The following is a 113,113-nucleotide window of genomic DNA, read 5'->3' as shown; positions in this document are numbered from 1 at the left end:
GTAAGTGGTGTCGGGGCGTCCTTGCGAGTCATGTATGCCTCCACGGCACGCACGCCCAAAGAGCGCGCGCTTGTGTTCCAGGTGGATTTTGGGGTGTTCAACGCGATGGCCGGGCTCGGGGTGCTCGTCGGAGGTTTTGTCACTACCCTGCCCTTTGGCGATGCGATTGACCGGTACTCACTGTTGTATCTCAGCGACGCGGTTACGTTTGTGCTTACCGGAGTCGCCGTCTTCGTGCTCATCCGGGGCCATGAACCGCATCGTGTGAAGAACACCAGCAACGCGGACAGGCCATCGTACCGTTCGGTTTTGCTGGACGCGAGGCTGACTGCCCTATACCTGACACTGGTGATCCTGTTGATCGTATCCGTCGGCCAGATTCGGTCAGGTCTCCCCGCGTTCCTTACTGCACACGCAGGGCTCAGCCCGTTGGGGTTCTCGGTGGCGTTCGCGCTCAACATCGCTGCGGCTGTCGTCGTCCAGTTCCTCGTGGTGCCCCACTTGAGAGTTGTTCGGCGCTCCCGCCTGTTGACAGCCGGTGCTGTCGCTTCGCTCATGGCATGGACCGTCGTGGCCGCGACGCCGTTTGTAGGGACAGGGCCAGCACTGGCGATGGCTGTCCTCGCCACGGTGCTGCTCGCGATCGGTGAAACGCTTGCCGTTCCAATCACCAACACCCTGGTGAACGAACTGGTCTTGAGTGATGCGCGAGGACGCGCGAACGCGTTGCTTTCGATCTGCGTCTCGACCAGCTCGGTTATCGCTCCCATAATCGCCGGCGCACTTCTAACGGCATGGGACGGCCTCGGGATGATCGCGGTCATGATTGGTGCGAGTATGCTGGCAGCTATCTTGACCCTAAAGACAGCGCGAATGATCCCCATCGCAGTGGATCGCAGCGGGTCCGTCGATGAAGTCGTGAAGACGTGACCGAACCTGCAGCCCTCATCACCGCAGCGGAAGTCGAGACACCGCTCGGATCTGACCTCGAGGAGGTCTGGGGCGCGCTCGTCAGCAGGAGAACCATAATCGATGCGCTGGATGACACGGCACCCTCCCTTGAGATGGGGACGTGTCCGCAGGTCGACTCCGCCCTCCCGCCGGAAACCCGCCTCGAACGGCTGGCATGCCGTGTCCTCGCGAGGGTCTTACCGTCCGACTTCAACCCTGGCGCCGATCTCCTGATCCTAGGAACGAGTTTAGGAGGAGAGGATGACCGCGGTCGCGTGAACCTGAGCGCGTGGGGCCGGCGGGTCGGCGAGGCAGCTGGAGGTATTGAGCCGTTCGCCCTGCTCTCTACAGCCTGCTCAACAGGCAACGACGCTTTACTCCTCGGAACTTCCTTAGTCCGGAGCGGCGCTGCCGATCGTGTAGTCGTGATCGCCGCGGACGTGGCAACACGAGCGAAGTGGAACGGCCATCGAGCTCTCGGGACGCTCTCCTCGTGCGGCCCCAGACCGTTCAGAAAGGACCGTGACGGTATGGTGCTGAGTGAGGGCGCGGCAGCTGTGGTGCTGCAGTCACCCGCCAGGCGACCACAACGTGACATGGCGACACTCGGTCACGTACTTGGTGGTGCATCAATGAATGTCGGGGGCGGGCTGACCGGAATCGCTCCAGACGGAGCCACTGTTGCGCGCGTTGTGAGGGCTGCCCTCACCGACGCGGGGGTCACTCCAGAAGACATCAGTCACGTCAACGCCCATGCCACGTCGACCATCGCGAACGACTTAGCTGAGGCTCGAGGCCTCTCGAGCGTGTTCTCGGGTGCAGCGCAGCGCCCGCTCGTGTCGGCGACGAAGGCGAATCTCGGCCATGCGCTCGGCGCGACTGCCCTCATCGAAGCTGTCCTCACCCTCACAGCCCTGCGCCATCGATACGCGCCGCCGCTCCCCTTAGCCGCAGAGATGGACGAACTGCGGCTTCCCGTGTCGGCAGCAGGGAACACGGCGTTATGGTCGGGTGCCGGAATCAACCTGTCACTCGGATTTGGAGGGTTCCACGCGTGTACCGTCTTCAAGTCGACCGGTGACCTATGACATACATAGTCTTGGAATCGGTGAGGCGGACGACGCCCGATGGACGCCGCGTGCCCGGTCTCGGACGATACGGGTCGGCGGCGACGAATGCGGTCCTCGCCGCCGTGAACGAACTGGATCCACGGCATCGAGCGCCTGGTAATGTCGGTCTCATCATCATCGGAGAGAACCCCCTGCGGGAGGAACAGCAGCAACTCCACTCACAGGGGGCTGCAGTCAGCCCACGTCGATTTGCCGAGACTAGTCCGAGCACGATGGCAGGCGCCGTCGCCGACGTCTTCCAAACCATAGGCCCCGCGGTCGTCCTTCTGATGCGGTGGCCCGCGGCGGAACCCGCCGCTGCGTTCTACACCAATCTCTGGTTGTCGACGGGCAAAGTCCAGCGCGTTATAATCTGCGTGCACTCCTGGACCGACGACGTTGAACACCGCGTCGATGTCACAGTGCTCGGGAACTACGAGTGAGCGCGCCAAGAGACGCATCCGTCTCAGTCGCGGAGATGCTTGGCGAACGCACTGACCTTTTGCTCCGATCGGCTCGGTCCAACGCCCCGACGTTCGCGGACTGTTGCGAAGAGTTAGCCGCACTCGGAGTGGCAAAGGGCTCAGGAATTTTCATATCTGCACCGAACCCCGTGCTCGCCGTCAGACTCTTCCTCAGCTCCGTGGCCCTCGGTCTCATCCCTTGCCTCGTCTCGCCAATCACCACAGCCGACAGGCTGTCCGTCATCAACAAGCATCTTCACCTGATGGGCACTGTCCGGATTGCACCCCCTTCCGAACACCGCCCGGGGGGACCTAGTATCCGGCTGGAACGCTTTGAGCGACCAGCACGTCGCTTCGTTCCTGGCAGCACACTGATGCTCACATCGGGGACTTCGGGAGTGTCGACAGGAGTCCTTCATTCCCTTGAGCAACTGGAACGCAACGCGCGACGACACACATCATCTTTGGGTCTCACAACGAGCGATCAGATCCTCGCCGTGCTGCCGGTGTATTATTCGTTCGGGCTAGTCGCGCAGATTATCGCGCCGCTGGCGCTCGGTGTACCGGTAACCCTAAGTCATGAGATTTTCTCGCCAGCCGCTTTTGTCGGGGACCTCCGGGCCTGCGGAGCAAACGTCTCAGCGGTGACTCCGAGGATGGCTGCGGCCCTTGTAAATACGGACCGGCGGTCCCTCGAGAGGCTACGCGTCCTGTCAGTTGGGGGGCAGAGCTGCCCTCCGGATGTGACCCGATCACTCCTGCGCAGACAGCGCATCCCGCAAGTTTTCCTCACCTACGGATTGACGGAGGCAGGTCCTCGCGTGGCAACGCTCTCGGCGCATGCGGAGTCGGAACAGCGTTGGGCGTCGATCGGCATCCCGTTGGACAACACGACTCTCGGCGTTGATGCGATTCAAGGCGAATCCGTCCTCACTGTCACTTCGGACACCGTGGCGACCAGTTACCTTGGTCGCTTCGACCCTACGTCTATCGATGCAAAGGGACACCGCAGGTTGCTCACAGGCGATGTAGTCCGGCAGGATGAGGATGGATACTTTTCGGTCATCGGGCGGCGGTCCGACATAGTCGTCATCGGAGGCGAAAAGATCTTACTTTCGGACGTGCGATCAATTGCGGAGTCCGTCCTTGGTGTGGCACGCGCCACCGTCACCGCGCGGACCTCGGACGGTGAGCCAATCGGTCTCCGTATGCACCTCTGGCTTAGAGACGACACGATTGATCCGGTGGACGTACGGCGAGCAATTGGCAGACGCTTGCGAGCGGTCGAGCGGCCGTCCGAAGTCACGACCGAGGTCTTGGGCGATAATCTATGGGTCAAGTGATCATCGCAGTCCACCATGCAGGTGGCTCAGCCCGAGCGTTCCTCCCGCTCCAACGCGCGCTCGGTACGGACGTACGCGTAGGTGCTTTGGATCTTCCCGGGCGCGGACGGCGAGGCCGTCAACCGCACTTCGGCACTATAGAGCGCGCCGCGCTTTACGTGGCGGAATCCGTCGATGACGCAGAAGCAACAGTGCTTCTCGGTGTCAGTATGGGTGCGCTCATTGCCTATCGCGCGGTACAGATCCTCGAAGCAGACGGCAGGCGACCGGAACGGCTGATCGTTGCGTCCGCAAACTCGCCGCAGTGCATTGCCGAGCGGGCGAACGACGAGCTGGCGTCATTCGCAGCGCTTCCCACCGTAGGGAATCCCCATGGAGCTGCCGACCGAGCCCTTCTTCTTGCAGACCTCGCCTCCGTGGTGGCGCATCAACCGGTCGCAACGAAGGTCAGCATTCCGATCGACGTGTGGCGGGGTCGGCACGACTCCACGATCCGAACTCGTTCGACCGCTGACTGGATCGGACTTGCTCCGGAGGGTCTGCAGGGCAGCGTGCACACATTCGACGGCAAGCACCTCTTCCTGGCAGACTGTGTTCAAGCCGCCGCGGCAGCCGAAATTTTGCGGAGAATGCACGATGTACGCCCGTTCTGAGATCGCGCCACAGGTCAGAATTGCTGGTCGCGTGCAAGTGATCTGGGCGAGAGTTCATCCGGACACCTCGGATTGGCAGTGGCTGCTCGATGACGTCGAACGAACGCGTGCCGATCGCTTCCACCGTGAAGAGGACCGGGGCCGTTTCGTTGTGGCCGCCGGCTTGGCGCACCTCGTCGTCGGGGCGATCCTCGGGGAGGCACCCAACCAACCCGTGCTCGATCGACGGTGTGAGCGGTGCGGAGAACCGCATGGAAGGCCACGGCCACTTCGGGGGATTCGCGGATGCTCGATTTCCCACTCCGGAAGCGTCGCTGGGTTTGCCTGGAGTGACAGCGGTGACGTGGGGCTCGACATCGAGGAGCGTCGGGAGGTCTCGCCTGAATCCCTCACCGCAGCGCAGACCATATTTGAGTCAGAGGCGTTGGCTCAGGAATACGATTGTGGCGGGTCACCTTTACCCTGGTGGGTGCGCAAGGAGGCCGTCGTGAAACTAACCGGCGAAGGACTTCAAGGGATGCCCAACTACACGGTCAGCACCGGCCCAAACAAGCCCGGACGAACGTTTCCCGTGCGCGGGCCCGAAGCATTCGACGCTATCACAACTGTCGATATTTTTGTGGATTCAGCACACACGGGCGCGGTGGCCTTTCATGGACGCCCTGATTTGAGGGTTATTGCATCTGAACGGCAACCTCATGACACGAAATACTGGGAGGAACTGATCAATGACTGACCGTCAGACTGATCTCGCGATTATTGGGATGGCTGGGCGTTACGCCACGGCCAGCGACCTCAGTAACCTAGAATCTGCTTTGGAATCGGGCCGTGACCTCATTACTCGGGGGTCTCCACTTTGGACGAATACAGGAGCCGATTCCAGGACCGTCGCCGCGTGGGGGACCATGCGCGATCGTCAGTACGACCTTGCTGGGATCGAAACTCCGATTCCGCCAAATCTTGACTTCCGACACGGAATACTTTTCGAAGTCCTCCGGTCGGCTGTAAGAGACGCAGGACTCAGGCTCGAGGACATCGGGCACACGACGTCCGTCTACGCGGGCTACGCCCGAACCAGAGACATCCCGAGGTCGAACTTCGCGGACGTCTACGCTTACGACCCAACCTTCGCGGCGAGCTTCTTCTCCTACTTACATGATCTGCGGGGGGAGAGCATTATGATCGACGCGACCTGCGCGACTGGCCTCGTCGGGGTCGACCTCGCCGCTGCCTCATTGACGCTCCGGAAGAGTTCGTACGCACTCGTGGGCGCCATCTCGATCATCGACGGTACGGATGGCGAGTACGAGGCATCATCGAAAACGATCTACTCACCAACAGGATTCTGCCGACCATTTGACGTACGAGCCGACGGGACCGTGCCTGGGGACGGAGCCGGAGCGATCCTTCTACGGCGGCTTGAGGATGCCGTTCGCGACGGCGATCCGATCTACTCGGTCATCAAAGGGGTTTCCGTGAACAACGACGGCCGGCGCAAACCGGGATACGTCATTCCGTCGATCGACGGAAAGGTGGACGTCGTTCAGCGTGGGCTCTTGAACGCCCGTGTCGACGGCAGCGATCTTGGGTTGATTGAGGCCCACGGCGTCGGTATTCCGGTAAACGACCGGATCGAAGCGACGGCTCTGATCGAGGCGCTTGGCGCAGCGGGGGGGCCGTTGGCGTTCGGATCAATCAAGGCTACGACCGGTCACACCGACACCGCTGCAGGCCTGGCGGCAGTCATAAAGGTCTCGCTCAGCTTGTCGCGCGGGCGTCTCTACGCTACGCCGAACACCGAAGAAATGATCCAGACTCTTGCCGATGGCGGCACACGCTTCGAGCTCCTGCCGACGACGCGGCCATGGGACGATCGTCCCAGGCGCGCCGGTGTGATGTCTGCTGGCATTGGTGGTGTCAACGCGTTCGCCGTGCTCGAGTCGGCACCGGTCGGGTGAGTCGTGACCGTCTGTTCCCGGGCCAGCCTGGGGGGAGGGCCTGCCGAACGTGCTCACCGCAGCGTCGGCGTACGCACCCTTCGTACCGGCAACCACTCCGGAGGGCGCATGTCGACTCCCATTCGCCATAGCAAAGTCTCTTCTTCGACACGAAGACGGAAGTCCAATGCGGCGAGGTTCGGCGCGTTGACCTCGCCCTGCGGGAGCTGTACGACGACTCCGTCGTCGAATGGTTCGGACGGTCGGAATTCAACCTCGAGTCCACAATGCTCAAGCCTCCCACGCAGCTGATTGACAGCAGTCCCGTCCGCGCGGAGCACCACTACTCTCGATCCCGCAACGGGCAAAATCTGCCCCGTATCCAATCGAAGGACACGGACCGCGTCAGCCACCGAGTCCGCCACAGCGCTAAATCGGAACGGAAGCCTGTCGTCTGTCGCGAACAATGTTCCCATCAAGTCACCCAGCTCACCCGCCCACGATCGGTCAAGATGCTCCGCAAGGCGATTCCGCGCAGTCTGCAACGCCTCAGCAGAAGATGCGGACAGGGCGATCGGGACGAGGACGTCGTGGCGCGCGAAGACCACGTCCCCAGCAGTCCACGCATCGTGTCGCTGATCGTCGCGCCGTGAGTCAACGAGAGCCACCTGCGTTCGCACAGTCGGGTGTCTTAGCAGCTCGGGAACGCTAAGCTCCTTGGCGGTTTCGCGTTCGACGGCCGCAGCGAGCGTCGAAAGCTGCAGTGAGTCACCTCCGGCGTCGAAAAAGTTGACGTCGTCCCCTAATGGCACTCGTCCGGTGACTGCCTCCCAGGCTGTCCGGACTGCTTCCCTAGTCGTGCGCGGCACAGGAGGCGCAGGCACTCGCGCTTGCGCCGTAGCGACGGGGATGGCCGGTTCCGTTCTTAGGAGCCCCCGCAGGGCGCGTTCGTCGATCTTGCCATTCGGCTTATGTGGGAGGACGTCGACCAGCACCACGCGGTCTGGAACGGCATGTGCGGGCAGCACCTGGGCCAAGGCCGACCTCGCTTCGGTTTCCGCGATCGATTCGCGCGGTACCACGAAGGCGACGATACGCCGGGACGGTTCATCGATGGCAAGTACATGTGCCTGCACGGACCACGGCTGATCAAGGACGGCAGCACGGACGGCACCCAACTCCAGTCGTCGGCCGCGGATCTTTACCTGGTGGTCGACACGGCCGTCGAAGTGGAGGAGGCCGTCGAGAGCAAGGCGACCTCTGTCACCGGTTCGATACACCGGACCGAGAACGCCGGCGACCTCCACGGTGCCGCGTTGATCGCCGCCCAGGTACCCCCCGAACAGACCGTCGCCCGCGAGGCCAATCTCACCAGCCATCCCGAAGCCGACCCGGACGTCACCGTACGGGGAGAGGACGTGGACATCGGTGCCAGGTACAGGACGACCGATAGGAACTGGCTCGTCATCCACGGCGGTCCCGTCCAACCGGTAGAACGTCGATGTGAACGAGTTCTCTGTCGGACCGTAGCCGTTGTGGATAACGCGCCGGCCGGTCCACGCCTCGGCACGGGCGAAGCTTCGCGCTGAGGCGGTGTCACCGCCGCAATAGATGACACGCAGACCGGACAGCGCCGACGGACGTTCTTCTGCAACAGCGTGGAGTAGGGGAGTCGTCATCAGCATCACCGACACGCTGTGCTGTCGAATCGCGCGACCGAGTAGTGCCGGGCTGAGGATGGTGTCGCGAGGAAGGATGACGAGCTTTGCTCCGGCGCATAGGGCGCCCCACACCTCGTATGAAGCTCCGTCGAAATTCAGCGGAGCAAGTTGCGTGAACACGTCATCCTTGGAAACTGGAAGGAAGTCGTTGTTGCAGACAAGACGGCTGAGACCGCGGTGTGACAGCCGTACGCCCTTCGGCGCTCCGGTGGAACCCGACGTGTATAGAACATTAAAAAGATTGTCCGGTTCAGGCAGGACGATCTGCTCGAACGGTTTTTCGCGGTCGGCCGCATTCAGGAGGTGGGAGGTGGTCCTTGCGCTGTAGTGTTTACCGAGTTCGGGGTCATTTGAAACGACCAGCGCGGGGTCTGCGTCCCGCAAAATTGTTATTCGCATTGCGGCTGGATCGTCGAATGCGAGAGGGACGTACGCCGCTCCGACGAATAAAATCCCGAGCCAAATCTCGAACGTCTCGGCAGAAGCCGGGAGATCGAGCGCGATGAGGTCACCTGGGGAAACGCCCTCACTGACTAGGACCGATGCGATCCGGCGTGCGCGCATCACGAGGTCGTCATACCGGATGACGGTGTCTCCATCGACGATGGCTATTGCGGAGGCGTGACGCTCGGAGTTCGCGATGATCGACATGGCAATGCTCGTGACCTCGGGGACGACTGCCCCGCGCTGTGTCGCCCCGTCTATCCCGGCGAGAACGTCCGCTGGGGTCGAACGGTCGTCAGCAATTGCCTGCACGAGCACTTCCCGCACGGCGTCCCGGACCGCTCGAACCGTTCGCTCGTCGAATACCGCGGAGTCGTAGTCGACGGTGATCGACGAATCGTTCTCGTCGAACACCGCGGAAATCGGGAACTTCCCGCTGGGGCGCGACCAGGGGATGACCTCGAGCCGCCCCATTGGCGTATCGAACGCATCTCGCGTCGGCGAAACGTGCAGGAACGCTCCCGCGGACCCACCCTCGGGATGGAAAGCGGATCGGAGCGCGATCGGGTCGACAGCAGAACGATCTATTGTGTCCAGCACCGAATCCCGAAGATCGCGCGCAAGATCGGCGAACGGGGTGGAGAGCCCGTCGCGAGAAGCGATGGGGAGGGCCCTGGAGTATAGACCGACCGGCTCGCGGCCGGTCCGCGAGGAGACAATAAGTCGGGAGTGTCCTCGGATCTCGCCTGAGAAGAGGTGGAGCGTTCGCACCCAGGTGGAGAAGGCGATCAACGCGGGTGTCGACTTGTTGCCCCGTGCAAGCATGCGGAGCCCCTCCGCCATCACGGTATCGATCTCGAGCCGCACCGATTGCTGTCCGGCCCCGACTAGTCCTCCGCCAGGAGGTGGAACGGTCAGGACTCGAGCGGCGCCCTCGAGCGTTTCGACGAGGGCACTCACGTGAGCCGGATCCTCTTCGCTCACGCCTCCAGTGGGCAGGCCTTGCGTCACAGGTCGACCGTGGAGGTGGTCCACCACGATGTTCGTAATGATTTCCACGGAGGCGGCGTCGCACCCGATGTGGTGCAGGATGAACGTGAGCACCACTCCACCGGGGTAGTGGACGAGGTGCGCCCGGATGAGGGGCCCGACAGTGATGTCTAGCGGCAACGAATTAAGTTCGATCGCTCGTCGCCGCGCGTCGTCCAGGTCCTGCGCACGCTCCTCGAAGACCATTACATCCGAAAGCGACGTACCCGCCCACGAGACGACGCCGCGTATGTTCACTATTCGGCGGCGTAGCGAGGGTTGTTCGGTCAGTATTCTGGCAGTAATCGCTCTGACATCGACGGGAATTCCGTTGGTTCGCAGGTTCAGCAAAACCGGGACGTTGTACGTCGAATCGTGCGGTTTCGACGCGACGGCCAGCCAAATATCGAGTTCTGCACCAGACAGAGCCATCGGTGCGCCACCCTCATCGCTCATGCGGAGAGCGCCCTGACGTTCCGCGCTACGAGCATTGCTAGGTTCCGCACAGTGCCGAAATTTGTCGAATCGAAATCTGACTCGGTGATCGCAATTCCGAATTTCTTCTCGCATGCAGATCGGAGCTCGACGAAACCCAAAGAATCGAGACCGAGATCATCCCGGAGAGAATCATCGACTCCGAACTCTTCTTCGACATACAGGTCGTCGCGGAGCATAACGATGATCGCCGCCTCGACCTCGGTCCCGTTCGGCGTAAGATTGGTCATTGGGTCCTCCCTTTTTTTCTATCTGCTCTATTTGCGCTTCGACACGACTCATCAGACCCTCGGTCGCATCAATTGACACGTCGTTTCGAGTTGCGAGTTCGACGGCGGTTCGACACGAGGCAATGATCTCGCGTCGGCCTGCGCTGGTGGCGTCACGCTGCGCAGAGCTTATGCTCCTGCCTGGCAGCGATCGGATTCGACGCCTCACGAGCCGACCGTCCACCGGCGTTCCGGCTGCTTGGCTCAACGTGACGAGTTCGTCGGCGCAGCGGAACAGCGCCCGCTCGAGGGCGGGTTGCTCGCGGACGCGGCTCATCGGTCCGGCAGCTACGCACGTGGCGAGAGCCATCGGGATCAACATCGCCATCTTCTGCCAGACGAGAACGTTCTCAGGGACGTCTCGGAGTGTGAGCGTGAGCCCGTTGACCGACGCGCGAGCTGTCGCGTGGATCGCCGATGCTCCTCGAGCATCGAGGGCATTGACCGAGAGCTCGATGTCCGCGAAGAGGGAGTCTTGTCGCACGATCCCCGCCGCTTCCCGCTCGACCTCCGCATACACAAGGCCTCGTACGATCGTCGCGCCTCCCGGCGCGTCAAGAGGGATGACAAGACCGTTCGACAGGGCAATCCAGGTGGCCGCCGCCGTGCCCTTCACCCGTTGTAGCGCCGCTGGGATCTGTTGTGCACGCGTACACAACCAAACGACGTCTACTGAACCATCGAATTGCGCCAAAGTCGGTACGGAGAACGGGCCGACCGCTACGCGAGGGGATCGGACGCACACCGCGTCAGGGAACGTCGCCTTCGTGGAATCAGACGTGACCAGCAGGACTTCGATCCCGGCTGCAGCAAGGTGGCTTGCCATGAGCAACCCGACTGCCCCCGCGCCGACTACTAGATGCTTCCCACGGGCGCCAGCGGGTGTATCAAGTGCTCCACCAGACATGTCGCCGCTTCTCCCGATCGATGAACGTTTCTCTGTATCCAGCCACGTGACTCGACGTGCAACCTAACACGAGCCAAGGAGCGGTAATATGGCTCTTCGCAGTTGAGGGTGTAGCCGTACGAGTGTGGGGTCGGCGCGTCGTGGCCGGGAGTGGGGTCGAGGTCTTCCGATGATGGAGGTTCCTACGCCAGCCATCAGAAAGACCTCGACGTGTCTCACGCTACCTTCGACGACCCTGATCTCACGACCTTCTGCCGCCTGGACGAGCTCGGCCTTCGTGTTGTCGGGCAGCATCTTGCGCCCGATCGGGCGGTGCTGGAATGTCGGGTTGTTGACCCTGATCCGTGGTGCGTGAAGTGTGGTGCGGAGGGCGTGCCTCGGGACACGGTGACGCGGCGTCTCGCGCACGAACCGTTCGGTTGGCGACCCACGACCCTGTTGGTCCGGGTGCGCCGCTACGCATGCACGGGCTGCGGCCGGATCTGGCGACAAGACATCACGAAGGCCGCGCAGCCGCGGGCGAAGCTCTCCCGCCGCGGCGTGCGGTGGGCGCTGGAAGGCCTCGTCGTTGGGCACCTCACCGTCGCCCGTGTCGCGGCCGGCCTCGGGGTGTCGTGGCATACCGCGAACGCGGCTGTTCTCGCCGAGGGGAAACGGGTCCTGATCGATGACCCGACCCGGTTCGAGGGCGTGACCACGATCGGTGTCGACGAGCACGTCTGGCGCCACACGCGCCGCGGAGACAAGTACGTCACGGTGATCATCGATCTCACTCCGATCCGCGCGAAAACTGGGCCTGCCAGGCTGTTGGACATGGTCGAGGGGCGCTCGAAGGCCGTGTTCAAGCAGTGGCTCGCCGACCGACCCGACACCTGGCGGGCGAGGGTCGAGGTCGTCGCGATGGACGGGTTCACCGGGTTCAAGACCGCGACCGCGGAAGAACTGCCCGACGCGGTTCCGGTGATGGACCCGTTCCACGTCATCCGCCTCGCCGGCGACGCCCTGGACCGCTGCCGGCAACGCGTCCAACAACAGTCGACGGGGCACCGCGGCCGTTCCAGAGACCCGCTCTACTCGGCACGCCGGACCCTGCACACCGGCGCCGACCTCCTCACGGACAAGCAACACGCCCGCCTCAAGACGGTGTTCGCGGTCGACGAGCACGTCGAGGTCGAGGCGACCTGGGGCATCTATCAACGCATGATCGCCGCCTACCGCGACCCGGATCGGACCGCCGGGAAGACGGCGATGCAAGCGCTGATCGACTCGATCAGCGGCAAGGTCCCACGAGCCCTGAAAGAGCTGGTCACCCTCGGCCGCACGATGAACGCCCGCGCCGCCGACATCCTCGCTTACTTCGACCGCCCCGGCACATCGAACGGCCCCACCGAAGCGATCAACGGCCGCCTCGAACACCTCCGAGGGTCCGCCCTCGGCTTCCGCAACCTCACCAACTACATCGCCCGCAGCCTGCTCGAAACTGGCGGCTTCAGACCCCGACTACACCCTCAATTACGATGAGCCGGTAATATGCGTTCCCGACGCACCGGAGGAGTAGTATTGAATCAGGGAGCCAGCATCGGCGAAGATTCGCGCGCACGGAACCGGTTCTCATACTGGCTCCACGAGAAGTTGTCAAGTGGCGCGCCACTCCTCGATCGGGAATTCGACGTCATCGTCGGCCACGTTCAGCACGTGGGCAAGCACCACCTCGAAGCAAGCACGCTCGACGGCCTCGCAGCTCTCCGCGAACGTAGGCCACGCACTCGGATGAGCGAGATATTCCTCGACAGCATCCTCGACAAGCACGACGGCCGGTACGACTACCCGAGCTATGCGAGTCACGGTCTTCTGCATCTGCTGCTCGAACGGCACGCTCATCCCGTGCAGGTCGTCCGGCTGCTCGTGCAAGATATCATCGCCCATGAAACGGCTGAACCACCGCGCTGGATCATCGCACCACCCGATGCCAACCTCGTCGCACGGCGGTGCCGCATCGCTGCCCGTACCCTGAAGGAGCTAGAACGCGTGTCGAAGACCGGCGAGCACGTTCAGATCGACGACACGAGTGCGGCTCTCATCGCCTCCTCGGTCTTTCCTGTCGATCAGTGGCATGACGAGTACATGTTCATTCGCATCCTGCAGTCGTACGAGTGCGTGTTCGCCGTGCTGCTGACCGAAGGTTCCCGGGCTCTCGACGCTCTACAGCGCGCCGATCCTCACGAGGCCGCTCGTTCCATTCGCGCCGCTGCAGCGACGATCGACTCGGCAGGGCGTCTGTTCACGCTGATGGCCACGATGCGGCGTGAGGCCTTCTCAAGCTTCCGCGTGTACACCGAGGGTGCCAGTGCAATCCAGTCGCGGCGCTACAAGCAGTTCGAGTTGCTGTGCGGGAGGCCGGAACCGACTCGACTCGCCTCAGAAGCATTCGCGAGTGTCCCCGATGTCCAAGTCCAAGCAACAGGCGATCCCGCGACCTTGACTTCGGCGTTCCTTAACATGCCGGATCCGGCATCCGGTCAACGCCGCCAAGTCGTAGATGCAATGCTCGAACTGGAACAGGCTCATAATCGGTGGAAGCAGACCCACTACAGTCTGGGCGTCCGCTTCGTCGGCCCGAGTCGCGGGTCGGGCGGTACGTCGGGTGTCGAGTACCTCGATCACGTGCGGGCCAACCGGCTATTCTGGAAACTAGAACTGGAGGACTGAGCGAATGGTACGCCGAGACCGCGACGGTGCTCCAGGGGCAGCGAAATCGATCCTCAATCCTTCTGAACCAGATCCTCAACTGCGCTATGAGTACGACAGGGACAGCAACTACGAGCGGGACACCCGCGTGACGATAGCGCTGTCGGCGCTGGTTCCGGGCGATGAGCTCCATCACCCGGACCACCGTTTCTTTCAACTCATCCATCTGATCACAGAGTATTCGTGGGTTGGAGTGCACGATTGCTTCGTCACCGCCGCGCACGAGCTTTCTGCTGGGAACACGCTACGAGCAAGCCGTGCCGTCGATCGCGGAATTGGGATCAGTCGCATGCCGGTGGATGCGGTGCGCCTTTTCCAATCGTCTCTTCCGGCAATGAGTTTCCTAGCGATGCGCGCCGCATTCCCACCGAACACCACCGGCCTCGATTCGCCGGGTATGCGCAATCTACGACGGAGCGCAAAGAGCGTCTGGAATTGCGTGGAAAGCGCTCTCAATGATCGAAGCGTCGAAACGATACTCGGTGACACGTTCGGCGAAAGCGATTCTGAGGACATCGAACTCGCTCATTTCCTATCCAAGCTCTATGAGCTCGATGCGCTACTTCTAAGCTGGAAGGAGACGCATCTACATATGGTGATGATGATTATTGGGGGCATGGAAACACCCTTCGGGCAGGCATCCAGCACAGTTAGCATGCGCGGAGCAGATCTCTCCGACTTGAAGCGGTTGGGCAGCCGCCCATTCTTCCCGCAATTGTGGCAGGCGAGCAACACTTTGTTTCGACAGCACGTCGGACACTCAGGGGCCTCCTGATGGGGATGAATCGCGTGAGCCGCTTGCGCCGACCGGAGCGATATGCGTAGAGCATTCACTCCACGGCGAGATTGAGCTGGCATTCAGATGACGAACTGGCCGCCAAAGTGCAGTTCGTGAGGATGTGAACAGATCACATCGCGGGCGACACGTATCCGATAATCTACGTTATGTCAGAGAGAGGCTGGCATTTTCGCATCAGGTGCGAATTGGCCGGTCCCCTCGACCTCCCTGTCACAGAGCGGCTCGCGCGGTTGGTGGGGCGATCGACCGCCAGGATCCGATGTCGCTTCCGCGGCGACAGCACCGAGCGAGAGTGGCTCGCGACCTGGCATTTCGCGACACGGTTAGCATAGATTCGCATTTACTGCGAACATTTCGCGCATAATGCGAAGCGTCTCGGAGGTCGTTGCGGGGTCCGTTCCCGCGCATCTGCAGGGTGCCGTCGCGGTCTTGAACGCGGAGGAGACGGTCTGGGAGGCGATGCTCGGCGGCTGGCGGGCGCAGCAGTTCGCCCGGAATCTCGCGCCGTCGACGGTCGATCGCCGGCGGGACCTGGTGACGCGGTTCCGCGTCTACGCGGACGCCTATCCGTGGTCGTGGACGGTCGGCGCGGTGGACGAGTTCTTCCTCGAGTTGCGCGCGGTCGGCGGCGCCGCGCAGTCCACGATTCTGAGCTATCAGGGCGCTCTGCGGATGTTCCTCGAGTACGTCTGCGACCCGCGTTACGGTTGGGTCGAGCAGTGCTGGCAGCGCTTCGGCGACCATCCCGCACAGGTCTTCCACGAGTGGAACACGGCCGGTCACGCGCAGAATGGGATCGCGCAGCCAGGAACCCTCACCACGCGCCTGCAGGATGCGGGCATCAACCTCCGCGCTGCCCGCAACGCGACCCTCCGAGCACTCGTCCTCGAGATCCCCGCGGCGATCGTCGCCGACTCGCTCGGATACAGCTACCAGATCGCTGACAAGCACCGCCGAAACTCAGGCGCCACGTTCAGCAACTACATCAGCCATCGCAGCTGAACAAGAAGAGCCCGTTCGCCGCCTACCGGGGCGCGGCCGCCGAGTGTGTCGGCCATTTCAGCGGAAAAAGTGAAATCGACGATATCAAGACGGAGTCACCTGGTCCGCGAAGCCCGAAGAATGTCGGTGCCCGTAGCTAGTCTCAATGGAGGCCTAGTGTCGCGTCCGACGACCGGCGGCCAGAGAGGCGATCGCATGGTTCAGTCTGAGGGTCTTCCGGCCCGTGGTGTGGTGTTCTGGCCGGTCGGCAACGGCGACAGTACGACGGTCGTCGTTGATGACCTCGTTGTGCTGCAGGTCGATCTGCATGACATGGCGAAAGCCGATGATGAGGCCACGCCGGAGGTCGCGGTGGTCGACCGTCTGATCGAGGCGTTGCCGGTGGTGGACGGTGTGCCGTACTTGGCTACCTTCGCGCTGACGCATGCTGACGAGGACCATTGTCTGGGCTTCGCGGACCTGGTTGATCAGGCCAGAATTGGCGAGCTGTGGTCCACGCCCCGGTTGTGGCGCGAGTACAACGACCCGGACGCGCCGGACCTGTGCAGCGACGCGGTCGCTTTCCGGGAGGAGTCCGAGCGACGCATCGCGGCAACGATGGCGGCGGTGAATGCCGGAGGGGTCCCGACCAGTGGTGATCGCATCCGGATCATCGGGTACGACGACGAGCACGGTTCCCACGCCTATGACGAGTTGCCGGATGAGTACCTCGCGTGGCCGGGACAGTCGTTGACTGTGTTGGACGGGCACGAGCGGGTGGGCGTGTTCGAGGCGTTCATCCACGCGCCGTTCCGTTCATCCACGCGCCGTTCAAGGACGACGCCGCATCGGCGCGGAACGAGACGTCGCTGTCGATGCAGGTCACCCTGACCGACGAGACCGGCGTCGATGGCAAAGTGCTGCTGTTCGGGGATCTGGCCCATGACACGATCAGGAAGATCTTCGACTACAGCGAGTACGACGACCGCGAGCAGTACCATGTGGCCGTGAACCCGTCGTCGACGGCGAAGTCAGGGCGGCGCCTCCCGCGAATCCTCGTCATCGCCGGCTGTGACCACGTGATCGCGTCGTTCATGTCCACGAGTCTCGCATTCACCCGGGCGGGCCTCCTTCGAGACGGCCGTTAGGATCGGGGCAGTTGAGCGGTGGGGGTTCCGATGGGAAGAGGCATTTCAGTCGTCTTGGACGGCTACCAGTGGCCCACCCGAGCGGCTGCGGAAAAGCATTTCAAGGCGATACTCCACGATCCCCGTTACCGCCTGAACGACCCCATCACCGACCCGGAGCACGATGCGCAACTGCGCGCGCTGGTCGAGATCCATCCCGAGGCGGACGTGAAGATCGGTGTGGGGATCGACTACTTCTTCATCGGCTTGACCAGCGAGGGTGACCGCTTCAACGTTCGCCCCGACGCGACCGGGATCTGGATCCGTCGAGTCAACGGCAGCAAGGCCGATTGGAGTTACCTGACGGCGATCCGCGAGCACGGAGCGAAGCAGAGCGTGAAAGACGCGATGCGGCTCGCCCTGGAAGATCGGCGCATGAAATACCGCGAGCGACGCTTCGCCGACGGGACCGCGACCAGCGACCTCTCCGGAACTCCCTTCACCTCGCGCGATCAGGCGGCCGTCATCTACATCGACCCGACCTGGGAGCAGCTCTCCTTCCGGTTCGCGGAATCGGAAGGCGGGTGGGACGCGATCGAGGTCCACTCCGGTCGTGGGGCGGTACGTGTCGGTGCCGAGTTCGCGGATCCTCACGTCGAAGACCGCTGGCTCGATTTCCATGCACAGCATGCTCGGCTGGCCTTGGCAACACGAAGCGAGCTCGCTCGGCGGGCTCGGACGGATGAAACCGCCTGGACGCCCTGACACGAGCCGTGACCGGTGCGAGCCGTCCGTTCCTGGTCATGCGCGTCGCGCGGCAGGGACGGAACGGGTAGCGTCGTCGAAAAGAGGGCTCGATCTCACGTCTACTGAGATCGAGCCCTCTTCTGCGTGGTGTTACTTCTTGTTCTCGGTGATGCTGGTACGCGGGTGACGCGCGGCGGCAGCCGGGGTGATGTAGTGCCCCGTGATAGCGCTGCGGTTCTGGGTCGCGCTGGTGCGGTTCGCTCCGGACTCGGTGACGCTGGTGCGCGGGTGGCGCGCAGCGGCGGCGTTCGAGACGTAGCGTCCGGAGATGCTGAACCTGTTCGACATGGTGGTTCCTCCTTCCTGGTCACGATCGCCTGTGGTCGGAGCCGCGTGGTGGCGGTCCGCGTCGTCCGGGGACCGGACGAGGCTTAGGCGGGGCGCGGGGGGCTCGTCGATGTCGGCGAGGCGACGGATGATCTTCACGCTCACGCGCAGATCGTCCGCGACGGCCGCGATGGGCGTGCCGTCGTCATCGAGGAGGGCGAGAGCGTTCTTCATCAGTTCCGGCCTCTCCCCCGGGAAGTCCCGAATCGGCTGAGCGGCTGGCTTGATGGTGTTGAGACTGATCCAGGCACGCCGGTAGGTGGATTCGGAGATGAACTCCAGCTCCTTACAGCGGTAGAGGAGGGAGTGGATCGAGACTCCCCACCGCTTGCTGACATCCTCGAGGCGGGCGAGGTTCACTCGGCGGGGTAGCTCGTTCTGGATCGTGTCGCGTGGGGTGAGGAACTCTGCCGCGAACGCGTCCGCGTCGCGCTCCATCTGGCTGTCGCTGCCATGTCGGCCGTGGTGGAGCACGATGTGACCGAGTTCATGGGCGGCCGAGAAGCGGTGTCGGAGGACGTCATCCGCCTTATCGGGGGTGAGCACGACGATAGGTCGAGGGAGCGAGCTGATGGAGAACGCGTCGATCTTGCGTTTCGGATCGAGCTCGTCCTCCTTCATCGAAAAGAGAACAGCGAGGATCCCGTGCTGCTCGAGCTGGTAGACGAGGTGCGGGATCGGTTCCGTGCCCAAGCGCCAGTGGGAGCGCATGAGGCGGGCTGCGCTCACCGGATCGGGCGCATCGTCTGATTCCGTGTGCGCCCAGTGCGGGAGATCGACGTCGGGGAACTCGACGAACTGCTCGAGGTAGCGGCTGAGTTCCCAGACGAGTTCGGCGTAGGCGGTGGCCTGCTGCTGCTGGCCCACGGTGGTGGAACGCAGGCGCCGGAACGACGCTTCGGCGACCTCGACCCTCACCGCCGGGCGCCCGAGGGTGAAGAACGAGATGGGGACATCAAGAGCGGCGGCGAGGGCCGTGATCGTTTCCGCGCGCGGGACGATCTCGCCGCGCTCGTACTGGCCGACCGCCGCGGCAGAGACTCCGACGAGGCGGTGGACGTCGGTCTTGGTCATGGCGCGGAAGCGGCGTGCCTGTTCTAGACGCGAGGGGTCGAAGGCGCGGGCGACGTCCGTCGCGGTGAGGGTGGAGGGTGCTGTGGGCATTACTGGTCCTGCTTGTCGGGCTGCTTCGAGGTGCGCAGCTTCACGGTGGTACGGGGTCGCGGGGCATCCGCGAAGCTCTCTGCCGGCTGCGGTTTGGTTGCGGCGGGCTCGCTGGTCTGAGGCACCTTGCGGTAGGTCAGGGTCTCGGGTTCGAGGAACCGCAGGTAGTTGCCGTCGAGGCGTGCCGGTGCCCACATGATCTGGCCCACTCCTCGCGGAGAGCTGCTGTAGAAGGCGACGAACAGCTCCGTACGGTCCTCGTCCTCCTCGATGTGGTGGAGGGCGTCCTTGATGCCAGCGGCGTCGTCACTGTCGTCCGTCGGGTCGTCGAAGAGCGTCAGGTCGGTCAGCTCGGGTCGGCGAGAACTGTGCTCGGTGAGCGCGTTTCGTCGCGTCCGCGAGAGGGAAGGGAGGTAGAGCTGGTTGGTGTTCCGTCTCATCTTGTCGCCCACGCGGATCGGGAAGATGAGGCCTTTGCCGATGAACATGAGCTTCCGCGACGAGCGCGGGATCGGCTCCTCGCGGAAGCTGGCCTCCCCCAGGAGGCCGACCCTGATGTCCTTCGGGACGGCCCTCGACATCCCGACGCCGTAGACATACAGCTCGTCGTCGGGATCGGCGTACTCCCTGTTCGCGCGTCCCGTCCGCGCCTGCGCCTCGTGGATGCCCTGAGGAATCGCCGCCTGCAGAGTCACGAGCTCGGATGCCGAAAAAGCAGAGTGCCAGCGCCGCGGCAGCCCAGACGGAAGGGGAGCGATCGACATGAGGACCTCCTAGATCCCCTTCACCGTAACGTGTCAGACTTTCAAACGCAACAGATTTTCGTCACTCTGACCGACTCCGATTGTCACCGATCACCGAAATAGCGGGAGTTTGAGACAGAACTGGTATCATACAGATCGCGCCCGTCAGGAACCATGCCCCGAAGGGCGGGAAGGGGCGGAAGAGTCGCGGTCCAGGTTCGTGATGCCGCGGTAGCCGGCAAGCCGAGCGATGCAACTGACCCCTAGAACTGACGGACGATCGAGCTTCGGCTCGGCACCTCCCCAGGTCAGGCGCGTCGCAGAATTCCGCCGTCGATCGCGATCTCCGCGCCGAGCACGCTGGCGGCCAGCGGGGAGGAGAGGTAGGCGATCACATCCGCGATCTCGCTCGGCTCGATTAGGGCCCCGGTCAGCATCCCCATCTGCTCGGGCACCTTCGCGAGCACGGCCTCAAGCGGTACCCCCGCGGCCTCCGCGAAACGATCCCACATCTCTGTGCGGGTCGGCCCCGGCATCACGGTCGCGATGCGGATGCCGCGGGCCGCGAGTTCTGGAGCGACACCACTGCCGAACGCGGTCAGTGCGGCTTTCGCCACGTTGTAGGCCAGGGGTGGACCGTCGACGCGATGCGCTCCGATCGACGAAACGTTGACGATCGTGCCGCGGGCCTGCGCAAGCGGAGTCAAGGCGGCTCTGGTCATCCGCACTGCCGCGAGCAGGTTGGCGACCAGGGCGTCATCCGAGTCGTCGTCGGACAGCTGCTCGAAGGGTGCCAGTGTGAGCCGTGACCCGCCGCCGGCGTTGTTCACGAGGATGTCGATCCGACCGAACGTCTCCAGGGTCGCCTCGATGACGGTGCTCGCAGCACCGTCATCCGTCACGTCCGCGGTGAGCATCCGCACTGCATACCCGGTGTGAGGGCTCAGCGCGGCGCTTCGGGAGACCCCGACCACGCGCGCGCCCTCCCGGACGAACCGGCCGACGACGGCCGCGCCGATTCCGCGACTTGCACCCGTGACGAGTGCGACCTTGCCTGCCAGTTCCAGATCCATGAGTGTCTCCCTGCGTTCCCGAATGTTGACGTCGTCAGCTTAAGCGGAAGGTGAACGATGTCAACACTCCTGCTAGCGTCGGTGACGTGAGTCCGAGAAACCCCGAGCCGACCAGGTCCGCTGTGCTCGCCGCTGCCGACGAACTACTCGAATCCGGAGGCCCGGAGGCCGTCACTCTCCGGGCAGTCGGAGAGAGGGCCGGGGTGTCGCGCTCGGCTCCGTATCGGCACTTCTCGAGCAAGGCGGATCTCCTGACCGCCCTGGCCCTCGGCACGCTCGCAGAACTGGGGTCGCGCATCCGCACCGGAGGTGGCGAAGACGCCGCCGGATCGAGGCTGCGGGGCGGCTGCCTGGGATACCTCGACTGGGCTCTCGAGCATCCGCAGCACTACCTCCTGGTGTTCGGCGCGGCGCCGATGATCGACCCGCCTACCGCGATCGAGGCCGCTGCAGACGACGGCTTGCGAGCGCTGCAGGAACTCATCGGACTGACCGGCGATACCGGGAAACAGGACGACGCCTCGCCGCGCGAGCGGGCGACGGCCCTCTGGGCACTCCTGCACGGGCTGGTTCACTTGCAGATCGGAGGTCACCTCCACGAACCGCGAACACTCGACGGCGACACTCGCCTCACCGAGCTCGTTGATCTCGCCCTGTGGTCGTGGGGGGTCCGAGTGACAGCACAGGCGGTGGCCCCCGAGGCGACAGGCCCGAACGGCCGCCGCGGGGTTCGCGGAATCAGGTGAAGTCCCGAAGGGCCTCGAGGAATTCGGGCGCGTGGTCTCCGAGTGGCGCGAAGAAGGCCCGATCCGCGGCCTCCACGACGGGGATGGCTCGGTTGACGGCCTCCGCGCCCGACGAGGTGAGCGTCACCAGCTGTGCTCTCGCGTCGCCGGGGTGAGGCGTGCGGGCGACGAGCCGGGCCTTCTCGAGTGCCCTGATGACCTGTGAGGTCATCATGGGGTCTGTTCGGGCGTGCTGAGCGAGCCGGCTCTGCGTCAGTGGGGCGTCCTCGCCCGCGGAGGCGAGATGGGCGAGCAGGACGAACTGCACGTGAGTGAGTCCGAAGCTCTTCAGCGCGGCTCGCTGCCGGGCTTGCCAGCGCATCGTCGTTCGCCAGAGCGCGAGGCCGGGACTGTCCTCGGGATCGGGATAGTCGGTGACGAGGCTCACAGGGTATCCCCGTGATTCCGTTCGAGGAGCGAGACCAGCCGGTCGAGGCCGGATTGAGCCGCAGAGCGGAACTGCTTACTGAGGAGGGCCGCGAAGACTCGCGACGTCAGGCCCTCGATCGTGATCCGGACCAACAGGTCAGTGCCCGACCCGGATCGCCCAGCGAGATGCCGGAAGGTGAGCCGGGCGCCGGGCAGCGCCGTGGTGTCCGTGAACTCGCTACTCGGGTCATAGCCGGTGACGGTGAACTTCAGGCGCGGGCCCGAGGTGGGGTTCAGGACTCCGCGCGCACCCGAGACGACCGGACCCTTCAGCCGGGCGGAGGAGATGTCCTCATCCCACTCCGACCAGGTCGCCGGTTCCGCCCATCGGGCAACGAAGCGCTCGGGAGCGACCGTGGAGGTCGCCGTCCCTCTTCCGAGTTCGATCATATGCTTAGTATGCACGCATATGATCGTTGGCTCGCTACCAGCAGATCCGACCGTCCGGGATCGTCAAGCCAGTGGAAGCCCGCTGGTCACGAACAGGCAGGTCCGTCGCTCGAGTTGTGGTCTGCTCGCATCCGGAGTCGGTGCCACCGTGCGCCTGATGATGTCGCGGTAGTTCCTGCGCCGAGATGAAGCACGTCAGGTCGCGCGTCGGCGCGGGACGTCGCAAGCGTCGGCGGTCGTGCTGGACTGACACTTCTGGTCGGCGCGAGTCGACTGCGCCACCGCCGCAGGGGGAAACGATGGCTCACGACGCTCCGGCCCCGATGCACCCGCGAGAGCCGGCGCTCACCGCCGACCGGTGGGGTGCGCTCTGCGGCGTGATCGCTCTCCTGCTGTCCGCGGCGGTCGGAGGGTTCGCGACGCAGCTGTTCGGATTCGCCACCGACGCCTGCTTCGGCGAGTGCGACGACACGCTGATCGCGACCGGCCTGCTCCTCGGCCCGCTCGGGATCGTCGTGACCGTGATCGCCACGATCCTCCTGCTGGTCTGGCGGCTGCGACCCGGTCGGCGCGTCGCCTGGATCCCCTGGACCGGCGTCGGCGCCGTCCTGCTCGTCGTGCTCATCAGCTACGGCCTGGTCAGCGCCGGCACCACTCCGAGGGGCTGACAGCGTGACGACCGGTCTCTCCGGCTGCCGCGACTGCACCTCACTCGTCGTGCCCGCACCGCCCGACAACGTCGAACGCGGCGGGCCTATCGACGCATTCGAGACCCTCGACGCTCTCCTGTCCGCGGTGGAGAGCGGCGCGATGACCGCGCTCCGCGGCGACTGCCCGATCACAGACATGAAGGCGCTCATCCTCGCCGAGACGAAGTACACCGTCGTGCAGTTCCTCCACTGCTCCCACTGCGAGAGCACCGTCTTCTTCGGCCTGTGCGTGCGCGGATGGCCCATCTACCGCATCGTCCCCGCCGCCGACGTCGACACCTGGCCATGGGAGCCCTCAGCCACGGCACCGTCGAACGCACTCCCGACACGATCGCCGCGAGGCCGCAGCAGCATCCGGGGCTCGCTGCTGACACGACGGGCAGACGGGATCATCGGCCTCATCGGAGCGGCTCTGATGCTCCTCGCCGCGCCGGCGCTGAGCGTGCTCGCCGTCGGATTCGGGTTCGTGACGGCACCCTGCCGGTGGCTGACCTGCGACGTCGGGCTGATCGCCGTCGTCCACACGATCGCGGTGCTCGCGCCCCCGGTGATCGCCGTGGCCGGCGGGATCGCGATGATCCTCCGCTACCGGCACGGACGCCGCATCGCGTGGCTGCCCTTCGTGCTGATCCCCCTGCAAGCGGGTGTTTGGACACTGTGCTTCTGGATCCTCCGAACAGCCGTGTCGGAGGCCACCAGCCGCGGCTGAAATCCCTCGCCCTTGCAGACCGGGCAGCGGCCGCCGGGCCTCGCGGCAACGGAAGCCCGCGACATGCATCAGAAGCTCTCTGAACGCGCCGGCAGCTGTCACCGTCACCCGCCGGTCACGAATACGCAGGTACATCGCTAATACTGTGGCTGCGGTGCCGACGAGCCGGTGGCCACGATCGTCCGCCGGAGCCCTGCCTAGGCAGAGAGACGCAACGAGGGCTCGGCGACAGGCTGGTGCCGCAGCGCAGCAATCAGTTCATCGAGGGCCTCATGCGCTTCTCGATGCGCCCGTGGGTCAACCGCCACCAGGGCGGCTTCCCTTGCAGCACGGAGCGCGACGTCGATCAGCTCGGGCAGATCCCACGACGAGCGCGCAGGCTACGGTCCGGCCGTCCATCCGACGCTTCACTCTTGCCTACGCCGACCGACCGTCAAGAGCGCTGCGCTTCCCTCCGGGATGCCCCTCCGGGGCACTCCTGACGGCCGCCCGCCTCCGGCATCGCGCCGCTTATCGGATGGATGGCCTCGGTACCGATCAGCACGGCCAGATACCTCGGTACCCTGGGCGCCGTGAACGCCTGGGACTTTTGGATCGAGACGACGACACCCAACTTCTTTGGCGGTCCGGATACAGTCAGCCGCGCTCTAGATGAGACACTGCTGACGGAACTCACCCAAGGTCCCGTCACGGGTCACGCCGACCTCGAAACAGCAGTCGCACTCGCGCGCTTCACGCACGAAGAGTTCGAAGACCATGCCACTAAGGGCGCTGACATCAGCCAGGACCAATCGGCCCTCGTCATGCGCGCCCTGCTGGCACTGCTGACGCGACTCGGCATCGACCGAACGAGATTCAGCCCGCCGTTCATCGACTTCGACACGTTCTCCAAGCACTGGCGCTCGGTCGGGGCGACCGGGAGCGGCAGCTGGCAGGTGCGCCGCGATCTTCTCGACGGGATCTTCAATCCGTTGCATGGCCTCCTGCGCGAACGCGAAGCCAGATCGATCACCTCGACGCTCGCGACGGCGATCTCGCCTCATCGAGTCACGGGATGGCCTCGCGTTGACGAGGAAGTTGCGGAGATGCGCAAGCACTTCGAGATCGCATCCTCGCAGCAGGACTACTCCAACATCGGAAACGACTGCGTCTCGCTGTTGGAGGCGCTGTCCGAAACGGTCTACGACCACGCGCGCCACCAGCGCGGGGACGATCCAGAGCCGCCGGTGCAGATGACGAAGGAGCGATTGACTCGGTACATCGAGGTCGAGTTGGTCGGATCCGACAACGCAGGACTTCGAAAGCTCGCCCGAGCTGCGATCGAGTTCGCGCAGGCTGTCAAGCACCGGCGTTCGACAGTCACCCGGCAGGAATCAGGAATCGCCGCTGACGCAGTGATCCTGCTGGCCAATCTGCTCCGTCGCCTACAGCTGTAGGTCAGCTCGATGTCGGCTCCGATGCGGTCTGGAAGAGCGGCCCAAAGGTGAGTGCCGGGGCTTCGCCGAGTCGCTTTGCGAGAGGCGCAAGCGCCGGCTCGAGAGGGTTCCCGGCAAGGACGTGGTTCCAGGCAACCAGCGCCCGCACGAGAAGAGCCGATGCGATTCGCATCCACATGTCCGCCTGCTCGTAGTTAGCCTTCTCGAGCCAGCCGACACCAGACGAGCTGGTGGGGTCCTCCTTGGTGTAGAGGTCGACGATTCGGACGCCGGCATGGCTGACGCCAGAGGCCATCCGGAACAGGAGGTACAGATCCTCCGACCCAGTGACCGACCTCGCCCGCTGGAAGAAATCCTTCTCATCCTTGAAGGTGTCGTACTGGTCGAGCAGCTCCTTCGCTCGTTGGAGTTCCGCCCCCACCAGGTCCTCGCGTAGACCAGGCTTCGCGACTCGTATGTTGCCCAAGAGCTTCCTCCTGGTGTCAGCTCCCTCGCGGAGAAATCCCTTCCATCCGTCGGGTGTCTTCAGCAGCCATGCCCCGGTCATCGCATCTTCCATCAGAGTCCGGATGACGGGGACAGCGGCGAGGGGCTGACCCGCTTCGTACAACGTCGCGATCGCTCGACCACAGTCCACCCCGTGAGCAACGAGCGCGCGCAAGGCGACCACGACATGAACATCGAACTCGGTCGAGTACGCCGTGATGGGATCAGCGTTGCGCTCCTCCCAGATCGCGCAGAGACGCCGCAGCGCGTCGGTAGAACTGGTGGATTCGAGCCACTGTCTGCGCCTGGCGTCGTTTCGCCGGCGCTGGTTTCGACCGCTGCTCACGTCAGTTGTCCCGCGGCATCGTCAGCGTCACATCAGCGACCCGAGAATCTGCCGCCGCAGCGCGCTGCACCGCCCGATACACGGTCGACCGGCCCACGGAGTACTGCTCCGCCAGCTCCGCGATCGAGTAGTTGCCCGACCTGTACTCCGCGACGAGGTGAGCTTCGATCTTCGGGCTCAGCTTGGGCTTCTTCCCCCGGAGCCGGCCGATCGGATCCGTCGGGTCGTGCACCGAACCGCCGATGCTCAGGCGCGCTCCCTTGCGCGTCAGCTCGTCGGCGATGTCGCGAGCATCACTGATCGACCGCGCCAGGCGGTCGAGCTTCGTGACGAGGAAGGTCGATCCGTCGTGGCAGGCAGCGAGAGCCGCGTCCAGCGCAGGACGCGCACGGTTGGAGCCGGTGAGGCCGGAGTTCACGTAGATCTGATCAGCTGGAACGCCGGCAGCAGCCAGCGCGTCGCGCTGCGCCTGCGCGTCCTGCTTGTCGGTCGAGACGCGTGCGTAGCCAACGAGGTCAGTCATGATCCTAGTGTCCAAGTGAACACCCCCTTAACGGACAAGGCACCGGGCGGGTCTTACGGGACGAAATCGGAGGCGCCACGTCGCAGAGGCGCGGAGATCTCCGCGGTGTCCGGTCAACCATCGCTGCTCGGCGCGGGCGCCTTGACGAACGTCACGAGCACCGCAGTGATGCGTCCACCACCGCTCGAAACGTCGATGTCTCGCTACATCCCTGCGCTCTCCCGGGCCGCGTGGGCCTGCTGGTGACGGTAGAGCGTCGCGCGACTCCACCCGACGAGTCGAGCGGCGTCCTCGGCGGTGCGGCCGCGCGCTCGCGCGTCGGCGGCGATCGCGAGCTTGTCCGCGACCACGACAGGATCCGACAGAGGCCGACCGAACCGGGTCCCGTTCGCACGAGCGGCCGCGATGCCGGCGTTGACGCGCTCGACGATGAGCTCCCGCTCGTACTCCGCGAGCGTGGCGAGCATGTTCAGCATCAACCGGCCCGTCGACGTCGACGGGTCGATGCCGTCGGAGATCGACCTGACCTGCACCCCCCGCTCGCGCAGCAGGTTCACGGTGTTGAGGACGTCGATCAGTGACCGGCCGAGCCGGTCTACTCGCCAGACGACGACGGTGTCCCCATCCTGGGCGTACTCGAGGAGCTTCTTCATCCCGCGCCGCTCGATGGCGGTCTTGCTGCCGGACGTCACGTCAGCGAACACGTCGCGCTTCTGCACCCCGGCGGCCGAGAGCGCGTCGACCTGCAACTGCGCGTCCTGACTCGACGTACTCACACGCGTATACCCGAGAAGCCTTACGAGCACGTTCTGACTCGGAAATCCCTTCGGGCACTCTCCTGAGACGATGTTCGGCGGGACGAGTTGTTGAGACAGCAAGGTTGCTGCCGTGTCGGACGAGGCCGACCTCGAATCGACCATCGACGGGGTGTCTCAGAAAGCTAATGTTTTCCAAGACACCTACTGTCGCTTCGACGAGGTCGCCCGTACGAGCATGATGGTAGTTCAAGGATCAGGAGGCACCGATGGTGTGGAAACGACGTCAGCACGAAGAGACACACGCAGTGCTCCCGCCGGATGTGTGGGTCGTGCAGCACGACGAATCGCCGAACAACACGATCCTTGGCGTCTTCGCATCGGAAGCTGACGCGGCCACCTTCGCTGAGGAGGTTCAGCACCGCTTCCCTAAAGGGGTCATCTACGCGAAGTTCACGCTCGGATACCGATACGACAGTGGGCCTGGTTACGTCACATTCGGACCCGACGACACGGGAGAATGAGCGGCGCGGGGGCTGGAGCGGCCCCGCGCCGCTTGGGTGCTAATGAGTACCGCACGCGAGGTTCGCTTCCTCGTACGCCGATGCAGTCCCCGTCGTGCCCGTAGGGAACGTGCCGGTGCTCCTGACGATCATCCGGAAAGTCGTCTGACGAAGGTCATCGCACTTGCGAATCGGGGATGTCTGTTCGAGACGCCCCTGGCCCACATTCACCGAGGTGAAAGGGCCCGCCACTTTTTGCAGCCCCCACCACACCGTCTTGTACAGATCAGTGGTCTGAGAGATCTGCGCCATGATCACCGTGCACTGCGTGGCAGGATGCCCACCAACGGCACCGTATGGGAACTCTCCCCCTGAAGCACGCTTGTAGACGTTGCCGGTGTTGATGCTGCAAGCCTGCCCGTTTGCAGCTGCGATCGTGTATCGGCTCGTGCCACGCTCGCAGTGCTCGCCGGTGAATCTGTGAACGTGACCGATGAATCGGTGCTGACTTCGGCGGCTTCTTCCCACGTGAGGTCATCCGGTCCGGGGGCCGCAACGGCCGCGTCGTACATGGGTGCAACTTCGGGTGCGCCGTCCGCGAGAGGCGACGAAGCAACAGCATCACTGGTCGGAGTCGCCACTATGGCAGGCGTCACGGTCAGCAACGAGGCAGTGATGAGAGCGCACGTGGCGGCGGACGTTGCAACGATACGAGCAGAGCGATTGGTCATGGTTCTCTTCTTCCCATCACGCCGCGGCCACCCCTCGTAGTCGACACATGCGCACGGCCTGTCTACTTCCATCCTCGGCGCCGTCGCATTCTCCCGAAGGCTGACCCGAGAACAACTGTCTGTCCCGGCGCCCGCGCCGAGCCCGCGACCTCACCGCCGGCCCGAAACTCTCCATGCAGTGGACTTCGAGCAGAAGCGCAGCCGACTACGAAAACCGACACGCGGGGTCATTCCCCACGCTCGTCTGCACAACTCTTTGCTTCGCGCCGGCACTCGTGCAGACGACCGTGAACGTCTAGCCGCTCAGGTCGCCTGCACCACCGACGCGACCGCGGCGAGCCTATCCCGTAAGGGCATCCTCTTACGGGACGGTGCCCCCAGGCAGCACGGATGCGATCGCGCGCCTCGGCGCCGGCGTAGTTCGAGCCAACGATCGCGCGCGATTCGAAGGCACCGCCAACGTACTGTAGGGTCCGAGCGATTCTGCCCACCTCACTTTTTAGGTGCGTCAGCTAGCGTCGCTTCCCGAGACCAGGGGCTCCGCCCTGCACGAAGGACTGGCGCGGACGGCGCGCGGACGGCGATGGTTGATCGAGAGGGTCGCTCCAGCGACGTTGATCCGCTTCTTGTCGCGACCGACGCGCAGCCTCCCAGATGTCCACCGATTGTGAGGCGGCAGCCTGTCGGCTGGGAGACGTCGCCTGGGCTACCTCGCGCGCGTGGCGCCACTCCGAGAAGGTGGCATATCCGCTTCGCTCGAAGAGCTGGTGTTCGGCGAGCTGTCGATCCTTCGTCGCAGGCTCGGTAGGCCACCGCGAGTGCGCGTCTCGTGCCGGCACGAGACGGCGAGCGGTCACTGCGTCCGCGTCCTCGAGGGAGCTGCTTGGGCCCTTGACGTGAATGCCGATTTCACGGAGATGGTCGACGAGCCGGCGGGCGGGCAACCCCAGCTCGACTGCGAGTTCATGGACGCGGATCTTCATGTCCCTCGTTTCGAGGACGCCACCGCTTCGAAGTCGGGTGGACAACAACATACAGCGAACCGCACACATGGAGGCTTATGCAAAATTGGTTTTTTGCCGAGTGAAAAAGATGAGTCCGCGGACGGCGTTGAAGGCATCTCGGAAGGTGCGCAGTGGCCGCCGGTAGTCGGTGTGGAATATCCGCCAGGTCTTGATGCTAGCAATTGTTCTCTCGATCACGTAGCGGTGGGTGTTCACGAAGCGATTGTGGTGTTTGGCGTAATTTGGCAGATGTTCTTCGCTTGGCCTCTTCTTTATTGGTGTGACCATTCCGGTGCCTTGATAGCCTTTGTCGGCCAGCGTGTTCGAGAGGTTAACGGTGTCGGCCAACCCGGTTTCTCGAAACGCGTGGGCATCGTGATGCTTGCCCGCGATCGGATCCGAAATGTGGATCAACCGACCGGAGAGATCGGCGAGGACCTGGCAGTTGTGCCCCGTGGTCATGTGTTTCCCGGAGTACAGCTCTGGCGCGTCCGACCAGGACCAGCACGGCAGGAGCGTGCCGTCGATGACGGCCGTTGTCCCGCGGAGCGCGGCCTCGACGTCCGGTTACTCGTCGTCTATCACGACATTGAGCATCGCCTCAACCGACGCGATCGTTCGCGACACGGTCGACTGACTGACACCGACCACATCAGCGATCAACTGCTCGGTCACATTCTGGCGATAATAGAGAAGAGTGACCCGCAATGCTCCCTCGAGGGAAAGTCTGCGCGGACGTCCTCGCCGCCGACGCCACATGAACTCGTTCTCGATCCGTTCGGCGAGGATCGCGTAGTGCTCGGCCGTCATTCCCGTAGTAGACTGTGTGCGCACCGGCTGGTTCCTTTGCGAAGAGTTTCTGTTAGAGGCTGCTCTTCAATCAAAGCGGATTAGCCGGTGTTATTCGTGACCGACACGCGCAAATCCATCTCGATCAATCGTATTTTGCATAAGCCTCATGTTCGAGCGCCGACGCGACGACTTTGGTATGTACTTTCGATACGCGCTCCCCGGAATGGGAAAGGCTCCGCACCCGTGGGTGCGGAGCCTCGTGGGGCTAGAGCCCCAACCACCATCTCCCGACCGTCAACGCGGCGTGGACGGCTGCCGTGGCAGCCACGCCTTACCGTGAAGCGTGTCCGCGAAGAGGCGCCGCAGTGAGCGCACGAAGTGCTCATTGTGTCCTCCGAAGAGCCTGGTCGAGTTCACAAAGGACGGTGGCGCCTGGTCGGAGGGTGCCACCCACACTCCACAGCCGGGGCCGTAGATGACTGCGACACGCCCGAGGGTGCGCCGCGGCCTTGTGAATAGCTCCCTGCCGCGTAGTATTTCCGTAGATGTATACGGGTACACATTCCCAAGCGTTCACCGACTGGCGAACAGACTCAAGCTCAGGCCGTTGGCGCGGTCCTGGGCTTTTCGTCTGTCCGGGGACCGTCGAGCCCGACATGCTCTCGACGTCCTGGGGTCCATCATCCCAGATTTGCCCCCCTTTCGTGGCACTGAATAGCGATCTGAAAGCACGAAATATCGGCAATCGACGAAAAAGGTGTTGTCAGGCGTGGGTGTTGCGCGGATAACGCCCGGGAATCGACGCGGTCAACTTCCCTAAGAAGCTCGCGCCCCAGAATGGTCTCGGTCATAGCAGTCAACATCGGACGAGATCGGACCGGCTCTTGGACGATTCTTCTCTCAAGGCTTCGACCTCGCCCCCGGCGCTCGTCGGAGGGTCTTCTGGCGGTTGCCTGACTCAGAGAGCGCGTCGCCTCGAGAAGACTTCGGCGCTCCCGAGGCGGGCGAGATCCTGATGTGTTACAGCTGGCAGCCGGGTGGCTCCCGGGACACTCGGCGGTACGAGGACCACCTTCGATTCGACCTGAGCGAGTACCCCAAGCTAGCACCGCAACCCTCGGCCGGGTCGAAGTCGACCGGGACAGGCACCGACGTCGCAGCGAAGAATGTTGCACATGCCTTACACGCTATCGCAGAACACGTTGCGGAGCTTCAGCGATAGCGACCGCCGCTCTATGATCAGTTCATGGCTGATGACACCGAGGGCTGGACGTCGTTCGACGACGAGCAAGTGAAGATGGAATCGATGGGGCTTCATCACCCCCTCACGACAGCTTTCGCGTTCGTCAACGCTCTCGCGGAACCGGAACCCGATGTTAGGTGGTTGTCGACTCTTGTGACCCCAGAGAGCAGACCTCACTGGGGTGACTTCTCGGACGCCAAGACTTTCTACGACGGCATTCACGAGCCCGGCTTCGGTTCGTTGGTGAATCGCCTGCCGGGAGCACCCGACGTTGGGTTCTTCAAGATCATCCCCAGCGTTCGGGACGGCTTCACGGTCACGGAAGAGACACCGATGGCGGCTGCTGCTCTGCTCACCCTGATCTGGCGGCCCGAAGCAGGCTCCGCGGAGGATCCTGGGATGTGGCTTGTGCATCAGCTCGGCCCTGCTGCTGAGCCGCACGAGCTCGTACACGCGAGGACGTCGGCGGGTACCGCTCCTGACTTCTAACGCACGAGAGAGCATCGAGTTGTCCAGCGCAAGGCAACTCGTCACTGCGCGTCGGGCGGCCTTGGAAAAAGCCCGTGTGCTATCGGGACGCCTGGCGGAGGAGACCTCGCGAGCCGACAAGGCAGAAGGGGCACTGCAAGCAGTGACCGCGGAGCGCAACCGACTCCTCGCGGACATTGCGACGATCCGGGCACAGTAGCCGGTCCCCTATCGCCAAGGGCCGCCCATCAGGCCCCTGGGGAGATGGCCCTGGCCTCCACGGCGGACGCCCACACCCAGAGGCGCCGTGTGGATCCGTCTTCGTTCCATTCGACCATGACCGCTCGGCGGGTCCAGGCGAGCGCGAGGCCAGCGACTCGTACCGACGTCGCGGGGTATCGGATCCACGCCCAGACGGGCCGCGGAACACTCGCCCAGGTCGGCCGCTGTCGAGTCTTGTCGAGTTCCTCCTCGGTCAAGCCGAGGGGGGAGCCGCGGTGCGCGCACTCCTCGATTCGACGGTCGATCTGCGCCCCGACGTGGCGCTCGTAGCGGCGATTCTCGTACCCACGAGGAGAGTAGAACATACGTTCGAGTGCTGAAAAGGTCCGGCGGTCTCCTCGCCTCACCCACCCATCATCAGCGCGACGCGGCCGACGCGAGCAGACCTCGACACCGCCGCACTCCCCCGCCGTTTCGGGTCATCCGGCAGCAGCCCCTAATGGCGCAGAATCACGCGGAGCGTGATTCTGTGGCGATCCCGTGAAGCTCTCAGGAGCGGAAAGACGTGCTGCGGTCCTCATCTTTCGGGGAAGGTGCTCCGTCGCCGCTGCAGGAGGGCACCTCGCGCCCCGGAGCGGGGAACACCCGGGCAGCTTGAGGGGCGCGCCCGTCGCCGAGGACAGCGGCGCACGCCTCCTCCCCAGGTGCGAGATCGCCACGCTCTCAACAGATCGACCAACCAGCTGTCAGGCGGCGACGTCGTGGTTCCTACCGTGTAGCCATGAGTGCTGGTCCTGTCATCCGGCCTGCTGAGCGTGGCGGCGGCGGTAGATGTAGACGATTATGGCTGCGGCTTGCAAGCCAAGGAATCGGGCCGAGTCCTCGAAAGACCAGGGGCCGGACAACGGCGGTCAGCCTGCTGCTCCTGCAGACAGGGGTGCCCATGCGCTGCAAGCAGACCATGTCCTCGGCATGTGCGGCCTGCCCGACCAGAGCTTCACCAGGCCGCCCCTGCCGAACACATCGAGGATCGGGATGCCGCGGGGGCCGTAGTGCCGATGGTGCCTGGAGTTACGCGCGTTCGGCGTCGTGCCGTTCTCGTTGGTCGCTGGTCCAGTTCGGGTCGTGGAAGTCGGATCGGTTGCCGACGACGCCGGCGGAGAGCTTATCGAGGGCGGAAATCTGCTCGTCGGTGAGGGTGAGACGTGTCGCGCCGCTGTTTTCGTCGAGGCGGGTGGTGCGTCGGGTTCCGGGGGTGGGGACGACGGGGAGGCCGAGGCGGGCGGCGGCGGCGTAGAGCCAGGCGAGAGCGATCTGCGCGGGTGTTGCGCCTTGTGTGCGTGCGATCGCGGTCAGGGTGTCGACGATGGCCTGGTTGGTGGTGAAGGCGGAGCCGCTGAACCGGGTGAGGCCTGAGCGCCAGTCGTTCGCGAATACGGCGGGGGCTGTGAGTGTTCCGGTGAGGAAGCCGCGGCCAAGCGGTGAGTACGGGACGAATCCAATGCCGAGGCGGGCGGCGGCGGGGATGACGGCGCGTTCGACGTCGCGACTCCAGACGGACCCTTCGCTCTGGATCGCGGCGATCGGGTGGACACGGTGCGCGGCTTCGAGTTCTTCGGCGGTGGCTTCGGAGAGGCCGAGGTGGCGGACCTTTCCCGCGGTGACGAGTTCCGCCATCGCTCCGACGACGTCCTCGATCGGGATCGTCACGTCGCGGCGGTGCAGGTAGTAGAGGTCGATGGTGTCGATGCCGAGCCTGGTGAGGCTGGCGTTGATGGCTTGGCGGACGTACGCAGGGTCGTTGCGGGCGCGCAGGCTGCGGTCGTCGGTGCGGCCGATAATTCCGAATTTCGTCGCGATCGTCATCTCGTCCCGTCGGGTCGCGGCGACCTCTCCGATGGTGCGTTCGCTCTCCCCAGCGCCGTACATGTCGGAGGTATCGATGAAGGTCACGCCGCTATCGAGAGCGTGGTGAAGGACCGCGAGATTCTCCGCAGAGGTACTTGAGCCGTACACGCCGGTGAGGGCCATGGCGCCGAATCCGAGGACGCTGACGCTGAGATCGTCGCCGAGCGTCGTAAGTGGAAGTGACATGGCGGGATCTCCTTGAGGTCGAGGGACGGTTGTCGTGATCGGATCCGGCATCATTCGGCCCGAGAAGCCCTGGATCCGCAAGCGGAGCACTCAGGCGGCGATGCGGCCCGCGAGCAAATGGGCCTCTGCTCGTTCGAGGAACTCTTGGAACTGAGCGAATTCGGTGTCCGTGTACTCGGCGCGGAGATCGCTCTCGACCGCACGCACCTTCTCGTCAGACTCGACGGCGAGCGCGTGACCTTCCGGGGTGAGCTCATTGACGAGGACACGCGCGTGAAGGTCGGACACGTCCCGGGTGACCAGGTTCTTCCTCTCGAGGTTCCCGAGAATCGTAGCGATCGTCTGAGTCGAGACGAGCGCAGTGCGGGAGAGCTGCGCTGCGGACTGCCCGGGCACGTAGTGCAACACCATCAGGGTGACGTACTGCGGGAGAGTGAGGGAGAAGGAGCGCAGCGCGCGCGTCTTCGCTTGTTCGAGGAGTTGTTCGACGCGCTTGATACCGTTGCCGACCCTGGTCGACATCTCGGCTTGCAGCTGCTCGTGACCCGATAGCGGCATCAGTAAAGTCCTGTCTCTCCGGTGAACACTGATGCCTACGAGGTTACGCCGTTACGTTCTGTCTCTCCTGTGTCATTGCACTGTGGCTCGATCTGGTGCGATGACGTAGACGACGCGGTCGGCGACGTCGTCGGGCGGTCCGTCCATCGGCAGTGCGTAGCGGTCGGCGAGTTCCGCGAAGAACACTCCCTTGCTGTCATCGGCGATGTCGACGACGACGCCTCGCACCTCGAGATATCGGTAGGGCTGGGCGGGGTCGCTGATGCAGAGCGTGACGTGGGGGTCGCGGAGGATGTTGCGGTGCTTGTAGCGGGTGGTGGTTCCGGTGAGCCGCAGGTGCGTACCGTCCCAGGTGAACCACATCGGGTTGGTCTGTGGCCAGCCGTCGCTGCGGAGGGTCGTGAAGTGGCTGAAGACGGGCTTGGTGAGCAGGTCGAGGTGGCTGGACGGGATGACAGTGGTCATGCGTGCTCCTGTGCGAGGTCGAGGACCGAGGTGTGGGTGAGTTCTGCGAGGCGATCGGGGGTGAGCGTGCGTCCGGCGAACGCGATGTACCCGTCGGGGCGAACGAGAAGGATCCGTCCGCGTCGGATGGCGCCCGGGGTGGGTGGCCCGGTGCACAGTCGGGAGGCGCGGCGGTCGAGAGTGCGCAGGTGGAATCCGACGCGTCGCGCGCTATCGATGACGTCGTCCAAGTTGGGGTCATAGCGGTTGCCGTCGAAAAGCAGCGTGTACGTGTCGTCGGGAAGTGCGCGTCGCAACGAGGTGAGCCGCTCGTTGCTGACGTCGAAGATGTCGAGCGCGTCGATGAGTGTTCCCGCCGTGCTGCGGCTGCGCTGGTCTCTGTGACGCAGGCTGTCGTAGCGGTAACGCAGGCCCGCGAGGGTGGGCAGGTAGACCCTCGAGAAGTACGGGGTCCGTGCTACCGCGCGCAGCAGCAGGTCACGGAGGATGATCTGGTGCGGGCGGGTCAGCAGCCACAGTCGGGTCTGCTGGTCGGCGGCGTGGACGATCTGCTCGGCGATCGGGTGGCGTTCGAGCTCGTAGGTGCCGAGTAGGCGCTCGTGAGCGTGGTGATGGTGGACGCGCGCGATCTTCCAGGCAAGGTTGTGCGCGTCGGCGATGCCGGTGTTCAGTCCTTGGCCACCGGCGGGGCTATGGATGTGGGCAGCGTCCCCGATCAGGAAGGCACGCCCGTGCCGGATCCGGGCGGCTTGACGGGCGTGGACGGTGAACGCGCTGATCCAGCGGGCACTCGTGAGCCGAAGGGTGCCGGGGCCACGGTCGTCGATGATGCGTTGCACACCGGCGAGGTCGAGACGGTCCGGGTCGGTGTCGCGTGGCGCGGAGGTGAAAAAACGGACGCCGCCCTCGGGGAGCGCGGAGATGACCAGTATTCCGCGAGTGGAGCAGAAGTAGTGAGTTAGGGCGGGATCGAGATTTCCGTCGATAGTGGCATCGACGACGACGAACGTCGACGGATACGTGGCGCCGGCGAAGGGGATCTCCAGCGCCTTCCGTACCGCGCTTGAGGCCCCGTCCGCTCCGATCAAGTAGCCGGCCGAGATGGTCTCCGTCGTACCGTCGTGACGGAGGGCCCGCGCCGACGCGTGGTGGTCGTCGACGTCGATGCTGACGAGCTCGGTGCCGCGTTCGACGTGGATCCCGTGCTCGTTCAGCTCCGCCTCGAGGAAACGCTCTATGGCGGGTTGAGGAAGCACGGTGGCCCTGGCCTCGTTGGTGTAGGGGATCGTGACGAGCCGGCGGCCGTCGGAGTAGTAGCGCATGCCCTCCTGGTACTGACCCGCCAGCTCGAGCTGGCGCAGCGGATTGATCCGCTGGAACAACTCGAAGGTGCGCGGCCACACCCCAAGCGCCTTGCTGTGCCGGGACGCCTCCGGGAGACGGTCGATGATCCGGACTGGGACTGCGCGCCGGGTCAGCTCAACGGCCGCCATCAGGCCGGCGGGGCCGGCACCAACGATCAGCACCGGCACCTCATTCTGTAGCGGCATGGAGGTGCCGCTCACGCGACGGTGCTTTCACTACTGGCGGTGTCGTCCGCGACGGCGGTAGTGCCGGCCGAGCGGGGGCGGCGCATGATGATCAGCGTCGCTGCCGCCGTGGCGACGGCCAGGACGGTCATACCCCACAGCATCAGGTGGAACGCGTCGGTGAACGCGGACGCGAGGGCGGAGAAGATGTCCTCGTTCCCATCGGCGATCCCGGCGATGTTGCCGCTGAGCGCCTGGTTCGCCGCCTCGACGGCGTCGGATCCTGGGAGTGCCGTGCGCAGGGTGCTGTAGACGAGGGCGACGAGAACGGTGCCGACAACAGCGATGCCGACCGTCTCCCCGGCGAGCCGCGCGGTGTTGAACATGCCCGAGGCGGTGCCGGCCCGCTCAGGAGGGACGGAGGCGACGGCGGCGCCGTCGAGGATCCCCGCGGATAGTCCCATGCCGGCACCAATGAGTACGAGCGGGGGCACGAGGGCGAAGACGGGAGTGCCCGGGGTGATGACGGTGAGCAGCGCCGCCCCGGCACCGACCAACAGCAGAGAGATTGCCAGCAGCCAGCGGGCGCTGGCGCCGCGGGCGAGGAGCCGCCCGGCGAGCAGCGGCACCACGATGACCGGCACCGTCAGGATCGCCATCGTCCCCCCGACCGCCGCGGAGCTGAGGGCTGAGGTCGCGGTGAGATAGATCGGGAGGTAGATCAGCAGCGCCACGAACGAGAATGCTAGAGCGACCGGAATCAGGCACAGGGTGAAGAACCGCGGATTGCGTAGCAGGGCAAAATCGAACATCGGGTGTGCGCTGTGACGTTCGACCCAGACGAACAGCCCTCCGAGGAGGACGACCACGGCGCCGAGCGCGAGGACGAATGGGTGGGTCCAGCCCAGCTGCGGGCCCTGCATGATGCCGAGCACGAACGCGAACAGCGCCGGCGTGAACGTGACCGTGCCCGCCCAGTCGATGCGTGCCGCCGATGTGATGCGGGTTCCCGCCGGGACAGCGAGGGCGAGGAGGAAGACGACGATCGACACGATCAGGTGCGACCCGAAGACGGCCCGCCAGCCGAACGCTCCGACGAGTAGCCCGGAGAGAGAGGGCCCGATCGCCAGGCCCGCGCCGGCGGCGGAACCGAAGACCGCGAAGGCTGTCGCGAGGGCCTTCCCCGTGAAGGCGTTGGCGAGGAGGGCGCTGCCGGCGGTCAGCATGGCTGCCGCACCGATGCCAGACGCTCCCCGAGCCAGATCCAACAGCACGATGTCTTGAGTGAGGATGCTCGCGAGGGAGCAGAGCGCGAAGACCGCCGTGCCGGCGAGGAACACGCGCTTGCGCCCGAGGATGTCCGACAGGGAGCCGGCGACGAGCATAAACGCGGCGAAAGTCAGGTTGTAGGCGTTGACGACCCACTGCAGCTCGACAAGACCGGGCTGCAATTCGGAGTTGATCTGCGGGATCGCGACGGAGGTCCCGGTGAGGGACGCGGGGAGGATGAGAACGGCCAAGCAGGCCGTGATCAGGGTCAGCGTCTGCCGGGTCGGCGGCGCAATGGTGCTGGAGGTCACGGAGTCATCCTTCGGTCGTGCGGGTGGTGGAGCTGAGTGGTGCGGGAGTGCGCAACGGACACGAGATAGCGGTTCTCGATCGTGAAGGTGCGCAATATCCTGGCGTCGGTATGGTTTCGGCCGGTCTTGAGGAGAGCCTCGCGTTGCGTCCACCGGCGGTAGAGCCCGGTCAGCGTGTCCTCCGACGCCACCGCCGTACCGGGGAGGAGCCGGAGGGGGCGGCGAGGGAGGAGGGCTTCAATGTCGATGCCGACTGTTCCGTGCGGCGTGAGTGCGATCGCGACTCGGTCGGCGGAGTGCGAGAGGCTGAAGTCGACCGGAACGTGAGCGAAGCGGGGACGGCCGTGCGCAGCCCCGCAGCCGTCGCAGGTCCTGGTGATCGTGTCGGCGGCGGCCCGTTCGCCGTGCTCGCGCGCGACGAGCTCCCGCAGGCGTGCGACGGCGGTCACGGATTGCCTCGCCCGACGTTCGGCCATCCGGGCCGTGTGCTGAAGGTCCTCGGGGCGTAGCAGCGACCGTACCTCTGTGGCGTGTCGCACGACAGGGAACGTGTCGATGATCACGCCCTCGGCGCTCGTGCGGGTCATGGTGCCGCCAGGAGGTCGAGGACGCCACGGCCGGCTTTGTCCCCTGTCGCGCCGGTCGCGACGAGGTTTGAGGTGCCCCATTCTTTCTGGACCACCGCGGAATTGGTAGGATTACCGCGATGACCGAAAGGAAGGCCCGGGATGTCCAGTTCCCGTGGGAAGTATTCTCCGGAGTTCCGCGCGGAGGCAGTGCGCGAGGTGATTGATAGGTCGCGATCCGTCGCGGACGTCGCTCGAGAGCTCGGACTGGTTCCGCAGACCCTCACTAATTGGGTGGCTGCGCATCGCCGAAGCAGTGCCGGCGGCGAAGAAGAACTGACCGTTCAGGACAGGGCGCGAATAAAGGAACTCGAACGGCGGGTCCGCGAACTCGAAGAGGAAAACCTGTTTTTGGGAAAAGCATCCGCGTTCTTCGCGAAGAAGTTCCGCTAGCCGCCAAGCTCGAACTCATTCGCCGCGAAGAACGCGACCCCAGCCGCACGCTATCAATCCGCGGACTGTGCCAGGCGGTCGGCGTCAATCGATCTAGCTATTACGAATGGCGCGATCGCAAGACCTCCGCAACCGCTGAATGGCGTATAGGTATCACCGAACTCATCCGAACAGCCTTTCAGGCATCCGATGGCACCTACGGCTACCGCCGCATCACCGCGCAGCTGGCGCGGTGGGGCCGTCCAGTCGCCCACGAGACCGTCCGCCGGCTCATGCGCGCAGCAGGACTGGAACCCTGCCAGCCCAAGCCCTGGCGGCCGGTGACCACGACCCCAGGCGATCCGACTGACATCCCCGACCTCGTCAAGCGGGACTTCACCGCAAACCGACCCGGCTGCAAATGGGTCGGTGATATCACCTATATCCGCACCTGGGAAGGATGGGTCTACCTCGCGACCGTCCTCGACTGCTATTCAAAGAAGGTCGTCGGGTACGCCCTCGCCGACCACATGCGTACCGAACTCGTCAGCGAAGCTCTCGAAATGGCGGCAAGGAACCAGCCGAACCGGGCCGCGAAAACGATCTTCCACAGCGACCGCGGCTCCGTTTACACCTCCGCCGACTTCGGGAAACTCGCGAAGAAGCTCGACATCAGACAATCGATGGGCCGGACGGGAGTCTGCTGGGACAACGCGTGGGCCGAATCATTCAACGGAACACTGAAGAACGAGCGCTGCAATCGCACTCAATGAGGCTTATGCAAAATACGATTGATCGAGATGGATTTGCGCGTGTCGGTCACGAATAACACCGGCTAATCCGCTTTGATTGAAGAGCAGCCTCTAACAGAAACTCTTCGCAAAGGAACCAGCCGGTGCGCACACAGTCTACTACGGGAATGACGGCCGAGCACTACGCGATCCTCGCCGAACGGATCGAGAACGAGTTCATGTGGCGTCGGCGGCGAGGACGTCCGCGCAGACTTTCCCTCGAGGGAGCATTGCGGGTCACTCTTCTCTATTATCGCCAGAATGTGACCGAGCAGTTGATCGCTGATGTGGTCGGTGTCAGTCAGTCGACCGTGTCGCGAACGATCGCGTCGGTTGAGGCGATGCTCAATGTCGTGATAGACGACGAGCAACCGGACGTCGAGGCCGCGCTCCGCGGGACAACGGCCGTCATCGACGGCACGCTCCTGCCGTGCTGGTCCTGGTCGGACGCGCCAGAGCTGTACTCCGGGAAACACATGACCACGGGGCACAACTGCCAGGTCCTCGCCGATCTCTCCGGTCGGTTGATCCACATTTCGGATCCGATCGCGGGCAAGCATCACGATGCCCACGCGTTTCGAGAAACCGGGTTGGCCGACACCGTTAACCTCTCGAACACGCTGGCCGACAAAGGCTATCAAGGCACCGGAATGGTCACACCAATAAAGAAGAGGCCAAGCGAAGAACATCTGCCAAATTACGCCAAACACCACAATCGCTTCGTGAACACCCACCGCTACGTGATCGAGAGAACAATTGCTAGCATCAAGACCTGGCGGATATTCCACACCGACTACCGGCGGCCACTGCGCACCTTCCGAGATGCCTTCAACGCCGTCCGCGGACTCATCTTTTTCACTCGGCAAAAAACCAATTTTGCATAAGCCTCAATATCCGACAAGAGAGAAAGCGATCCGCGACGTGACACGGTACATCGAACTGCGTTACAATCAACAACGACTTCACTCGGGGCTTGACTATCGGACCCCGAACGAAGCCGAGCAGGCATGGCTCACCGAGAACCTCGCCGCGTAGACAACTATTCAACTGGTCCAGGAAACGTTGGGCAGCTCAGTCCTCGAGCATCGCGTGGGGCGGTTCGGCGTCGTCGGGGAATGCGTCGTGGAGGTTACGTTGGATGAGCAGAACCGTGTCCGCGCCGATGAGGTCGACGAGGCGGCAGGGTCCGAGCGGGAACCCGTACTTGTCCCGGAACACCGCATCGACCTGGCGTGCATCACCGAGTGACGTGGCAAGACCCAGCGCACGGTTCAGGTGCGGGATCAGGAGCCGGTTGACGATGAAACCCGGCGTGTCCCCGCTCCGGATCGCCGTCTTCCCCAGCTGCTCCACGAGCGCCAGCGCAGCATCGGTAATGGTCGGTTCGACATCGGCGGGGACGATGACCTCTATGAGAGGGCTGATGGGAGCGGGGTTGAAGAAGTGCAGCCCGATCAGGCGCCCCTGCAGCTCGAGGAGCTAGCAGCCGTCGCCGGCGGCGGTGTCGGTGAGGAACACCTCGCTGATCGCGTTCTTGTGCACCAGAGCGCGATCAATCGTCGACGAGTACTTCAGAGAAGGCGGCAGTTGCGAAATGAGAAACTCCTGGGAATGGGACGAGAGACACAGTACGAAGTAATGACAGTACTGTGATACCACATAGAGTAATGCCATGCAGTTGATGGGCGTGTACCGAGGCGCGAAACCAGCCCTCGAACGGCACACGCCCCCGTCACGAAAGGTGAGCCCATGAAGGCCCTGACCATCACACACTTCGGCGGACCGACGAGCCTTGAGATCCTCGACCTGCCCGCACCGGAGGCCGCGGCCGGTCAAGTCGTGATCGCGGTCGACGCGGCCGGCCTGGGCTATGTCGATTCGCTCTTCAGTCGCGGAGTGGTTCCGCTGACACTGCCATGGGCGTCCGGGATCGAGGTCGCCGGGCGCGTCATAACAATCGGCGAAGGAGTCACCGGCTTCCAGACTGGGGACCAGGTCGTCGCGTTAACGATCGTCGGCGGCGGTGGGCTGGCCGAGGAAGTCGCCGTTGATGCTCGACTCGTCGCCCCGCTGCCCAACGGCCTCGACCTCATCACGGCCGCATCCATACCCGCGAACACGACCGCCGCGCTCCTCGCCCTCCGCAGTGCCGGTGATGTGGCGGGCAGACGTGTCCTGGTCACATCGGCCGCGGGCGGCCTCGGCTCCCAGCTCGGTGCCCTCGCTCGCACTCTCGGGGCCACCGAGGTCGACGGGGTCGTCGGGTCCGAGTCGAAGCGCAGTGCGGCTGAAGCTCTCGGATACGACCACGTGTGGACGACGGCACAGCTCGGTGAGCTGCGCGAAGCGGGCCTCTACGACGTGATCGCCGATCCGGTCGGCGGGCCGGTCCGCGCCGACTCCCTCGAGCTGCTCGCCACCGGAGGCGTCCTCCTCGCCGTCGGGAACGCCGCGAACGGACCAGAGGTCCACGCTGGAATCGCCGCCCTGTGGATGCAGTCCAAGACCGTGAGCGGTCTCAACCTCGGAGCACTCGCAGCCACGCACCCGCACAAAGTCGGCCAGGCCCTCGCGGACGCCCTGGCCCTTCTCGCTGCCGGGCGCCTCAAGCCCCCGACGATTCACCAGGTCACCCTCGACTCAGCGGCAACCGCCATCGCGGCGATCGAGAGCGGCTCCACGGTCGGAAAGTACGTTCTCGTCCATCCTCAGACGCGGTGACCCACCACTAAGGTCACCGCCCCGATCAAGTAGCCCCGACCTCCGGTCAGAGGAGGTAGGGCCACCGTCAGGGGACCTTCGAACGCGGACGAGGGATCCAGTACTCCCGCTGGTCCTCCAGCTGCGCCCGCTCGGTGAGCAGCCGCTTCCGGTGGGCGCCGGTCGCGGGGGCGGTCGTCTCGATGTAGCCGCCGCCGACATTGTGGGAACTGCCCTCGATCTTCCGCGCGCATCCGCGAACGTCAGTATCGAGGCGGTCGATGCGGCAGGCGACCATCCGCGGCGCGTAGCGGGATTCGGTGGTCCCAACAGCGACATCGGCGCGAGCTCGGACGCGGGTGGCCTCACGGTCGGCCTCGACGCTGCGGCCCGTCGCGTTGCGGTGGCGCGTCTCGGAGTGGTAGCTCGCGCGACGTCGACCAGGACGATGACGTAGGCGTCGGACGCCATGTAGCCGACCCAGAGAGGTGAAGAAAACCCGCAGAGCGGGCCGCCGGGGCGGCCTCCAGTCGGGGGCGCATCGTGCCGCTGCGCGAGAGCACCCCCCCCCGAACGAGCCCGCCAGTGCAGAGGACGCGCGAAGGCGTGTGCCGAGGAGGTCGGCGGCCTGAGGCCGGGAATCGAGTAACGCGATGCGGCGTGAGGTTGGGACGATCATCTCGGCCACCTCGATCTCGATCGTCACGCACGCTGCGTCCTCGCTCCACGTAGCCGGCAGGAGGCGCGCGACCCCGGAGACGCTCACAGGATCGCCAACCCTGACGTTCGCCAGCGTCATCGCTGCCACGCGCGAACAGGAGAGGGCCGGTCACGAGGCGTAGCCGGCCCTCCGCGCGGGGGAGCAGGTGGGAAGGTGGTCGGTTCAGTCGACCGGAGAGACGCGGATGAGGGTGCCGTCGGGATCCGCGACCACGGATGTGCGCCCGAAGACGTCGTCGTGCGGCTCCTCGACGACGTGAACGCCCTTCCTGTCCAGGCGACGAAGGTTTCGTCCACGGCGGCGGCAGTACCGGGCACCATCAGACCGAGTTCGCTCGTGCGTGGAGTGCTCGGGACCGCGTGCTCGTTGCGACCGGTCCACAGTGCGAGCAGGACACCGGGGGCGATGGCGAAAGCGACGTAGCGCGGGGTGGTCATGGTGGGCGCGATCTCGAACAGGTCGCTATAGGAAGCGGGTCGCTGCCTCTGCATCGCTGACGTAGAGCAGGAACAGATTTGGTGCGGGCATGGAGAACTCCTCCGGTCGGTGGTCATCAGTACGAGACCAGCCGACCCGCTAATCACGACAGGGCCTGTCATTCGACGCTCTCGCCGATGAGGCGTCCAATGTCGGAGCGGAGCGGCCTCTGCTCGAGCGGCGTGGACCGTGAGCGCTGCATGTGCTCACGGTCTGCCGCGAGCTGGCTGCGCTCGGCAGCGATGCGGTCGATCGCGTGGGCATAGCTCGAGCTGGCGGGGTTGGTGAAGGCGTAGCCAGCCATGACGGGAGCGTCGTCGACGAGCTGGTCGAACAGCGGCAACATCTCGGGCTGGAGGAGGCCGACCGCGCGGACATGGGCGAGATCATCGTGCAGGTCGTCGAGCCAAGCGCGAGCGATCGAGGGCATGGGAGGGTGCAGCCGGCCAATCTCCAGCGCGGTCACGGCGCCATCGAGGACGTGGCCGTCGCCGCGGCGGTGTCCGTCATAAAGGGCCTGGCCAGCGCGGTTGTAGATGGTGATCCGGTCGACGGCGTCGGAGACCTCGGCCGCGGCGATGGTGCGTGGGGTGCCGGCGTATCCCCGCTCGTGCGCGTCCAGAGGAGTCCACCGGGCCTCTCCCCCGCGCCGAGCGTCAGCGACGGCCCGATGCAGGGTGGAATTGCGACTGACCGGCGCGGGGACAGCGAGGGCGACGACGTGCGTGAAGTAGCCGGCGCGGTGGAAGGCGTCGGCTTCGGCGAGGGTGATTTCGGGGCGCCGGAAGGTGCCCTCGACGAGGACGCTGTACCGGTGCTCGCGGGCGTAGTCGATGGCCATCCGCACCCATCTGCCGACGGCGGCATCGGTCGCCGGGGCCATGTTCGCAGGGTCAGTCGCGAGCAGCTGCTCGTACGCGGGATGGAACTGCCGGAACTCGTCGCCGACGAGAGGGATCGGTCGGGTCTGGGTGTGTCGGGCGAGGACTTCCTCGGAGGCGCGGGTCTTGCCCGCGCCAGGCTGGCCGCCGATGAGGATGATGACCGACCGATCAGACAGCGCAGCGTCGTTGAAGACGAGGGGCGCGATTTTGCTGCTGAAGATGCGCTCGAGGTCAGTCGGCGAGAGCTCGTAGTGGCTCTCGTCGATCACCGGGCGCGCAGCTCCTGCAGCTCGCTGTTGAAGCGGTCTGTTGCCGCGGAGATCTCCGCCGAGTCGCGGGTGGGAACCGCGCGGGCGGTATTACGGATCTCGATCATCCTCTGCATGCCGACGAGGTAGGCCGGATCGCTGGTGTCGTCCGGGAGACGGGCGGCGAAGAATCCGCTGAGCCTGGTGGCAGCCTCCCGCATGATGTCGTACTCGACGACGGTGTCGACGTCGACGGCTGGTGCTGTCACTGCGTGCATCGTCTGTGCCTCATTCCTCGTGGGTCGATTCTAACGGCCCGGGTTCGACGACGGTGAGGGCCGCATCCACATCCGCCCCCTCGTTGCTCATCAGCCATCGGGCCAGCCGATTCGAGGTCGGTAGTGAACCTCCCCGCTCAGCCCGGGTCGGACACGTCTCGACGCGGTGAAGCACCGGAAATCGATGGCAAGTAGCGCGGCAGCGCTGCGCGGCAGCACCTTGTGGGAGCCCACGCGCGCGCGTCGTAACTCACCTCGAGAAACGTGTCCGGAGCGGTCAGCATTGGCGCTCCTGCTGCGGACGTTTCCCCGGTGCTGGGGCAGTGTCGTACTCGGAACGGTCGAGTCCTTGGTCGCGCAGCGCGGCCGGCAGTTCCGTCGTCGTAGAGCCTCCAGGATCGCTGCGACCGGCGCCTCACTCGCCAGCGCCGTGTGCACCGACGTACCGAGCGCCGGGTCCGCGGCGACCAGCACGCTCGTCAGTACCCGCGCCGGCGCCCACGTCTCTTGACACACCGCCACCGCCTCCCTCATTCGGTCCTGCGTCCCGGGCGTCTGTCGGGCCGATTCGCGCAGCCACCACCTGTACCAAAAATCGGACCTCGCGCGTCCACCAACGTCGCCGCCTCTCGTCAAGGGAAACCACGTGATTCGCCCCGTCATCGAACGACCACCCGCCACACACGATCGCCGGGACGTTCCTCCACCCTGCAACGACCGGAAAGGCGGCATCCCGAGTCACGACTCCGCACCCCGGATCGAGGGGATACCTGACGACCGACGTACCTGCTTCCTCAGCGCCACCCCTCGTGTTTTCAGCGTCCGCCCGGCGCGTCGATCGGTCGCCTGCGGCCCGTGCCGAGTCAGCGCACGGGCCGCGAGCGCCGGATCAAGGCCGAGTCGCGACCCGCGGCTCAGGGCTGGGTGAACGCCACCTTCTGCACGCTCGTGCGCCCGTCGAGCGTGGTCGTCGTGATGCGCATGCTGTACGACCCGGCCGGCGCGACGGTGCCGTTGGTCAGACGTCCATCCCAGGCGAGCACCTGCCGGCCCGCGAGGTAGCGGATCGACGTGGTCAACTGCTTCGCCACGGAGCCCGACGCCGTGAGCACCGCGACGCTGGTCGTCGCGCCGTCGCCGGTCATCCAGTCGAGCGTCGTCGTGCCGCTGGGACGCGCCACTGCAGGCGCCGAGACAACGAACGTCGGCGTGCGGCCGAGCGTCACGGTCGCGTGCCCGTCGGCCACCGTCAGCGCCGTGCTGCCGCTGCTCGTGCGGATCGATGCCGCTGTGCCCGAGACCTGCACCGAAGCCGTCGACGGGCCGGCCGTGGAGAGCGCCTGCACCGTCTCGGTCGGCGTCTGCAGCACGGTGCCGTGCAGGTTCACTCCGTAGTCGGCCGTCACGTCGTCGATCGAGACCGTGCCGGAGGTGATGCCCGACATCGACCGGTAGACGAAGGCGTCCACGAGCTTCACCGGGTAGTCCCACACGCCGTCGCCGTCTCCGCCCGAATGGGTGTAGTTGGTGTTCAGCCCGTCCGAGAACAGGGTCATCTTCTGCCACGCCGGGCCACCGACATTGCCGACGAGGCCCTGGAAGGTCTCTCCGGTCGCGTCCTGGAGCTTCAGGTACACGGGGCTGGTGCTCGCGTCGCCGCGCACCCAAACCGAGACCGCCGTCGGCGAGCCGGGGAGGGCGCGCGAGGTGTGCAGCTGCGCGCCCTTCGAGCTACCGGAGAAGTCGTAGGTCAGCGTCAGTGCCCCCGAGCCCGAGTAGCCGGTCGAGGTGGCGGCGAGCGAGGCGCTCCCGCCGCCGATCGGCGCCACGGCCCATCCGCTCGTGGAGGAGAGGTCGTCGACCTTCACCGGCGAGGCGGAGGCGGTCGCGCTCGCCCGACCGACAGCGGTGCCGGTCGCGAGGACCGCGCCTACATCCTTGAGCGCGGCGTAGGAGGGTTTCTGCCGCCCGGAACGCTCGGTCACCGCGAAGGTGTCCAGCGGCGCCTGCGGGTCGGGGCCGCCGACGAGGTTGTACCACGCGATCGCCTTGATGCCGCGGGCCGCGGCGTCGAGGTAGGAGCGGGAGAGGTACGACGCCTGGTCGGCCTCGCTGGTCGCGCCGACGCAAGTGGTGCAGGTCGCCCAGCTGACCTCGGTGATCCACAGGCTCCGGCCCGGCGCGCTGCGGGTGAGGAAGTTCTGCGCCGCGTCGAGGTAGGTCGGGATTGCTCCGGTCTCGGGCGCCCCGTCGACCGTGTAGGTGTGCACGGCGAGCCCGTCGAACGAGTCGCCGGCTCCGGCTGCGAGCACGCCCGCCATGAACGGGTCGCTGAACTGGTCGAGCCCGCCGACCAGCACGGTTGCGGTCGGATCGACGGCCTTGATCGCCGCGGAGGCGGCCTTCAGCAGCTCGCCGTACTGGCCGGCCGTGGCTCCGCCGCGCCAGTAGTAGTCGGTGTTGGGCTCGTTCCACACCTCCCAGACGTGCACACGGTCCCTGTACCGGGCCACCGTCGCCGCCGCATAGGAGGCGAAGTCGGCGGTGCTGCTCGGCGGGTAGTACTGGGCGTCCTCGGCGGACGTGCCGGCCGGGGCGGAGGAGGCCCAGGGCGCGGAGTAGACGAGCTTGCCGATCATGTCGACGTTGCGCGCCTGGCTGATCGCGACGGCCTGGTCGAACTTCGCCCAGTCGTAGTAGCCCTTCCGCGGCTCGATGCGTTTCCACTCGAACTCCTCACGGGCCCAGCGCACCTGGGCACCCTCGAGGAGGGCGGCCTGCCGGTCCGCCTCGGCGGGCGAATCCTGCTCGGTGAGGAAGCTGTTGATGCCGCTGATCGAGGTGGGTGCCGCCTCGGTGACGCGGGCGCTCACTCCGGTGAGGTACGGGCGGGTCGCCGTGGCGGCTCCCGAGAGCGCGCCGTTCGCTGTCGTGTCCCAGGTGAGGCGCCCGGCGATGCTGCCGGACATCGCGGCTCCGCTGTCGTCGGTCCCGTCGTAGGTCACGCTGATCTCGCCCGCGGCGGAGGCGGTTCCGCCGTAGGTGCGAAGGCGTCCGGCGGAGTCGCGCAGCACGAGGGCGTAGTCGCCCGGGCTGCCGGCGCTGAAGCGGACGGCCGTCGTCGCCGCGGTCGAGCGCGAGAAGCGCGCGGCGCTCGCGGTCGGCAGTGTCCAGTCCTTGTCGAGCACGCGCAGATTGTCGAGGACGACCGAGCCAGTGGCCGGGGCCGAAGGGCCGTTGCGGACCACGGTGATCCGCACCAGCGAGACCGGGTAGTCGAGCACACTGTCGTCATTGCCGAGGTGGGTGTTCGCGGCCGGAGACCGGAGGTCGATCGTTGCGGTCGTCCACCGGCTGAGGCTCATCGCGTCGACGCGGTAGAAGAACATCTCGCCGGTGGCGTCGCGCAGCTTCAGGAACACGGTGTTCCAGCTGCTGTCGCCGAGCAGATCGACCTTGAGCGCGGTCGCGGGTTGCGTCAGCAGCGGTACCGGAGTGGTCGCGGGCTCGATCTCGGCGTCGGCCTGGGAAAGGTCGTAGGCGATCCGCAGCGCCCCCGAGCCCTCGGTGCGGCTGGTCGAGGTGGAGAGGGTGGCGCCACCAGCGGCCCCCACCCACTCGGTCCCGGCGGAGTCGAACGACTGCGCGAGGCTCACGTCGGCGTCGACCTCGGCGAGGGTCAGCAGCAGCGGGATCCCGCTGCGGGTCGCGTTCGAGGCGAGCGTGCCGTCGTTCGCGCCGTCCTGCGAGAAGACGCCGCTGACGTCGCCCCGCATCCGCGCCCCGGAGCCGTCGGAGCCGTCCCAGGGCACGGTGACCGAGCCGGCCGCCGCGGCGCGCCCGGTGATCGTCTTCAGGCGTCCCTCCGTATCGCGCAGCTCCAGCCGGTAGTCGCCCGGGCCGGCGGCCGTGAACGAGAACGAGGTGGTCGCCGAGGCGGCCGGCGTGAAGAATGAGCTCGCCGCGGTCGGCAGGGACCAGCCGGAGGCGAGGGTGCGCAGGTTGTCGAGCACGACGGTCCCGGTCGCGGGCTGACTGCCGTTGCGCACGATGATGACGCCCGAGAGCTTCACCGGGAAGTCGAGCACCTGGTCGCCGTCGCCGCCCTCGATCAGGGCGGCCGGAGCGGTGAGGTCGACGTCGAGCGTCGCCCACGCCGTCGATCGCATCGCGTCGAGCCGGTACGTGAAGGTCTCACCAGAGGCGTCGCGGAGCCGCGTATAGACGGTGTTATAGGTACCGTCGCCCCTGAGGTCGATCCGGAGCGACGTGGCCGGTTTCACGATCACGGTCGCGGGGGTGCTCTGCACCGTCTCGACCAGCCCCGAGGACACGTCGTAGTCGATCCGCTGGGCGAAGGAGCCCTGCGTCTTCTGCGCGCTGGTGCGCGAGATCGCCGCCGAGCCCATCGCCACTCCCCAGGTCGACGCCGCGCCCTCGAAGCCCTCGACCACGCTGGTCGTCGACGGTTGAGCCGCGGCGACGGTGAGCAGGGTCGGAGTCGCGGAGCGGGTCCGCGAGGCAGAGAACGCTCCGTCGGGGCTGGAGTCTTGCAGGAAGGTGCTGCGGATCGGGCCGTCCATCTCCTGGCCGTCGTCGGCCTTCCCGTCCCACTGCACGGCGGTCTCGCCGGGCTCGGCGAGGGTGCCGGTGAGCGAGCGGCTGCGGCCGGTGCCGTCGCGCAGGACGATCATCCAGTCGCCGGCGGTGGCGGCCGAGAAGGCGAGGCTCGCGAGGGCGCTCTCCGACGGCACGAGGAACTCGGTGTCCGCGACGGGCATGGTCCACCGGCTGCTCACCGCGCGCAGGTTGTCGAGCACGAAGGAGCCCGTGGCCGACTGCTCGCCGTTGCGCACGACGTAGAAGCCGGTCAGCGTCAGCGGCATGTCGAGCACGGAGTCGGCGTTGCCGCCCTCGGCGAGCACCGCATCCTGGGTCAGGTCGATCGGCACCGTGGTCCAGGTGCTCTGCCGCATCGCGTCCATTCGGTAGGTGAACGCCTCGCCGCTCGCGTCGGTGACTCGGAGGTAGACCGTGTTGTAGCTGCCGTCGCCCTTGAGGTCGACCTTCAGCGCGGTGACCGGGCCGGTCGCGACGTCGAGCGGTGCGGTGCGGGTGATGCCGGCCATGCCGTCGGTGAGGTCGTAGTCGACGGCCAACGCGTCAGTGCCCTGCGTGCTGGCCGCCCCGCCCTTCGCAGCGGCCGCGGAGGCACGGCGCAGCGTCGCGGATCCGGTAGCCACCCCCCAACCATCGTCGCCGCCGTCGAAGGCCTCGACCACCGAGGTCGCAGCGGGGTCGTCCGCGGCGGCGAGGGTCACCAGGAGCGGGACACCGGTCGTGGTCGCGGCGCCGAGGGAGCCGTCCGCGGAGTCGTCCTGGCGGAGGACCGCGCGCACGTCGCCGCTCATTGCGGCGCCGGAGCCATCGAGGCCGTCCCAGTCGAGGGCGACGGGCCCGGCGGCGTCGACCGTGCCGGTGAGGGTGCGCGAGAGCCCGGCAGCGTCCGCGAGCCGCAGCTCCCAGTCGCCCGCCGCGCCGGCGTCGAACGAGAGCGCTGCGCTCTGCCCGGCGGCGACGTAGGTGGACGCGGCGACGGGGAGGGTCCAGCCGGTGGTGTCCGCGCGCAGATTGTCGAGGGCGAAGGAGCCGATGGGCGGCTGCGCGCCGTTGCGCACCACGAGGACGCCGGCGACGGTGAGCGGCGCGTCCATCACGGCGTTGCCGTCGCCGCCGTCACGGGCCACCGGCTCCGCGGTGAGGTCTACGGTGAGCGTCTGCCACTGGGTCGAGCGCATCGCGTCCACGCGGTGCACGAAGGTCTCACCGCTCGCGTCGCGGATCCGCAGATAGACGGTGTTGTAGGAGCCGTCGCCCCGGAGATCGACCGTCAGGGCCGAGGCGGGTGCGGGGACAACGGGCGCCTGCAGCGGGTCGTAGCCGAGCTCGGCGAGTCCGCCCGTCACGTCGTACGAGACCTCGACGGAGGAGTCACCCTCCGTGCTGTCGCCGGAGGCAGCCGTGGAGGCCGTGCCCGTGGCCGCCGCGAGCGCCGGCGCACCGCTCTCGAAGCCGGTGACAAGAGCGGTGGTGGGAGTCGCGGCCAGCGCGACGCTCGGCGCCGTGAGCAGGGTTCCGACGAGAGCGGCGGTGACGAGGAAGACGGTTCGGGCACGGGACATGGGGGCACTCCGCTGGGCGTCGGGTCGAGGATCGAGCGCTCACCTGGGGGAGGGCGAGCCAGTCGCATCGACGACCTGCGCGTCACGCTAGGTCCGACCGGGTGCGGGCACCGGATGCGGAGGAAATCTCGACCTGTGGGCACTCGAAGAGGGGTGGCGGGCACGAGTGGATCCCGTCGGGCGATATCACGAGGGTCGATCCGCACGCCAGCTCTCGCGCAGAAAGGAGGCGGGGTGGCGAGGGGAACGCTACCGCGTGGGGCACTCCAGCGCACTCTCCGGTTCGTGCATGTGCTCTCAGGTCCAGTCGAGAGCGGAGCGCTCGGCCCAGTAGCGGGCCGGATCCACGGCGAGCGCCGGGAGCGCCGCGAGCGCGAGCGGACGCGCGCGCAGGTTCGCCAGCAGCTGCTCCGCCGTCGCCGCTCCGCTCAGGACGACCTCGGCCCAGGGCTGCGCGAGGGCGGCGCCCAGGGCGAGCGCGTCGGGCGGAGTCTCCCCGTCGGCGTCGATCGGATGCACGACGAGGCGCCCGTTCGCGAGCGCCTCCTTCACCACCACCAGCCAGCCGTCGTCGTGCGCGGCGGCGAGCGCGTCGCCGGCCGACTGCTCGAGCGGATTCCAGGTGCTCTGCACCGCGCTGAACGGCGACTCCGGAATCGCCCGAGCGAGCTCGATCACGCGCCCTTGCGCGGGTCCGCTGGTCGAGAGGCCGACCCGCACTCCGGAGCCGGCGAGGCCGCGCAGGCGGTCGAGCAGCGGCCGGTCAGTAAGAGCCGGGCTCTCGGGGGTGATCGAGTGGACGAGGTAGGAGTCGGGTGCGGAGCCGAGCGCGTCGACCGTGAGCGGCCACTGCCGGTCGAGCATCGCGACCGAGTGCTCCTTGCGCTCGTGGACCGACGCGTCCATCGCCCACCCGCCGACGTACTCGTAGCCCCACTTCGACTCGATCCTCAGCGCGGCCCGCCGCTCGGGGTGCCGCGCGAGCCAGTCGCCGAGGAACTCCTCCGCTCGCCCGTAGGAGCGCGCAGCGTCGATGAAGCGGACGCCCGTGTCCCACGCCGCGTCGAGCAGCCGATGCGTGCGCTCGCGGAGCACCTCGACGCTCCGCTCCGACGCGGGCCCGAGGTCGCCGTCGCGGCCCGCCGTGATGTAGGCCGGTCGGCCGACGGCGGCCAACCCGATCCCGATCCGCCGCGCGGTCGCCGCTCGCCCGGCCTCGTCCTGCCCGGCGTCATCCTGCCCGCTCATTGCGCCCGTCCCGTCCTGTCGACCCGCCACGCCCCACGGTACGGCCCCGGCAACCGCTAGCGTCGAGCGGTGACATCCGACCTCGACCGCAGCATCCTCCGGCTCGCCGTCCCCGCGCTGGGTTCGTTGGTCGCCGAGCCGCTGTTCCTCCTCACCGACTCCGCTCTGGTGGGGCACCTGGGCGCGGTTCCGCTGGCGGGGCTCGCGCTGGGCGGCGCGGTGCTGCAGACCGTCGTCGGCCTGATGGTGTTCCTCGCCTACAGCACGACTCCGCGGGTCGGGCGGGCGCTCGGCGAGGGCGACGAGCGCAGGGCCGTGGCGGCCGGGATCGACGGCGGGTGGCTGGCCCTGCTGCTCGGCGCGGGTATCGCCGTGGTCGGCGCGCTGAGCGCTCCGGTCGTCGTCGCGCTCTTCGGGGCGGAGCCGGCAGTTGCCGAGGCGGGCGTGCGGTACCTGTCGGTGAGCATGGCCGGGATCCCCGCCATGCTCGGCGTCTTCGCGCTCACCGGGCTGCTGCGCGGCTTCCAGGACACCCGCACCCCGCTCGTGATTGCGGCCGGCGGATTCGCGCTCAACGCCGCCCTGAACGCCGTGCTGATCTACCCGGCCGGCCTGGGGATAACCGGCTCCGCGCTGGGGACGGTGATCGCGCAGTGGGCCATGCTCGCCGCCTACGCGCGAGTGGCACTGCGACTGGCCCGGCGGGTCGGCGCGCCGCTGCGGCCGCACCTCGCGGGACTGCTCTCCTCCGCGGGATCGGGGGGCTGGATGCTGCTGCGCACCGCGAGCCTGCGCGCGGCGATCCTGCTCGCGGTCGCCACCGCCACCTCGCTCGGGGCGGAGGAGCTCGGCGCCTTCCAAGTGGCGATGACGCTGTTCTCGACGGTCGCCTTCGCCCTGGACGCCGTGGCGATCGCCGCACAGGCGCTCCTTGGCCGCCTCCTCGGCGAGGGCGATGCCAAGCGGGCGCGCGCTGTCACGAAACGCTGCGTGACCTGGGGAATCGGCACCGGAGTGGTCCTCGGCGCGATAGTCACCGGCCTGAGTGGTGTCCTGCCGTACGTCTTCTCAAGCGACCAGGAGGTGCTGCGGCTGCTCCCCGCGGCGATCGCGGTCGTGGGCCTGACGGCTCCGCTGGGCGGCTACGTCTTCGTGCTCGACGGTGTGCTGATCGGCGCCGGAGACGGCCGCTACCTCGCACTCAGCGGCCTGGCGAACCTCGCCGTCTTCGTCCCGCTGGCCCTGCTCGCGCCGGCCGCGCCCGGCGAGTGGCGCCTCCTCGCGCTCTGGCTCGCCTTCTCCGTCGGCTACCTGGGCGCCCGCGCGCTCACCCTCGGACTCCGGGTCCGCAGCGACGTCTGGCTTCGCTGAGCGCTCCGCGAGCCTCTGAACACACCCGTGGAGACGGGAGACGCCTGCGAGTAAGTCCGTGGACAACTCCGCTCAGCGCGGCGGGGCGCTGGTATTCCCGCGGTGGAAGACGGCATGGAAGCAGACCGCCTCCGCCTCCTCGTCCGCCAGGAGCGCGACCGCCGCCCGGCCCGCCGCGCGGCCCTTCTCGACCGCGGGCTGCGCCATCGTCGTCAGGTCGTACTCGGCGGCGAGCCCGGGCACCTGCACGCCGTCGAAGCCGACCACGGAGAGGTCCGCGGGCACGCGCAGCCCGCGCTCCTCCGCCGCCAGGATCACGCCCGCCGCGAGCAGGTCGCTCTGCGCGATGACCGCGGTCGGCACCTCCTCGCCCTCGAGCAGCGTCCGGCCGGCGGCCACCCCCTCGTCGACCGAACTCGCGGCGGCCGCGACGACGAGCGCCTCCGGGAACACGTCCTGGACGCCGAGGAGCCGGTCGACCGGAGTGATGCTGGGGCTCGCGCGCCAGTCCGCCGGGATCGCACCGCGACGCCGATCCTTGGCGAAGGGGAGTGAGACCACGGCGACGCGCCCGTGGCCGAGCTCGCGCAGGTGCTCGGCGAGAGTGCGGCTGGCCTCGCGATTGTCGAGCGAGATCACGGCGCCGCTCAGCCCCGAGAGGCCCTCGACCACGATCACGGGCACCCCTCGACGGCGCAGCACTGCGACGGAGTCGTCGACCGACGGGCTGCACGCGACCAGGATCATCGCGTCCACGGGCGCGGTCGCCAGCAATCCTGCTCCGTTCTCTGTCTCGGTGAGCAGCAGGATGCCCGCGTCGACCCCGCCCAGCACGTCGGCGATCCCGTCGAGCATCGCGATCTTGATCGGGTCGCGGAACGCGTGCAGCATCCGCTCGTCGACGACGACCCCGACGATCCCGGAGCGGCCGCGGCGGAGCGAGCGCGCCCGCGGGTCCGGGCCGGCGTAGTCGAGCTCGGCGGCGGCGCGCAGCACCCGCTCCTTCGTCGCCTCCGAGACGGGGCCGGAGCCACTGAAGACCAGCGAGGCAGTGGAGGGGGACACTCCGGCCCGGCTCGCGACGCGGGCGAGCGTCGGCCGGGGGCTCTTGCGGGGTTCCACGTTCCTCCTCGTGGGGGCGGCGTGCTCGTCGTCGGTTGACCGTCCCCGGGGTTCCGGATAGCTTAGACCGGCCCGCTTCGAATCGATTCGACCGTGCCTCTCGATCCGGTGTCCGGATCCCGCCCGCATCAGGAGAACCGCCATGACATCGACGTCCGCGCTCACCCGCCCTCAGCTCGTCGCCTGGCGCAACGCGGTCTTCACGATCTTCGTCCTCAGCGGGATCTCGATCGCCACCTGGGTCTCGCGCACCCCCGCGATCCGCGACGAACTCCAGCTCTCGACCGCCGGAGTCGGCCTGCTGATCCTCTCGATGTCGATCGGCGCGATCGTCGGCCTCGCGCTCTCGACCCCCGTAATGGGCGCGATCGGCGCGCGGCGCGGCATGGCGCTCGGCCTCACCGTCTCGGCGGCCGGCCTGGCGGCGCTCGGCGTCTCGGCCGACGTGATCGGCGTCCTCCCCGCGGCCTTCGCCGGCATGGCGATGCTCGGCTTCGGCAACGGAGCGGTCGACGTGATGATGAACGTCGAGGGAGCCGCGAACGAGGCTGCCTTCGGCAAGACCCTCCTGCCCCTGTTCCACGCCTTCTTCAGCCTCGGGACCGTCGCCGGCGCGCTGATCGGCGCGGGCGCCTCCGCTCTGGCCGTCCCCGTGGCCGCCCACCTCGGCGCGATCGCCGTGCTGATCGTCGTCACGGCGGTCATCGCGATCCGCTTCGTCCCCGTCCGCGAGGAGCTGGACACCGCCGGCGCGGCGACCACAGTGAAGCCGCCCGTGCGCGAGCGCGTCGCCGCCTCCCTCGGCGTCTGGCGGGACGGGCGCCTCGTCCTGATCGGCCTGATCATGCTGGGCATGGCCTTCGCGGAGGGCTCCGCGAACGACTGGCTGACCCTCGCGATGGTCGACGGCCACGGCACCGACAAGACCACCGCCGCCGTCGTGTTCGGTGTCTTCGTCGCCGCGATGACCGTCGGACGCGTGATCGGCGGCCCGGTGCTCGACCGCTTCGGCCGCGTCCCGGTGCTGCGCGCCTCCGCCGGACTCGCGATCGCGGGCATCCTGCTGTTCATCCTCGCCCCGGTCGACGCGCTCGTGATCGTGGGCGCGGTGGCCTGGGGCCTGGGCTGCTCGCTCGGCTTCCCGGTGGGCATGTCGGCCGCGGCGGAGGGACCGCACTCGGCCGCCCGCGTCAGCGCGGTCGCGATGCTCGGGTACGTCGCGTTCCTGGTCGGACCGCCGGCGATCGGCTTCCTCGGCGAGCACTACGGGCTGCTGAACGCCCTCTTCCTGGTGCTGGCCCTGGTCGTCGTGGCGGGGCTCGCCTCCCCCGCCGCCCGCAGCCGCCGCTGACGCCGCTGACGCCGGGGCAGCCGGCCTGCCCCCTCCCTCTTCCCGCGCCTCCCCCTCCACCTCCCCCTCCACCTCCCTCCCGCTCCCCTCCCGCTCCCCTCCCGCTCCTCCCGCTCCTCCCTGTCCCACGTGCGATGTGCAGGGGATCCGCACCAGAGATCGCTCTCCTCCGCATAATCCGCTTCCCGCGGTCGAGATCCCCTGCACATCACACCGTTCCCCTGCACATCGCACTCTCCCCCGCGGGTACCCTCCCCTGCTGATCACGCCCTCCCCTGCGCATCGGACCGGGACCTGCGAATCGGACCAGGGCTTCTCCCTGGCGCCGGCCCTGATCGTGCTGGTGGGGCCTACTCCGCACACCCGCAGTCGCTCCTCTCACCGCCTCCCCACCTGGCCTTCACGTGCGATATGCAGGGGATCCGCACCAGAGATCGTTTGCCTCCGCATAATTCGCTTCCCGCGGTCGAGATCCCCTGCGAATCGCACGGGGGCCTGCACATCGCACGGGGGCCTGCGAATCGGACGGGGCGCGGCGAGGGGCGCGCGCCTAGGCTTCGCAGCACGGCGGCGAAGGGAGAGCGGATGCGGTACCGAGCGCGCGACGGCGCCCTGCTCCACGTGGACGAGCACGGAGCGGGCCAGGGCCGGCCATTCGTGGTGATCCCCGGGGAGCACGACCGCCACCCCTCCTACCTCGGCTCGTTCGCCTCGATCGCCTGCACGCGCCGAGTCCTCGTGCTGCACCCGCGCGGAGTGGGCGACTCCGGGGCGCTTCCCGCCGCTCCCGACGCCACCACGGCCGCCGACGTCGAGGACCTGCGCCGCCACCTCGGCGTCGACGACCTTGATCTGGCCGCCCACGACTCGGGCTGCCGGGCCGCTCTGCTCGCCGCTGCCGAGGCACCGGAACGGGTCGCCCACCTCCTCCTGATCGCCCCCGGCACCGCCTGGCTCGGGATCGACGACCGCGCGCCGGATCTCCGCAGCGAAGCGGCCGCCCCTGCGCCTTCCGACGCGGCAGCAGCAATCGGCGACTCCTTGCGGCGCGTCGACTGCCCAGCGGTGATCCTCGGCGGTGAGGACGACCCGGTGACGGAGGTCGCCGCTCTGGCAGCCCTCACCGCGCTCCTGCCGCGGGCGAGCCTCGCCGTCATCGAATCGAGCGGTCACTATCCGTGGGACCAGACGCCGGCCGAGTTCGCCGTCGCCCTGCGCGCCTCGCTCTCCGCGCCGCCCCCGGCGCCTCCGCTCGGTCGCCGCAGACCGCCTGCCGCGACGCCGTAGGCACGGCCCCGCCCGGGCCCCGATTCCACCGCACCTCCCTCGAGGCCGGACCAGCCCCAGGCCGGAGCACCCCGGAAGCCGTGCCGTCTATCCTCGACGGGTGCGTCTTGTCATCGCGCGCTGCTCCGTCGATTACACCGGCCGTCTCAGCGCCCATCTCCCGCTCGCCACCCGCCTCCTCCTGGTCAAGGCCGACGGGAGCGTCCTCATCCACTCGGACGGCGGATCCTACAAGCCGCTGAACTGGATGAGCCCGCCCTGCACGTTGATCACGGGCGAGCCCGACGACGACGCCCGCGCCTCGGGAGTGATTCAGCAGTGGACTGTCGCGCATCGGAAAACCGGCGACGCCCTCGTTGTCTCGATCCACGAGGTGCTCCATGATTCGGCACACGAACTCGGCATCGATCCGGGACTCGTGAAGGACGGAGTAGAGGCGCATCTCCAGCGCCTTCTCGCCGAGCAGATCGGGCTCCTCGGAGAGGGGCACACTCTCGTGCGGCGCGAGTACATGACCGCGATCGGCCCGGTGGACATCCTCGCCCGCGACTCCGCAGGAGCCGCTGTTGCCGTCGAGATCAAGCGGCGGGGCGAGATCGACGGAGTGGAGCAGCTCACCCGCTATCTCGAGCTGATGAATCGCGATCCGCACCTCTTCCCAGTGACGGGAGTCTTCGCCGCACAGGAGATCAAGCCGCAGGCGCGCACGCTCGCCGAGGACCGCGGAATCCGCTGCATGGTGCTCGACTACGAGGCGATGCGCGGCACAGACGATTCGCATACGCGCCTGTTCTGAGGGGCCCGTCCGACAGCACGACGAAGGCCCCCGGAATGATCCCATTCCGGGGGCCTTCGTCTCGCCGGACCGTCGGCCCGGAGACGTTCTACTTGTGGGCGGCCTGGTAAGCGGCCTGCACCTCGGACGGGATGCGTCCGCGGTCGGACACGGGGTGACCGTTGGCGTTGGCCCACTCGCGAATGGCCTTGAGCTGCTTGGGGTCGCTCTTGGAAGCGGAAGCGACGCTCGTGGCGGCGGCGGGACGCGAGCCGACTCGGCGGGCGTTCGAGACGAACTTCTCGAGGGCCGAGTTGAGCTGAGTGATGTTGTTGGCGCCGAGATCGATCTCGTAGTTGGCGCCCTCGATGCTGAAGCGGACGGTACCTCCGTCACCGGAATCGATAGGGGTTCCGTCGATATCGTCGACAAGCGTGATCTTCTGGGCCACTTTTCCTCCTGGAGTTCGCGGGACCGGACTGTCTCGACCCGGACCGGAAGATACGTTACCCCCTTTCACAAGGGAGTGCGGGAACCCGAGCGCCAGTCGTCGCATTCTCGCGCCAGGTCGAGGGAAATGTACAGGATAAGTACGGTCAATCGCGCCCGAATCCGCGAGTTCGCCGCCAGCCGTCGAATAAAGGACACAGTGTCCGGCCGGGCGGGGTCCGATTCCGGACAGCGATCACGACGATTCCGGGAGCCGATCCCGACGATTCCGGGGCCCGATCCCGATGATTCCGGGGCCGGCTCCCGGCGATTCCGATCCCGCCCGAGTCTTCGTTAGCGTGGAGTCATGGCACGACGAGGCGGACCCCCTGCACGTTCTGCGCAACCGGGCCCGTACCGCAATGCGGCGGCGCGCGAGGCGCTGGAGGCGCTGGTCGCCGCTCCGACCGCCGAGGCCGTTGACCGACTGCTCGACGCCTGCCTGGACGGCTCGCTCGTGGTCGACGTGACCGGCTCACCGCCGGGCGGAGTCCCCCACGTCCGCACGGTCGCGACCACCACGGGGGAGCAGGTGCTGCCGCTGTTCACTTCCACCGACGAGGTGCGTACCGCGATCCCCCGGCAGCAGCATCCGCGGGTGCAGATGGTGGTACTCCCCGGGCACGAGGCCTTCGCGCTGATCCGCACCGCCGACTTCGTCGCGGTGCAGCTCGACCCCGGTTCGATCGCTCAGGTCGTCGCCCGATCGTTCGTCGAACGGGCTCTCGACGCCGAACGGCCGTAGAGTATGGCCCCCGGCGGGCAGCGCCGTCGTCACCCCGTCCTCCGAGGTCAGGAGCCCGCCATGTTCGACACGACCCTCGCCGCTACCGGCCTCCACACGCGGGCCGGCACCTGGTCCTGCATCCTGTTCGACCTCGACGGCACGATCACCGACTCCGCCCCCGGGATCACCGCCACCCTCGTCGAGACCTTCGTCGAACTCGGCCGTCCGGTGCCCGCCCCGGCCGAGCTGCTGGCCTACGTCGGCCCGCCGCTGCTCGACGCCTTCCGCGAGCTGGGCGGGATGAGCGTCGAGGAGGCGCAGGCCGCGCTGGCGGTGTATCGGCGCCACTACAACGCGGGCGGCCTGTTCGACTCCTCCGTCTACCCCGGACTGCCCGACGTACTGGCGCGCATCGCCGAGGCCGGTGTTCCACTCTCGCTCGCGACCTCCAAGCCGGAGTCGGCGGCCACCCGCATCCTCGAGCACTACGGGCTGGCGCAGTACTTCACGGTGATCTGCGGCGCCTCCGAGGACGAGGTGCGCAGCGCCAAGGCCGACGTCGTCGAGGAGGCTCTGCGCCGGCTCCGCGAGCTGGGTGTCGACCTCTCGGTGCCGGTCATGGTCGGCGATCGCGAGCACGACGTGCAGGGCGCCGCTGCTCACGGCGTGCCTACGATCATGGTCGAGTGGGGGTACGGATCGCCGCTCGAAGCGGTCGGTACGATCGCGCTGGTCTCCGGCGCCGAGGAGCTCGCGGACCTCCTACTCCCGTGACCTGCGTACGATGAGAGCATGACTGGTTTGGGCGTCGTCCTCTCGTTCGTGCTGTTCCTCGGCGGGATCCTCGTCCTCGGCAACTCGTTCCTGCTGCCCGATATCGCCGGGTTCCTCTTCTTCGGCGGCATCCTGATGATTTCGGCCTCACTCGGCCTGGCGTTCCACGTCCTCCCGAAGTCGTAGCAGTCGCAGTCGTCGCGAAGGTCCTCCTCGCGCCGACGTCGTCGTCGGGTCCGCCTCGGACTCGGCCGGGCAGCCCTGCCCCCGCTCCTCCCTCCGGCCTCAGCCCAGCGTGTTCGCGTCGAGGTTGATCACCGCGTTGATGTAGACGGCTTCGCCCGCCCCGGAGATCGTCGGGTTCATCCGGAGGAGCTGCTGCACCGGGATCGCGAAGCGCTGGGCGATGTCGAAGAAGGTGTCGCCCTGCACGACCGTGTAGCTGACGATGTCGCCCGCGGCGCCGAGTGTCGGTGCACCGTTCGCTCCGGTGATCGCGCCGTTGTCGACGGCGAAGGCCTTCTCGGGGATATCCGGCGTCGCGTTCGGCGTGAACGTGACCGTCACCTCGGGGACCGGGGCGTAGACGGTGGCGGTCGACTGCGGGAGCGCGGCAGTGACCGTGGGATCCGGCGACGGATCCGGCGACGCTGTGGCGAATACGGTGACCGTGACGGTGGGTGCGGGCGCCGGCGCCGTGCAGCCCGCGAGCGCAAGGATCGCGACGAGAGCCGCCGCTCCACTGACCGACCTGCGCATGTCTCCACCCTCCGTGCGCCCGCGGCGCCCGCTCCACCCTAGGAGACGCGTGAGCCGAAGCACCGCGGCATGATGGCGCGGATCGACGTCAGGAGGGCGGCTCGGTGAGCAGGCGCAGCCCGCCTCCGCTGTTCGCGGCATCCATCAGCAGCTCGACCCAGGTGGGGTTGATCGTCGGCTGGCGACTCCCCGCGAAGTGGAACTGCAGGGCGATGTTGGGGTTCATCCAGAAGGAGTGGCGACCGCGCGCGCCCTCGGGCATGGAGTCGAGCGTGAGGCTGAAGCGCTCGTCGCGGCGGAACTTGGCGTAGATCACAATCTGGAGGTGGGCAAGGGTCCGGTCCTCGATCTCGATGACGGCGGGAGGAGTGCCGTAGAGGAATTGACCCATGTCGCCAGACTAGAGGCACTACGTCGATTACTAGTCAATCTAGCTATTTTGCTGAGGAGGGTTACGGAGCCTCGATCGCGTCCGTAGGGTGACCCTTGTGCTCCGCGGGCACCCCGTGCTCACCGTCGATCTCATCGACGGCCGCACTCATCCGGCGCAGGAAGTTGACGACGATCTCGGCCTCGGGCGCATCCAGGTCCTCAGCGATCTCGAGCATCCGACGGTGCATCTCCTGCAGCGTCGCGCGGACCTCCTGGTCGCTGTCGACAGTGGCCTCCACGACGATCCCCCGGCGGTCGGTCGGGTGGGGCTTGCGCACGAGGTGGCCGCTGCGGACGAGGCGGTCGATCAGGACCGTCGTCGAGGCGGAGGAGATGGAGAGGTGCGACGCCAGATCTTTGCCGGTGACGATCTCGCCCGTGCGCTGCTGGCGGAGCAGGTACTGGATCGCCATCAGATCCGTCTCGCCCATCGCCATCCGCTCGCGGGTGCGACGGCGCATCGAGACCTCGGACACGCGATAGGTGCGCAGGGCACTCAGCACCTCGACCGCGCGTCGCGTGGATGACTCGTCGGGGTACCAGTACCCGGCGCCGTTGCGCAGGCCCCTGTCGCTCATCCGGACATCCTGTCGCTCATCTGGACAGACTAGACCGGCTTGTCATCAGAGCGTCTAGCCAAGCCACCGCACCTACGCTGGAGCGGTGACCGCCACCCTCGTCGCTAAGGGCCTCTCCGGAGGCTATGCGCACCGCACCCTGTTCGACGGACTCGACCTCACGGTCGCCCCCGGAGACGTGGTCGGCGTGGTGGGAGCGAACGGCGCCGGGAAGTCAACGTTGCTGCGCATCCTCGCCGGAGAGACCGCTCCGCTCGAGGGGTCCGTCGTGCTCTCGCCGGGTGACGCCTTCGTCGGCTGGCTGCCGCAGGAGCACGAACGCCGCGAAGGCGAGACCGTTGCCGGGTACATCGCCCGCCGCACCGGCTGCGCCGAGGCCTCGGTCGAGCTCGACGCCGCCGCCTCAGCCCTCGCGGACCCCGACCCCGACGGCTCGATCGCCGACCGCTACGCCCTCGCCCTCGACCGCTGGCTCGCGAGCGGCGCGGCCGACCTCGACGAGCGCACCCCGGTGGTCCTCGCCGAGCTGGGGCTGACGCTGGGAGCCGCGGCCTCCTCCTCCGCGATGACCTCTCTCTCGGGCGGGCAGGCGGCACGGGTAGGCCTCGCAGCCCTGCTGCTCTCGCGCTTCGACATCGTGCTGCTCGACGAGCCGACCAATGACCTCGACCTCGACGGCCTGGAGCGCCTCGAGGCCTTCGTCCGCGGGCTCCGCGGCGGTGCCGTGCTGGTCAGCCACGACCGCGAGTTCCTCGCCCGCAGCGTCACCCGCGTGCTCGAACTCGACCTCGCACAGGGCACGAACCGGGTGTACGGAGGCGGCTACGACGCGTTCCTGGAGGAGCGCGAGACCGCGCGCCGCCAGCGCCGCGAGAAGTACGAGGACTTCGCCGACCAGAAGGCCGACCTGGTCTCGCGCGCCCGCACCCAGCGGGAGTGGTCGAGCCAGGGCGTGCGGAACGCGATGAAGAAAGCCCCGGACAACGACAAGATCCGGCGCAAGGCCTCGGCCGAGTCGAGCGAGAAGCAGGCGCAGAAGGTGCGCCAGATGGAGAGCCGGATCGCGCGGCTGGAGGAGGTCGAGGAGCCGCGCAAGGAGTGGCAGCTCGCCTTCACGATCGGCAGCGCGCCGCGTTCGAGTTCGGTGGTCTCGACGCTCAGCGGCGCGGTCGCCCGGCGCGGCACGTTCACGCTCGGGCCGGTGTCGCTCCAGGTCGACGCGGGCGATCGGATCGGGATCACCGGACCTAACGGCGCGGGCAAGTCGACGCTGCTCTCGCTGCTGCTGGGCCGCGCCGAGCCGGAGGAGGGCATGGCGTCGGTTGGCGCGAGCGTCGCGATCGGCGAGATCGACCAGGCCCGCGGGATGCTCCCCGCCGAGCTGCCACTCGCCGACGCGTTCGAGGCGCTGGTGCCCGAGTGGCCGACCGCCGAGGTCCGCACGCTGCTGGCGAAGTTCGCTCTGAAGGCCGACCACGTCGGGCGGCGCGTCGGCGAGCTCTCGCCGGGCGAGCGCACCCGCGCGGCACTCGCGCTCCTTCAGGCCCGCGGCACGAACCTCCTGGTGCTCGACGAGCCGACCAACCACCTCGACCTCGCCGCCATCGAGCAGCTGGAGGAGGCGCTCGAGGCCTACGAGGGCACCCTCCTGCTGGTCACCCACGACCGGCGGATGCTCGAGACGGTCCAGCTGACGCGCCACTGGCACGTCGAGGCGGGAGTCGTCGCCGAGGCCTGAGCCGCTGGGCCGCGCTCGGACGCCACCGGACTCCACGAAGCCGCTCTCGTCTGTGATTCGGCGCACCTCGAGGCGACTGCCGGCCACCGGTGGGAGCGCCCACCCGCGCCTGCCCCTTCGACTCCACCCCGATGATCCACGAGCCGTTGACCAGCGACTCCGCCGGGTCGTGTTCACAACGCAGGAAGGATTCATCCGAGCAGCCCTGTTCGTGCGGCTTCCGGCCCGCTAGACGGCATCCTTCCTGCGTTGTGAACAGATCCGTCGGGCACGTCCCGGAGAACCGCAGATGCCCCCCCCCCCCCCCCGATGGGGTCCAGGAATGCCCGCGGCCAGCGCGAGCCCGAACTCCCCGCGACGGCGCTCACCGCCGCGCATCGTCCTCGCGGCGACGGCGCACCGCAACCCCCGCGCGGAGCCTCCCGGAGCGGCGGAGACTGGCCGTGTCCGCCGATCGGCGGGCGTTCAGCGACGGAGGGAACGGTTGCATGGTGGATCTCGGAGGACTCGCGGACAAGGCGAAGAACGCCGCGAACAGCGACAAGGGCGAGGAGCTGACGGACACGGGCCTCGATAAGGCGGGTGATGCCGCCGACTCGGCGACCGGAGGCAAGTTCGCCGGTCAGATCGATAAGGCCCAGGACGCCGGCGACCAGCAGGTCGGCAACGACTGATCCCCCGGGCGGCCCTCCCGTGCTGTCGCGGAGGGCCGCCCGACGTCAGACCAGTTCGCGCAGGAGCGCCCGCACCACGGCCGCGGATCGGTCGGCCGCGTCGTCGACATGGGCCTGGAACTCGCCGGGTGCACAGAGGTCCGACACACCGCGGACCGAAACGAATGGTAGGCCGTGCACGTGCGCGGTCTGCGCGAGTGCCACCGATTCCATGTCGGTGGCGAGCGCGCCGGGGAAGTCGCTCCGCACTCGGTCGACGTGGGAGCTCGCGACGAAGGTGTCGCTCGAGACGATCAGGCCGCGCCGCACCGCCCGGCCGTCGGGCAGCGCCAGGTCGGCGGCGAGCGCCGGAGCGTGCCCGGAATACCGGGCGGGCATCCCCGGCACCTGGCCGAGGGAGTAGCCGAACGCGCGCGCGTCGGCATCGGTGTGCACGTACTCGGTGCCGATCACGACCTCGCCCACGCGGACGTCGACGCCCAGCCCGCCGGCTGTCCCCGCGCTCACGACGAGCGGCCGGTCACCGGTCTGCGCGAGGATCGCCGCGGTGAGCCCGCCGGCGGCGTTGACCAGGCCGATCCCGGTGCGCACGAGCACCACCGCGCGGCACTCCAGCTCGAGTTCCCAGTACAGAGCGTTGCCGACGGCCCGGGGCTCGGAGGCGCTGCTCGCCGCCGCGAGGAACGGCTCCGCCTCCTCATCCATCGCGACCAGGACGATCGCCGCACTCACGCGGTGACCGTCTCCCACTCCGAGCGGTGCGCGAGGAACGTCCGCGCCGCCTCCTGCGCCCCCTCGAGCGAGTGGTGGGCACCCCAGCCGCACTGGGTCTCGTTGGCCGCCGGCACCTCGTCGGCCTCGGTGATGTCCGTCAAGGTCGCCTCCACCAGGCCGAGGACGTCGGCGAACTCGGGCTCGCCCGAGAGGATCAGGTAGAAGCCGGTCTGGCAGCCCATCGGCGAGAAGTCGATCACGCGGTCGGAGTGGTTGCGGGACTTCTCGGCGAACAGGTGCTCGAGCGAGTGCACGGTCGGCATCTCGAGGTGGGCGCGATTGGGCTGGGTGAAGCGCACGTCGTACTTGACGAGGTGGTCGCCTCCCGGCAGCGTCTTCGCGTCGGCGAGGCGCACGTACGGTGCGGCGACGGTGCGGTGGTCGAGGTTGAACGATTCGACGTTCATGCGCGGCTGGTCCACGGTGGTCTCCTTCGCTGGGGTCCCTCCATTGTCCTCCGGGCAGCGGAGCGGAGGCGGCACGGAGGCTCCCGAACGGCCGGGTGGAAAGGTCGGCCGTCGCGCCCGCCGTCGCGCCCTGGTTCCACTCGGGTCAGTCTCCCGGCACGAACCGGTAGCCCATCCCGGCCTCGGTGAGCAGGTAGCGCGGATGCGCGGGGTCGGGCTCGAGCTTCTTGCGCAGCTGAGCGAGGTAGAGGCGCAGGTAACCGGTGTCCGTGACGTGCGCCGGGCCCCAGATCTCGGCCAGCAGCGAGCGACGGGTGACCAGCTTGCCCGCGTTGCGAATCAGGATCTCGAGCACCTGCCACTCCGTCGGCGTGAGCCGCACGGATGCGCCGTCGCGCGTCGCGCTCTTGGCCACCAGGTCCACAGTCACCTCGCCGATCACGACCAGCGGCTCGCCGTCGGCCGGCTGCACCCGCCGCGACAGGGCCCGGATGCGCGCGAGCACCTCGTCCATCGAGAACGGCTTGGTGACGTAGTCGTCGGCGCCCGCGTCGAGCGCACCCACCTTGTCCGCCGCGCCCGTGCGCCCCGAGACGACCAGGATCGGCGCGCTCGTCCAGCCGCGCAGCCCGTGGATGACCTCGACCCCGTCAAGCCGCGGCATGCCGAGGTCGATCATGTAGAGGTCCGGATGCTCGTCCACCGCGCGGTTGATCGCCTCCGTGCCGTCACCGGCCGTCACCACGTCGTAGCCGCGAGCCGTGAGCGTGATGCGCAGGGCGCGCAGGATCTGCGGGTCGTCGTCGGCGATCAGGATCTTCATGCGGCTCCTCCGGAGTCCTCGTGCGGTGCTGCGGCCTCGCCGGTCTCGGGAGGCGGCGCCAGCGGCAGCGTCACCACCATCGTCAGCCCGCCCCCCGGAGTGTCCTCCGTCTCGAGCGTGCCGCCCATCCCCTCCGTGAACCCCTTCGACAGAGCGAGGCCCAGGCCCAGCCCGGTGAGGTTGTCGTCGTCGCCGAGTCGCTGGAACGGTACGAAGATTTCGGCGCGGCGCTCCTCGGGCACCCCGGGGCCGTGGTCGACGATCCGCAGCTGCGCGCTCCCGCCGAAGGCACTGGCTGCCACCCGCACCCGCGTGCTGGGCGGCGCGTAGCGGACGGCGTTCGCGAGCAGATTGACCACTACCCGCTGCAGCAGGACGGCGTCGGCGAGCAGCGCCGGTCCCTCCGGGTCGAGGTCGAGGTCGACCTCGCCGGGGCCGAGCCCGAGCTCGTCGAGCGCCGGGAGCACTACGTCGGCGGCGTCGAGCGGAGCGAGCGCCACGGCGAGCGCCCCCGCCTCCAGCCGCGTCACGTCGAGCAGGTCGGTGACCAGGGCGGCGAGCACGGTGAGACTCTCGTCGGCCGTCGTGAGCAGCTCCTCGCGGTCGCGCTCACTCCAGACCACCTCGGGCGAGCGCAGCCCGCTGACCGCCGCGGTGGCCGCCGCAAGCGGCCGGCGCAGGTCGTGGCTGACCGCCGAGAGGAGGGCGCTGCGCACCCGGTCGGTCTCGGCGAGCGGAGCGAGGGAGCTGGCCGTCTCGCTGAGCGCCGCGTTCTCGAGGACCGAGTCCAGCTGCGCCGCGACCACCTGGAGCAGCCGCCGCTCGCTCCCCTCCAGCTCCCGGCCGTGCAGCTCGAGCACCGCGCCCTCGCCGACCGCGATCCGCGCGGGGTCGCCGTCCAACTGCGGCTCGCCGTCCGCGGCGACGACCTCGCCGTCGCGCACCAGCCGCACCCCAATCAGCCCGAACGCCTCGCGGGATCGTTCGAGGATCGCCTGCAGCGCACCCTGACCGCGGATGACCCCGCCCGCGATCGTCGCGAGCAGCTCCGACTCCGCTCCGGAGCGCTTCGCCGCCCGCGCCCGCCGCGCCGCGCGGTCGACCACGGCACTGACCAGCGCCGCGTTCAGCACGTAGAGCACGAGCGCCAGCGCGTGCAGCGGCTCGTCCACGGTGATCGTGTAGAGCGGATCCACGAAGAAGAAGTCGAGGGTGAGCCCCGAGAGCACGGCCGCGAAGAGCGCCGGCCAGAGCCCGCCGACCAGCGCGACCACCACCACCAGCAGCTGGTACGAGAGCACGTCACTCGTGATCGATTCGTCGCTGCGCAGGCTCGAGAGCAGCCAGGTCACCAACGGCCCGCCCACCAGGGCGAGAGCCAGGCCCAGGATGCGGCGCCGCACCGTCAGCGCCCCGTCGAGCCTGGGCAGCACCGCGGTGCGCCCGGCGGCGGAGTGGCTGACGATGTGCACGTCGATGTTGCCGGATTCGCGGATCACCGTGGACGCGGTCCCGGGGGTGAGCGCCGAGGCCAGTCGGCTGCGCCTACTGACGCCGATCACCAGCTGTGTCGCGTTGACCGAGCGGGCGAAGTCGACCAGCGTGCGGGGCACGTCCTCGCCGACCACCTGGTGGTAGCTGCCGCCGAGCTTCTCGACCAGCGCGCGCTGCGCCTCCAGCACATGCGGCCGCGGGGTGCGCAGGCCGTCGGGGGTCACCACGTGCACGGCGAGCAGGTCGCCTCCGGAGGCGCGGGCCGCGATCCGTGCGCCGCGCCGCAGCAGGGTCTCGCCCTCCGGCCCGCCGGTCAGGGTCACGACAACGCGCTCCCGCGCCTCCCAGGTGCTGTCGATGCCGTGCTCGACGCGGTAGTCGCGGAGGGCGTTGTCGACCTCGTCGGCGAGCCAGAGCAGCGCGAGCTCGCGCAGGGCGGTGAGGTTGCCGAGCCGGAAGTAGTTGGAGAGCGCGGCGTCGATGCGCTCGGGCGGGTAGACCCGGCCGTCGGCGAGACGGTCGCGCAGTGCCTGGGGCGCCAGGTCGACAACCTCGATCTGGTCGGCGGCTCGGAGGACCGCGTCCGGGATGGTCTCGCGCTGCGGCGCTCCGGTGATCGCGTGCACGACGTCATTGAGCGACTCGATGTGCTGGATGTTGACGGTGGAGAAGACGGTGATGCCGGCGTCGAGGAGCGCGCGGACATCCTCCCAGCGCTTCTCGTGCGGGGAGCCGGGCGCGTTGGTGTGCGCGAGCTCGTCGACCAGCGCCACCTCGGGGCGGCGGGCGAGCACCGCGTCGAGGTCCATCTCGTCGAGCAGCACGCCGCGGTGATCGACGGGCCGCCTCGGCACGACCTCGAGCCCCTCGACCATCGCGGCGGTGGCGGAGCGGCCGTGCGTCTCGACGATGGCCACCACGACGTCGCGCCCCTCGGCGGACAGCCGGCGACCCTCCTCGAGCATCGTGTAGGTCTTGCCCACTCCGGGCGCGGCTCCGAGCAGCACGCGCAGGCGGCCCTTCGTCATCGTCCCGGCCTCCCCTCGTGCTCGCAGCTCCGGGACACCTCGGGCTCGCCGGATCGGCGTCGGCTCGCTCGATCGGGCGTTCCCGACGAGCCGAACGCGATTCTACGAGCCGGAGGTGCCACCGGAGGCGTCACAGCCGCGCGAGGGCGGCGTTGAGTTCGAGCACGTCCACGGTCGGCTCGCCGAGGTAGCCGAGCTCGCGGCCCGCGGTGTGCTCCTCGACCAGCGCGCGCACGGCGTCCTCGTCGAGTCCGCGGGCGGCGGCGACCCGCGGTACCTGGAGCAGCGCGGAGTCGGGGCTGATCGCCGGATCCAGGCCCGAGGCGGAGGCGGTGAGCGCGTCGGCCGGCACCGCGGCCGGGTCGACGCCCTCGAACGCGGCGATCGCGGCCCGTCGCTCCTGGACAGAGGCGACGAGGTCGGCGTTCTCCGGCCCGAGGTTGCTACCGGTCGACGCGCCCGCGTCGTAACCCGCGGCGGACGGGCGCGACTGGAACCACTCCGGCAGCGCTGCTCCGTCGGCGTCGGTGAACGACTGGCCGATCAGCGACGAGCCGATCACGGCCCCGTCCTGGCGCAGCAACGAGCCGTTCGCCTGGGCGGGCAGGGCGAGCTGCCCGATCCCGAGCACCGCGAGCGGGTACGCCGCTCCCAGCAGCACGGTGAGCACGATCATCGCGCGCAGCGCGACCCCGTAGTAACGGAACATAGTCTCTTCTCTCTTTCAACTGGTCGAATCGTGCGCCCCTCCCCCTCCCCCCTCCCCCCTCCCCCCTCCCCCTCCCCCTCCCGCGAGATGCCACTTATGACCGCGACACGCCGTGCGAGCGCGTCGTAAGTGGCATCTCGCGGAGGCACGGGAGGGGGTTAGAAGCCGGGGAGGGTGGCGACCAGGAGGTCGACGAGCTTGATCCCGAGGAAGGGGGCGATTACCCCGCCGAGGCCGTAGACCAGGAGGTTGCGGCTGAGGATGCGCGACGCGGCGACCGGGCGGTACGCCACTCCCCGCAGCGCGAGCGGGATGAGCACGACGATCACCAGCGCGTTGAACACGATCGCCGAGAGGATCGCCGAGGCCGGCGAGTGCAGCTGCATCACGTTCAGCACGGCGAGCCCCGGGAAGACCCCTGCGAACATCGCCGGAATGATCGCGAAGTACTTCGCCACGTCGTTCGCGATCGAGAACGTGGTGAGCGCCCCGCGGGTGATCAGCAGCTGCTTCCCGATCCGCACAATGTCGATGAGCTTGGTCGGGTCGGAGTCGAGGTCGACCATGTTCCCGGCCTCCTTCGCCGCCGAGGTGCCCGTGTTCATCGCCACGCCCACGTCGGCCTGGGCGAGCGCCGGAGCGTCGTTGGTGCCATCTCCGGTCATCGCGACCAGCGCGCCGCCCTCCTGCTCGCGCCGGATCAGGGCGAGCTTGTCCTCGGGCGTCGCCTCGGCGAGATAGTCGTCCACTCCCGCCTCTGCCGCGATGGCACGGGCCGTCAGCGGGTTGTCCCCCGTGATCATCACGGTACGGATGCCCATCGCGCGCAGCTCCGAGAAGCGCTCCGCGAGCCCGTCCTTCACCACGTCCTTCAGATGCACCACGCCCAGCAGGCGAGCGCCGCCGCCGTCCTTCACCGCGACCACGAGGGGCGTGCCGCCGCTCTGGGAGACGCCGTCGACCAGCACCGTGAGGCGCGCCGCGACCGCGGACGGCAACGGCCCCTCCTCCTCCACCCAGGCACGCACGGCCGAGCCGGCGCCCTTGCGGATGGAGGAGCCGTCGGCGAAGTCGAGCCCGCTCATCCGGGTCTGCGCGGTGAACGGCACCACGACGACCTGGGCTCCCTCGACCCCCTGGGCGGGCCCCACGGCGGGACGCCCCGACTCGCCCGCGAGGTCGACGATCGACTTCCCCTCGGGCGTCGGATCGCTGAGCGAGGAGGCGGCGGCTGCGTCGATGAGCGCGGCCTGCGCCACACCGTCCATCGGCAGGAACGCCACCGCCCGCCGGTTGCCGTACGTGATCGTCCCCGTCTTATCGAGCAGGAGCGTCGTGACGTCGCCCGCCGCCTCCACAGCCCGCCCGGACATGGCGAGCACATTGCGCTGCACCAGCCGGTCCATCCCGGCGATGCCGATCGCCGAGAGCAGGGCCCCGATGGTGGTCGGGATGAGGCAGACCAGCAGCGCCACCAGCACCGGCACGCTCACCGACGCGCCGACGAACGAAGCGATCGGATTCAGGGTCAGCACCACGACGACGAACACGATCGACAGGCTCGCGAGGAGGATGTCGAGGGCGATCTCATTCGGCGTCTTCTGCCGCGACGCGCCCTCGACCAGGCCGATCATCCGGTCGACGAAGGTCTCGCCGGGCCGCGAGGTGATCCGCACGACGATCCGGTCCGAGAGCACTCGCGTGCCGCCCGTGACCGCGCTACGGTCGCCTCCGCTCTCGCGGACCACGGGAGCGGACTCACCGGTGATCGCGGACTCGTCGATGGAGGCGATGCCCCAGACGATGTCGCCGTCACCCGGCACCAACTCGCCCGCCTCCACCACCACCACGTCGCCCAGCTGCAGCTCCGCCGAGGAGACCTCGACCAGGCGCGCCGAGAGGGCAGACGGATCCGCGGAGTCGTCGTCGGCCACGCGCCGCGCCGGAGTGCTGGTGCGGGTTGCGCGCAGGCTCTCGGCCTGGGCCTTGCCGCGTCCCTCCGCGACCGCCTCCGCGAGATTCGCGAACACCACGGTCAGCCAGAGCCAGATCGCGATGCCGGCCGTGAACGTGACGGGCACCGTCGATCCGCCCGAGCGCTCCGGCCCGCCGAGGAACGGCTCGGCGATCGCCAGCAGCGTGGTCAGCGCGGCGCCGACCTCGACGAGGAACATCACGGGGTTGCGCCACATCAGGCGCGGATCGAGCTTGCGGAGCGCCCCGGGGAGGGCGGCGGCGAGCTGGCGCGGTCCGAGGGCCGCCCGGGTGGGCCGCGCGGGGTCGTCGGGGGCCTGGGTGAGTGCAGTGGTCATCGGAGTCGCAGTCCTTCCGCCAGGGGACCCAGCGCGAGTACGGGGAAGTAGGTGAGCGCGGTCACGACGACCGTCACTCCCACGAGGAGGCCGACGAATTGCGGCCGGTGGGTGGGCAGGGTCCCGGCGCTGGAGGGCACCGGCGACTGCGCCGCGAGCGAGCCGGCCAGCGCGAGCACCAGCAGAATCGGGAGGAATCGGCCGAGCAGCATCGCGACGCCGAGCGCCGTGTTCAGCCACGGCGTGTTCGCCGTCAGCCCCGCGAAGGCGGAGCCGTTGTTGTTGGCCGCCGAGGTGAAGGCGTAGAGCACCTCCGAGAGCCCGTGCAGTCCGGGGTTCAGGATCGACGTGCTCTCCACGTCCGCGCGCACGCCCGGGATCGCGAAGCTCAGCGCCGTGCCCGCGAGCACGAGCGTCGGCGTCACCAGGATGTACAGGCTCGCGAGCTTGATCTCGCGCGGGCCGAGCTTCTTGCCCAGGTACTCCGGGGTACGGCCGACCAGCAGCCCGCCGACGAACACCGCCAGCACCGCGAGCACCAGCATCCCGTACAGGCCCGAGCCCACACCGCCGGGGGCGACCTCGCCGAGCATCATGTTGAGCATCGGCAGCATGCCGCCGAGCGCGGTGAAGGAGTCGTGCATCGCGTTGACGGCGCCGGTGGAGGTGAGCGTCGAGGCCGTCGCATAGAGGGCCGAGCCGGCGATGCCGAAGCGCGTCTCCTTGCCCTCCATCGCCGCTCCCGCCGCCTGCGCCGCGGATCCGCCGCCCGCCGCCTCCAGGGCCGTGAGCGCCGCGAGCGACATGACGAAGATCGTCGCCATCGCGGCGAGAATCGCGCGTCCCTGCCGCACGTCGCCGACCATCCGGCCGAAGGTGCGCGGCAGCGAGAACGGGATCGCCAGGATCAGCACGACCTGCAGCAGCGACACCCAGGCCGAGGGGTTCTCGAACGGATGCGCGGAGTTGGCGTTGAAGTACCCGCCACCGTTGGTGCCGAGCAGCTTGATCGCCTCCTGCGAAGCGACCATGCCGCCCGGGATGCTCTGCTCGCCGCCGGTGAGAGTGGTCACGGTCAGTGGGTCGTTGAGGTTCTGGATCACTCCGCCCGCGATCATCACGACCGCGGCGAGAAGCGAGATCGGCAGCAGGAGGCGCAGCGTGCCGCGCACGAGGTCGACCCAGAAGTTGCCGAGAGTGCCGGAGGAGCGGCGCGCGAATCCGCGGATCAGCGCCACCGCGACCGCGAGGCCCACGGCCGCCGAGACGAAGTTCTGCACCGCGAGCCCGCCGAGCTGCACCGCGAAGCCGAGGGTCGCCTCGGGCGAGTACGACTGCCAGTTGGTGTTGGTGACGAACGAGACGGCCGTGCTGAACGCCAGCCCCTCCGGCACCGCGGGGAGCCCGAGCGAGCCGGGCAGGACCGCCTGGAGTCGCTGCATCCCGTAGAGCAGGAGCACGCCGACGAGCGAGAAGGCCAGCACGGACCGGAGGTACGCGCGCCAGCTCTGCTCGCCGGCCGGGTCGACCCCGATCAGGCGGTAGAGGCCGCGCTCGAGCGCGACGTCGCGCGTCGAGGTGTAGACGCGGAACATGTGCTCGCCCAGCGGGCGGTGCAGGAGGGCGACGGCCAGGCCGACGGTCGCGACCTGGAGGACGGCGAGGAGTGGATCCATCAGAAGCGCTCCGGTCGGATCAGGGCCACGACGAGGTAGACGACGGCGGCGAGCGCCAGCACGGCCGCGAGGGCGTCGACGACGATCACCGGTCGCCCCTTGCGTCGCGGGCCGGAGCGGGCGCACCGCCCAGCTTCTCGACCCCCCGGGCCGCGAGGCCGAGGAGCGAGAAAAGGGTGAGCACGCCGAGGAGGTAGGCGAGGTCGAGCACGGAGGACTCCATCCGGAGAAGACGGCACCCGAGGCCCGGGCGCCTGCCGAGAGACGGCACGAGACCTGATGCAACACGCGGCACGGGCACCGCGCAGCCGTCCTCACGCTTCTCCTACGGCCCCGCCCCTCGTCCTCACGTTTCCCTCACGACGCGGTGTCGCCGATCCCGTCGGAGAGCGTTCTCCCACTGCAACGGCGCGGATCGACGGCCGAAGGTCACAGTTCCGCATCGCCTGGACATATTGTCCCGTCGCGCTTTACACCCGCCGGTCGAAGGAATATGTTCTCTCCGTGGACAAAGCCCCTCGGGGCTCTCCCGCCCTCCCGGGCGACGACACGACGGCGTGCTCCACCTGTGCATGCCTCGCGCCGTCCTCTCCCTCGGACACTGCTTTCAGAGAGGAATGCACTCCATGAAGTTCTCCCGCGGCATCACTACGCTGGCCGCCGCCGGCATCATCTCCCTCGGCCTCGCGGCCTGTTCCGCGAGCCCGGCCAATTCGGGCGGCGCCGCTGCAGGCGCCGGCGCGGAAGGCGACTGCACCGTCGGCATCTCGATGCCCACCCGCAGCCTCGAGCGCTGGATCAACGACGGCGAAGGCCTTCAGTCCAAGCTCAAGGGCGAGGGCTGCACCGTCGACCTCCAGTACGCCGACAACAAGACCGACCAGCAGATCTCGCAGATCCAGAACCAGATCGCGGGCGGCTCGAAGATCCTGGTCATCGCGGCAATCGACGGCGAGGCGCTCGCGCCCGTCCTGGCCGAAGCGAAGAAGCAGAACGCGACCGTCATCGCCTACGACCGCCTGATCAACGGCACCGCAGACGTCGACTACTACGCGACCTTCGACAACTACAAGGTCGGCCAGCTCCAGGGCCAGTACATCGAGACCACCCTCGACCTGAAGAACGCCGCGGGCCCCTTCACCCTCGAGCCTTTCGCCGGCAGCCCCGACGACAACAACGCCAAGTTCTTCTTCTCCGGCGCCTGGGATGTCCTGCAGCCCTACATCGAGAGCGGCAAGCTGACCGTCCCCTCCGGCAAGTCGCCCGCATCGGACGACGACTGGGCCTCGATCGGCATTCAGGGCTGGGCCTCCGACAAGGCGCAGTCCGAGATGGACAACCGTCTCTCGTCCTTCTACACCGGCGGCCAGAAAGTCGACGTGGTGCTCTCGCCCAATGACAGCCTCGCGATCGGCATCGAGGCGTCGCTGAAGTCGGCCGGTTACGCCCCCGGCGCCGACTACCCGGTCATCACCGGGCAGGACGCTGACAAGGCCAACGTCAAGGCGATCCTCGCCGACGAGCAGTCCATGACGGTCTGGAAGGACACCCGTACCCTCGGTGACCGCGTCTTCCAGATGGTGCAGTCGATCGTCGCGGGCGAGGAGCCCGAGGTCAACGACACCGAGAGCTACAACAACGGCAGCAAGGTCGTCCCGTCCTACCTGCTCGAGCCGCAGGTCGTCACGAAGGACGACGTGCAGTCGGTCCTCGTCGACTCCGGCTTCCTCAAGGCCGGCGACGTCGGACTCTGATCCCCGGGCGGGGGCGGGGAGGAGCGATCCTCGCCGCCCCCGCCGCTCCCGTCCCCACACCACTCTCTGCACAACGAAGTGAGGCCCTGTTGGCCAGTCCCATCCTCATCATGCGCGACATCGTCAAGGAGTTCGGCGGCGGCGTCCGCGCCCTCGACGGCGTCTCGCTCTCGGTTCAGCCCGGCGAAGTCCATGCCATCTGTGGCGAGAACGGCGCCGGTAAGTCGACGCTGATGAAAGTCCTCTCCGGCGTCTACCCGCACGGCAGCTTCGAGGGCACCATCGATTTCGAGGGCAAGGAGGCGCAGTACCGGTCGATCAACGACAGCGAGGCCGACGGCATCGTGATCATCCACCAGGAACTCGCCCTCAGCCCCTACCTCTCCATCGCCGAGAACATCTTCCTCGGCAATGAGAAGTCGACCCGCGGCGTCATCAATTGGAACGCGACGAACGCGGAGGCAGCGAAGCTGCTCGCTCGCGTCGGCCTCGACGAGAGCCCGGCGACCAAGATCCTCGAGCTCGGCGTCGGCAAGCAACAGCTCGTTGAGATCGCCAAGGCCCTCGCCAAGGAGGTGAAGCTCCTCATCCTCGACGAGCCCACCGCCGCCCTCAACGACGAGGACAGCGACCACCTGCTCGGCCTGATCGACCAACTCCGCATGCAGGGCATCACCTGCATCATCATCAGTCACAAGCTCAAAGAGATCCGCGCGATTGCGGACACCGTCACGATCATCCGCGACGGCCGCACCATCGAGAGTTTTTCGATGGCCGGCGAGCAGGCGTCCGAAAGCCGGATCATTCGGGCAATGGTCGGCCGTGACCTCAACAGCATGTTCCCGCCGCGCGATCCGCAGATCGGCGAAGAGAAGCTGCGCGTCGAGAACTGGACCGTCCATCACCCGGTCGACATCAACCGAGTCGTCGTGGACGATGCCTCCTTCACCGTGCGCGCCGGCGAGATCGTCGGCTTCGCGGGTCTGATGGGCGCCGGCCGCACTGAGCTCGCGATGAGCATCTTCGGTAAGAGCTACGGCACAGGCATCTCCGGCCGCGTCTATAAGGACGGCAAGGAGATCCAGACTCGCACCGTCGACGAGGCGATCCGCAACGGCCTCGCCTACGCGACCGAGGACCGCAAGCGCTACGGCCTCAACCTCATCGGCGACATCACCGTCAACGTCTCGGCCGCCGCGCTCTCGCGCCTGGCCCGGCTCGGAGTGATCGACAAGCACCGCGAGTACAAAGTCGCCGACTCGTACCGCTCCAAGATGAACATCAAGGCGCCGACCGTCTCGGCCGTCACGGGAAAGCTCTCCGGCGGCAACCAGCAGAAGGTCGTCCTCTCCAAGTGGATCTTCTCGGGTCCCGACGTGCTCATCCTCGACGAACCCACCCGCGGCATCGACGTCGGAGCGAAGTACGAGATCTACGGGATCATCAACGAGCTCGCCGCGCAGGGCAAGGCGGTCGTCGTCATCTCGTCCGAGCTGCCCGAACTGATCGGCCTCGCCGACCGCATCTACACCATCTCCGAGGGCCGGATCACGGGCGAGATCAACCGCGCCGACGCCACCCAGGAGCACCTCATGCACTACATGACAGCCGGAAAGGAACAGGCCCGATGAGCGCCACGACCACGACAGCGCCGGCGAACACGCCCGCCAACACGCCCTCCACGCCGCCTAAGCGCGCGCGCAGGCTCAACATCAACCTCCGGCAGTACGGCATCCTCGCCGCGCTGGCCATCATCATCCTGCTCTTCCAAGTGCTGACGAACGGGCGACTCCTGCTGCCCGGCAACGTCAACAACCTGATCCAGCAGAACGCCTATGTGCTGATCCTCGCGATCGGCATGGTGATGGTCATCATCGCCGGCCACATCGACCTCTCGGTCGGCTCGGTCGTGGCGATGGTCGGCGCCATCTCGGCGATCGCGATGAACAACTGGGGCCTGCCCTGGTGGGCGGCCGTCGTCGTCGCCCTCGTCACCGGCGCCATCGTCGGAGCGTGGCAGGGCTTCTGGGTCGCCTTTGTCGGCATACCGGCGTTCATCGTGACCCTCGCGGGCATGCTGATCTTCCGCGGCTTCACTCTGGTCCTGCTCACCGGCGGAACCATCAACGGCCTCCCCACCGAGTTCACCGCGATCGGCGCCGGCTGGCTGCCGGGCGTCCTCGGCGGCATCGCCGGCCGCGACGCGCTCACCCTGGTCCTCGGCCTGATCGTCTGCGTCGTCCTCGTGGCGCAGCAGCTGCGGAGCCGCGCGACCCTCCGCCGCCTCGAGCTGCCCCGCGAACCCCTCGGCTCGCTCATCGCGAAGTCGGCCATCGCCGTCGTCGCGATCATGGCCCTCGCCTGGCTGCTCGCCGGCTACAGCGGCACCCCGATCATCCTGATCGTGCTCGCCGTGCTGATCCTCACCTACAGCTTCGTGCTCGGCCGGACGGTTTTCGGCCGCCACATCTACGCGATGGGCGGCAACCTGTTCGCGGCGATGATGTCGGGCGTCAAGACGAAGTGGGTCAACTTCTTCATCTTCGTCAACATGGGTGCACTGGCCGGAGTCGCGGGCATCGTCAGCACCGCCCGCGCCGGCGGTGCGGTCGCTTCGGCCGGTCAGAACTACGAGCTGGACGCGATCGCCGCGGTCTTCATCGGCGGCGCGGCCGTCCAGGGAGGCGTGGGCACCGTCGTCGGAGCCGTCATCGGCGGTCTCGTGATGGGCGTCCTGAACATGGGCCTGTCGATCCTTTCGGTCGACGCCGCCTGGCAGATGGCGATCAAGGGCTTCGTGCTCCTGCTCGCGGTGGCGTTCGATATCTTCAACAAGCGCCGCTCGGGCTCCCGCTAGTCCGATCGCGGCCTCCGGCTACCGGCGCTTCTTTCTCCAGTTCTCGGGCGCGGCACTTCCTTCGGAGGTGCTGCGCCCGAGTTCATCCGTGACCCACTCGGGCCGAGCACAGGCAGGCGATCATGGCAGGAGCAGTCGGAGCCTCCAGCAACGCGCTGTTGCGCCGCACGAACCTCGCGAGCCTCGCGACCCTCGTGCACCGCTCCGGGCCGACGAGCCGCGCCGAGCTCGGCCGCCTTACCGGCCTCAACCGCTCCGCCGTCGCCAACCTCATCGGCGAGCTGAGCGAGCTGGGCTGGGTCGCGGAGGAGACGACGGCGCCCGATGGCCGCATCGGCCGCCCCAGCGCCACCGTCGTCCCAGGCGACCGCTTCGCCGCCGTGGGCGTGCACCTCGACACCGACGCGATCATCGTCGGCCTGGTGGGCCTGCACGGCGAGCTGCTGCGCCGCGTCCGCTTCGACACGCCGAAACCCGCGAGCCCGGCCACCGTCGTCCGCGTCGTCACCGGCATCGTCGAGGGCTTCCGCTCCGAACGGGAATCAGTGCGCACGCTTGTCGGCACGGGCGTCGCCGTTCCCGGCCTCGTGCAGGCCGACTCCGGCTTCATCCACCGCGCCCCCCACCTCGGGTGGCGCGACGTCGACCTCGCCTCCCAGCTGCACCGCGCCCTCGACCTCCCGGTCTCCGTCGGTAACGACGCGACCCTCGGCGCCATCGGCGAGTCGCTCTTCGGAGCGGCGCACGGCGTCGCCGACGTCGTCTACGTCACCGGCGGCGCCGGCGGGATCGGCGGAGGAGTCATCATCGGCGGAGTCCCGCTCCAGGGCTCCTCCGGATTCGCGGCCGAGCTCGGCCACACCGTCGTCGTCACGAACGGCCGCCTCTGCAGCTGCGGCCGCCGCGGCTGCCTCGAGGCCGAAGTGCGGATGCGCTCCCTCCTCGACGTCCTCGGCGCCCGCGTCCTCGACCAGGACGAACTCGACATCGCTCTCGGCACCTCCCGCGACCCCTTAGTGCTCGCCGAGGTCGCCCGCCAGGTCGACCTGCTCTCGGAAGGCTTGTCCACCTACATCAACCTCTTCAACCCCACCGCCGTCGTCCTCGGCGGCTTCCTCGGCTCGCTGCTCACCGTCGACCGCGAGCGCCTCACCGCCCGCATCTCCGCCCGCGCCCTGAGCGACCTGGCCCGCGGCGTGCGGATCGAGCGCGCGGCCCTGCGCTCGAGGCTGGAACTCGTCGGCGCCGCGGAGTTACCCTGGCGGCGGGTGCTGGCGGACCCCGCCGCGGTCACCGGGGGCGCGCAGCCGCCGGGTGGGAGCAGCAGCCGCGCGGACGCCCTGGGCGCCCGCGCCTGACCCTGCGAAAGTATCCACGCCGAGGAGGACGAGCATGGCCGACTGGAACGACACCATCATCGAGGAGTTCCGCACCAACGGCGGGACCGTGACCACCGGCGGCTTCGGAAGGAGTCTCGTCCTGGTGCACCACCGCGGCGCCCGCTCCGGCGAGGAGCGCGTCACTCCGCTGGTGGCGCTGCACCCCTCCGACGACGTCTGGCTGCTCGCCGCGTCCGCCGCCGGCGCCCCGAAGCACCCCGCCTGGTTCCACAACCTCGTCGCCCACCCCGACCTCGCGATCGAGACCCCCGACGACGGCACCGTCGCCGTCCGCGCCCGCGTCCTTGAGGGCTCCGAACGCGACGCGGGCTGGGCCCGGTTCACCACCGCCTCCGAGGGATTCAGGGAGTACGAGAAGCGCACCACCCGCACAATCCCCGTCGTCGAGCTCACCCGACGCTGACCGCTGACTCCGGGTCGGTCGATGGAGATCGCTCCCCCGCCGACCTCGTCTCCTGGACGAGGAGCCCGAACGTCGACCCGACGCTCAGATACTGCCCTCAAGCAGGGGAGAGGTCAGCTCGCTCGACCTCTCACGGAGCAATCCCTCCGCCTGCGCGGCCGCTACCCCGAACGAGGCTGGAACACGGGCCCGAGGGGCGGACATCATCGGGTTCATCTTCCGCCACCGGTTCACGACACGCATCCCCGCACCTCCCGTCGCACGCCTGCTCACGATCTGTAGCGCGCACGAACTGTTCCCCGTCCTCACTCCGCTGGTGGCAGGGTGCATGAAGCACAGTCGGTGCGATCTCGCGGGCCAGGCGGAGCATCTCCCGACCGATCCCGTCCTTCTGCCATTCAGGGACGACGACGGGCCGTAGGTCGCGCCCAGTTGCGGGTGCGGGCGCGAGAGCACGGAGGAAGAGCGCGGGGAGGGCAAGGTCGTGCTCGATGGCTCGATTCGAGTGCGGCGATTCCCCGTACTCGGTCTGGAGAAGCCGGAACAGGAGTCGAGGAGTCTCGGGGCGCACCTCGACGGGCTCTTGGGTTCGCCACCCGCGGGATGCGATCTGCCGAAACAGTGTGGAGGTGCGGTCCTTCGAGAGCACGCCGACTGCTTCGCCGCGTGTGACGAGCGCGGCGATGGAGATGCCCCAACTCGCCTTCACCCGCGCGAGGGTGCCGAGCGTCGTGTCCGGTTCGATGAACTCGCGGGCGTGCGCGTCGGGCAGGAGGAACGCCCCCGCGAACTGGTTCGCCTCCCACTCGGGATCGTCAGAGCGTCGGTAGGAGTGCAGGACGAGGTGGCCGAGTTCATGGGCGATGGTGAACCGATCGCGGTCGCCGCTTTTGCTGATGTAGCCGATGAGGGTCGCGTTGCCGCGCCCGCTGGTGTGCGCAAGCCCGTCGTGGCCAGGAAGTGCTTCGTCGGTGAAACCGATGGGTGCGACAGCGATGCCGGAGCGTTCGAGTGCCCGCGTGACGTTCGTGATCGGCTCATCCAGCGACAGTGCGAGAGCACGGCGGGTTTCGTCCGCGATCTCCCCGATCCGTTCCGCGCTGAGCACCGGGGCATCGTCCTGGACGACGGGGATGAGGGGGCGCGGGTAACCGGACCCATCGAGCAGTTGCTCGGTGACACGGAATCCCTCCTCAAAGAACCGGAACGTGCGCGTGGTGTCCCTCACGCGGGCGGTCGCGTTCTTGCGGAAGTGCACCTCGTCTCGGGGTACGCCTGCGGAGGGGACGGCGAAGAACTCGACCGGGAGTCCCAGCCCGCTCGCGAATGCGTCAGCGAGAACGGGTGTGAAGTCGCGGCGGTGCTTTTCCACCATGGAGACCATCGCCTGTGTGACGCCCGCTGTGGCGGCGAGGTCGGCTTGGGTGACGCTCAGAAGTTCACGTGCCGCGGTGATTCGCTCAGGCCGAAGCATCGCGCTCGTCCTCCTCTTCTGCGGCCTCCGTCCGCGTCGGCATATCCAGGTCCTCTTCCTCATCTCGCGTGTCGAACGAAGACGCAAACACGTCTTCGTCATCGAGCGGCACGGAAAGGTCAACGCGGGCCTTTTTGCCGTACTTCCACGTGCCAATCGGGTGCACGGCCCGCATCGAGACGGTACCTGCCGCGAAGTCCGCGGCCCAGATCAGGAGAAGCCGTTCGGGTTCCTCGAACAGCCGTGCGTTGTCCATCATCGGAGCGTTCGTGTACCACGCGCGCCGCGCAAGATTCGTCCCGGGCGAGGGCACGACCGTGGGCGAGTGCAGGAACCGGAGTACGAGATCGTCGCTGTACAGATGCAGAGCGGCGTTCTTCGCCTGGTTCTCGTCAACCTGCCAGGCGCCCAACTCGCGTGCCGTCAGAAGCGAGCGAGCCTTCGCGCGCGCGACGTGGACGCGCGTCGTCCGATACTCCGGCTCGATCTCGGCCGCGTCCGTCACCGCGTGCTCCGCCACCGTCACAGCCTTCGCCATCACGGCGTTCAGGACGGGGACTAACGGTGACATCCGCTCTCACACCAGGTCACGCAACTCTGTGCTCACGTCAGTTATATTATCACCGAGAATCGCACATGACAGGTGTTGTGCGGCGAGTCGCGGGTCGGATCGGACCTTGCCGGTAAAACCAGGCATGCTCCGACCCGATGAGTCCTGGAACGTCGCCAACGGGGAGGATTACATTTCTCTCCCGGGCGGAGCACTGTGTACCCGGCCTGGGCGAAGAACCTAGCCGCGGTGGGATCGCATGACTCACGTGCCATCGAAGTCCACCCATCATCACCGGTTAGAAGCGCAGAAACGGGCGAGATGCCTCACGAAGAGTAGTTCGTGGCTACCGATGTGCGGCAGGAACGCCGAAGGGCCGTGATCTGAACGATTCCCGTTCCGGTCACGGCCCTTCGAGGTCTCCGTACAAACGACTTCACGTCATCTCTACAAACGAACACTGGTGCGCGAGGGGGGAGTTGAACCCCCACGCCCTTTCGGGCACACGGACCTGAACCGTGCGCGTCTGCCTATTCCGCCACTCGCGCTCACCAGCGGCACCGAAGCGCCGACGAGAAATCGTACCACCCCCCGGCCCCCGAGCCGAACAACCCCACCCCGCCACCTTCGGCTCGCAGAACCCGCTTCGGCTCGCAGAACTCCCCGATTCCCACGAGCCGAGGCCGACTCCACGAGCCCGACCGCACGAGCCCGGCACCACCCCCCGCGCGCCGCCCTCCGCCCGCGAAACCACCCCGGAGGATCGCACATCCAGACCATCCCAGTAACATGCCCGTAGCCGTGCGCGGCGCACACCAAGAAAAGGAAGCAGCGACGGGCGCAGACATCTCGATCCGTGCGCGACCGCCGAGAAGGTGTAGAACCGGAAGATCGGAAGACTGTGGGCATACTGGACAACTTCGAGAAGGGACTCGAGCGCGTCGTCAACGGCGCGTTCGCGCGGACCTTCAAGTCGGGTCTGCAGCCGGTCGAGCTCGCTTCCGCCCTCCGCCGAGAGCTCGACACCACCGCCGCCGTCGTCAGCCGGGATCGCATCCTCGTGCCGAACAGCCTTGTGCTGAGGATGTCCGCGACCGACCTCGACCGGATGCAGCGCATCGGCGCCACGTTGATCGACGAGCTCACCACCGTCGCCACCGAGCACGCCACCAAGCAGGGCTACCGCTTCCCCGGCCCGATCGACATCTCGCTCGCCGTCGATGCGGCGCTCAGCGACGGCATGGTCGAGGTCGGCTCCCGCAGCGTCAAGGGCACCGTCGCCTACACGCCCGTCCTCGACATCGACGGCCGCCGCCACCCGATCACGAAGGCGCGCACCGTCATCGGGCGCGGGAGCGACGCCGATATCACCGTGGACGACTCCGGCACCTCGCGCAAGCACGTCGAGATCCTCTGGGACGGCTCGCGCGCCCAGGTGCACGACCTCGGCTCCACGAACGGCTCGAGGCTCGACGGTCGGCCCGTGACGCAGGCTCCGCTCGCCCCCGAGCAGACCATCACGATCGGACGCACCTCGATCGTCTACCGCGTCGTGCAGGGCTCCGCTCCCGCGCGCGCCGACCGCCCGTCGTCCGGCCGAGCAGCCGGACGCAGCTCCGAAGGGTTCTGGGACGACCGGCTATGAGCGAGCTCACTCTGTTTCTCCTGCGCATCGCGTTCCTCGCGCTGCTGTGGTTCTTCGTGTTCGGCATCGTCTATGCGCTGCGCTCCGATCTCTTCGGTCAGCGCGTCCGTAAGCTGCCGTCCGGAGCTCAGGCCGCACCCGAGGCTCCGTTCGTCACGGCGGCCCAGCCTGTCGTCGCCGCGGCCGCCCAGCCCGCCGCCGCCCCGCCCGCCGCTCCGACCGCCCGGCGGACCCATGAGTCGGCCGCCGAGCGCTCGGGCGCCGATCAGGGCGGGGCAGCGACGGTCCACACGGCGCAGCGCCTCGTCATCACCTCCGGCCCCAAGCGCGGCACCGAGCTCGAACTGACCGGGGACCCGCTGACCATCGGCCGCTCCGCCGAGTCGACGCTGGTTATCCGCGACGACTACACCTCGACCCACCACGCGCGCCTGCTCCTGTGGAACGACGAGTGGATGATCCAGGACCTCGACTCGACCAACGGCACCTTCCTCGACGGCCGCCGCGTCGGCGCCCCCACCAAGGTGCCGCTGAACACGCCCGTGAAGGTCGGCACCACCACCTTCGAATTGCGGCGGTCGTAGCGCGTGGCCCTCACTCCGGAGAGCGGCTCCGGCCACAGCGCGGTGCGCGAGAGCGCCGCCGTCTCGCATGTCGGCCGGATCCGCTCCAACAACCAGGACTCCGGCTATGCGGGTCGGCAGCTCTTCGTCGTCGCCGACGGGATGGGCGGACACGCCGGCGGAGACGTCGCCTCCTCCATCGCCATCAAGCGCATCGTGGAGGCGGACCGCGCCTACGCCTCCACGTACGAGGCCGAGGACGAGCTCAAGCGCACGCTACTGGCCGCGAACACCTTGCTGGCCGACGCCGTGGTCGATCACCCCGAGCTCACCGGCATGGGCACCACCGTCAGTGCGATCGCCCGGGTCGGCGACTCGGTGGCGATCGCGCACATCGGCGACTCCCGCATCTACGTCCTCCGCGACGGCCGGCTCGAGCAGGTCACGACCGACCACACCTTCGTGCAGCGCCTGGTCGACTCCGGCCGCATCACGGAGGAGGAGGCGATGACGCATCCGCGCCGCTCCGTCCTGATGCGGGTGCTCGGCGACGTACACACCAACCCCGAGATCGACACGCTGACGCTCGAGACCGAGCCGCACGACCGCTGGCTGATCTGCTCGGACGGCCTCTCCGGCGTCGTCCCGCACGACGAGATCCTCAAGGAGCTCAGCCGCGACGAGAGCGCTCAGCAGGTGGCCGACCGCCTGATCCGCGACAGCCTCTCGCACGGCGCCCCCGACAACGTCACCGTCGTCATCCTCGACATCCCCGGGGCGGGCGACACCGCGCAGATCCTCGCGCCCGCGGAGGACCCGGTGATCGTCGGCTCCGCCGCCTCGTCCACTCCGCTCACCACGGATGACTCGCAGAACCGCGTCCGCATCCCCGGCCTCCGCCTGCATACCCGCGCACCGGCCGCTCAGGGCCCCACGCACTTCGAGCCCGCGTCCGAGGACTACCTCGACGAGCTGATCGAGGAGGACCGCCGCCGGCATCTGCGCCGCCGCATCACCTGGCTCGTCGGCCTCTCCCTCGTGCTCATCATCGGCTTCCTCGGGATCCTCTTCGCCTACGACTGGACGCAGTCGCGCTTCTACGTCGGTACCGACGGGACCACGGTGATCATCTACCAGGGCATCCAGCAGTCGGTTGGCCCGCTCTCGCTCTCGGAGGTGAAGGAGGACACGGGCATCCCGCTCGACTCCCTCCGCGCCTACGACGTCGAGCAAGTGGAGCAGACGATCAGCGCCGACTCCTACGCCGGCGCGGTCGACATCGTCGAACGCCTCACGGACGCGAACGGAGCACCATGACGGACGCCGCCACGGCCACCTCCCGCCCCGCCTCCGAGCGGCAGGGCTTCTTCCGGCAGAAGCTGCGCAACCTCGAGCTGCTTCTGCTGGTTGTCGCCTGCGTCATCGACGCGGGCGCGATCATCCTCGTGCAGCTCGGCGCGCTCGGCGCGGTCGACACCACCCTCGTCTCGCTCGGCGCCGGCCTCTCGGCCCTCGTGCTCGCCGTCCACGTGGCGTTGCGCTTCGCCGCCCCGGCCGCGGATCCGTTCCTGCTGCCCATCGCGACGGTCCTGAACGGCCTGGGCGTGGCCGAGATCTACCGCATCGACATCGCCGACGGAGTCACCGGCTGGGACTCCGTGGCCGTGCGGCAGCTCTTCTGGAGCGGACTCGCGGTGGTCGCCGCCATCGTGGTCCTGCTGGTGATCCGCAACCACCGCGTGCTGTTCCGGTACACCTACGTCGCCGGATTCGCGGCGATCGTGCTGCTGCTTCTGCCGCTCCTCCCCTTCATCGGCCGCGAGGTCAGCGGGGCGCGGGTCTGGATCGGCATCGGCGACGTCGCGAGCTTCCAGCCCGGCGAAATCGCCAAGATCGCCCTGGGCGTCTTTTTCGCCGGCTATCTCGTGCGCAACCGCGACTCCCTCTCGATGGTGGGCCGCACCGTCCTCGGAATGCGCTTCCCCCGCCTGCGCGATCTCGGCCCGATCCTGGTGGTCTGGGCCGTCACGATGGGGGTCATCGTCTTCCAGCGCGACCTGGGCACGGCGCTGCTCTACTTCGGCCTGTTCCTGGTGATGCTGTACGTCGCGACCGGCCGTACCGGCTGGGTCCTCATCGGCGTCGGACTGTTCCTCGGCGGTGCACTCCTGGCGAGCCAGACGCTCAGCTACGTCGGTAACCGCTTCGCGAACTGGCTCGAGCCCTTGAGCGCCGAGCGCTACGGGGCGGATCCGGGCGGCAGCTACCAGCTCGTGCAGGGCCTCTTCGGCCTCGCGCACGGCGGCCTGCTCGGGACGGGCCTCGGTCAGGGGATGCCGGATCTCACGCCGGTCCCGCAGTCCGACTACATCATCGCGAGCCTCGGCGAGGAGCTGGGCCTCGCCGGGCTCTTCGCGATCTTCGGCCTCTACCTTCTGCTGGTCTCGCGCGGGTTCCGGATCGGCTTCGCCGGCCAGGACGACTTCGGGCGCTTGCTGGGAGTCGGCCTCTCGTTCGTGATCGCTCTCCAGTGCTTCATCGTCATCGGAGGCGTCACCCGCGTGATCCCGTTAACCGGCCTGACCACACCGTTCCTGGCCGCCGGCGGCTCCTCCCTCGTGGCGAACTGGATGATCGTGGCGGTGCTGTTGCGCCTGTCCGACACAGTCCGCAGTCAGCCTCGTCTGGTGGTGTGATCCGTCGATGAACCGAGAACTCAAACGGGTGAGCCTCGTCGTGCTGACGATGTTCGTGGCCCTCTTCGTCTCCACGACCTCCATCCAAATGATCCAGGCCGATTCCCTCGACGAGGACGGCCGTAACACGCGAACCCTTTACGAGAGCTTCTCGACCGAGCGCGGCGCGATCCTCGCCGCCGGTCAGCCGATCGCCTCCTCGACGCCCTCGAACGACCTCTACAAGTTCCAACGGCAGTACGCGAACGGTCCGCTCTACTCCGCCGTGTCCGGCTACTTCACCCTGAACCAGGGCACGACCGGCATCGAGCGCTCGCTCAACGACTACCTCTCCGGCACCTCGAACTCGCAGTTCTTCGACGAGATCAACAACCTCGTGACGGGTCAGGATCCGAAGGGTGCCTCGGTCGAACTCTCGATCGACCCGGTCGCGCAGCAGGCCGCCTTCGACGCCCTCGGCGACGACACCGGAGCAGTCGTCGTGACAGAACCAGCGACCGGCCGCATCCTCGCGATGGTCTCCAAGCCCGCCTTCGACCCCGCCGCCCTCGCCTCCCACGACACCGATGACGTGCTCGCCGCCTACCGGGCGCTCGACGACGACTCCTCGCAGCCGCTCGTGAACCGCGCGATCGGCGGCTCGCTCAACCCGCCCGGGTCCGTCTTCAAGCTCGTCGTCGCTTCGGCCGCCCTCGAGTCCGGCCGCTTCACCGCCGACTCGAGCTTCCCCAACGTCGAGGCCTACACGCTGCCCGGCTCCTCCTCGCGGGTGATCAACTCCGGAGGCGGTCTCTGCGGCTCCGGAGACACGGTCACGCTGGCCACCGCCGTCTCGCTCTCGTGCAATGTCCCGATGGCCGAGATGGGCGTGCAGCTGGGCGCGGACGCGATCCGCTCGCAGGCCGAGAAGTTCGGCTTCGACACGAAGCTGGAGATCCCCATGTCCGTCGAGGCCAGCGTGTACCCCGCGAAGACGGATGACGCGCAGACCGCCCTCACCGCCTTCGGTCAGTTCGAGGTCAAGGCGACGCCGCTGCAGATCGCGATGGTCTCGGCGGCGATCGCGAACGGCGGCGAGGTGATGCAGCCGAACCTGGTCGATTCGATCCGCTCGCAGGACCTCAGCGTTCTGCAGAAGTTCCAGGAGAAGTCGCTCGGCCGGGCGGTGAGCACGCAGACCGCGGACGCCATCAAGGCGATGATGGTCGCCAGCGTCCAGGGCGGCGCGGCGACGAATGCAACAATAGGGGGCGTCACTGTGGCCGGTAAGACCGGTACCGCCGAGAACGGCGCAGACGACCCGTACACCCTCTGGTTCACCGGCTTCGCGCCTGCGAACGACCCGCAGTACGCCATCACCGTGCTCGTGGAGAACGGTGGCGGGCTCGGCCAGACCGGGTACGGCAACCTGATCGCCGCACCCATCGGACAACAGGTACTAGAGGCGGTGCTGAACAAATGAGACCCACGACAGGCCTCACCTTCGGGGGACGTTACGAATTGCAGTCCCGGATCGCCATCGGCGGCATGGGAGAGGTATGGCAGGCGACCGATCTGGTCATCGGCCGCACCATCGCGATCAAGATCCTGAAGGACGAGTACCTCGGCGACCCCGGCTTCCTCGAGCGCTTCCGCGCCGAGGCCCGCCACGCGGCGCTGGTCAACCACGAGGGCATCGCCAACGTGTACGACTACGGCGAGGAGGACGGCTCGGCCTACCTGGTCATGGAGCTCGTCCCCGGCGAGGCGCTCTCGACCGTCCTCGAGCGCGAGCGGGTCCTCTCGACCGACAAGGTCCTCGACATCGTCGCGCAGACCGCGCTTGCCCTGCACGCCGCGCACGCCGCGGGTCTCGTGCACCGCGACGTGAAGCCCGGCAACCTGCTGATCACTCCTGACGGACGCGTCAAGATCACCGACTTCGGCATTGCCCGCATCGCGGACCAGGTCCCGCTGACGGCGACCGGCCAGGTCATGGGCACGGTCCAGTACCTGTCCCCGGAGCAGGCGAGCGGGCAGCCCGCCTCCCCCGCGACCGACATCTACTCGCTGGGCATCGTGGCGTACGAGTGCCTGGCCGGGCGCCGGCCGTTCACCGGCGAGTCGCAGGTCGCGATTGCAATGGCGCAGATCAACGACACCCCGCCCGAGCTGCCGGTCACGGTCGCCGAGCCGGTTCGGAACCTCGTCTACTCCTGCATCGCCAAGAAGCCCGCCGACCGCCCGGCGACCGCCGCCCACCTCGCGCGGGCGGCTCAGGCGCTGCGCTCGGGCGACGTGCGCGGAGCGGCCCTCGCCGTCCCCGCTGTCCTGAGCGATCTCCCGGCCACGCAGGCCACCACGGTCCTCCCCTCGAACCAGGGGGCGACGCAGGCGACCACGGTTCTGCCCTCGGGTGCGGCCGCAGCCGCCGCTCCGTTCTTCCCGGTGGAGGAGCCCGCGGTTCCGTTCGAGGAGCCGCGCAAGCGCAGCCCGTGGACCTGGCCGCTGGTCGCGCTCATCGTGATCCTCGCCGTCGTCATCGCCGGCACGATCTTCGCGCTGACCACCGGCGGCGCCGCCGAACCCGCGCCGAGCCCGTCCGCTCCGACCAGCACGGCGCCGTCACCGACACCGTCGGCGACCCCGACTCCCTCGGCGACCCCGACGTCCACCACGGTCGTGATCAACAAGAACGACTACATCGGGCGACCATTCGACGAAGTCGAGACCGCACTCGACGCGCTGGGCATGGGCGTGCGGCGCGCCGACGGGCCGAGCGCCCCCACCGCTGATCAGGTCGGACTCGTCGAGGACGTGAACCCCACCGCGAACGTGGTCAGGGGTACGACCATCGAGGTCTCCGTCTACACCGAGGTTGCGGTTCCCAGCGCCCCCACGGCCGTGCCGTCGGTCACGCCGGCCGCCTCCAGCGTCAAGGCGGGCGCGACGTTCGACGTCTCTTGGAGCAATTACAACCAGTGCCCGAGCGGAACCACGGTGTCGAAGTACACGGCGACCGCGGCGGGCGAGGGCGCGAGCGTGATCTCCACCGACGGGACGAAGGCGACGATCCAGGCCGGACCGACGGCCGGAACGATCTCGATCACCTACACCGTCACCTGCGGAGGGTCGGAGTCGGCGGCATCGCCCACCCTCTCCGTCACCGTCGAGCAGCCCGCTCCCTCCGACACGCCGACACCGGCCGCGACGACGAGCACACCGTCACCAACGAGGTAGCAGAGGGCGCCCCGCCCGGAACACCAGAAGCCCATAGGTACACTTGCCCTGGCTCCTCGGGGCCGCACCACACGGAAGTACAGGGCGGGAGCGTGCGCGTGACGGATGAGGGTCGCCTGATCGCGGGACGGTACCAGGTCGGGCCCCGGCTCGGCCGCGGCGGGATGTCCGAGGTGTATCTCGGCACGGACACCCGGCTCGGGCGCACCGTCGCGATCAAGGAGCTGAAGCTCTCCCTCTCCTCCGACTCCGCCTTCCGGCTGCGGTTCCGTCAGGAGGCGCAGTCCGCATCGCGGATGTCGCATCCCACGATCGTCCGTGTCTTCGATGCCGGCGAGGAGGTCACCGTCGACGACACCGGCGGCGAGTCGCGTCGCCCCTTCATCGTCATGGAGCACATCGAGGGCCGCCTGCTGAAGGACCTCATCGCCGAGGGCCCTCTCGACGTCGATGAGGCCGTCCGCATCGCGGAGGGCATCCTCACCGCCCTCGAGTACTCGCACCGCGCGGGCGTCGTCCACCGCGACATCAAGCCGGGCAACATCATGCTGACCCCGTCGGGCCAGGTGAAGGTGATGGACTTCGGCATCGCTCGCGCCGTCTCCGACTCCGCCGCGACCGTTGCGCAGACGACGGCGATCCTCGGCACCGCGGCCTACTTCTCCCCCGAGCAGGCGAAAGGCGAGCAGGTCGACGCCCGCAGCGACCTCTACTCCGCCGGCATCGTGCTCTTCGAGCTGCTCACCGGCCGGGCCCCCTTCCGCGGCGACACCCCCGTCGCCGTCGCCTACCAGCACGTCAGCGAGACGCCGCCGGCGCCGAGTTCGATCAACCCCGCCGTCACACCGGCACTGGACGCCGTCGTGGCGCGCGCGCTGTCGAAGGACCGCTACGAGCGCTTCCAGGGCGCGGCGGAGTTCCGCGACGACCTGCGCGACGCCGCCGCCGGACGCCTGCCCGATCACCGCCCGATCGACGAGTTGACCACCTCGCTCTTCGCTGCCCGCAACCAGGGCGGAGTGAACGACTCGGAGCTCGCCCTGCGCCAGCTGGCCGAAGACAACTCCTTCGTCCGCACCCAGCGCCGCCCGCCGGTGCTCTGGATCTGGTCCTCCATCGTCGTGCTCGCCGTGATCGTCGCTGCGCTGGTGATCTGGGTTCTGACGCTCCAGCCCGCGTCGACGCTGCCCTCGCAGTCGCGCGAGGTCCCGAGCCTCACCGAGACGACCTACGACAGTGCCCAGTCGACCCTGACGGAGCTCGACCTCGTGCCGAGCCAGGTCGCGGAGTACAACTCGACCGTCCCCGAGGGCGAGGTGATCCGCACGGATCCGGGCTCGGGCACGATCGTCGCGCCCGAGACGGTCATCCGCGTCGTCGTCTCGCAGGGCCCGCAGCCCGTTGCCGTGCCGGACACGGTCGGCCGCACCCTCGCTCAAGCCATCGACGCGCTGACCGCCGGCGGCTTCATTGAGGGCTCGCAAACCCGCGAGAACTCGCCGACCGTCCCCGGCGACGTCGTCCTCTCCACCTCCCCTGGAGCGGGTCAGCAGGTTGTACCGGGCACGCCGGTCGATCTCACCGTCTCCTCCGGCCAGGTCACCCTCCCCGACCTCGTGGGAACGTCGCTCAGCAGTGCGCTGGCCACTCTTGCGTCCGAGAAGCTGCAGCTGGTCGGAGTCGAGGTCCCCGACAGGACCTGCGACGCGACCCGGGCGAACCCGCCCATCACGACGCAGTCCCTGGCTCCGGGCGACGTCCCGCAGGGGTCGACCGTCCGGCTCGGCTACTGCGCAGGCTGACGGCTCTCGCCGCGACCCGCTCGGGGCGAGAAGGCGGCCTCGGTGGCGACGGGTGCTCCTGACGGCGGGGTTGCCCGAAGCGCCTCCTGCGCGGCCGCCGAAGCGAGCGTCGGCTACGCCCGGCGCGCGCCCGCGAGCGGAGGCTGGAGGCGCACGACTTCGCCGACGGTGGAGTCGTCCACCGGCCGTCCGATCCTGCCGCGGATGTCACTGGGCGTGAGCCCTTCGCGCCGCCTGAGCGCCCGGCGGAGGTGGTCCGCCGAGGAGAAGCCGGAGGCGGCCGCGATCGCCTCGAGCGGGACCTCCCGCGGGCGGCGGCGCAGCAGCTCGACGGCGCTCGCGACCCGGGAACGCTCGATCTCACTCGCGACCGTCGTCCCCGCGTCCTCGAAGAGCCGCTGCAGAGAGCGAGTGGACACGTTCACCGCGTCCGCGACCGCCTCCGGAGTGCAGCGCGGGGTGCGGTGCGTGCGGTCGATGACCGTGCGGGCGCGCCCGAGGGTCGCGGCCCGCACACTCGTGGCGCCCGGCTGCGCGCTCACCGCCGCGAGGAAAGCGCTGGTGAGGAGCTGCTTGACCACGTGCGCGAAGCCGGTGACCTCGCCCTCTCCGGGCAGGCCCGTCCCGGACTCCGCCGCGAGTGCGAAGGCGGTCGTGAAGGCATAGGCGGCACGGGTGGAGCGGGCGTCGGGATCGAGCGCGTAGACCAGGGCCGACGTATCGAAGCCGTAGCGGCGCATTTCGTCGGCGCGGAGGGAGAGTTGGAGGATCGTCGCCGGAGTCGTCGACTCGGTCGTGAACGTTGTCGTCCCCGCCTGGTACGAGATGGAGCCGGGACGGAGCAGCACCGTGCGGTCCGGCGCGACCATGCGCACGAAGCCGTCGATCAGGAAGGTGAAGGTGAGAAAAGCGGTGTCGTCGGACGACCAGGTTCCCCGAAGAACGCGTAACGGCGAGACGGTCATCAGCACGACGCTCAGATCACCAGTGCCGAATCCCGAGCCGGTAATGCTCGGAACTGTTCCCGGCTTCACAACGATGCGAGGACCGAGATTCTCGAGCTCGCGAATTCCCGAGAAAGCCCAAGAGATCGATTCGACCATGTGGTCCCCCGGACTTCTCTTCTTCGGCGCCGACCCCCTGCCGACGCCCTCTGATTATGCAGGGAAAAAGCGCCGCATCCTCCGCCGCGAGTCCGTCAGATCGCGTCACCTGACCGAGGGGGGCCACAGGGGGGTGGACATGACCGACCGCTGGCATAGCCCCGCCTTGCTCGGAAGCACCCCGCGATCCACCCGTCGGGCGGCGGTTCACGCGGTGAAAACGCGGTCATACCCGCGGCCCCGTTCGGGGGTCGAAGGCGCCGCCTCCCTCCCCTCCGACCCGCGAAGAGATCGACGCGTTAACGCGCCATATTCCGCCTTAACGCGCCACTGCCGAGAGTGTTGACCGGAACTCGGGAAAAGCGGACGCGCCGACCTCGCGCAGCCAGTTCTTCAGTAGGCGTCGTCCGCCCTCGGTGAGAACCGACTCCGGATGGAACTGCACCCCGACGAGCGGAGCCGTCCGGTGCCGAAGCGCCATGACCACTCCCTCCGGTGTCCGAGCCGTCACCCGCAGCTCCCCCGGCAGGCTGTCGTCGTCGACCGCGAGCGAGTGGTACCGCATCGCGGCGAAGCCGGATGGCAGGCCGTCGAAGAGCGGGTCGCCGTCGTGCAGGACGTCCGAGGTCCGGCCGTGGACCAGCTCCGGCGCCGCCACGACCCGCGCGCCGAGAGCATGCGCGAGCACCTGGTGGCCGAGGCAGACACCGAGCAGGGGCCGCCACGACTCGGTCGAGCGGTGCACAAGCGCCGCCGACGCAGGGACGTCCTCGGGGCGGCCCGGGCCCGGCGAGACCACAACCCCGTCCGCCTGCTCCGCGCGTGCGAGCAGCGCCTCAGTGCCGAGTTCGTCGCCCTCGACCACGTCGACCTGTGCCCCGAGCTCGCGGAGGTAGGCGACCAGCGTGAAGACGAAGCTGTCGTGGTGGTCCACGACGAGGATCCGCGGGGCCGCGCCGACGCTCACGATCCGACGGTCACGTTCCGGTCGAGCACCAGCGACTGCACCCACGGGAACACCCACTCATCGAGCGCGGCCAGCACCGCCGTGACGAGGACGAGAACGATCAGGAGCCGGACCCACCAGGGCCCGGGCAGGAGACGCCACAGCGCTGCGTACACGATCAGCCCTCCTGCGCCAGCGAGCCGGCGATCTCGGCGGGGGCGCCCGCGGAGCGCGGCTGGAACGAATCGAACACGCCGTACGCGATGATGCGCTCGGCCGTCGAGTAGAGCGGATTACAGCTCGTCAGCGTGATCAGGCGGTCGGTCGGGGCCGCGTCCGGGGTCCACGGGACGGGGTCGATCACCTGGACGTCGGAGGGCTGGACGTACTCGAGGTTGCGGAAGCGGTAGGTGTACCAGCCGTCCGCCGTCTCGATGTAGATCGGGTCGCCGAGCTGGAGCTCGTCGATCAGGTGCATGCCGCCGCCGTAGGCGCTGCGGTGAGCGGCGAGCGCGAAGTTGCCGGCCTGGCCGGGCATCTGCGTCCCGGGGTAGTGGCCGATGCTGCCCTCGTCGAGCACGTTCTCGGCGTCGATACCCTCGGCGATCGTGCGCACCCAGCCCTCGCCATAGCGCGGGATGTAGAGGTTGCCGAAGGAGGTGTCGAGGGCGGCGGCCGTCGCGACGACCGGCTCCGCGGAGGCGGCCTCGGTCGCCTGCGGTGCAGGAGCGGAGTCGCCCCAGCTCTCACGGAGCTCCGCCGCCTGAGTCGTCTGCTGACCGGCGATCACCGCGTCGTTCCACCACAGCTGCCAGGCAAGGAAGAGCAGGACCAGGACGCCGGCGGTCATCAGGAGCTCGCCGACGACTCCGAAGAACGAGAGGCGTCGGCCCGGGCGGGCCCGTCGTCGCTTCCCTCGCGGCCGCAGAGCCGTCGCGTCGGGGTTCTGGGCGGTCATGCGACGAGTCTAGGCGCGAGCCGCGGCGGGCTGCGGCGCTCCCTCGCGAGCTGGGGAGAACCTCTCCAACCGCCGCTTGGGGAGGGAAGGACCACGCCTCGAAGCGGCCGACCGACCACGCCGCGAGACGGCACAGCGCCACGGCGCTCCCGGCCGGGAGCCTCCGCCCGGTACAGTGGTCGGCATGGCACGAGCGACGAAGAGCCCGAAGGCCGAGCGCGACGAGACTCGGACCGGCGAGAACGCACCGAATCCGGTCTGGTTCAAGCCGGTGATGTTCGGGTTCATGCTGATCGGACTCGCCTGGATCATCGTCTTCTACGTGAGCCAGGGCACTCTGCCGGTCCCCGATCTCGGCAACCTCAACATCCTGATCGGCTTCGGCATCGCGTTCATCGGCTTCCTGATGACCACGCGCTGGCGCTAGCCCCCGAGCAGTGAACGATGCCCCGTCCGGTCCGCCGACGGGGCGTTCGTCGTCCGTGGAGCGGCTGCGCGCTGTCGGCTGCGTCTTCGCCGAAGAGGAGGCGGGCCTGCTCGAGGAGGCCGCCGATTCCTCCGCCGCCCTCGAACTGCTGCTGCGTCGCCGCGAGACGGGTGAGCCCCTCGAGCAGATCCTCGGCTGGGTCGCCTTCCGCGGTCTGCGCATCCCCGTCGAACCGGGCGTCTTCGTACCCCGGGTGCGGACCGAATGGCTGGTCGACTGCGCCCTCGAACTCCTCCCGGCCGGTGCCGTCGTCCTCGACCTCTGCTGCGGCTCCGGCGCTCTCGCGCGTTCGATCGCCGAGGAGCGCCCCGACGTGCGCCTGCTCGCCGCGGACCTCTCTCCCGCCGCGGTCGCGTGCGCCCGCCGCACACTCGCAGGACGCGCTGCCGTCCTCGAGGGCGACCTCTTCGATGCTCTTCCCCCGCCAGAGCGCGGACGGATCGACGTGGTGGTCGTGAACGCCCCCTACGTCCCCACCGCCGCGATCGCCCTGATGCCGCCCGAGGCTCGCGTGCACGAGCCGCGGCTCACTCTCGACGGCGGGCAGGACGGGCTCGCGCTGCACCGGCGCATCGCGCAGGAGGCGGGTCCCTGGCTCACACCCCACGGCGTCGTCGTGATCGAAGTGGGAGCAGACCAGGCCGCCGCGAGCGCATCCGCGTTCCGAGCGGGGGGCTTCGCCACGTCCCTGCGCCGCGATGGGGACCGGGATGCGACAGCACTCGTTGCCGTCCGGAGCCGAACTACACCGCTGTAATTATCCCCAGCTGTGGAATCTCCTGTGGAGAACTGCGCAGACTGCCGCCGACGGGCGTCCTCAAGGGGTGGACGGCAGGGATCCGCACCAGTGCGGTGGCGATCACGCACATCTCTGCTCCTGCCAGGTCCTCCCGGGGAGGACACTCGAGGCGTTGTCCCCAGTGTTAACAACTCTGTGGATAACTTCCTCCCCAGCTGTTGAGAGCGGTGGAGACAGGACAGGGAGGAGCGGCGGCGAGAACCACTCAGCGCGGAACGACAGGGCGGGCCCGAACGCGCCGAAGGCACCCCCGAGCCCGCCACCGCGGGTCGCGACCGACTCAGCCCAGAACGTACGCCCCTGCGGTGATCGCGATGAGTCCGACCCCGATCAGCCCGACGAGCAGATTCTGCGTGCTCCGCTGCGTGCGCTGCCGCGTCCGCGTGAACACGAGCCCGATCAGGGCACCCGCGACCAACCCGCCGACGTGTGCCTGCCAGGCCACGTTCATTCCCGGCAGGAAGCCGATGACGAGATTGAGCCCGACCAGGACCAGCAGCTGCTGGGCTTGACCGCCCAGATGCCGCAGGATCACCAGATATGCGCCCATCAGCCCGAAGATCGCGCCGGATGCGCCGATCACCGGAGTCAACGGGTCTGCGAGGAGGAGCACACCGACCGAGCCGGCGAATCCGCTGAGGAGGAAGAGGGTCAGGTAGCGCCCGCGGCCCAGCATCCGCTCGAGCACCATGCCGAACACCCACAGCGTGTACATGTTCAGCACCAGGTGGAACGGGATGACGAAGAAGAGCGATGTGCTGTGCAGGAACACCGAGGTGAGCATCCGCCACGGCTCGAAGCCGGCCCCGAAGTCGGACAGCGTGTAGGCGGGGGCATACAGCAGGGCATTGATCGCGGGTTCGCCGACGACGGGGAGGATCTCGACGATCCACAGCACGACGCAGAGCGCGATGATCGCGTAGGTCACCGTCGGCTGGTCGGCCCGGGTCATCGCCCGCACGCGCGAGACGAGCGGACTGCGGGTGCGCGGGGCGGTGGCGCGCTGCTGCGCCATGTCGTCCGGGCAGATCACGCCGACGGGAGCGGGGGTCTGGCATTCACCGCAGATCGTGCGTCCGCAACGCTGGCAGCGCACGAAGCTCTGCCGATCGGGGTGGCGATAGCAGGAGTAGCTGCTGCTCGGCGGGACCTGGGTCACGGACGTGCCTCCGGGGAGAGAAAGGGCCGGGCCCTGACGGACCCGGCCCTCGAATGAGTGTGGGACGAGGCGATCAGACCTCGGTGATCTCGACGGTCTCGATCACGACGTCGTCGAGCGGCTTGTCACGGCCGTCCGTGGGGACCGCCGAGAGCGCCTGAACGAGCTTCTTCGACTCCTCGTCGACGACGGCACCGAAGATGGTGTGCTTGCCCTGCAGCCACGTAGTCGGCGCTACGGTGATGAAGAACTGCGAGCCGTTCGTGCCACGGCCCGCCTGCTTGCCGGCGTTCGCCATCGCGAGGATGTAGGGCTGGGTGAAGTCGAGCTCGGGGTTGATCTCGTCGTCGAACTGGTAGCCCGGGCCGCCGATGCCCTGACCGAGCGGGTCACCACCCTGGAGCATGAAGTCGGGGATGATGCGGTGGAAGACCGTGCCGTTGTAGAGCGGCTCCTTTGTCTTCGCGCCTGTGGCGGGGTGGGTCCACTCGATGTCACCGGTCGCAAGACCGACGAAGTTGCGGACCGTCTGGGGAGCGTGGTTCCCATAGAGGTTGACGACGATGTCGCCCTTGTTGGTGTGGAACGTCGCGACTGCGGTGTGCAAAGGCATGCTCGGATTCTCGCACAGCGCGTCTGTAGGCCCCTGCAACGCAGGGTGTCAATGCGCTGGGTGCGCGGTGCGGACGCGGATCGATGAGTGGCAGTATTGACGCGTTCGCTGCTCGTAGCCGATGGAGGACCAACATGGGTCTGTCACGTAAGCACAAGAAGGACCTCAAGCGTCTTCGCAAGAACGCTGAGGCGGTGTGGAGCGAGCAGCAGGAAGTGCTGTCGCACGCGGCCTCCGTTCTCGAGAAGAGCCGCCGTCAGGCGGCTCAGTACGCGAAGAAGGAGGTCGTGCCCCTGGTCAAGGGCACGTACAACTCCCGCGTCAAGCCTGTCTACGACAACGGCCTCTCCGCCGTCGAGGGTACGTACTCCTCGGCCCGCGATGCTTACAAGCACAAGGTCCTCCCCACGTTCGCTGCTGTCGGGGGCACTGCCGCGGCCGCATTCGAGGCCGCGAAGGACTCGAAGAACCGCGCGAAGCTCGGCGAGATCTCGAAGGCGCGCTGGCAGGAGCTCACCACTCCTCCGAAGAAGAAGAACAGGGTTGGCACTGTCTTCGCGATCGGTGCCGCTCTCGTCGCCGTCGGCGGTATCGGCTACGCCGTCTGGCAGACCTTCCGCGCCGACGACGAGCTGTGGGTCGCCGACGACGAGCCGCAGAGCGCCGCGCAGAACGCGGCATCGACCGCTTCCTGACGCTTCCGTTGGACGAGCCGGGCCCCCCGAGGGGTCCGGCTCGTTCGAGTGCCCGGGTTACGCTTCTCCGATGGATATCCGGGTCGCCGCGTACGGCGTGATCATCGACGGCGAGCGGATGCTGCTCGCGCACTGGAGCCAGGGCCCCTGGTCGGCATGGACCCTCCCCGGCGGCGGGATCGAGGAGGGCGAGTCGCCCGCGGATGCTGCGATCCGCGAGATCTTCGAGGAGACGGGCTACCGCGCTGAGCTCGAAGCCCTCATCGGAGTCGACTCGCATGTCATCCCCGCGCACCGTCGCGGTGAGCCCGACGCCGGTCCACTGCACGCCATCCGCATTGTGTACCGCGCCCGCGTCGTGGCTGGCGAGCTCACCCACGAGGTCGACGGGTCCACGGACGCTGCCGCCTGGTTTTCGCTCGGTGAAGTCGAGGAGCTGGAGCGCGTCGAACTCATCGACGCGGCGCTCACCATGAACGAGACCTGGCTCCTGCGCTGACGGCGCCCGGGAATCCCCCGTCTCCCCTCCGTGTTCTCCCTGTCGTGATCGTCGAGTTCTACACCTCAGCCTTCTGCGGGGCCTGTCACGCGGCGCGCTCGGTGCTCGAGCGGGCAGCGGAGCTGGTCCCCGCCGCCGAGATCCGTGAATACGATGTGGCCTTCCATCCCGTCGAGGCCGAGGCCGCCGATATCCGCTCCACACCGACGGTCGTCGTGCGTGACAGCACGGGGGACATCGTGTTCCGCGCAGAGGGTGCGCCCTCCCTCCCCCAGGCTCTCGCCGCCCTCGCGCTGGCGCTCCCCGCGTAGGGTGGCCGGGGGAGGCTCCATGCACCGTCGTACCGCATTCGTGTGCACCGTCGCGACGCTCGGCGCACTCGCCCTCTCCGGGTGCACGGCGGACGAGCCCGCGACGACAGCGACGGTCGGGCTGGGCCGCGGTGGCGAACGGGCCGAGGTCCTTGGTGTGGTCGTCGTCTGCTCCGGATCCATCGACGGCCTCGATCTGGCCGCCTCCGACTCCGCTCCTGCGGCCATCGGCGACACTCTGCGGAGGATCACCCGCTGGGTCTCGCCGTCACCAGTCACGCAGCTGGGTGCGACCGACCTCTCCGGACGGACGATCTGGCCCGCCGACAGGGAGATCGAGCAGTTCCCGCCGGGCGTCGACTTCGCGCTCGGTGCCTATGCGACCGATCGCTCCGTGCTCTCCCGCCCCGTCGTGTTCACGGCCGAGCAGTTCGACACTCTCTCCGTCGGCGAGATCATCGTCGGCGATGTCCGCGACGGCACATCCAAGACCCTCTCCGTGCAGGAGTTCCTCGGCGTCGCCTGCCGACCGCGCTGACCGTCAGGACGCGGCTCTCCGGCCGACCCGTTCCGCGCGGCGGTCGACCGCTGCGCGGTGCTCATCACTCCGATACGACGAGAAAAACCGGAGCGGCCGGAAGACTGTGGAGCCTAGGAGATTCGAACTCCTGACATCCTGCTTGCAAAGCAGGCGCTCTACCAACTGAGCTAAGGCCCCGGGCTGGGGACGGGGCGATCCGCCTCCGAGAGTCGAACGGCCCGCCACTGCGAGGTGGTGAGCCGTCCGGCACGGGTGGGGGTACCAGGACTTGAACCTGGGACCTCTTCATTATCAGTGAAGCGCTCTAACCGCCTGAGCTATACCCCCGGATTGACCAGAGGAGACTCTACCGGACCTGCCGCCAGAATCCCAATCGGCCGCCGCCGCCTACTGGTTGGTGAAGCCGACCAGCAGCCCGCCGGTGATCTTGACGCTGAGGTTGTACAGCATCGCGACGATCGCGCCGAGGGCCGTGGTGACGATCGTGTTCAGCACCGCGACGACGATCGCGAAGCCCATGACCTGCGGTAGCGAGAGGAACGTGTTGAGGTCGAACGTCTCAGCGCCCGCGACCTCCTGCACCAGGCCGTTGACCTTCTCGAACACACCCGTCTGGGAGAGGACCGTGTAGACCAGGTAGACGACGACGATCGTGATGATCGCGAGCGTCAGACCCAGCAGGAACGAGAGCTTGACGGCCGACCAGAAGTCGACGTAGACGAGCTTCAAGCGAACCTGCTTCGCCGCCGGACTCTTCGCAGACTTCTTGGCGAGCTTCTCGGCGACGGTGCTACTCATCTACGGACCCATCCTCCTCCGACACCGGGCCGGACTCGGCCGCCGCCGCGGCGTCGGGATCCTCGTCCTGGGCGTCGAGATTACGTTCGGTGTTCTTGGCGAGTGCGATGATGCGGTCATCCTCAGCGAATCGTGCGAAGACGACTCCCATGGTGTCGCGACCCTTGGCCGGTACCTCGGCCACGGCAGAGCGTACCACCTTGCCACTGGCGAGCACGACGAGCACCTCGTCGTCCTCGCCGGTGATGATCGCGCCGACCAGGTCACCGCGCTTGTCCTCCAGCTTGGCCACTTTGATGCCCAGACCGCCGCGTCCCTGGAGCCGGTACTGATCGACCGCGGTGCGCTTCGCATATCCGCCCTCGGTGACCACGAACACGAAGCCTTCGTCACTGACGACATTGGCGTCGAGCAGACGGTCCTCCCCACGGAACGACATCCCCCGCACGCCCGAGGTGGAGCGGCCCATCGGGCGCAGCGCCTCATCGGAGGCGGTGAAACGGATGGACATTCCCTTGCGCGAGACGAGCAGCACGTCGCTGTCTTCCTCCACCAGCAACGCCGAGACCAGCTCGTCGCCGTCGCGCAGCTTGATCGCGATGATCCCCCCGGACCGGTTGGTGTCGTACTCGGCGAGAGCCGTCTTTTTCACCAGCCCGTCGCGCGTCGCGAGCACGAGATAGCGCGCCACCTCGTAGTCGCGGATGTCGAGGATCTGCGCGATCTGCTCGCCCGGCTCGAGCGCGAGCAGATTCGCGATGTGCTGCCCCTTCGCGTCGCGGCCCGCCTCCTGCAGTTCGTAGGTCTTCGCGCGGTAGACCCGCCCGGTGTTCGTGAAGAACAGGAGCCAGTGGTGCGTGGTGGTGACGAAGAAGTGCTCGACGATGTCGTCGGCCTTCAACTGCGCGCCGCGCACACCGCGGCCGCCCCGGTGCTGCGCGCGGTAGGAGTCGCTCCGAGTGCGCTTGAGGTAGCCGCCGCGGGTCACGGTGACGACCATCTCCTCCTCGGGAATCAGATCCTCGACGCTCATGTCGCCGTCGAAACCGAAGAGGATCTCGGTGCGGCGGTCGTCGCCGAAGCGATCGACGATCTCCTCGAGCTCGTCCGAGATGATCGTGCGCTGACGCTCGGGGCTCGCGAGGATCGACTTGTAGTCCTCGATCTCGGCCTGGATCCGGTCGTGCTCGTCGACGATCTTCTGACGCTCGAGGGCCGCGAGTCGGCGCAGCTGCATGTCGAGGATGGCGCGGGACTGCACCTCGTCGATGTCGAGAAGCTCCATCAGGCCGTCGCGCGCCTCCTCCACCGTGGGGGATCGGCGGATCAGCGCGATGACCTCGTCGAGCGCGTCGAGCGCCTTGAGGTAGCCGCGCAGGATGTGGATCCGCGCCTCCGCCTCGTCGAGGAGGTACTGGGTGCGGCGCACGATGACCTCGACCTGGTGGTCGACCCAGGCGCGGATGAAGCCGTCCAGCGAGAGCGTGCGCGGGATGCCGTCGACGATCGCGAGCATGTTGGCGCCGAAGTTCTCCTGCAGCGGCGTGTGCTTGTAGAGGTTGTTCAGCACCACCTTCGCCACGGCATCGCGCTTGAGGACGACCACGAGGCGCTGACCGGTGCGGCCGGAGGTCTCGTCGCGGATGTCCGCAATGCCGGAGACACGCCCGTCCTTGACCAATTCGGCGATCTTGATCGCCAGATTGTCCGGGTTCACCTGGTACGGCAGCTCGGTGACGACGAGGCAGGTGCGGCCCTGGATCTCCTCGATCGAGACGACGGCGCGCATCGTGATCGAGCCGCGACCGGTGCGATACGCGTCCTGGATACCGCGGACGCCGAGGATCTGCGCACCGGTGGGGAAGTCGGGGCCCTTGATCCGCTGCAGCAGCGCCTCGAGGAGTTCCTCGCGCGTTGCATCCGGGTTCTCGAGCGCCCACTTCGCGCCGGCGGCGACCTCGCGCAGGTTGTGCGGCGGGATGTTGGTCGCCATACCGACCGCGATACCGACGGAGCCGTTGACCAGGAGGTTCGGGAAACGGGCCGGGAGGATCGCCGGCTCGCGGGTGCGGCCGTCGTAGTTGTCCTGGAAGTCGACGGTGTTCTTGTCGATGTCGCGGACCATCTCGAGCGCGAGCGGCGCCATCTTGGTCTCGGTGTACCGCGGAGCGGCCGCGCCGTCGTTGCCGGGGGAGCCGAAGTTGCCCTGCCCGAGCGCGAGCGGGTAGCGGAGGCTCCACGGCTGCACCAGGCGGACAAGGGCGTCGTAGATCGCGGAGTCGCCGTGCGGATGAAACTGGCCCATCACGTCGCCGACGACGCGGGAGCACTTCGAGAACGCCTTGTCCGGGCGGTAGCCGCCGTCGTACATGGCGTAGATGACGCGACGGTGCACCGGCTTGAGGCCATCGCGGACCTCCGGCAGAGCACGGCCCACAATGACGCTCATCGCGTAGTCGAGGTAGGAGCGCTGCATCTCGAGCTGCAGATCCACCGGCTCGATCTTGTCGTGCCCGTGGATCACGACACCGGTCTCGGTGACAATGTCGTCACTCTCGTCCGGTCCGGTGGGGGTGTCTGCTTCGTCTGCCATGGTCTCTGGTCTCTCAGGTGGGTCCGTGTCCCCGAGGTGCGAGGGCGGCGGTCGCGCTGGGTGTCAGGGGGTCGGTTGTCGGTGGGTGGCGGTTCGGCGGTGGTCGTGCGGCCCATTGAGGGCCGCCGTCACCTTCTCCACGTGGCCGGGTCCGCGGCCGTGTGCCGCGGGGCTGCCGCCTTTCGGATCGCGGTGCGATCGCGGGGCTGCCGCCTTTCAAAGGACGTGAGGTTCCTCGACATTTAGATGTCGAGGAACCTCACGTCCTTCGCATTCTTCTGAATGAAGGAGCGGCGGGACTCGACGTCCTCGCCCATCAGGGTCGAGAAGATCTCGTCGGCCGCGGCCGCGTCATCGAGGGTGACCTGGAGGAGGGTCCGCGTGGCAGGGTCCATCGTCGTCTCCCACAGCTCCTTGTAGTCCATCTCGCCGAGGCCCTTGTAGCGCTGGATACCGTTCTCCTTGGGCATGCGCTTGTTGGTCGCCGAGCCGTGAGCGATCAGCGCGTCGCGCTCGCGGTCGCTGTAGACGTACTCGTGCGGCGAATTCGACCACTTGAGGCGGTACAGCGGCGGCTGCGCGAGGTAGACGTAGCCGAGGTCGATCAGCGGACGCATGTAGCGGAACAGGAGCGTCAGCAGGAGCGTCGTGATGTGCTGCCCGTCGACGTCGGCGTCGGCCATCAAAATGATCTTGTGATACCGGGCCTTATCGGGGTTGAAGTCCTCGCCGATGCCGGCCCCGAACGCCGTGATCATCGCCTGGACCTCGTTGTTGCCAAGGGCGCGGTCGAGCCGGGCTTTCTCGACATTGAGGATCTTGCCGCGCAGGGGGAGGATCGCCTGAGTTTCGGGGTTCCGGCCCTGCACCGCGGATCCGCCCGCCGAATCGCCCTCGACGATGAAGATCTCGGAGATCGACGGGTCCTTCGACTGGCAGTCCTTGAGCTTGCCCGGCATACCGCCGCCCTCAAGCAGGCCCTTGCGACGGGCCGTCTCGCGCGCCTTTCGCGCCGCCATGCGGGCCGACGCTGCCTGGATCGCCTTGCGGATGATGTCCTTCGCCTGGCTCGGGTTGCGATCGAACCAGTCGGCGAGCTGCTCACCGGCCACCCGTTGCACGAATGCCTTCGCCTCGGTGTTGCCGAGCTTGGTCTTCGTCTGGCCCTCGAACTGCGGCTCGCCGAGCTTGATCGAGACGACGGCGGTGAGGCCTTCGCGGATGTCGTCGCCCGAGAGGTTCTCGTCCTTCTCCTTGAGCAGGTTGTTCGCGCGCGCATAGCGATTGACCAAGGACGTCAGCGCGGCGCGGAAGCCCTCTTCGTGGGTACCGCCCTCGTGCGTGTTGATCGTGTTCGCATAGGTGTGGACGCTCTCGGTGTAGGCCGTCGTCCACTGCATCGCGACCTCGAGCGAGATGCGGCGCTCGGTATCCTCCGACTCGAAGTCGATGATCTCGGAGTGCACCAGGTCTGATTTCTTCAGCGAGTTGATGTACTCGACGTAGTCGACGAGCCCCTTCTCGTAGTGGAAGACGTCGGTGCGGTCGCCCTCGGTCTCGTCCTCACCCTCCCCCTCGAACTCGACCTCGTTCTGATCGGTCAGCGCGATGCGCAGACCCTTATTGAGGAATGCCATCTGCTGGAAGCGGGCGCGCAGGGTCTCGTAGTCGAACTCGACCGTCTCGAAGATCCCCGCGTTGGGCCAGAAGGTGATCGTCGTGCCGGTCTCGTCGCTGGCCTCGCCCTGGGCGAGCGGGGCGTCCGGCACGCCGTCGGTGAAGCTCATCCGGTACACGGCACCCTGGCGCTTCACCTCGACCTCGAGGCGCGTCGAGAGCGCGTTGACCACGGAGGAGCCGACGCCGTGCAGACCACCGGAGACCGCGTAGCCGCCTCCGCCGAACTTGCCGCCGGCGTGCAGGACGGTCAGCACCAACTCGACTGTGGAGATGCCCTCGGTCGGATGCATGTCGACCGGGATGCCGCGGCCGTTGTCGGCGACGGTGACGCCTCCGTCGGCGCGCATCACAATGTCGATGTTGTCGCAGTAGCCCGCGAGCGCCTCGTCGACGGCGTTGTCGACGATCTCGTAGACCAGGTGGTGCAGACCGCGCGGACCCGTGGACCCGATGTACATGCCGGGGCGCTTGCGGACCGCTTCAAGTCCCTCGAGGACCTGGATCTGGTTGGCACCGTAGTCGCCGGAGGACTTGGTCGACATGCTCTCGTGCGCAGCGGAGGGTCCGGCGGAGCCGTTCGCGTCCAGGTCGTTCGCTTCGGGTGACGTGGAGTCGTTCGGCTCTTGTGTCATAGCTGTGGAGTTCTCCTCTGACGGTCCGTCGTAACGCGCACGGGGATCTGGAGATCGCCCGCACGGCGTCGTCATTGCGGTTCGGCGGCCCTCCATTCTACCGCGTGCGGGCTCGATCCGAAGCGCTGGACGGCGATCTGCGGCGCGAAACTTCGGCGGTCGACCGAAAATGCGTTGTCAGCCGTAGGTGTCGCGCGGACCACGCCCTGGAATGGACCTGGGACCCTTTTTCCAGTTCGGGACGTCGGGGCCCAGGAAACGGATCGACGCGATGCCCGCCTCGGGGAAGTTCACGGCGATGTGGTTCATGATCTCGATCCGCATCAGCCGCAACTGCGTCGACCACGCCGTCGACTCGCAGGCGACGGTCAGGACGCCGTCGACGACACCCACCGGACTCGAGTGCTTCGCTGTCTCCTCTCCGGCGATCGCCGTCCACGACGACATCAGGTCACCCTGGGCAAGTGGCGCCGTCCAGCCGAGCGTCACGGTCAGGGAGTCGAGGACGTCGCCGAGGTCGTGCGGGTCGCGGCCCTTGCCGAACGGGATCGCGTCACCGCGGGGCTCTGCGCGCTCCACGGTCTTCCGGATGCGGCGCGGGCCGTCCGCACCGAATACCTCCTTGAGGTGACGGTAGACGCGGGCGGCTTCGGAGTCGGGGGCGCCGCGACGGGGCGCGTCAGCCATCGGCTGGCTCCGTACCGACGATACGCCCCGCCTCGATCCGCACAGTGTGCGCGGCCAGCGCCTCCGGCACATCGTCGAAGACGGCTGCGGTGATCAGCACCTGCTCGTAGTCGGCGACGACGGAGGCGAGCCGCTCGCGTCGCCGCGCATCCAGTTCGGCGAAGACGTCGTCGAGCATGAGCACGGGGTCGCCCATCGGGGAGTCGCGGCGCAGCAACTCCGCCGCCCCCAGCTTCAGCGCCAGTGCGAACGACCAGCTCTCGCCGTGGCTGGCGTATCCCTTCGCCGGCAGCGCATTGAGTTCGAACTGCACGTCGTCGCGGTGCGGGCCGATGAGGGACACACCCCGGTCGAGCTCGCGACGCCGCACCCCGGTCAGCGCCGTGGCGAACGACGGCGCCAGACTCTCGCCCGCCGCCGGCGAGGCAGAGCCCGGCTGCTCCACTGGCTCGCCGTCGTCGTCGACCGCGCCCTCGATACTCAGGCGCGAGCGGAGCACCGGGCGCTGGTCGGCGCCGGCGACCGCCTCGTAGGCTGCGCGCACCGGCCCGCTCAGCTCCTCCACCAGAGTGAGGCGGGACTGCATGATCTCGGTCCCGAGCGCGATCAGGCGCTCGTCCCAGATGTCGAGAGTGCCGAGCTTCGACGCGTCGCGGACCCCGCTCGCCCGCGCCGACTTCAGCAGGGAGTTGCGCTGGCGCAGCACGCGCTCGTAGTCCGACTGGACCGCGCTCATCCGGGGGGAGCGGAGGACCACCAGCTGGTCCAGGAAGCGTCGCCGCGCGGACGGATCGCCCCGGATCAGCAGAAGATCCTCCGGTGCGAAGAGCACGCTCGAGAAGAAGCGGGGAAGCTCGCGCGGCTTGATCCCGCCGCGGTTGATCTGCGCGCGGTTGGGCGAGGAGCGGTTGATCTGGACCTCGGCCAGCAGCTCGCGCTCCCCGTTGCGCAGGCGGGCACGAACGACGGCGCTGTCGCGGCCGGCGCGGATGAGCGCCTGGTCGCTTGATACGCGGTGCGAGCCGAGGGTGGAGAGGTAGCCGAGCGATTCGACCAGGTTCGTCTTACCCTGTCCGTTCCGCCCGACGAAAAGATTCGGCCCCGGGACGAGCGCAACATCGACGGATTCGTAGTTGCGGAAGTCACTGAGCGCCAACTGCGTCACCTGCACGTCGCGCTCCTCTCCTCCGCCCCCCCTAACAGACCATCGTCCCCCGCAATGTGGAGGCGGCCGAAGGCCCGCCGCCTCCGTGAGAGCATCCCTGCCTCACGGGGGCGGCGGGCCGCAGTCCGCCGTCCGTCACCGGCCCTGCACAACGCCACCACCCCTGAAAGCCGACCGCTGTGAGGCCGGGCAGGGACCGGCCGAGCCCGTGGAGTGAGCTCCGCTCAATCAACGGCTTTGACGCTATGCCCGCCGAACTGGTTGCGCAGCGCCGCGACAGCCTTCATCGCGGGGGAGTCCTCCTGGCGGGAGACGAAGCGCGCGAAGATCGAGGCGCTGATCGTCGGCACGGGGACGGCATTGTTGATGGCCTCCTCGATGGTCCAGCGGCCCTCGCCCGAGTCCTGCACGTAGCCCTCGATGTTCTTGAAGTCCGGGTCCTGCTCGAGGGCGCGGACGAGGAGCTCGAGCAGCCAGGACCGAACGACCGTGCCGCGCTGCCACGCCTTGAAGGTACCGGTGACGTCCTTGATGATGTCGCTGCGGGTCTCGAGGAGCTCGTAACCCTCCGCGAACGCCTGCATCAGGGCGTATTCGATGCCGTTGTGCACCATTTTCGCGTAGTGGCCCGCACCGACCTCGCCGACGTGGACGAAGCCCTCCTCGCGGGGGCCCTCCGGACGCAGCGCGTCGAAGACGGGCATCGCGTACTCGACGAGCTCCTTCGGGCCGCCGACCATCAGGCCGTAGCCGTTCTGCAATCCCCACACGCCGCCGGAGACTCCCGCGTCGATGTAGTGGATGCCCTTCGGCTTCAGCAGCGCGTCGTGCTTGAAGTCCTCGGTGAAGCGGGAGTTGCCGCCGTCGATGACGAGGTCCCCCTCGGTGAGCTTCTCCGACAGATCCTTCACGACCGCGTCGGTGATCTCGCCGGCCGGGACCATCACCCAGACGATCCGGGGCGAGGGAAGCGCGGCGATCATCTCGTCGAGCGAGGCGGCGTCCGAGACGTCCGGGTTCCGGTCGTAACCGGTGACCTCGAGGCCCTTCGAGCGGAGGCGGGAGCGCATGTTATCGCCCATCTTGCCGAGGCCGACGAGTCCGATGTGCATGGTGAACCTTCCTGGATTCGTTGTCCGGCGGGCGGGCGCTCGTCGGGAGCGGGGCGGTCGCGGCTCTGCGATCCGGGGTGGTGGTCAGCGCAGGAGCAGGTTGGGCTGGAGCAGGTAGCGGTAGCTGTCGCTGCCGGGCTGCTCGCGCGAGGTCTGCGCGGTGATCAGGACGGGGCCGGGCTTGTTGGGGTTCTCGGTCTTCGTGAACGCGATGCGTACGAATTCGGAGTGGACGGCGGCGAGCCCGTCCAGCAAGAACTGGGGTTTGAGCGAGACGACCACGTCGTCGCCGGTCACGATCGCATCGATGCTCTCGGACGCCTGCGCCTGCTCGGAGCCGATGGCCTCGAGAGTGAGCCCATCGCTGCTGAAGCTGAAGCGGAGGGCGGCCTCGCGTTCGAGCACGAGCGAAACGCGGCGGACGGCCTCGATGAGGTCGCTGGTCGACATGACCGCAAAGTTCTCCACGGAGGCGGGGAAGAGGCGCTTCACGGGCGGAAAGTTGCCCTTGATCAGCAGCGAGGTGACAGTCTTGCGATCGGCGGTGAACGCGATCAGCTCGCGTTCGTCGCGGTTCGTGATGGCAATCGAGACGGTGCCGGAGTGGCCGAAGGTCTTACCGACCTCCTGGAGCGTCCGCGCCGGCACCAGAGCGGTGAGCGGCTGAGCCGGCGCCGGGTTGTCGCCGTTGTCCCAGTCGATTTCGCGGACGGCGACCCGGTAGCGGTCGGTCGCGACGAGTCCGATCGTGTTCTCGGTGATCTCGAGCTGCACGCCCGTGATGACCGGAGTCACGTCGTCGCGCGAGGCGGCGACCGCCACCTGCGAGACAGCTGCCGCGAAGGCGTCCGCCGGGACGAGACCGGTGGAGGCGTCGATCTCGGGGATGCTCGGGTACTCCTCCACGGGCATCTGCAGCAGCGTGAAGTGCGCCGAGCCGGCCGAGACCGAGACGCGCGACTCCTCCGTGGCGATCCGCACGGGTGCGTTGGGCAGGCGGTTCGCAATGTCGGCGAGAAGGCGGCCCGAGACCAGCACGGTCCCCGTCTCCTCGACGTCGGCTGCGATCTGCGTCTGTGCGGACACCTCGTAGTCGAAGGAGGACAGTGTCAGACCCTCAGCGGTCGCCTCGATGAGGACTCCGGAGAGGATCGGCAGGGTCGTGCGCTGCGGGAGCAGCTTGACCGCGAAGGACACCGCCTCGCTGAAGACATCGCGGTTGGCTTGGAACCTCACGAGTACACCCCTGACGAGTCGCGGACGAAGACCGTCGCCCATCGTACCCGTCGGGCTCGGCGCGCTCGGAAGGGGGTCGCCCGTCGAGCGCTCCCGAGCCGCTGTGAAGAGGTTGCTGGTCGAGGCCTGGTTAAAGAGAGAACTGCGTTAACAGTGTTAACACGTGTGGAAACTGTGGAAAGCGCTCCGGGACCCTACTGCTCAGAGGGATCGGAGCTACGCGACCCTGTGGAGGGAGTGTGAGCGCGGCCGTGGACGCCCTGTGGAGCGATTCGGGGCGATGCGCCGCCCTCCACAGGTGGGCGCTTCTGGCCCACAATTCCGAGGCGGTTGTCCACAGTTATCCACAGGTTCCTCACACTGTGGAAATCGTCGGCTGTGGCGCGTGAGACGGCGCGTCAGGCGCACAGGCGACTCGATGCGAGAGGTCGATGGGTGCTACTCGACCATCGAGTACACCGGGAAGTGGCGGATCGACCTCGGGCGACGGAGGATCGAGACGGGCACTCGCCCGAGGGACGGCCCGAAGCCCCGCGTCAGCGGTTGGTCTTGATGCGGGTGGTCAGCTCGGTGACCTGGTTGTAGATGCTGCGGCGCTCCTTCATGAGCTCCGAGATCTTCTTGTTCGCGTACATGACGGTGGTGTGGTCGCGGTTGCCGAACAGCTGGCCGATCTTGGGCAGCGAGAGATTTGTCAGCTCGCGGCAGAGGTACATCGCGATCTGGCGTGCGGTGGCGACGGCTTGAGAGCGTGACGATCCGTAGAGGTCATCGACCGTGAGCTTGAAGTAGTCCGCAGTGTGATTGATGATGTCGACCGGCGAGATGACGTTGTCCTCGTCGAGCGTGATCAGGTCCTTGAGCACGGTCTGCACGAGCGACATGTCGACCGGAGTGCGGTTCAGACTCGCGAACGCGGTGACGCGGATGAGCGTCCCCTCGAGTTCACGGATGTTGCTCGACACCTTCGACGCCATGAACTCGAGGATGTCGTCCGGAACGAGCAGCTTCTCGCTCACCGCCTTCTTGCGGAGGATCGCGATGCGCGTTTCGAGGTCGGGAGCCTGTACATCGGTGATCAGGCCCCACTCGAAGCGCGAGCGCATCCGGTCCTCGAAGCCGGTCAGTGCTTTCGGCGGCAGATCGGAGGTGATCACGACCTGCTTGTTGTGGTCGTGCAGCTGGTTGAAGGTATGGAAGAACGCCTCCTGCGTCTCCGCCTTCCCCTGCAAGAACTGGATGTCGTCGATCAGGAGGATGTCGACGTTGCGGTAGCGGCCGTGGAAGGCGTTGCCCCGGTTGTTCGCGATCGAGTTGATGAAGTCGTTGGTGAACTCCTCGCTCGAGACGTACCGCACGCGGATCCCCGGATAGAGGCTCATCGCGTAGTGACCGATGGCGTGGAGCAGGTGTGTCTTGCCGAGCCCGGAGTCGCCGTAGACGAAGAGCGGGTTGTAGGCCTTGGCGGGAGCCTCGGCGACGGCGACGGCCGCCGCGTGGGCGAACCGATTGGATCCTCCGATGACGAAATTGTCGAAGCTGTACTTGGGGTTCAACCGGGTGTCCGTGGCCGGCACGGTTCGCAGCTCCTCGACGACACGGGTCGGCGCGACCGTGGCCGAGGAGGCGGTGATGGGCTCGAACGGGTTCATCGACTCCGCCGACGACGGGGAGCTGAGCGGCTCGTGCTCGATGTCGGGGTTCACCACGAAGGCGAACGTCGAGACGCCGAAGGAATCATCGAGCGTCCCGATCGCACTGAGCAGGGGCACCCGCACCCGCTGCTCGAGCATCCCGCGGGTGAACTCGTTCGGGACCTCAAGGTAGAAGGTGCCCGCCATGATGCCCTTGGGCTCCACCAGCGAGACGAACCCGTAGAGGGGAGCGGTGATCCGCTCGTCCTGGGACAGTGCGCCGAGGATCACGTTCCACGCGTCGACCATCGACGTGTCGTCTGTCATCTGTCTCCGGTCCTGAGTGGTGTCGCTGTGAAGTCGCTGCGGGAGTCGTCCGGTCCGGAGGCCTGTCGGAGGTCGTCGCGGCGCGGTGGTGGGCCGCGA

General features: G+C 67.6%; 108 protein-coding genes and 3 tRNA genes (1 of these 111 cut by a window edge). 51 read left to right on the top strand and 60 right to left on the bottom strand.

What is annotated here, in order from left to right; genetic code table 11:
* The 7 genes in view from A6122_RS00520 to A6122_RS00505 are tightly spaced (at most 50 nt apart) and all read left to right on the top strand, a layout consistent with a single transcriptional unit that may run on beyond the window.
* Positions 1–930: the 3' portion of an MFS transporter gene (locus tag A6122_RS00520; protein ID WP_237358299.1), read on the top strand. 297 nt of this gene lie to the left of the window's left edge; 930 of the gene's 1,227 nt are visible here — the last part of the coding sequence; the start codon falls outside the window, past its left edge; it ends in the stop codon at positions 928–930.
* Positions 927–2,039: a beta-ketoacyl synthase N-terminal-like domain-containing protein gene (locus A6122_RS15370; protein WP_084415707.1), complete on the top strand. Its 1,113-nt coding sequence runs from the start codon at positions 927–929 to the stop codon at positions 2,037–2,039. Before A6122_RS00520 ends, A6122_RS15370 begins: the two co-directional genes overlap by 4 nt.
* Positions 2,040–2,089: 50 nt before the next feature.
* The gene (locus A6122_RS16250) at positions 2,090–2,503 is read left to right on the top strand and encodes a hypothetical protein (protein WP_146085111.1); all 414 of its coding nucleotides are present in this window, start codon (positions 2,090–2,092) and stop codon (positions 2,501–2,503) included.
* 35 nt (positions 2,504–2,538) lie between these two features.
* Positions 2,539–3,867 (top strand): class I adenylate-forming enzyme family protein, encoded by a 1,329-nt coding sequence (locus A6122_RS15365; protein WP_084415706.1) that lies wholly within the window; start codon positions 2,539–2,541, stop codon positions 3,865–3,867.
* Positions 3,855–4,520, top strand: coding sequence for a thioesterase II family protein (locus tag A6122_RS15360; protein WP_084415705.1), 666 nt, complete (start codon positions 3,855–3,857; stop codon positions 4,518–4,520). The genes A6122_RS15365 and A6122_RS15360 overlap by 13 nt, the downstream gene beginning before the upstream one ends.
* The gene (locus A6122_RS16245; protein ID WP_146085112.1) at positions 4,504–5,256 is read left to right on the top strand and encodes a 4'-phosphopantetheinyl transferase family protein; all 753 of its coding nucleotides are present in this window, start codon (positions 4,504–4,506) and stop codon (positions 5,254–5,256) included. Before A6122_RS15360 ends, A6122_RS16245 begins: the two co-directional genes overlap by 17 nt.
* Positions 5,249–6,478: a beta-ketoacyl [acyl carrier protein] synthase domain-containing protein gene (locus tag A6122_RS00505; protein ID WP_084415704.1), complete on the top strand. Its 1,230-nt coding sequence runs from the start codon at positions 5,249–5,251 to the stop codon at positions 6,476–6,478. The genes A6122_RS16245 and A6122_RS00505 overlap by 8 nt, the downstream gene beginning before the upstream one ends.
* Positions 6,479–6,531: 53 nt before the next feature.
* Here A6122_RS00505 and A6122_RS00500 read toward each other — a convergent pair whose 3' ends face one another.
* From A6122_RS00500 to A6122_RS17620, 3 genes are read right to left on the bottom strand one after another with little or no spacing between them, the layout of a single operon-like run.
* Positions 6,532–10,107 carry an AMP-binding protein gene (locus tag A6122_RS00500; RefSeq protein WP_084415703.1) on the bottom strand — a complete coding sequence of 1,192 codons (3,576 nt, stop codon included), beginning with the start codon at positions 10,105–10,107 and terminating at the stop codon, positions 6,532–6,534.
* Complete coding sequence (locus A6122_RS00495; RefSeq protein WP_068250252.1) at positions 10,104–10,376, bottom strand: acyl carrier protein; 273 nt, start codon at positions 10,374–10,376, stop codon at positions 10,104–10,106. The genes A6122_RS00500 and A6122_RS00495 overlap by 4 nt, the downstream gene beginning before the upstream one ends.
* On the bottom strand, positions 10,279–11,322 hold the full coding sequence (locus A6122_RS17620) for a ketopantoate reductase family protein (RefSeq protein WP_084415702.1): 1,044 nt from the start codon (positions 11,320–11,322) through the stop codon (positions 10,279–10,281). Before A6122_RS17620 ends, A6122_RS00495 begins: the two co-directional genes overlap by 98 nt.
* Before the next feature lie 210 nt (positions 11,323–11,532).
* Between A6122_RS17620 and A6122_RS00490 the strand changes: the two genes are divergently transcribed.
* The 7 genes from A6122_RS00490 (at position 11,533) to A6122_RS00455 (ending at position 17,742) form a co-directional block, all read left to right on the top strand.
* A complete protein-coding gene (locus tag A6122_RS00490; protein ID WP_068250249.1) occupies positions 11,533–12,843 on the top strand; it encodes an ISL3 family transposase in 1,311 nt (436 codons plus the stop codon).
* Positions 12,844–12,882: 39 nt separating this feature from the next.
* Positions 12,883–14,031 carry a tryptophan 2,3-dioxygenase gene (locus A6122_RS16240; RefSeq protein WP_146085123.1) on the top strand — a complete coding sequence of 383 codons (1,149 nt, stop codon included), beginning with the start codon at positions 12,883–12,885 and terminating at the stop codon, positions 14,029–14,031.
* Positions 14,032–14,035: 4 nt separating this feature from the next.
* Positions 14,036–14,845 (top strand): hypothetical protein, encoded by an 810-nt coding sequence (locus A6122_RS16235; protein ID WP_146085124.1) that lies wholly within the window; start codon positions 14,036–14,038, stop codon positions 14,843–14,845.
* Positions 14,846–15,232: 387 nt separating this feature from the next.
* Positions 15,233–15,871, top strand: a complete 639-nt coding sequence (locus A6122_RS00470; RefSeq protein ID WP_068250236.1) for a hypothetical protein — start codon at positions 15,233–15,235, stop codon at positions 15,869–15,871.
* A 195-nt stretch (positions 15,872–16,066) separates the two neighbouring features.
* Complete coding sequence (locus A6122_RS00465; protein ID WP_146085125.1) at positions 16,067–16,741, top strand: hypothetical protein; 675 nt, start codon at positions 16,067–16,069, stop codon at positions 16,739–16,741.
* On the top strand, positions 16,726–16,998 hold the full coding sequence (locus A6122_RS00460) for a hypothetical protein (protein WP_068250230.1): 273 nt from the start codon (positions 16,726–16,728) through the stop codon (positions 16,996–16,998). The genes A6122_RS00465 and A6122_RS00460 overlap by 16 nt, the downstream gene beginning before the upstream one ends.
* Before the next feature lie 54 nt (positions 16,999–17,052).
* Positions 17,053–17,742 carry a DCL family protein gene (locus A6122_RS00455; protein ID WP_068250227.1) on the top strand — a complete coding sequence of 230 codons (690 nt, stop codon included), beginning with the start codon at positions 17,053–17,055 and terminating at the stop codon, positions 17,740–17,742.
* Between the two features lie 132 nt (positions 17,743–17,874).
* Here A6122_RS00455 and A6122_RS00450 read toward each other — a convergent pair whose 3' ends face one another.
* The 3 genes from A6122_RS00450 to A6122_RS00440 all read right to left on the bottom strand — a co-directional run bounded on the left by A6122_RS00450 (position 17,875) and on the right by A6122_RS00440 (position 21,091).
* Entirely contained in the window at positions 17,875–19,275 is a 1,401-nt protein-coding gene (locus tag A6122_RS00450) for a helix-turn-helix domain-containing protein (RefSeq protein WP_068250224.1), read from the bottom strand.
* The gene (locus A6122_RS00445; RefSeq protein WP_068250221.1) at positions 19,275–20,039 is read right to left on the bottom strand and encodes a hypothetical protein; all 765 of its coding nucleotides are present in this window, start codon (positions 20,037–20,039) and stop codon (positions 19,275–19,277) included. Before A6122_RS00445 ends, A6122_RS00450 begins: the two co-directional genes overlap by 1 nt.
* Before the next feature lie 287 nt (positions 20,040–20,326).
* Positions 20,327–21,091 carry an SDR family NAD(P)-dependent oxidoreductase gene (locus tag A6122_RS00440; protein WP_068250219.1) on the bottom strand — a complete coding sequence of 255 codons (765 nt, stop codon included), beginning with the start codon at positions 21,089–21,091 and terminating at the stop codon, positions 20,327–20,329.
* 86 nt (positions 21,092–21,177) lie between these two features.
* Between A6122_RS00440 and A6122_RS00435 the strand changes: the two genes are divergently transcribed.
* The gene (locus tag A6122_RS00435) at positions 21,178–21,837 is read left to right on the top strand and encodes a TetR/AcrR family transcriptional regulator (RefSeq protein ID WP_084415700.1); all 660 of its coding nucleotides are present in this window, start codon (positions 21,178–21,180) and stop codon (positions 21,835–21,837) included.
* Here the strand turns inward: A6122_RS00435 and A6122_RS00430 are convergent.
* Both A6122_RS00430 and A6122_RS00425 read right to left on the bottom strand, forming a co-directional pair.
* Entirely contained in the window at positions 21,830–22,264 is a 435-nt protein-coding gene (locus tag A6122_RS00430) for a MarR family winged helix-turn-helix transcriptional regulator (RefSeq protein ID WP_068250213.1), read from the bottom strand. The two genes, A6122_RS00435 and A6122_RS00430, sit on opposite strands and share 8 nt — an antisense overlap.
* Entirely contained in the window at positions 22,261–22,695 is a 435-nt protein-coding gene (locus A6122_RS00425) for an SRPBCC family protein (protein ID WP_068250210.1), read from the bottom strand. The genes A6122_RS00430 and A6122_RS00425 overlap by 4 nt, the downstream gene beginning before the upstream one ends.
* A gap of 299 nt (positions 22,696–22,994) precedes the next feature.
* Between A6122_RS00425 and A6122_RS00420 the strand changes: the two genes are divergently transcribed.
* From A6122_RS00420 to A6122_RS00410, 3 genes are all read left to right on the top strand, one after another.
* Positions 22,995–23,363: a hypothetical protein gene (locus tag A6122_RS00420; RefSeq protein WP_068250208.1), complete on the top strand. Its 369-nt coding sequence runs from the start codon at positions 22,995–22,997 to the stop codon at positions 23,361–23,363.
* 4 nt (positions 23,364–23,367) lie between these two features.
* Entirely contained in the window at positions 23,368–24,114 is a 747-nt protein-coding gene (locus A6122_RS00415; RefSeq protein WP_068250206.1) for a hypothetical protein, read from the top strand.
* 572 nt (positions 24,115–24,686) lie between these two features.
* A complete protein-coding gene (locus tag A6122_RS00410) occupies positions 24,687–25,550 on the top strand; it encodes a hypothetical protein (RefSeq protein WP_146085127.1) in 864 nt (287 codons plus the stop codon).
* Between the two features lies 1 nt (position 25,551).
* On the opposite strand, the gene A6122_RS00405 is transcribed toward A6122_RS00410, so the two are convergent.
* The 3 genes from A6122_RS00405 to A6122_RS00395 form a co-directional block, all read right to left on the bottom strand.
* Positions 25,552–26,382 (bottom strand): DUF5677 domain-containing protein, encoded by an 831-nt coding sequence (locus tag A6122_RS00405; protein ID WP_068250201.1) that lies wholly within the window; start codon positions 26,380–26,382, stop codon positions 25,552–25,554.
* Between the two features lies 1 nt (position 26,383).
* Positions 26,384–26,905, bottom strand: a complete 522-nt coding sequence (locus A6122_RS00400; protein ID WP_068250199.1) for a recombinase family protein — start codon at positions 26,903–26,905, stop codon at positions 26,384–26,386.
* 203 nt (positions 26,906–27,108) lie between these two features.
* Positions 27,109–27,711 (bottom strand): recombinase family protein, encoded by a 603-nt coding sequence (locus tag A6122_RS00395; RefSeq protein ID WP_068250196.1) that lies wholly within the window; start codon positions 27,709–27,711, stop codon positions 27,109–27,111.
* A gap of 281 nt (positions 27,712–27,992) precedes the next feature.
* On the opposite strand from A6122_RS00395, the gene A6122_RS00390 reads away from it, so the two are divergent.
* Positions 27,993–28,184, top strand: a complete 192-nt coding sequence (locus tag A6122_RS00390; RefSeq protein ID WP_068256775.1) for a hypothetical protein — start codon at positions 27,993–27,995, stop codon at positions 28,182–28,184.
* Positions 28,185–29,406: 1,222 nt separating this feature from the next.
* Here A6122_RS00390 and A6122_RS17615 read toward each other — a convergent pair.
* From A6122_RS17615 to A6122_RS00380, 3 genes are all read right to left on the bottom strand, one after another.
* Complete coding sequence (locus tag A6122_RS17615) at positions 29,407–29,877, bottom strand: translation initiation factor IF-2 N-terminal domain-containing protein (protein ID WP_167542319.1); 471 nt, start codon at positions 29,875–29,877, stop codon at positions 29,407–29,409.
* A 75-nt stretch (positions 29,878–29,952) separates the two neighbouring features.
* A complete protein-coding gene (locus A6122_RS15345; protein WP_237358291.1) occupies positions 29,953–30,378 on the bottom strand; it encodes a transposase family protein in 426 nt (141 codons plus the stop codon).
* An 87-nt stretch (positions 30,379–30,465) separates the two neighbouring features.
* Positions 30,466–30,708, bottom strand: a complete 243-nt coding sequence (locus A6122_RS00380; protein WP_068250191.1) for a helix-turn-helix domain-containing protein — start codon at positions 30,706–30,708, stop codon at positions 30,466–30,468.
* A gap of 1,228 nt (positions 30,709–31,936) precedes the next feature.
* Between A6122_RS00380 and A6122_RS00375 the strand changes: the two genes are divergently transcribed.
* Positions 31,937–32,422, top strand: coding sequence for a hypothetical protein (locus tag A6122_RS00375; protein ID WP_068250189.1), 486 nt, complete (start codon positions 31,937–31,939; stop codon positions 32,420–32,422).
* 1,272 nt (positions 32,423–33,694) lie between these two features.
* Here A6122_RS00375 and A6122_RS00365 read toward each other — a convergent pair.
* The 6 genes from A6122_RS00365 to A6122_RS16875 form a co-directional block, all read right to left on the bottom strand.
* Positions 33,695–34,717 (bottom strand): aldo/keto reductase, encoded by a 1,023-nt coding sequence (locus tag A6122_RS00365; RefSeq protein WP_068250185.1) that lies wholly within the window; start codon positions 34,715–34,717, stop codon positions 33,695–33,697.
* 90 nt (positions 34,718–34,807) lie between these two features.
* A complete protein-coding gene (locus A6122_RS00360; RefSeq protein ID WP_068250182.1) occupies positions 34,808–35,275 on the bottom strand; it encodes a MarR family winged helix-turn-helix transcriptional regulator in 468 nt (155 codons plus the stop codon).
* Between the two features lie 72 nt (positions 35,276–35,347).
* Positions 35,348–35,740: a PPOX class F420-dependent oxidoreductase gene (locus A6122_RS00355; protein WP_068250179.1), complete on the bottom strand. Its 393-nt coding sequence runs from the start codon at positions 35,738–35,740 to the stop codon at positions 35,348–35,350.
* On the bottom strand, positions 35,737–37,305 hold the full coding sequence (locus A6122_RS00350) for an FAD-dependent monooxygenase (RefSeq protein WP_068250178.1): 1,569 nt from the start codon (positions 37,303–37,305) through the stop codon (positions 35,737–35,739). The genes A6122_RS00355 and A6122_RS00350 overlap by 4 nt, the downstream gene beginning before the upstream one ends.
* A complete protein-coding gene (locus A6122_RS00345; protein WP_068250175.1) occupies positions 37,302–38,849 on the bottom strand; it encodes an MFS transporter in 1,548 nt (515 codons plus the stop codon). Before A6122_RS00345 ends, A6122_RS00350 begins: the two co-directional genes overlap by 4 nt.
* Positions 38,846–39,298, bottom strand: a complete 453-nt coding sequence (locus A6122_RS16875) for a 4'-phosphopantetheinyl transferase family protein (protein WP_167542318.1) — start codon at positions 39,296–39,298, stop codon at positions 38,846–38,848. The genes A6122_RS00345 and A6122_RS16875 overlap by 4 nt, the downstream gene beginning before the upstream one ends.
* Positions 39,299–39,577: 279 nt before the next feature.
* On the opposite strand from A6122_RS16875, the gene A6122_RS15335 reads away from it, so the two are divergent.
* From A6122_RS15335 to A6122_RS00330, 3 genes are all read left to right on the top strand, one after another.
* Entirely contained in the window at positions 39,578–39,868 is a 291-nt protein-coding gene (locus A6122_RS15335; RefSeq protein ID WP_084415695.1) for a transposase, read from the top strand.
* Positions 39,838–40,620 (top strand): IS3 family transposase, encoded by a 783-nt coding sequence (locus A6122_RS17175; protein WP_237358296.1) that lies wholly within the window; start codon positions 39,838–39,840, stop codon positions 40,618–40,620. Before A6122_RS15335 ends, A6122_RS17175 begins: the two co-directional genes overlap by 31 nt.
* A gap of 146 nt (positions 40,621–40,766) precedes the next feature.
* Entirely contained in the window at positions 40,767–41,522 is a 756-nt protein-coding gene (locus tag A6122_RS00330) for a transposase family protein (protein WP_084415693.1), read from the top strand.
* A 187-nt stretch (positions 41,523–41,709) separates the two neighbouring features.
* Here the strand turns inward: A6122_RS00330 and A6122_RS00325 are convergent, their stop codons facing one another.
* A complete protein-coding gene (locus A6122_RS00325; RefSeq protein WP_257722324.1) occupies positions 41,710–42,093 on the bottom strand; it encodes a 3-hydroxyacyl-CoA dehydrogenase family protein in 384 nt (127 codons plus the stop codon).
* 294 nt (positions 42,094–42,387) lie between these two features.
* On the opposite strand from A6122_RS00325, the gene A6122_RS00320 reads away from it, so the two are divergent.
* Positions 42,388–43,359: a quinone oxidoreductase family protein gene (locus A6122_RS00320; RefSeq protein WP_068250167.1), complete on the top strand. Its 972-nt coding sequence runs from the start codon at positions 42,388–42,390 to the stop codon at positions 43,357–43,359.
* Positions 43,360–43,426: 67 nt separating this feature from the next.
* On the opposite strand, the gene A6122_RS00315 is transcribed toward A6122_RS00320, so the two are convergent.
* The 6 genes from A6122_RS00315 to A6122_RS00290 form a co-directional block, all read right to left on the bottom strand.
* Entirely contained in the window at positions 43,427–43,636 is a 210-nt protein-coding gene (locus A6122_RS00315; protein ID WP_068250163.1) for a hypothetical protein, read from the bottom strand.
* A 585-nt stretch (positions 43,637–44,221) separates the two neighbouring features.
* Positions 44,222–44,440, bottom strand: coding sequence for a VOC family protein (locus A6122_RS17610; protein ID WP_373408565.1), 219 nt, complete (start codon positions 44,438–44,440; stop codon positions 44,222–44,224).
* A gap of 214 nt (positions 44,441–44,654) precedes the next feature.
* Positions 44,655–45,689, bottom strand: coding sequence for a zeta toxin family protein (locus A6122_RS00305; RefSeq protein WP_068250160.1), 1,035 nt, complete (start codon positions 45,687–45,689; stop codon positions 44,655–44,657).
* Positions 45,686–45,937 carry a hypothetical protein gene (locus A6122_RS00300; protein ID WP_146085031.1) on the bottom strand — a complete coding sequence of 84 codons (252 nt, stop codon included), beginning with the start codon at positions 45,935–45,937 and terminating at the stop codon, positions 45,686–45,688. The genes A6122_RS00305 and A6122_RS00300 overlap by 4 nt, the downstream gene beginning before the upstream one ends.
* A gap of 923 nt (positions 45,938–46,860) precedes the next feature.
* On the bottom strand, positions 46,861–52,128 hold the full coding sequence (locus A6122_RS00295; protein ID WP_068250156.1) for a cellulase family glycosylhydrolase: 5,268 nt from the start codon (positions 52,126–52,128) through the stop codon (positions 46,861–46,863).
* Between the two features lie 297 nt (positions 52,129–52,425).
* Entirely contained in the window at positions 52,426–53,376 is a 951-nt protein-coding gene (locus tag A6122_RS00290) for an aldo/keto reductase (RefSeq protein WP_068250154.1), read from the bottom strand.
* 69 nt (positions 53,377–53,445) lie between these two features.
* On the opposite strand from A6122_RS00290, the gene A6122_RS00285 reads away from it, so the two are divergent.
* A complete protein-coding gene (locus A6122_RS00285) occupies positions 53,446–54,747 on the top strand; it encodes an MATE family efflux transporter (RefSeq protein WP_068250151.1) in 1,302 nt (433 codons plus the stop codon).
* A gap of 72 nt (positions 54,748–54,819) precedes the next feature.
* On the opposite strand, the gene A6122_RS00280 is transcribed toward A6122_RS00285, so the two are convergent.
* Positions 54,820–55,869: a LacI family DNA-binding transcriptional regulator gene (locus tag A6122_RS00280; RefSeq protein WP_068250149.1), complete on the bottom strand. Its 1,050-nt coding sequence runs from the start codon at positions 55,867–55,869 to the stop codon at positions 54,820–54,822.
* 142 nt (positions 55,870–56,011) lie between these two features.
* Between A6122_RS00280 and A6122_RS00275 the strand changes: the two genes are divergently transcribed.
* From A6122_RS00275 to nucS, 3 genes are all read left to right on the top strand, one after another.
* On the top strand, positions 56,012–57,220 hold the full coding sequence (locus A6122_RS00275) for an MFS transporter (protein WP_068250147.1): 1,209 nt from the start codon (positions 56,012–56,014) through the stop codon (positions 57,218–57,220).
* 585 nt (positions 57,221–57,805) lie between these two features.
* On the top strand, positions 57,806–58,507 hold the full coding sequence (locus tag A6122_RS00270) for an alpha/beta fold hydrolase (protein WP_068250145.1): 702 nt from the start codon (positions 57,806–57,808) through the stop codon (positions 58,505–58,507).
* A gap of 100 nt (positions 58,508–58,607) precedes the next feature.
* On the top strand, positions 58,608–59,303 hold the full coding sequence (nucS, locus tag A6122_RS00265; RefSeq protein ID WP_068250143.1) for an endonuclease NucS: 696 nt from the start codon (positions 58,608–58,610) through the stop codon (positions 59,301–59,303).
* Between the two features lie 88 nt (positions 59,304–59,391).
* On the opposite strand, the gene A6122_RS00260 is transcribed toward nucS, so the two are convergent.
* Entirely contained in the window at positions 59,392–59,733 is a 342-nt protein-coding gene (locus tag A6122_RS00260; RefSeq protein WP_068250140.1) for a histone-like nucleoid-structuring protein Lsr2, read from the bottom strand.
* A gap of 345 nt (positions 59,734–60,078) precedes the next feature.
* Between A6122_RS00260 and A6122_RS00255 the strand changes: the two genes are divergently transcribed.
* From A6122_RS00255 to A6122_RS16230, 3 genes are read left to right on the top strand one after another with little or no spacing between them, the layout of a single operon-like run.
* The gene (locus A6122_RS00255) at positions 60,079–60,516 is read left to right on the top strand and encodes an SseB family protein (RefSeq protein WP_084415689.1); all 438 of its coding nucleotides are present in this window, start codon (positions 60,079–60,081) and stop codon (positions 60,514–60,516) included.
* Positions 60,517–60,576: 60 nt separating this feature from the next.
* Positions 60,577–61,272, top strand: coding sequence for an HAD hydrolase-like protein (locus A6122_RS00250; RefSeq protein WP_068250137.1), 696 nt, complete (start codon positions 60,577–60,579; stop codon positions 61,270–61,272).
* A gap of 18 nt (positions 61,273–61,290) precedes the next feature.
* Positions 61,291–61,458: a hypothetical protein gene (locus A6122_RS16230; RefSeq protein WP_157593766.1), complete on the top strand. Its 168-nt coding sequence runs from the start codon at positions 61,291–61,293 to the stop codon at positions 61,456–61,458.
* A 99-nt stretch (positions 61,459–61,557) separates the two neighbouring features.
* On the opposite strand, the gene A6122_RS00245 is transcribed toward A6122_RS16230, so the two are convergent.
* The 3 genes from A6122_RS00245 to A6122_RS00235 form a co-directional block, all read right to left on the bottom strand.
* Entirely contained in the window at positions 61,558–62,031 is a 474-nt protein-coding gene (locus tag A6122_RS00245; RefSeq protein ID WP_068250134.1) for a LysM peptidoglycan-binding domain-containing protein, read from the bottom strand.
* Between the two features lie 88 nt (positions 62,032–62,119).
* Positions 62,120–62,422: a DUF7882 family protein gene (locus A6122_RS00240; RefSeq protein WP_068250131.1), complete on the bottom strand. Its 303-nt coding sequence runs from the start codon at positions 62,420–62,422 to the stop codon at positions 62,120–62,122.
* A gap of 61 nt (positions 62,423–62,483) precedes the next feature.
* Complete coding sequence (locus A6122_RS00235; RefSeq protein WP_068250129.1) at positions 62,484–63,041, bottom strand: MarR family winged helix-turn-helix transcriptional regulator; 558 nt, start codon at positions 63,039–63,041, stop codon at positions 62,484–62,486.
* 85 nt (positions 63,042–63,126) lie between these two features.
* Here A6122_RS00235 and A6122_RS00230 point away from each other — a divergent pair, with 85 nt between their 5' ends.
* Positions 63,127–64,779 carry an ABC-F family ATP-binding cassette domain-containing protein gene (locus A6122_RS00230; RefSeq protein WP_068250127.1) on the top strand — a complete coding sequence of 551 codons (1,653 nt, stop codon included), beginning with the start codon at positions 63,127–63,129 and terminating at the stop codon, positions 64,777–64,779.
* 488 nt (positions 64,780–65,267) lie between these two features.
* On the top strand, positions 65,268–65,453 hold the full coding sequence (locus A6122_RS00225; protein WP_084415687.1) for an antitoxin: 186 nt from the start codon (positions 65,268–65,270) through the stop codon (positions 65,451–65,453).
* Positions 65,454–65,498: 45 nt separating this feature from the next.
* Here A6122_RS00225 and mtnN read toward each other — a convergent pair whose 3' ends face one another.
* The 9 genes from mtnN to A6122_RS17480 form a co-directional block, all read right to left on the bottom strand.
* Positions 65,499–66,185 (bottom strand): 5'-methylthioadenosine/S-adenosylhomocysteine nucleosidase, encoded by a 687-nt coding sequence (mtnN, locus tag A6122_RS00220; RefSeq protein ID WP_068256764.1) that lies wholly within the window; start codon positions 66,183–66,185, stop codon positions 65,499–65,501.
* Positions 66,182–66,634 carry an S-ribosylhomocysteine lyase gene (locus tag A6122_RS00215; protein WP_068256761.1) on the bottom strand — a complete coding sequence of 151 codons (453 nt, stop codon included), beginning with the start codon at positions 66,632–66,634 and terminating at the stop codon, positions 66,182–66,184. The genes mtnN and A6122_RS00215 overlap by 4 nt, the downstream gene beginning before the upstream one ends.
* 145 nt (positions 66,635–66,779) lie before the next feature.
* Positions 66,780–67,457 (bottom strand): response regulator, encoded by a 678-nt coding sequence (locus tag A6122_RS00210; RefSeq protein ID WP_068250123.1) that lies wholly within the window; start codon positions 67,455–67,457, stop codon positions 66,780–66,782.
* On the bottom strand, positions 67,454–69,979 hold the full coding sequence (locus A6122_RS00205; protein WP_068250121.1) for a sensor histidine kinase: 2,526 nt from the start codon (positions 69,977–69,979) through the stop codon (positions 67,454–67,456). Before A6122_RS00205 ends, A6122_RS00210 begins: the two co-directional genes overlap by 4 nt.
* 130 nt (positions 69,980–70,109) lie before the next feature.
* Positions 70,110–70,688 (bottom strand): potassium-transporting ATPase subunit KdpC, encoded by a 579-nt coding sequence (kdpC, locus tag A6122_RS00200; protein ID WP_068250119.1) that lies wholly within the window; start codon positions 70,686–70,688, stop codon positions 70,110–70,112.
* A gap of 158 nt (positions 70,689–70,846) precedes the next feature.
* Positions 70,847–73,000, bottom strand: a complete 2,154-nt coding sequence (gene kdpB / locus A6122_RS00195; protein ID WP_068250117.1) for a potassium-transporting ATPase subunit KdpB — start codon at positions 72,998–73,000, stop codon at positions 70,847–70,849.
* Positions 72,997–74,676: a potassium-transporting ATPase subunit KdpA gene (kdpA, locus tag A6122_RS00190; protein ID WP_068250116.1), complete on the bottom strand. Its 1,680-nt coding sequence runs from the start codon at positions 74,674–74,676 to the stop codon at positions 72,997–72,999. The genes kdpB and kdpA overlap by 4 nt, the downstream gene beginning before the upstream one ends.
* Entirely contained in the window at positions 74,676–74,765 is a 90-nt protein-coding gene (gene kdpF, locus A6122_RS16225; protein ID WP_068250113.1) for a K(+)-transporting ATPase subunit F, read from the bottom strand. The genes kdpA and kdpF overlap by 1 nt, the downstream gene beginning before the upstream one ends.
* Positions 74,762–74,887: a hypothetical protein gene (locus A6122_RS17480; protein ID WP_257722302.1), complete on the bottom strand. Its 126-nt coding sequence runs from the start codon at positions 74,885–74,887 to the stop codon at positions 74,762–74,764. Before A6122_RS17480 ends, kdpF begins: the two co-directional genes overlap by 4 nt.
* A gap of 415 nt (positions 74,888–75,302) precedes the next feature.
* Between A6122_RS17480 and chvE the strand changes: the two genes are divergently transcribed.
* The 5 genes from chvE (at position 75,303) to A6122_RS00160 (ending at position 81,090) form a co-directional block, all read left to right on the top strand.
* Entirely contained in the window at positions 75,303–76,430 is a 1,128-nt protein-coding gene (gene chvE / locus A6122_RS00180; protein WP_373408367.1) for a multiple monosaccharide ABC transporter substrate-binding protein, read from the top strand.
* Positions 76,431–76,540: 110 nt separating this feature from the next.
* On the top strand, positions 76,541–78,061 hold the full coding sequence (gene mmsA, locus A6122_RS00175) for a multiple monosaccharide ABC transporter ATP-binding protein (protein ID WP_068250108.1): 1,521 nt from the start codon (positions 76,541–76,543) through the stop codon (positions 78,059–78,061).
* Positions 78,058–79,287, top strand: a complete 1,230-nt coding sequence (gene mmsB, locus A6122_RS00170) for a multiple monosaccharide ABC transporter permease (protein WP_068250104.1) — start codon at positions 78,058–78,060, stop codon at positions 79,285–79,287. The genes mmsA and mmsB overlap by 4 nt, the downstream gene beginning before the upstream one ends.
* Positions 79,288–79,409: 122 nt before the next feature.
* Positions 79,410–80,645, top strand: a complete 1,236-nt coding sequence (locus tag A6122_RS00165; RefSeq protein WP_068250101.1) for an ROK family transcriptional regulator — start codon at positions 79,410–79,412, stop codon at positions 80,643–80,645.
* 34 nt (positions 80,646–80,679) lie between these two features.
* The gene (locus tag A6122_RS00160; RefSeq protein ID WP_068250098.1) at positions 80,680–81,090 is read left to right on the top strand and encodes a nitroreductase/quinone reductase family protein; all 411 of its coding nucleotides are present in this window, start codon (positions 80,680–80,682) and stop codon (positions 81,088–81,090) included.
* A 130-nt stretch (positions 81,091–81,220) separates the two neighbouring features.
* Here the strand turns inward: A6122_RS00160 and A6122_RS00155 are convergent, their stop codons facing one another.
* The 3 genes from A6122_RS00155 to A6122_RS00145 form a co-directional block, all read right to left on the bottom strand.
* Positions 81,221–82,564 (bottom strand): XRE family transcriptional regulator, encoded by a 1,344-nt coding sequence (locus tag A6122_RS00155; RefSeq protein ID WP_068250096.1) that lies wholly within the window; start codon positions 82,562–82,564, stop codon positions 81,221–81,223.
* Positions 82,551–83,084, bottom strand: coding sequence for a hypothetical protein (locus A6122_RS16220; protein WP_146077222.1), 534 nt, complete (start codon positions 83,082–83,084; stop codon positions 82,551–82,553). The genes A6122_RS00155 and A6122_RS16220 overlap by 14 nt, the downstream gene beginning before the upstream one ends.
* A gap of 491 nt (positions 83,085–83,575) precedes the next feature.
* Positions 83,576–83,662: transfer RNA gene (locus tag A6122_RS00145), tRNA-Leu, on the bottom strand.
* Positions 83,663–84,015: 353 nt separating this feature from the next.
* On the opposite strand from A6122_RS00145, the gene A6122_RS00140 reads away from it, so the two are divergent.
* The 7 genes from A6122_RS00140 (at position 84,016) to pknB (ending at position 93,039) form a co-directional block, all read left to right on the top strand.
* Positions 84,016–84,759, top strand: coding sequence for an FhaA domain-containing protein (locus A6122_RS00140; protein WP_068250091.1), 744 nt, complete (start codon positions 84,016–84,018; stop codon positions 84,757–84,759).
* Positions 84,756–85,343, top strand: coding sequence for an FHA domain-containing protein FhaB/FipA (locus A6122_RS00135; protein WP_068250089.1), 588 nt, complete (start codon positions 84,756–84,758; stop codon positions 85,341–85,343). The genes A6122_RS00140 and A6122_RS00135 overlap by 4 nt, the downstream gene beginning before the upstream one ends.
* A 3-nt stretch (positions 85,344–85,346) precedes the next feature.
* Positions 85,347–86,639: a Stp1/IreP family PP2C-type Ser/Thr phosphatase gene (locus A6122_RS00130; RefSeq protein WP_237358211.1), complete on the top strand. Its 1,293-nt coding sequence runs from the start codon at positions 85,347–85,349 to the stop codon at positions 86,637–86,639.
* Positions 86,636–88,018: an FtsW/RodA/SpoVE family cell cycle protein gene (locus A6122_RS00125; protein WP_068250086.1), complete on the top strand. Its 1,383-nt coding sequence runs from the start codon at positions 86,636–86,638 to the stop codon at positions 88,016–88,018. The genes A6122_RS00130 and A6122_RS00125 overlap by 4 nt, the downstream gene beginning before the upstream one ends.
* A gap of 7 nt (positions 88,019–88,025) precedes the next feature.
* Positions 88,026–89,480, top strand: coding sequence for a peptidoglycan D,D-transpeptidase FtsI family protein (locus tag A6122_RS00120; protein WP_068250083.1), 1,455 nt, complete (start codon positions 88,026–88,028; stop codon positions 89,478–89,480).
* Positions 89,477–91,237 carry a protein kinase domain-containing protein gene (locus A6122_RS00115; RefSeq protein WP_068250080.1) on the top strand — a complete coding sequence of 587 codons (1,761 nt, stop codon included), beginning with the start codon at positions 89,477–89,479 and terminating at the stop codon, positions 91,235–91,237. Before A6122_RS00120 ends, A6122_RS00115 begins: the two co-directional genes overlap by 4 nt.
* A gap of 98 nt (positions 91,238–91,335) precedes the next feature.
* Positions 91,336–93,039: a Stk1 family PASTA domain-containing Ser/Thr kinase gene (gene pknB / locus A6122_RS00110; protein ID WP_068256756.1), complete on the top strand. Its 1,704-nt coding sequence runs from the start codon at positions 91,336–91,338 to the stop codon at positions 93,037–93,039.
* A gap of 113 nt (positions 93,040–93,152) precedes the next feature.
* On the opposite strand, the gene A6122_RS00105 is transcribed toward pknB, so the two are convergent.
* The 4 genes from A6122_RS00105 to A6122_RS00095 form a co-directional block, all read right to left on the bottom strand.
* Positions 93,153–94,004 (bottom strand): helix-turn-helix domain-containing protein, encoded by an 852-nt coding sequence (locus A6122_RS00105; protein WP_157593765.1) that lies wholly within the window; start codon positions 94,002–94,004, stop codon positions 93,153–93,155.
* 457 nt (positions 94,005–94,461) lie between these two features.
* The gene (locus A6122_RS00100) at positions 94,462–95,109 is read right to left on the bottom strand and encodes an anthranilate synthase component II (protein ID WP_068250074.1); all 648 of its coding nucleotides are present in this window, start codon (positions 95,107–95,109) and stop codon (positions 94,462–94,464) included.
* Entirely contained in the window at positions 95,106–95,264 is a 159-nt protein-coding gene (locus A6122_RS16860) for a hypothetical protein (RefSeq protein WP_167542316.1), read from the bottom strand. The genes A6122_RS00100 and A6122_RS16860 overlap by 4 nt, the downstream gene beginning before the upstream one ends.
* Before the next feature lie 2 nt (positions 95,265–95,266).
* Complete coding sequence (locus A6122_RS00095) at positions 95,267–96,046, bottom strand: class E sortase (protein WP_068250071.1); 780 nt, start codon at positions 96,044–96,046, stop codon at positions 95,267–95,269.
* A 184-nt stretch (positions 96,047–96,230) separates the two neighbouring features.
* Between A6122_RS00095 and A6122_RS00090 the strand changes: the two genes are divergently transcribed.
* Together A6122_RS00090 and A6122_RS00085 are read left to right on the top strand one after the other, a co-directional pair.
* On the top strand, positions 96,231–96,473 hold the full coding sequence (locus A6122_RS00090) for a cell division protein CrgA (RefSeq protein WP_068256749.1): 243 nt from the start codon (positions 96,231–96,233) through the stop codon (positions 96,471–96,473).
* 10 nt (positions 96,474–96,483) lie between these two features.
* Complete coding sequence (locus A6122_RS00085) at positions 96,484–97,290, top strand: putative protein N(5)-glutamine methyltransferase (protein ID WP_181134350.1); 807 nt, start codon at positions 96,484–96,486, stop codon at positions 97,288–97,290.
* Between the two features lie 322 nt (positions 97,291–97,612).
* Here A6122_RS00085 and A6122_RS00080 read toward each other — a convergent pair whose 3' ends face one another.
* Together A6122_RS00080 and A6122_RS00075 are read right to left on the bottom strand one after the other, a co-directional pair.
* Positions 97,613–98,491 carry a rhomboid family intramembrane serine protease gene (locus A6122_RS00080; RefSeq protein ID WP_068250064.1) on the bottom strand — a complete coding sequence of 293 codons (879 nt, stop codon included), beginning with the start codon at positions 98,489–98,491 and terminating at the stop codon, positions 97,613–97,615.
* 73 nt (positions 98,492–98,564) lie between these two features.
* Positions 98,565–99,104 carry a peptidylprolyl isomerase gene (locus A6122_RS00075; RefSeq protein ID WP_068250062.1) on the bottom strand — a complete coding sequence of 180 codons (540 nt, stop codon included), beginning with the start codon at positions 99,102–99,104 and terminating at the stop codon, positions 98,565–98,567.
* 134 nt (positions 99,105–99,238) lie between these two features.
* Here A6122_RS00075 and A6122_RS00070 point away from each other — a divergent pair, with 134 nt between their 5' ends.
* From A6122_RS00070 to A6122_RS00055, 4 genes are all read left to right on the top strand, one after another.
* Positions 99,239–99,799 (top strand): hypothetical protein, encoded by a 561-nt coding sequence (locus A6122_RS00070; RefSeq protein ID WP_068250059.1) that lies wholly within the window; start codon positions 99,239–99,241, stop codon positions 99,797–99,799.
* 70 nt (positions 99,800–99,869) lie between these two features.
* Positions 99,870–100,298, top strand: coding sequence for an NUDIX hydrolase (locus A6122_RS00065; RefSeq protein ID WP_068250056.1), 429 nt, complete (start codon positions 99,870–99,872; stop codon positions 100,296–100,298).
* 44 nt (positions 100,299–100,342) lie between these two features.
* A complete protein-coding gene (locus tag A6122_RS00060) occupies positions 100,343–100,609 on the top strand; it encodes a thioredoxin domain-containing protein (RefSeq protein WP_068250053.1) in 267 nt (88 codons plus the stop codon).
* A gap of 19 nt (positions 100,610–100,628) precedes the next feature.
* Positions 100,629–101,147 carry a hypothetical protein gene (locus tag A6122_RS00055; protein ID WP_068250050.1) on the top strand — a complete coding sequence of 173 codons (519 nt, stop codon included), beginning with the start codon at positions 100,629–100,631 and terminating at the stop codon, positions 101,145–101,147.
* Positions 101,148–101,254: 107 nt separating this feature from the next.
* Here the strand turns inward: A6122_RS00055 and A6122_RS00050 are convergent.
* The 10 genes from A6122_RS00050 to dnaA all read right to left on the bottom strand — a co-directional run bounded on the left by A6122_RS00050 (position 101,255) and on the right by dnaA (position 112,894).
* A tRNA-Ala gene (locus tag A6122_RS00050) sits at positions 101,255–101,327 on the bottom strand.
* Positions 101,328–101,403: 76 nt separating this feature from the next.
* Positions 101,404–101,477, bottom strand: a tRNA-Ile gene (locus A6122_RS00045).
* A gap of 60 nt (positions 101,478–101,537) precedes the next feature.
* A complete protein-coding gene (locus A6122_RS00040; protein ID WP_068250046.1) occupies positions 101,538–101,948 on the bottom strand; it encodes a DUF3566 domain-containing protein in 411 nt (136 codons plus the stop codon).
* Positions 101,941–104,541, bottom strand: coding sequence for a DNA gyrase subunit A (gene gyrA, locus A6122_RS00035; protein ID WP_068250044.1), 2,601 nt, complete (start codon positions 104,539–104,541; stop codon positions 101,941–101,943). Before gyrA ends, A6122_RS00040 begins: the two co-directional genes overlap by 8 nt.
* Positions 104,542–104,783: 242 nt before the next feature.
* Positions 104,784–106,763, bottom strand: a complete 1,980-nt coding sequence (gyrB, locus tag A6122_RS00030; RefSeq protein WP_068256747.1) for a DNA topoisomerase (ATP-hydrolyzing) subunit B — start codon at positions 106,761–106,763, stop codon at positions 104,784–104,786.
* A 267-nt stretch (positions 106,764–107,030) separates the two neighbouring features.
* Positions 107,031–107,540 (bottom strand): DciA family protein, encoded by a 510-nt coding sequence (locus A6122_RS00025; RefSeq protein WP_068250042.1) that lies wholly within the window; start codon positions 107,538–107,540, stop codon positions 107,031–107,033.
* Complete coding sequence (recF, locus tag A6122_RS00020; RefSeq protein ID WP_068250038.1) at positions 107,533–108,711, bottom strand: DNA replication/repair protein RecF; 1,179 nt, start codon at positions 108,709–108,711, stop codon at positions 107,533–107,535. Before recF ends, A6122_RS00025 begins: the two co-directional genes overlap by 8 nt.
* Before the next feature lie 218 nt (positions 108,712–108,929).
* Positions 108,930–109,817, bottom strand: a complete 888-nt coding sequence (gene gnd / locus A6122_RS00015) for a phosphogluconate dehydrogenase (NAD(+)-dependent, decarboxylating) (RefSeq protein WP_068250035.1) — start codon at positions 109,815–109,817, stop codon at positions 108,930–108,932.
* An 84-nt stretch (positions 109,818–109,901) separates the two neighbouring features.
* Entirely contained in the window at positions 109,902–111,053 is a 1,152-nt protein-coding gene (dnaN, locus tag A6122_RS00010) for a DNA polymerase III subunit beta (protein WP_068256744.1), read from the bottom strand.
* A 536-nt stretch (positions 111,054–111,589) separates the two neighbouring features.
* The gene (gene dnaA / locus A6122_RS00005) at positions 111,590–112,894 is read right to left on the bottom strand and encodes a chromosomal replication initiator protein DnaA (protein WP_418320025.1); all 1,305 of its coding nucleotides are present in this window, start codon (positions 112,892–112,894) and stop codon (positions 111,590–111,592) included.
* Positions 112,895–113,113 lie beyond the last annotated feature (219 nt).

Source organism: Rathayibacter tritici (assembly GCF_001641005.1).
Taxonomy (GTDB): Bacteria; Actinomycetota; Actinomycetes; order Actinomycetales; family Microbacteriaceae; genus Rathayibacter; species Rathayibacter tritici.
This window is presented reverse-complemented; position numbering and strand designations above follow the sequence as displayed.

What these genes read in the sequence shown, in the direction of transcription:
- A6122_RS00505 (WP_084415704.1), top strand. Translation starts at nt 5,249, where the DNA reads ATGACTGACCGTCAGACTGATCTCGCGATTATTGGGATGGCTGGGCGT.
- A6122_RS00255 (WP_084415689.1), top strand. Translation starts at nt 60,079, where the DNA reads ATGGCACGACGAGGCGGACCCCCTGCACGTTCTGCGCAACCGGGCCCG.
- mmsA (WP_068250108.1), top strand. Translation starts at nt 76,541, where the DNA reads ATGCGCGACATCGTCAAGGAGTTCGGCGGCGGCGTCCGCGCCCTCGAC.
- A6122_RS00470 (WP_068250236.1), top strand. Translation starts at nt 15,233, where the DNA reads ATGCGAAGCGTCTCGGAGGTCGTTGCGGGGTCCGTTCCCGCGCATCTG.
- A6122_RS00075 (WP_068250062.1), bottom strand. Translation starts at nt 99,104, where the DNA reads ATGCCTTTGCACACCGCAGTCGCGACGTTCCACACCAACAAGGGCGAC.
- A6122_RS00245 (WP_068250134.1), bottom strand. Translation starts at nt 62,031, where the DNA reads ATGCGCAGGTCGGTCAGTGGAGCGGCGGCTCTCGTCGCGATCCTTGCG.
- kdpA (WP_068250116.1), bottom strand. Translation starts at nt 74,676, where the DNA reads ATGGATCCACTCCTCGCCGTCCTCCAGGTCGCGACCGTCGGCCTGGCC.
- A6122_RS00240 (WP_068250131.1), bottom strand. Translation starts at nt 62,422, where the DNA reads ATGGGTCAATTCCTCTACGGCACTCCTCCCGCCGTCATCGAGATCGAG.
- A6122_RS00500 (WP_084415703.1), bottom strand. Translation starts at nt 10,107, where the DNA reads ATGAGCGATGAGGGTGGCGCACCGATGGCTCTGTCTGGTGCAGAACTC.
- gyrB (WP_068256747.1), bottom strand. Translation starts at nt 106,763, where the DNA reads ATGTCGACCAAGTCCTCCGGCGACTACGGTGCCAACCAGATCCAGGTC.
- gnd (WP_068250035.1), bottom strand. Translation starts at nt 109,817, where the DNA reads ATGCACATCGGACTCGTCGGCCTCGGCAAGATGGGCGATAACATGCGC.
- kdpB (WP_068250117.1), bottom strand. Translation starts at nt 73,000, where the DNA reads ATGACCACTGCACTCACCCAGGCCCCCGACGACCCCGCGCGGCCCACC.
- A6122_RS00025 (WP_068250042.1), bottom strand. Translation starts at nt 107,540, where the DNA reads ATGGCTGACGCGCCCCGTCGCGGCGCCCCCGACTCCGAAGCCGCCCGC.
- A6122_RS00225 (WP_084415687.1), top strand. Translation starts at nt 65,268, where the DNA reads ATGGTGGATCTCGGAGGACTCGCGGACAAGGCGAAGAACGCCGCGAAC.
- A6122_RS00275 (WP_068250147.1), top strand. Translation starts at nt 56,012, where the DNA reads ATGACATCGACGTCCGCGCTCACCCGCCCTCAGCTCGTCGCCTGGCGC.
- A6122_RS00330 (WP_084415693.1), top strand. Translation starts at nt 40,767, where the DNA reads ATGACGGCCGAGCACTACGCGATCCTCGCCGAACGGATCGAGAACGAG.
- A6122_RS00355 (WP_068250179.1), bottom strand. Translation starts at nt 35,740, where the DNA reads ATGACCACTGTCATCCCGTCCAGCCACCTCGACCTGCTCACCAAGCCC.
- A6122_RS00125 (WP_068250086.1), top strand. Translation starts at nt 86,636, where the DNA reads ATGACGGACGCCGCCACGGCCACCTCCCGCCCCGCCTCCGAGCGGCAG.
- A6122_RS00095 (WP_068250071.1), bottom strand. Translation starts at nt 96,046, where the DNA reads ATGACCGCCCAGAACCCCGACGCGACGGCTCTGCGGCCGCGAGGGAAG.
- A6122_RS00420 (WP_068250208.1), top strand. Translation starts at nt 22,995, where the DNA reads ATGGCTCACGACGCTCCGGCCCCGATGCACCCGCGAGAGCCGGCGCTC.
- A6122_RS00250 (WP_068250137.1), top strand. Translation starts at nt 60,577, where the DNA reads ATGTTCGACACGACCCTCGCCGCTACCGGCCTCCACACGCGGGCCGGC.
- A6122_RS15335 (WP_084415695.1), top strand. Translation starts at nt 39,578, where the DNA reads ATGTCCAGTTCCCGTGGGAAGTATTCTCCGGAGTTCCGCGCGGAGGCA.
- A6122_RS00235 (WP_068250129.1), bottom strand. Translation starts at nt 63,041, where the DNA reads ATGAGCGACAGGGGCCTGCGCAACGGCGCCGGGTACTGGTACCCCGAC.
- A6122_RS15360 (WP_084415705.1), top strand. Translation starts at nt 3,855, where the DNA reads ATGGGTCAAGTGATCATCGCAGTCCACCATGCAGGTGGCTCAGCCCGA.
- A6122_RS00115 (WP_068250080.1), top strand. Translation starts at nt 89,477, where the DNA reads ATGAGACCCACGACAGGCCTCACCTTCGGGGGACGTTACGAATTGCAG.
- A6122_RS00160 (WP_068250098.1), top strand. Translation starts at nt 80,680, where the DNA reads ATGGCCGACTGGAACGACACCATCATCGAGGAGTTCCGCACCAACGGC.
- A6122_RS16245 (WP_146085112.1), top strand. Translation starts at nt 4,504, where the DNA reads ATGTACGCCCGTTCTGAGATCGCGCCACAGGTCAGAATTGCTGGTCGC.
- A6122_RS00210 (WP_068250123.1), bottom strand. Translation starts at nt 67,457, where the DNA reads ATGAAGATCCTGATCGCCGACGACGACCCGCAGATCCTGCGCGCCCTG.
- A6122_RS00120 (WP_068250083.1), top strand. Translation starts at nt 88,026, where the DNA reads ATGAACCGAGAACTCAAACGGGTGAGCCTCGTCGTGCTGACGATGTTC.
- A6122_RS00215 (WP_068256761.1), bottom strand. Translation starts at nt 66,634, where the DNA reads ATGAACGTCGAATCGTTCAACCTCGACCACCGCACCGTCGCCGCACCG.
- A6122_RS00495 (WP_068250252.1), bottom strand. Translation starts at nt 10,376, where the DNA reads ATGACCAATCTTACGCCGAACGGGACCGAGGTCGAGGCGGCGATCATC.
- A6122_RS00105 (WP_157593765.1), bottom strand. Translation starts at nt 94,004, where the DNA reads ATGACCGTCTCGCCGTTACGCGTTCTTCGGGGAACCTGGTCGTCCGAC.
- A6122_RS00065 (WP_068250056.1), top strand. Translation starts at nt 99,870, where the DNA reads ATGGATATCCGGGTCGCCGCGTACGGCGTGATCATCGACGGCGAGCGG.
- A6122_RS00070 (WP_068250059.1), top strand. Translation starts at nt 99,239, where the DNA reads ATGGGTCTGTCACGTAAGCACAAGAAGGACCTCAAGCGTCTTCGCAAG.
- A6122_RS00465 (WP_146085125.1), top strand. Translation starts at nt 16,067, where the DNA reads ATGGTTCAGTCTGAGGGTCTTCCGGCCCGTGGTGTGGTGTTCTGGCCG.
- A6122_RS16235 (WP_146085124.1), top strand. Translation starts at nt 14,036, where the DNA reads ATGGTACGCCGAGACCGCGACGGTGCTCCAGGGGCAGCGAAATCGATC.
- A6122_RS00320 (WP_068250167.1), top strand. Translation starts at nt 42,388, where the DNA reads ATGAAGGCCCTGACCATCACACACTTCGGCGGACCGACGAGCCTTGAG.
- A6122_RS00165 (WP_068250101.1), top strand. Translation starts at nt 79,410, where the DNA reads ATGGCAGGAGCAGTCGGAGCCTCCAGCAACGCGCTGTTGCGCCGCACG.
- A6122_RS00440 (WP_068250219.1), bottom strand. Translation starts at nt 21,091, where the DNA reads ATGGATCTGGAACTGGCAGGCAAGGTCGCACTCGTCACGGGTGCAAGT.
- kdpC (WP_068250119.1), bottom strand. Translation starts at nt 70,688, where the DNA reads ATGTTCCGTTACTACGGGGTCGCGCTGCGCGCGATGATCGTGCTCACC.
- A6122_RS00135 (WP_068250089.1), top strand. Translation starts at nt 84,756, where the DNA reads ATGAGCGAGCTCACTCTGTTTCTCCTGCGCATCGCGTTCCTCGCGCTG.
- A6122_RS17620 (WP_084415702.1), bottom strand. Translation starts at nt 11,322, where the DNA reads ATGTCTGGTGGAGCACTTGATACACCCGCTGGCGCCCGTGGGAAGCAT.
- A6122_RS00445 (WP_068250221.1), bottom strand. Translation starts at nt 20,039, where the DNA reads ATGTCGATCGCTCCCCTTCCGTCTGGGCTGCCGCGGCGCTGGCACTCT.
- A6122_RS00055 (WP_068250050.1), top strand. Translation starts at nt 100,629, where the DNA reads ATGCACCGTCGTACCGCATTCGTGTGCACCGTCGCGACGCTCGGCGCA.
- A6122_RS00270 (WP_068250145.1), top strand. Translation starts at nt 57,806, where the DNA reads ATGCGGTACCGAGCGCGCGACGGCGCCCTGCTCCACGTGGACGAGCAC.
- A6122_RS15365 (WP_084415706.1), top strand. Translation starts at nt 2,539, where the DNA reads ATGCTTGGCGAACGCACTGACCTTTTGCTCCGATCGGCTCGGTCCAAC.
- mmsB (WP_068250104.1), top strand. Translation starts at nt 78,058, where the DNA reads ATGAGCGCCACGACCACGACAGCGCCGGCGAACACGCCCGCCAACACG.
- A6122_RS00360 (WP_068250182.1), bottom strand. Translation starts at nt 35,275, where the DNA reads ATGCCGCTATCGGGTCACGAGCAGCTGCAAGCCGAGATGTCGACCAGG.
- A6122_RS00155 (WP_068250096.1), bottom strand. Translation starts at nt 82,564, where the DNA reads ATGCTTCGGCCTGAGCGAATCACCGCGGCACGTGAACTTCTGAGCGTC.
- dnaA (WP_418320025.1), bottom strand. Translation starts at nt 112,894, where the DNA reads ATGGCGGGCACCTTCTACCTTGAGGTCCCGAACGAGTTCACCCGCGGG.
- A6122_RS00365 (WP_068250185.1), bottom strand. Translation starts at nt 34,717, where the DNA reads ATGTCACTTCCACTTACGACGCTCGGCGACGATCTCAGCGTCAGCGTC.
- A6122_RS00205 (WP_068250121.1), bottom strand. Translation starts at nt 69,979, where the DNA reads ATGACGAAGGGCCGCCTGCGCGTGCTGCTCGGAGCCGCGCCCGGAGTG.
- A6122_RS00375 (WP_068250189.1), top strand. Translation starts at nt 31,937, where the DNA reads ATGGCTGATGACACCGAGGGCTGGACGTCGTTCGACGACGAGCAAGTG.
- A6122_RS00290 (WP_068250154.1), bottom strand. Translation starts at nt 53,376, where the DNA reads ATGAGCGGGCAGGATGACGCCGGGCAGGACGAGGCCGGGCGAGCGGCG.
- A6122_RS00400 (WP_068250199.1), bottom strand. Translation starts at nt 26,905, where the DNA reads ATGACTGACCTCGTTGGCTACGCACGCGTCTCGACCGACAAGCAGGAC.
- A6122_RS00425 (WP_068250210.1), bottom strand. Translation starts at nt 22,695, where the DNA reads ATGATCGAACTCGGAAGAGGGACGGCGACCTCCACGGTCGCTCCCGAG.
- A6122_RS00040 (WP_068250046.1), bottom strand. Translation starts at nt 101,948, where the DNA reads ATGAGTAGCACCGTCGCCGAGAAGCTCGCCAAGAAGTCTGCGAAGAGT.
- A6122_RS00450 (WP_068250224.1), bottom strand. Translation starts at nt 19,275, where the DNA reads ATGCCCACAGCACCCTCCACCCTCACCGCGACGGACGTCGCCCGCGCC.
- A6122_RS00315 (WP_068250163.1), bottom strand. Translation starts at nt 43,636, where the DNA reads ATGGTCGCCTGCCGCATCGACCGCCTCGATACTGACGTTCGCGGATGC.
- A6122_RS16230 (WP_157593766.1), top strand. Translation starts at nt 61,291, where the DNA reads ATGACTGGTTTGGGCGTCGTCCTCTCGTTCGTGCTGTTCCTCGGCGGG.
- A6122_RS00460 (WP_068250230.1), top strand. Translation starts at nt 16,726, where the DNA reads ATGCAGGTCACCCTGACCGACGAGACCGGCGTCGATGGCAAAGTGCTG.
- A6122_RS17615 (WP_167542319.1), bottom strand. Translation starts at nt 29,877, where the DNA reads ATGAAGATCCGCGTCCATGAACTCGCAGTCGAGCTGGGGTTGCCCGCC.
- gyrA (WP_068250044.1), bottom strand. Translation starts at nt 104,541, where the DNA reads ATGGCAGACGAAGCAGACACCCCCACCGGACCGGACGAGAGTGACGAC.
- chvE (WP_373408367.1), top strand. Translation starts at nt 75,303, where the DNA reads ATGAAGTTCTCCCGCGGCATCACTACGCTGGCCGCCGCCGGCATCATC.
- A6122_RS00380 (WP_068250191.1), bottom strand. Translation starts at nt 30,708, where the DNA reads ATGACGGCCGAGCACTACGCGATCCTCGCCGAACGGATCGAGAACGAG.
- A6122_RS00090 (WP_068256749.1), top strand. Translation starts at nt 96,231, where the DNA reads ATGGCACGAGCGACGAAGAGCCCGAAGGCCGAGCGCGACGAGACTCGG.
- A6122_RS00295 (WP_068250156.1), bottom strand. Translation starts at nt 52,128, where the DNA reads ATGTCCCGTGCCCGAACCGTCTTCCTCGTCACCGCCGCTCTCGTCGGA.